The sequence below is a fragment of the Corallococcus sp. M7 genome, from assembly GCF_054512695.1.
In genome coordinates, this window is record NZ_CM137252.1 from 5,700,218 (window position 1) to 5,811,779 (window position 111,562).

The following is a 111,562-nucleotide window of genomic DNA, read 5'->3' on the forward strand; positions in this document are numbered from 1 at the left end:
GGACCCCGCGAGCGCTTCCGTCTCCAGCTTGCGCCCGTCCACCCGGCACAGCGTCTCCGGCGTCGCGCCCAGGAAGCCCGTGCCGTCCGGCGCGCGGAAGAGGAACGTCGCGCAGCGCGGGTTCTGCTCGCGCAGCCGCGCCAGCACGTCCACCACGTCGAAGGGCTCCGGCCCCTCCGCCTCCAGCGCCCGCGCCAGCACCACCTTGTTCAACTGGCCCGCGCCAATGGCCTCCACCGCGCGGTCCACCAGCGCCTCGAAGTCCGGCCGCGACGAAGCCGTGCGCAGCGCGACCGGCGCGCCCACCGGATGGCGGTAGGACGGAGGGAAGGCCGCTCGCACGCGCTCCAGCCGCGAGCGCACCACGTCCTCCGCGCCCGGCCCCTCCAGAGCGAAGACCGCGACCGCCAGCGCGCTGCCCTCGCGCCACACCAGCACCTCCGGCAGCGTCCAGCGCGCCAGCCCATGCGAACGCCACGCGCCATCCACCGGCTGCGTGGGGCTGAAGCGCATGCCGCCGAACCAGGGGCCCGGCATCTGGGGGGACACCGCGTCCAGCCACCGCACGCTGTCGTGACCGAGCGCGCCCAGCACCGCTGGCAGCTCACCGGGCGCGTGCGCCTCCAGCACGCCCGCCTCGCCCCACCCCGCCACCGCCTCGCGCGCCACCGGCCGCTCCCAGTACACGGAGGGAACGCCGAGGCTGCCCGCTCCGGCCAGCGGATCCACTCCGGGCAGGGGCATCATCCCGGCGACCCATCGCGGATCCTCAGCGGGACTGAGCGGCGTCATCAGCCATTCTCCTGCACCTCGGGGGAGGCGAGTGACATCACCTTCGATTGTCTTCTAAGCGATCTCGGCTATACATGCACCAAGGAGTTCAAAACCGCTTGAACTCCATGGAATCTGAATTCCAGTAACTCCAGCGAGGGAGCCGCCGTGGGAGGCCAGCAACCAGACGACCCAGCCGGGCGGCGTGACCCGGGTGCACACCGCGTCCTTCGCGCAGCGCGTCCAGCCGGCACGCGCGTCCAGGTGGGGGCCGTGGAGGTGGGCGGGCCCGGCTTCGTGGTGATGGCGGGGCCATGCGCGGTGGAGGGCGCGGAGCAGTTGGAACTGGCGGCCCGTGCGGTGGCACAGGCGGGCGCGCACCTCTTGCGTGGGGGCGTGTTCAAGCCGCGCACCAGTCCGTACGCGTTCCAGGGCATGGGGGAGCCGGGGCTGAAGCTGTTGGTGGACGCCGGACGGCGCCACGGGCTGCCCATCATCAGCGAGGTGATGGAGACCGAGCAACTGCCCCTGATGGCGCAGCACTCGGACATCCTCCAGGTGGGCGCGCGGAACATGCAGAACTTCGGGCTGCTGCGCGCGCTGGGAAAGCTGCGCAAGCCGGTGCTGCTCAAGCGCGGGCTGTCCGCCACGGTGCAGGAGTGGCTCAACGCCGCCGAGTACATCCTGGCGGGCGGCAACGAGCAGGTGATGCTCTGCGAGCGCGGCATCCGCACCTTCGAGACCGCGATGCGCAACACGCTGGACCTGGCCGCGGTGGCGTGGGCGAAGGAGCGCACGCACCTGCCGGTCATCGTGGATCCTTCGCACGCGACGGGCATTCCGTCGCTCATCGCACCCATGTCGCTGGCGGCGGCGGCCTGCGGTGCGGATGGATTGTTGATTGAAGTCCACCCCCGGCCGGAGCAGGCGCTGTGCGACGGTCAGCAGGCGATGTCGCCCGGGGATTTCGCTACGTTGATGCAACGGCTGCCGGGCGTCCTCGCCGCGGTGGACCGTCACCTTTGGACGCCGGCGGGGCCGGCACAGATCGCGGGGGCGCGATGAGCACCGAAGTCCGTCAGATGTTCTCCTCCATCGCCACGCGCTACGACGTGACGAACGAAGTCCTCTCGCTCGGCATCCACCGGCTGTGGCGGCGCTCGGCGGTGAAGCTCAGCGGCGCGAAGGAAGGCAGCCAGGTGCTGGACTGCGCGACCGGCACGGGCGACCTGGCGCTGGCGTTCAAGCGCAAGGTGGGCTCCACGGGCCGCGTGGTGGGCACGGACTTCTGCCCGGAGATGCTGGAGAGCGCGCCGGCCAAGGCGGCCAAGGCGGGCCTGGAGGTGGAGTTCCAGGTGCAGGACGCCATGGCGCTCACCCTGCCGGACAACACGTTCGACGTGGCCTCCATCTCCTTCGGCATCCGCAACGTGGATGATCCGGTGAAGTGCCTCCAGGAGATGGCGCGCGTGGTGCGCCCCGGAGGCCGCGTGGTGGTGCTGGAGTTCGGCCAGCCCACGGGCCCGTACGGTGCGCTGTTCCGCTTCTACAGCAAGACGGTGATGCCGGCGATTGGCGGCCTGCTCACGGGCAACCGCGCGGCGTACCAGTACCTGCCCCGCACCGCCGCGGCCTTCCCCGCCGGCGACCGCTTCCTCTCCCTGATGGACCAGGCCGGCGCCTACTCCGAGCGCGCCGCCCACCCCCTGCTGTTTGGAACCGCCTACGTCTATGTCGGCACCGTCCGTTGAGGCACGACGCCTCCTTGTCTCCCAAGTCGTCGCGTCGGTAGACCCCAGACTCCAGCAGGCGCTCCAGGGGGCCCTCTCGTCCCCGGGGCCCTGCCCCCGCCCCGTGGGCGCGCAGACCGTCGTCATCGCGGGCCACCGCGCGGCCGGCAAGACGCGCCTGTTGCCGCTCGTCTCGAAGCTGCTCGGACGCACCGGGCTGGACCTGGACGCGGAGCTGGAGCGCCGGCATGGGCGCCCGCTCCGCACCTGGGTGGCTGAGTCCCCCACCACCTTCCGCGCCGCCGAGCGCGAGACGCTGGGCCTCTTGCCCCAGGGCAGCGTGGTGGCGGTGGGCGGCGGCTTCCTGTCGCACCATCCGGACGCGCTCGCGGGGCACTTCACGCTCGTCGTCCCCGTCACGTTCGACACGTATCGCGAGCGGTTGATGGCGGACACCACGCGCCCGCGGCTGCGCACGGATGTGTCGTTGGAGGAGGAGCTCCACTCGCTGTTCCATGAACGCGAGGCGCTGCACGCCCGCGTCCCCACCATCTCCCTGGCGGACTTCCTCCGGGGCTGTCTTGCCCAGGAGCCCGAGTGATGGCCACCCGGCGCATCATCACCCTGCCCCCCACCCTCACCGGCGCGGACGCCGTCACCTTCGCGCGCGATGGCCTCCAGCGGGGCGCGGACGTCATCGAGGTGCGGACCGACCTGCATTCTCCCGGCGACATCGATCCGGACGCGCTCGCCCGCGTGATGCCGCTGCTCGTCTCCGAGCGGGGCAAGCCGCTGCCCGCGCCGTGGGTCCAGGCCGCGTGGCGCGTGGACCGCGACGTGGAGCGCGCGCAGGACATGGACGCGCCGCCGGGGAAGCTGCTCGCGTCGCACCACGCGGAAGGGCCGCTGACGACGGCGGAGGCGCTCAGGCGCTGGTCCCGCCCCATTCCGCCGGATGCGCTGGTGAAGCACGTGGAGCCCATGGATGGGCCCGCGCACCTGGAGGTCCTGCTGGAGACGCAGGCCGCGCTGTCCCAGCGCTTCGGCGCCGAGCGCGTCACCGTGCTGGGCATGGGCCCCGTCGCCATCCCGGCGCGCGCGGTGCTCTCGCGCAGGAACGGCCTGGAGTACGTGGCCATGGGCGGCCCGTGGACGGCGGCCCCGGGACAGCGCCTGCTGGACGACGTGGTGCGCGAGCACCGCAAGGCGAAGGACCCGCACGCCTTGCGCCTGGGCATCCTGGGCACGGCCATTCCGCACTCGCGCTCGCCGCGGATCCACCGTCAGCCGTTCGACCGCATCGACCTGGCCGAGGACGCGCCGGTGGAGGCGGTGGTGGACGCGATGCTGCCGCACTACGCGGGCTTCGCCGTGACGAGCCCGTTCAAGATGCGGCTCGCGAAGCACACGGGCTCATCGCTGGACGCCATCAACACGCTGGTGCGCCGGGGCTCGCGGTGGGAGTCCTTCAACACCGACACGGAAGGCGCGCGCGCGGTGCTGGAGCGCCTGGGCGCGAAGGAAGTCTCGGTGCTGGGCGACGGCGGTTCCACGCAGGCCCTGCGGCTGGTGGCCGCTGAACATGGATTCGCCCTGCGGGTCGTGAAGCGCGCGGAGATTCAAGCCCCGCTGTCCGGGGATTGGGTCTGGACGTGGCCGGACCGCGTGGCCACCCCCGAAAACCTGAGATTCCAGGGGGCACGCGTGGCGGTGATCGCATACGGTGCGCCCGGCCGGCGCGTCGCCGCGGAGATCGTTCGCCGCGGGGGCACCCCTCTCCTGCTAGGTGCGGCGTGGTTCGTCGCCCAGGCCCGGCGGCAGCGACAACTCTGGGAAACGGCGACATGAATACCTTTGGCACCCTCTTCCGGTTGACCACCTTCGGCGAAAGCCACGGCCCCGCGCTGGGCTCCGTCATCGACGGCTGCCCCGCGGGCGTTCCGCTCACGCGCGAGATGATCCAGGCAGCGCTGGATCGCCGGCGTCCCGGGCAGTCCGCCCTGGTGACCCCGCGCAACGAGCCCGACACCGTGGAGATCCTCTCCGGCGTCTTCCAGGACAAGACGCTGGGCACGCCCATCGCGGCCATCGTGCGCAACGCGAACCAGCGCTCGCAGGACTACAACCAACTGGCCAGCGTGGACCGGCCGGGCCACGCGGACGCCGTGTGGCGTGAGCGCTACAAGCACCGCGACCACCGGGGCGGCGGCCGTACCAGTGGACGTGAAACGCTCTGCCGCGTCATCGGCGGCGCCATCGCGGAGGCGTACCTCGCGCGCGACCTGCCTTCGATCAGCACCGTGGCCTACGTCTCCCAGGTGGGTGAGCTGGTCGCTCCCGTTCCGGCGCCGGGCCTCACCCGCGCCATGGTGGACGCGCACCCCACCCGCTGCCCGGATGAAGCCGTCCGTGAAGAGATGGCCCGTCAGATCCTGGCCGCGAAGGAGGCCGGCGACAGCCTGGGCGGCTCCATCGACGTGCGCGTGGAGGGCCTGCCCGTCGGCCTGGGCGAGCCCATCTTCGGAAAGCTCAAGGCGCTCATCGCGCAGGCGCTGGGCAGCATCGGCGCCGTCACCGGTGTCATGTGGGGCCCTCCGGATCTGCTCCAGCGCATCGGTCAGCCCGGCACGAAGTTCCACTCCGTGAAGGACGCGTACGGCGGCATCCAGGGTGGGCTCGCCAACGGTGAGCCCATGCAGGTGCGCGCCTTCTTCAAGCCGCCCGCGACGCTGGCGGATCACGCCAAGGGCGGCCGTCACGACCCGTGCATCATGCCCCGCGCCGTCCCGGTGCTGGAGGCCATGGTGTCGCTCGTCATCGCCGACCTCGTCCAGCAACTCAACGCCCGCCCCCACTCCGCATGAGCCCGCTTCCTCCCGGTTCCTACCGCCCCCCCAACGACCGCTGGGGTTCCTTCACGAAGCTCGTCGCCAAGCTGCCCGAGGGCAGCGTCGCCGTGGTGGACCGCACCGTCGCGCGCTTCCACTCCACGCTCATTCCCGCCATCGAGGCCCGCAAGCCCCGCGCCATCATCCAACTGGTCGGCGGTGAGCGCGCCAAGAGCCTCATCTCGCTGCAGAAGGTGCTCGCGGGAGGAATCAACCTGCCGCGCTCCGGCACGCTCGTCGCCGTGGGCGGTGGCACCGTGGGCGACGTGGCCACCGTGGCCGCGCACCTGCTCAAGCGCGGCGTGCGACTGTTGCAGGTGCCCACCACGCTGCTCGCGGCGGTGGACAGCAGCCTGGGCGGCAAGGGCGCGGTGGACCTCGTCGTGCGTGGCCGTGTGGTGAAGAACCCCGCGGGCGTCTTCCACTACGCGGATGAGACGTGGCTGTGCCCGGAGCTGTACGCCACGCTGTCCGACGCGCAGGTGCGCGAGGGCTCCATCGAGGCGTGGAAGATGGTCGCGTCGCTGGATGCGTCCCTCTTCAAGCGCTACGTGCGCACGCCGCCGAAGCTGGAGAAGCTGGTGAAGGACGCGCGCGGCCTGAAGGAGGACGTCTGCTCGAAGGACCCGTACGAGCACCAGGGCCTGCGCCGCGTGCTCAACTTCGGCCACACGTTCGGCCACGTGCTGGAGAGCCTGTCGCGCTTCAAGCTGTCGCACGGCGACGCGGTGGGCCTGGGCATCCTCTGGGCCCTGGACGTGGGCCGGCACCTGGGCATCACGCCGGAGTCCGTGGCGCATGACGTGGAGCGCGCGCTGGCCCGGGGCCCGGGTGTGCTCGGCCGCGACCGCGCCGCGGAGATCGCCCAGCGCGCGCCGCTGAAGGACGTGGTCGCGCTCTTGGACGCCGACAAGAAGGCCGGCGCCAACGGCGAGCTGCGCATGGTGCTGCTCACCGCCGTGGGCACCGCCGAAGTCGTGGATGTGATGCCGAAGACATGGCGGGCCCTGTGGCCCGCCTGGACCCGTGGAGCCCGCCCGTGAGCCACACCTCGCCGAGCCGTCTCACCGTCGACCCGAGCGCCTTGAGCGCCTCACCGCTCACCCCGCCCGTGTCGAAGTCGGACGCCCAGCGAGCCCTGGTGTTGGGACACCTCACGGGCGCCTGGCCGCTTCCGTCGGTGCAGGCGGAATCGGACGAGGACCTCCCCGCCGACGTGCGCGTGCTGCGCCGGGGCGTGGAGGCCCTGCGCCTTCCCGCGGGCCCCGTGCGCGACGTGGACTGCGCGGACGGTGGCGCCCCCTTTCGCATCCTCGTCACGCAGGCCGCGGTGACGCCCGGCGCGCGCGTGCGCTTCACCGGCACGCCCCGCCTGGGCGAGCGCCCGCACGGCCCGCTCTTCACATCGCTCAAGGAGGCCCTGGGCCCCGCGGGCCTCACGCTCACCGAAGGCACGCCGTGGCCGGTGGATCTGCACGCGCCCCAGGACACCACGAAGGTCGCGCCGGTGTTCCGCGTGCCGGGCGCGCAGAGCAGCCAGTACGCCTCCAGCCTGCTGCTGGGCTGCGCGGAGCGCTTCCTCCGGGAGAAGCGCGCGTGGAGCGTGGAGATTGAAGGCACGCTCACCAGCGCCGGCTACATGGACCTCACGGTGGCGTGGCTGCGCCGCTTCGGCTTCACCGTGGAACAGTCCGAAGGTCACTATTCCGTCACGGGTTATCAGGCGCCCGAATCCGTCCCATCACTGCCGGGCGACTGGTCTTCGCTGGGCTACCTGGTGCTCATCGCCTGGCGCACGGGCGGCACGGTGGAGCGCGCGGAGCCCCAGAGCGCCCACCCGGACCAGGCGATCCTCCGGCTGGCCGCTGAAGTGGGTCTGAAGATGCTCCCGTCGGGCGCGCCCAACACCTGGCGCTTCGAGGGTGAGGCCACGGGCGAACTGCGCGCGACGGGCAAGGAATGCCCGGACCTGCTGCCCACGCTGGCGGCGCTCGCGTGCGTGCTGCCCCGGCCCACCACGCTCAACGACGTGGGCATCCTGCGGGTCAAGGAGAGCGACCGGCTGGAGGGCATCCGCACGTTGGTGTCCGCCTACGGTGGCACCACGGAACTGTCGGCCGGAGCCGACAGTGAGACGCTCCGCATCGTCCCTCCGAAGGTAAAGCCCGCGAGATTCGCCATGGACAGCCGGGGTGACCACCGCCTGGCGATGTCAGCGGCCACCCTGTGTGTGCTGTCCGGGGTGCCTCTGGATCTGACGGGGCCGGAGTGCGTGGAGAAGAGCTTCCCGGGCTTCTGGCGGCAGCTCGCGCGGGCCGGCGTCCGCTATTCCTGAGCGGGCGCGCGGACCGGAAACTTCGCCTCTAAGACTTATCGTTCTTTTTTGTTGAAAGCGTCCGCCGCCCTGTGAAATCTCCGCCCATGCCCAAGGACACGCTGACCGTCACCGACAATCGGACCGGGAAGACGTACGAGATCCCGATCGAGAACGGCTGTATCCGCACCCCCGACCTGCGCCAGATCAAGACCGGCAGCGATGACTTCGGTCTGATGGGTTACGACCCCGCGTTCCTGAACACGGCGAACTGTAAGAGCGCCATCACGTTCATCGACGGCGACAAGGGCATCCTCGAGTACCGCGGCTACCCCATCGAGCAGCTCGCGGAGAAGTCCTCCTTCCTGGAGGTGGCCTACCTGCTGCTGAAGGGCGAGCTGCCCACGCAGAAGGAGCTGGAGAACTTCACGTTCAACGTGACCCACCACACGCTGGTGCACGAGAACATCAAGTCCTTCATCGACGGGTTCCGCTACGACGCGCACCCCATGGCGATGCTGGGCTCCACGGTGGCGGCGCTGTCCGCGTTCTACCCGGACGCGAAGAACATCAAGGACGCGCGCAGCCGTGAGATCCAGATCACGCGCCTCATCGCGAAGATGCCCACCCTGGCCGCGTTCTCGTACCGCCACGCCATGGGCCTGCCGTTCGTCTACCCGGACAACGACCTGTCCTACGTCGCCAACTTCCTGGCGATGATCAAGCGCATCGGCACGAGCGCCTTCAAGGTGCACCCCACGCTGGAGAAGGCGCTGGACGTGCTCTTCATCCTGCACGCGGACCACGAGCAGAACTGCTCCACCACGTCCGTGCGCACGGTGGGCTCGTCGCAGGTGGACCCCTACTCCGCGGTCGCCGCGGGCGTGGGCGCGCTCTACGGCCCGCTGCACGGCGGCGCCAACGAGGCGGTGCTCCGCATGCTCCGCGAGATTGGCAGCAAGGCCAACATCCCGGAGTTCATCAAGCAGGTGAAGGGCGGCGAGGGCGAGAAGAAGCTCATGGGCTTCGGCCACCGCGTCTACAAGTCCTACGACCCGCGCGCGAAGGTCATCAAGCGCGTGGCGGACGAGGTCTTCGACGTGACGGGCAAGAACCCGCTGCTGGAGATCGCGCTCGAACTGGAGCGCATCGCGCTCGAGGACGAGTACTTCGTGAAGCGCAAGCTGTACCCGAACGTCGACTTCTACTCGGGCCTCATCTACGAGGCGATGGGCTTCCAGGCGGAGATGTTCCCCGTCCTGTTCGCCATCCCCCGCACGGTGGGCTGGTGCGCGCAGTGGGAGGAGATGGTGACGGACAACGAGCAGAAGATCGCCCGTCCCCGCCAGGTCTTCACCGGCGCCGCGCGCCGCGACTACGTGGCGCAGGACAAGCGCAAGTAGTCACCGGCTGTCATGAGCCGCTGAAGCACGAAGGGGCGTAGGACTCGAAGCTCGGGTCCCTACGCCCCTTTCGCTTTGCCTAGCCGTGGGCGGCGACGGCCCCCGGCTCGCGGTAGAGCGCCTCGATGACGTCCGCGTACTTCTGCTCCACCACCTTGCGGCGCATCTTCATGCTGGGCGTGAGTTCCCCGCCGTCGATGGAGAACTCCCCCGGCAGCACGCGGAAGCGCTTGATGGTCTCGAAGCGCGACAGCTTCGGGTTCACGTCCCGCTCGAAGGCCTCCTGCAGGTGCTGCTGGAGCCGCGCGTCGCTCACCAGCGTGGCCACGTCCTCCGGCCAGCCCTTCTCCCGCGCCAGCTTCCGCACCCGGTCCGGCTCCAGCGTCACCAGCGCCACCAGGTAGTTGCGCCGGTCGCCCACCACCAGCGCGTGCCCCACCGGGGACACGGCCTTAAGAAGCTCTTCGATGTTGGCGGGAGACGTCTTCTTGCCGCCGGAGGTGACGATGATCTCCTTCTTGCGCCCGGTGATGCGCAGGAAGCCTTCGGAGTCCAGCTGCCCCACGTCACCCGAGTGCAGCCACCCGTCCGCCAGCAGCTCCTGCGTGGCCTCTGGGTTGCGGTGGTAGCCCAGGCACACGTTGCCGCCCTTTACGAGGATCTCCCCATCCTCCGCGATGCGCACCTCCACGCCCAGCATGGGGCGGCCCACCGTGCCCATCCGGGCGCACTCGGCGGTGCTCACCGTGGCGGGGCCGGACACCTCCGTCATGCCCCACACCTCCAGGAGGACGACGTCGATGGAGGCGAAGAAGTCCAGCACGTCCCGGCCAATGGGCGCCGCGGAGGTGGAGAACAGCTTCGCCTTCTCCAGGCCGATGCGCGTCTTCAACGGCTGGAACACCAGCCGCTGGGCCAGCGCGAACTTGGCCTCCATGAACGACGGGACGCGCTCCTGGCTGAGGACGCGCGTGTTGCGCTCCAGCGCCGTGGCGCGGGCCCACTCCACCAGCCGGCGCTTCAGGGGCGGCTGCGCGGCCAGCCCCTCCTCCGCCTTCGTCTTGAACTTCTCCCAGACGCGCGGCACCGCGAAGAAGATGGTGGGGCGCACCTCCGTGAGGTTCTTGCCCAGCGCGTCCAGCGAGTCCGCGAAGTACACCTGCGTGCCCAGGAGCAGCGGGCTGTGCAGGGAGACGATCTGCTCCGCGACGTGCGACAGCGGCAGGTACGACACCAGCCGCTCGTCCTCCATGTCCCGGAAGCCCATGGTGTCGCCCAGCTGCTTGGACGTCCAGGCGAGGTTGCGGTGGCTCAGGGCCACGCCCTTGGGCTGGCCGGTGGTCCCGGACGTGTAGATGAGCGTGGCCAGCGCGTCCGGGTGGAGCGCGTGGACGCCGTCCCAGTAGGGGGCTTCGTCCGCGTTCGCGCCGGAGTTCAGCACGTCCGCGTAGCGCAGGACGCCTTCGGGCAGCGGGGTGGGCGCGTCCACCACGATGAGGTGCTTGAGCGCGGGCAGCCGCTTCTGGACCTCCAGGCCGGTGGCCAGGTGCTTCGCGTTCTCCACCAGGAGGAAGCGCGCCTCACAGTGGCCCAGGATGTAGACGAGCTGATCCACGCTGCTGGTGGTGTAGAGCCCCACCGGCACGCCGCCCAGGGCCATGGCTCCCAGGTCCGCGACATGCCACGCCTCGCGGTTGAAGCTCAGGATGCCCAGCGGGTCGCCGTCCTGGAACCCCAGCGCGTGCAGCCCCAGGGCGAAGCGCTTGACGCGCTGGGCATAGTCGAACCACGAGGTGGGGACATAGGCGCCTCCATGGCGGGACCAGAGCGCCGGGCGGTGTTCCAGCCGCGCGGCCTGGTCATGGAGCGCATGCAGCATCGTCTTGGGCAGGTCCATCTGGCGAAACGTAGTGGAAGCTCCCCGGCCGTTCCACGTCCCCCTGTCTCAGGCGTTGACAGCATGTTCACCGGCTTTGTATGCCGCGCCCGACCATGAGCATCGACTTCACCTGCCAGAAGTGCGAGGCCAGCTTCGAGTTGGAAGCCCAGGACCTCATCGAGGGGACGGAGAAGATTGTCTGTCCCCACTGCGACGCGAAGGCGCCCGCGAACCTCACCGAGGACTTCGTCGCCGCGCTCACGGAGATGCGCGCGCAGATCGCCACCCTGAGCAAGAAGTTCGCGGTGACGATGACGCTCGAAGCCGAGGAGCTCGAGGACGAACTCGACGACGAGGACGAAGACGAGGAGGAGTCCGACGAGGACGAGGACCTCGACGAGGACGACGACGACGAGGAGTCCGAGGACGACGAGGACTACGACGACGAGGAGTCCGAGGACGACGACCGCTAGTCGCCTCGCGCCCCTTCTTCCCGGCTGCCCGCCTGCCCTCCTACCGGGTGGGCCAGGGCCCGGGGGCCGCTCGCGACGGCGCGGGGGCGGCGCCCTCCCGGTGAAGGGAGAGGTGCGTAGCTTAGGGATGTGAAAACGTCCAACCGCGCCAACTTCTTCGTCGCTCCGTTCACGGCCGTGGTGCTGGCGCTGGGGGGAGCGTTGTTCCTTCCCGCGTTCGGGATCCCCGGCGCCATCGCCGCATCCGACAAGGCGGAAGGGAAAAAAGAGAAGCCCTGCGTCACCGAGAAGGGCAGCGACCCCAAGGCCTGCTCGGAGCTGGTGGAGCTGGAGGTGAAGGACGTGGTGCCCTTGATGGAGGCGCAGACGCACGCCGTCGTGCTGACCACCAAGGACGGGGAGACGGTGCTGCCCCTCTTCGTGGACGAGGGCGCGGCGGTCTCCATCGCCTTCCGCCTCGCGGAGCGTCCGCCCCCGCAGCCCCTGTCGCAGGACCTGCTGGACGACGTGGTGTCCAAGCTGGGCGGCAAGGTGACCGAGGTCCGCATCGACGACCTGCGCGACAACGTCTACTCCGGCCGCGTCTTCCTCCAGCAGGGCAAGAAGGAGCTGGCGCTGGACGCGCGGCCTTCGGACTCCATCGCCATGGCCATGCACAGCCAGGCCCGCATCCGCGTGACGCGCAAGGTGCTGACCATGGCGGGCATCACCCGCGCGGAGATTGAGGCCCTCCAGAAGCAGCAGGACCTGGGCGTGGGCGGCAGCGGCGGTCTGGGTGAGGAGGACATGGGGCCCCTGCCCCCGCCGCCTCCCATGGGCCCCAGCGCCGGCCACCCGAAGCCTCCCTCGGAGGACATCGGCATGGACCACTCCATGCAGCCGCTGATGGAGCCCATGGGCAAGGGTCAGGAGATCGACCTCTAGCCGCTAGCGCGAACAGGCCCTGGAACGATGAAAGCCCGGCCCCCCCTCCCAGGGTAGCCGGGCTTTCTTCGTCTCAAGCGTCTGAGAGCCACGAATGGCGTGCGCCAGCTCGCGGTAACTTTCCGCCCAGCGCGTGAGGCGAAGAGTTAGTCCTTCGGGCGCAAGCCTGTCAAGACGCCCACCCCGAGGCGCTAGGATGGGCGGTTCTATGCGCAAGGCGAAGATCATCTGCACGCTGGGTCCGGCATCGGACTCCAAGGAAGTCATCGAGGGGCTGGTGAAGGCGGGCATGAACGTGGCCCGGCTCAACTTCTCCCACGGCACGCACGACGAGCACCGCCAGCGCGTCCAGCGCATCCGAGCGGTGTCGAAGAAGCTGGGCGTGCCGGTGGCCATCCTCCAGGACGTGCAGGGCCCCAAGGTGCGCCTGGGGCGCTTCGAGGGCGGCCAGTTGATGGTGACGGCCGGCGACACGGTGACGGTGACGACGCGCTCGGTGATGGGCCAGGGGAAGATCATCCCCACCCCGGTGCGCACGCTGCCCCGGGACGTGGAGAAGGGCCACGAGGTGCTCCTGGACGACGGCCGGGTGCGCCTGCGCGTGCTGAAGGTCAGTGGCCAGGACGTGTCCTGCCGCGTGGAGGTGGGCGGGCTGCTCAAGGACCACAAGGGGCTCAACCTGCCCGGCACGGCCATGTCGGTGCCCACCCTGACAGAGAAGGACAAGGTGGACCTGGCGTTCGGCCAGGAGGTGGGCGTGGACTACGTGGCGCTGTCCTTCGTGCGCTCCGCCCAGGACGTGCGCCAGGCGCGGGCGCTGGTGGCCAAGGGCAAGACGCCGATCATCTCCAAGATTGAAAAGCCCCAGGCGGTGGAGAACCTGGACGCCATCGCCAGGGAGTCGGACGGGGTGATGGTGGCCCGCGGCGACCTGGGCGTGGAGATGCCGCTGGAGCAGCTGCCGGCCATCCAGAAGCGCACCGTGCGGGAGGTCAACCGCATGGGCGGCATCGTCATCGTCGCCACGGAGATGCTGGAGAGCATGGTGCTCAACGCCCGGCCCACGCGCGCGGAGGTGTCGGACGTGGCCAACGCCATCCTCGACGGCGCGGACGCGGTGATGCTCTCCGGCGAGACGGCCGCGGGCCGCTACCCCGTGGACGCGGTGGCCACCATGGCGCGCATCGTGGAGGAGACGGAGCGCACCGGCCTCATCACCCTGCCCCACTCCCCCTTCGAGCGCTCCGAGGACCTGGGCACCGGCGTCGCCGCGGCGGCGGTGGCCGCGTCCCGGCAGCTCAACATCGGGACCATCATCGCGTACACGGAGAGCGGCCACTCCGCGCGGCTCATCTCCGAGTTCCGCCCCGGCGCGCGCATCCTCGCCCTGACGCCCAACACGGACACGGTGAACCGGATGGCGCTGTACTGGGGCGTGACGGGCCACCTGGTGAAGCGCGTCAGCAGCACGGAGGCCATGCTCAAGCAGGTGCGCCGGCTCTGTCAGGAGCTGCGCTTCTGCGAACCCGGCACGCCCTTCATCCTGGTGGCCGGCGTGCCGCTCAACGTGCCGGGCAACACCAACATGATGAGCATCCACCGCATCTGAGAAGCCGCATGCGGTGGAGGCTTCATGGGCAGAAGGTCCTCGCTACAGGACCTTCTGCTCGAAGTCGTAGAGCTTCTCCACGGAGAGCTGGCGGTAGCGCTCCACGTTGAGGGCCCGGCGGGCGCACTCCCACACCAGGTCCTTGGCGGGGCGCTCCGGCTCCTTCTTCTTGCGGCGCTTCACCTCGGCCTTGATGGCCTTGAGCGCCATGGCCGGGTGGTAGCAGAAGGCGGAGGAGAACAGCAGGTGGCCGCCGAAGGGCACCAGGCGCGCCTCCAGCACGTCCCCCGTCTCCAGGCCCGCGATGTGGCGGCGCTCCGTCACGTCGAAGTCCTTGCCGGAGAAGAGCTCGCGCAGGCGCACCATGCCCTTGCCCAGCTTGCGCACCTCGAAGAGGCCGTGGACCGTCTCCGTGAAGCTGCGGAAGGCGTTGGCCTCCTCGGGCGGTGCGGACTGCAGACGCTGCTCGTACAGCTCCGCGGCCGGCGTCTTGCCGGTGAGCGGCGAGACGCGGTCGTAGAGGTAGTAGTCCAGGAACGACGCCATCCGCAGCTCGAAGAACTTGTCGTCCTCGAAGACTTCACCGGTGAGGCGGAAGTACTCCGCCTTGGCCTCCAGGAGGTCCGGCTTGCGCGCCTCCGAGCTGCCGAAGGCGATGAGCTGGTCCAGGTACGGCTGGTACGACAACGGGGTCAGCGCGGTGTCCATGGCCGTTGCGAGCTTTCTTCCTACGAACCCGCCATCAGCGTCGCGAAGCGGCTGAACAGGTAGCGCGCGTCGTGAGGGCCGGGCGAAGCCTCGGGGTGGTACTGCACGCTGAAGGCCCGCGCGTCCGGAACGGCCAGGCCCTCCACCGTGCCGTCGTTCAGGTTGATGTGCGTGACGACGGCCTTGCCCTTGAGGCTGGCGTCGTCCACCGCGAAGCCGTGGTTCTGCGCGGTGATCTCCACCTTGCCCGTGGTGAGGTCCTTCACGGGCTGGTTGCCGCCGCGGTGGCCGAACTTCATCTTGTACGTCCGCCCGCCCAGCGCGAGCGCCATGATCTGGTGCCCCAGGCAGATGCCGAACACCGGCACCTTGCCCAAGAGCGCCGCCACCGTGCGGTCCGCGCCCTTCACCGCGGCCGGGTCGCCGGGGCCGTTGGCCAGGAAGACGCCGTGCGGCTTCTTCGCCAGCACCTGCTCCGCCGTGAAGTGCGAAGGCACCACCGTCACGCGGCAGCCCACGTCCACCAGGTACTGGAGCATGGAGCGCTTGAGGCCGTAGTCGTACGCGATGACGTCGTACTTCAGCTCCGGCTCCGGGCGCTTGTCACCGGGGGCCAGGAACACGTCCGGGGACGGCGTGGTGAAGACGTAGGGCTCCTTGCAGGACACGCCCGTGGCCAGGTCCAGGCCCTCCATGCCCACGCTGTCGCGCGCGCGCTCGGAGAGGGCGGCGGCGGACACGTTCTCCGTGGAGATGATGCCCGTCTGCGCGCCGTGCGTGCGCAGGTGGCGCACCAGCCGGCGGGTGTCCACGCCTTCGATGCCCACGCGGCCGTGGCGCGCCAGGTACGCGTCCAGCGTCTCCTGCGAGCGCCAGTTGGAGGGCGTCTTCGTCAGCGAGCGCACCACCATGCCCACCGCGTGCGGCAGGCCCGCCTCCTCGTCCGCCGCGTTCGCCCCGATGTTGCCCATCTCCGGGTACGCCATGGTGACGATCTGCCCCACGTACGAGGGATCCGTGAGGATCTCCTGGTAGCCGTACATGGACGTGTTGAAGACCACCTCACCCACCGTCTCGCCGGAAGCGCCGAACGCGCGCCCCTCGAAGGTGGTGCCATCCGCCAGTGCGAGCACTGCCCGCTTCGTCATCACCGCGACTCCTTGAGCTGACCGTCCTCGAACACACACCGGCCGCCCACCCACGTCTGCGTCACGCGGCCCTTCAGCGTGCGCCCGTGGAAGGGCGTGTTGCGACTGCGGGAATAGAACCGGTGGGCATCCACCGTCCACTCCTCCGAAGGGGACAAAAGCGTGATGTCCGCCGGGGCACCAGGCGCCAGGTGACCGCCCGGCAGGCCGAATACCCTCGCCGGCCCGTCCGACAAGAGCTCCACCGCCCGGCGCGGGGTGAGCACGCCCTCGTGCACCAGCGCCAGCGTGAGCCCCAGGGCCGTCTCCAGCCCGACGATGCCGTTGATGCCCTTCTCGAACTCCACCAGCTTGTCGGACACGCCGTGCGGCGCGTGGTCCGTGGCGATGGCGTCCACCGTGCCATCCACCAGCGCCTCGCGCAGCGCCTTCACGTCCACGTCGCTCCGGAGCGGCGGCGCCATCTTCGCGTGGGTGTCGTAGTCCCCCACCGCCCGGTCATCCAGGGTGAAGTGGTGCGGCGCCACCTCGCAGGTGACGCGCAGGCCGCGCTGCTTGGCCTCGCGGATGAGCCGCACGCTGCCCTCGCAGGACACGTGCGCCACGTGCAGGCGGCCCTTCGTCTCCTCCAGGAGCACCAGGTCGCGCGCCACCATGGCCACCTCCGCGGAGGACGGGATGCCGCGCAGGCCCAGCCGCGTGGACGTGGCGCCCTCGTGCATGGCGCCGCCGGCGGACAGGGTGAGGTCCTCCTCGTGCACCATCACCGGCACGTCGAACTGCGTGGCGTACTGGAGCACCCGGCGCATCAGGCCCGCGTTCATCACCGGGCGGCCGTCGTCGGTGAGGGCCACGCAGCCAGCGCCAATCAGCTCCCCTGCTTCGGACAGCTCCTCGCCCTTGAGCCCCTTGGTGATGGCGCCCGCCGGGTACACGTGGCACAGGGCCGCGTCCCGGGCGCGCGACAGCACCAGCTCCGTGACCATCGCGCTGTCGTTCACCACCTTGGTGTTGGGCATGGCGACGACGCCGGTGAAGCCGCCCGCCACCGCCGCGCGGCAGCCGGTGAGGACCGTCTCCTTGCCCTCTTCTCCCGGCTCGCGCAGGTGCACGTGCAGGTCGATGAAGCCCGGCACCAGCCACCTGCCCGTCGCGTCCACCACCCGCGCGTCCTTGGGCGCGGGCAGCGGGGCCTCCGACACCTGGGCCACCCGGCCGTCCGTCACGAGCACGTCACGAACGCCGTCCACGCCATTGCGCGGGTCGATGACGCGCGCCCGCTGGAAGAGCACTGGGGTCATGATGCGCACGCCTCCAGGATGGCCCGGCGCACCGCGACGCCGTTGGACACCTGTTCCAGGATGACGCTGCGAGGCCCGTCCGCCACCACCGGCGACAATTCCACGCCGCGGTTGATGGGGCCCGGGTGCAGCACGAGGGCGTCCGGCTTCATCCGCTCCGCGCGGGCGGGCGTGACACCGAACAGCCGCGAGTACTCCCGCTGGGACGGCAGGAAGGCTTCCGACATGCGCTCCGTCTGCAGCCTCAGGCACATCACCGCGTCCGCCTGGGGCAGCACGGCATCCAGCTGGTGCGTCACCTCTCCGCCCATCTCCTCCAGCCCTGGCGGCAGGAGGGTGGGCGGTCCGCAGAGCACGACCCGGGCCCCCAGCGCCTTCAGGCACAGGAGATTGGAGCGCGCCACGCGGCTGTGCAGCACGTCGCCCACAATCAGCACCGTGCGCCCGTCCAGCCGGCCCCAGCGCTGGCGCAGGGTGAAGGCGTCCAGCAGGGCCTGGGACGGGTGCTCATGCGCGCCGTCACCCGCGTTGACCACCGCGCACTTCACGTGGCGGGCCACGAGCCCCGGCGCGCCGGAGGAGCGGTGGCGGATGACGATGACCGCCGGCCCCATGGCTTCGATGTTGCGCGCGGTGTCCAGGAGCGTCTCGCCCTTGGACACGGAGGAGCCCGCGTAGCTCCAGTTGAGGACGTCCGCGCCCAGCTTCCGCGCGGCCACCTCGAAGGAGGAGCGCGTCCGGGTGGAGTCCTCGAAGAAGAGGTTCGCCACGACGCGGCCCCGCAGTACGTGCGAGGCATCCGGTCCGCCGGGCAGGTGTGCCTGGGCGCGGTCGAGCAGTGCTTCCAGCTCGTCCCGCCGCCAGCCTGCGATTCCGAGAAGATGTCTCATGGGCCGGGGCCGCCGCGTACCGCGCGCCGCACGTTGCGTCAAGCACGGCGCGTGGTGGCCGCCCGGCCAGCGTCCGTCAGCGCACCGGTTCGAAGAAGCGGTCGACCCGCAGGCCCGTGCCGCCAAACAGGTTGCCCAGCAGGCCGCCCCAACCGAGCGACAGCCAGACGACCATGGCCTTGCCCTTGATGTGGCCGTACGGCACGTAGGCGACCTCGGCGCCGCCCGGGCCGCCCAGGTTGTAGCGGCTGTCCGCGCTGTTGTCCCGGTTGTCGCCCATCACGAAGACGCTGTTCGCGGGCACCGTGTAGGGGCCCTCGTGCTCGCGGCCCGGCAGGCGCATGGGGTGCTGGAGCGACGAGTGCACCACGTCGCCCAGGGTCTCCCGGTAGAGCACCTCTTCCTGGTCGAACCAGCGGCCCGTCATGTCGTCCTGGTTGTGCACCACGAAGTCCGGCGTCACCAGCGTGCGCGGCTGCGGCTCGCCGTTGATCCGCACCACCCCGTCGACGATCTCCACCGTGTCGCCGGGGATGCCGATGACGCGCTTGATGAAGTCCTTGGACTCGTCCACGGGGTTGTTGAAGACGATGACGTCCCCGCGCTTCGGCTCCCGCACGATGCGGAACGGGACATAGTTCGTGTACGGGATGCGCACCCCGTAGATGAACTTGTTGACGAAGACCTGATCGCCAATCTGCAGCGTGGGCAGCATGGAGCCGGACGGGATGCGGTACGGCTCGATGAGCACCGTGCGGATGATCACCGCGATGAGCAGCGCCTTGCCGAAGCCGCCCAGGAAGTCCCACACGGACTGCTTGCGGTACGCGCCCAGGTGCTCCTGGGTGAGCTTCTCCAGCGCCTGCGTCTCCGTGCGCAGCAGCTCCGGGTTGCCCGCCACGGACGCGTTCTCCACGCGCAGGGCCTGCTCGGTGATGCGCTCCGCCGCGGCCGGGGGCACCTTCGTGCCCAGGCGCGCCAGGATGCGCTCGTCCTCGGAGATGAGCTCGTGCGCCTCGTGGCGCAGCGTGCGCAGCAGCGATTCCTTCTTGGAGGCGTTGCGCCACACCAGCAGCCCGAGGAAGGCCACGACCATCAGCAGGCCGAAGCCCTTCATCAGGGGCTGGGCCCAGGACGCGGTCCCGGGCGCCATCTCAATCAGCGTGACGTACGGGATGAACGCCAGGCCCACACCGCACAGCGGGGCCCAGAGGCTGGTGAGCAGCTCGCGCCACATCAGCTGACGGCGGGCCTTGAGCTGCTCCGGGGTGCGGCGCGCGGCCATGGCCGCTCCCAGCTTCATGGAAGGACTGGCCGTGCTCATGGGGCTACTGCTCCGTCTTGAGGACCGCGAGGAAGGCTTCCTGCGGAATCTCCACCGTGCCCACCTGCTTCATGCGCTTCTTGCCCTCCTTCTGCTTCTCCAGGAGCTTGCGCTTGCGGCTGATGTCGCCGCCGTAGCACTTGGCAAGGACGTTCTTGCGCATGGCGGAGATCGTCTCGCGGGAGATGATCTTCGCGCCGATGGCGGCCTGGATGGCCACCTCGTACATCTGCTTGGGAATCACTTCCTTGAGCTTCTCGCAGACCTCGCGGCCGCGCAGGTACGCGCGCTCGCGGTGCACGATGACGGACAGCGCGTCCACCGGCTCCCCGTTGATGAGGATGTCCAGCTTCGCCAGGTCCGACTCCTGGTAGGAGGACAGCTCGTAGTCCAGGCTCGCGTAGCCGCGCGACACGCTCTTCAGCCGGTCGAAGAAGTCGAAGACGACTTCCGCCATGGGCATCTCGTACGTCACCTGCACGCGGGTGCCGCTGGAGCCCAGGTACTTCATGTCCTTCTGCACGCCACGCCGGTCCTGGCACAGCTTCAGGATGGCGCCCAGGTGCTCGTTGGGCACGTGGATGTGACAGGTGAGGATGGGCTCCTCGAACTTCTCGATGTTCTGCGTGGGCGGCAGCTTCGCCGGGTTGTCCACCAGCATCGTCTCACCCTTGCTGGTGGTGATGCGGTAGACCACCGACGGCGCCGTGGTGATGAGATTGAGGTTGTACTCGCGCTCCAGGCGCTCCTGGACGATCTCCATGTGGAGCAGGCCCAGGTAGCCGCAGCGGAAGCCGAACCCGAGCGCCGTGGACGACTCCGGCTCGTAGGTGAAAGCGGAGTCGTTCAGCGTCAGCTTCGCCAGCGCGTCGCGCAGGTTCTCGTAGTCCGCGGAGTCCACCGGGAAGATGCCGGAGAACACCATCGGCTTCACTTCCTTGAAGCCGGGGAAGGCCGTCTCCGTGGGGCGCGCCTCCTCCGTCACGGTGTCGCCGACCTTCGCGTCCTGCAGCTCCTTCACGTTGGCGACGAGGACACCCACCTCGCCCGCCATGAGCTGCTGCACGGGGCGCGAGAACGGGCTGAACACGCCCAGCTCCTGCACCTCGAAGACCTTGTTGTTGCTGAACATCTTGATCTTCTGCTTCAGCTTCAGCGTGCCTTCCAGCACTCGCACCAGCGTCACCACGCCCCGGTAGTTGTCGTACCAGGAGTCGAAGATGAGCGCCTTGAGCGGCGCGGCCGGCGAACCCTGAGGCGGCGGCACGCGCTTCACCACCGACTCCAGGATGTCGTGGATGCCCAGGTCCTCCTTCGCGGAGGCCGGCACCGCCACGGACGCGTCGATGCCGATGACGTCTTCAATCTCCCCGCGCGTGCGGTCCACGTCCGCGGAGGGCAGGTCGATCTTGTTGATGACCGGGATGATCTCCAGGTTGTGGTCCAGCGCCATGTAGACGTTGGCGAGCGTCTGCGCCTCCACGCCCTGCGTCGCGTCCACGACGAGCAGCGCGCCCTCGCACGCGGCGAGGCTGCGGCTCACCTCGTAGGCGAAGTCCACGTGTCCCGGCGTGTCGATGAGGTTGAGGACGTAGTTCTGGCCGTCCTTCGCGGTGTACGTCATCCGCACGGACTGGGCCTTGATGGTGATGCCCCGCTCTCGCTCGATGTCCATGTTGTCGAGGAACTGGGCCTGCGCCTCACGCTTGGTCAGCGTGCCTGTCTTCTCCAGGAGGCGGTCGGCCAGCGTCGACTTCCCATGGTCGATGTGGGCGATGATGCAGAAGTTGCGGATGTGCGCGTTTTCAGCCGGCATGGTCAGGGCGCTCGTCGGTCGCGAAGCGGGCGTAGGTAACACCGAACCGCCTGAAAATCCACGACCGGCGCACACCTGCCCGCCGGGCACTCCACCCGCCTGACGCCCCGCATTCCCCCCGACTCCAGGCCGGGGGGACACGGCGATGCAACGGACGGGACTTCAACCCCGGGCGCGGACGGGCCCGGCGGCCTGGTCGCGGAAGAACTGGAGCGTGTGGCGCAGGCCCTCCGCCAGTTGCACGGACGGCTCCCAGCCCAGCACCTTCTTCGCGTGCGACGCGTCGATGCACGAGCGCAGCTGCTCGCCCGGCTTGCCCGGCGCGTGCGCGGCCTTCAGCGAGCTGCCGCCGGCCTGCGCGATGAGCTCATAGAGGCGGTTGATGTCCGTCTCCACGCCGGTGCCGATGTTCGCGGCGCCCACGTAGTCGCTCTGGAAGGCCAGGTAGTTGGCGCGGGCCACGTCCGGACCGAAGACGAAGTCACGCGTCTGCTTGCCCTCGCCGAAGATGGTGCAGCCCTGCCCCGCGATGACGCGCTGGCTGAAGATGGCCACCACGCCCGCCTCGCCGTGCGGGTTCTGACGCGGGCCGTACACGTTGGCGTACCGCAGGGCGACGTACGGCAGGCCGTACTGCGCGCGGTAGTAGCCCAGGTACAGCTCGCCCGCCGCCTTGGAGACGCCGTAGGGCGACACCGGCCGCTGGGGGTGGTCCTCCCGGGCCGGGAAGTAGTCCTGCTCGCCGTAGATGGCGCCGCCGGTGGAGCTGAAGATGACCTTCTTCACGCCGGACTGGCGCGCGGCCTCCAGCAGGTTCGTCATGCCGCGGATGTTCACGTCCGCGTCGAAGCCGGGGTCCTCCACGCTGCGGCGCACGTCCATCTGGGCGGCCAGGTGACAGAGCACCTGGGGCTTCTCCGTGCGGATGAGCTCCGCGGCTTCCGGGCTCCGGATGTCGTGCACCGCCAGCCGCACGCGCGGATCCAGGTTCTCCCTCTTGCCGCTCGACAGGTTGTCCAACGCGATGACCTCATGGCCATTGCGGAGGAACTCATCGCACACGTGCGAGCCGATGAAGCCCGCGCCGCCCGTTACCAGGACTTTCACGCCGTTCTCCCCAGGCCCGGCCGCCACGGGCCCGGGCCGTCTACCTCGCGTTCACTCGCGCGCGGCCAACCTAAGTCCCAGAGGGACGAGCGGCAACCTCACGGAAGTAGGCGATGGTGTCCCGCAAACCATCTTCCAGCTTCACCTTGGGCTCCCACCCCAAGAGCGTGCGCGCGCGGGTGATGTCCGGCTGACGCTGCTTCGGATCATCCTTGGGCAGCGGGTGGTAGACGATCTGCCTACCCCCACCGGCCGCCTCGCGCACGGCCTCGGCGAACTGCTTGATGGTCATCTCGCGCGGGTTGCCGATGTTGACCGGGTCCCGGACGTCCGACAGCACCAGCCGCACCAGGCCGTCCACCAGGTCCTTCACGTAGCAGAACGAGCGCGTCTGGCTGCCGTCACCGAAGACGCTGAAGTCCTCGCCCTTGAGCGCCTGGCCCACGAAGGCGGGCACCACGCGGCCGTCGTTGAGGCGCATGCGCGGGCCGTAGGTGTTGAAGATGCGCACGATGCGGACGTTCACGCCCCGGCTGCGCTCGTACGCGGCGCTGATGGCCTCCGAGTAGCGCTTGGCCTCGTCGTACACCGAGCGGGGCCCGATGGGATTCACGTTGCCCCAGTAATCCTCCTTCTGGGGATGCACCAGCGGGTCGCCGTACACTTCCGACGTGGAGGCCATGAGGAACACAGCCTTCTTCTTCTCCGCCAGCTTCAGCGCGTTCTCCGTGCCAATGGAGCCCACGCGCAGCGTCTCGATAGGGAGGTTCGCGTAGTCGATGGGCGACGCGGGCGAGGCCAGGTTGAGGACGAAGTCCACCGGCCCGTCCACCTCCAGCCCTTCCGTGATGTCCTGCTTCACGAACTGGAAGCCCGCGCGCGGCTTGAGCGTCCGGACGTTCGCTTCGTTCCCGGTGATGAGGTTGTCCACCGCGAGGACGGACTCCGCGCCGTCATCCAGCAGCCGCTCACACAGGTGCGAGCCCACGAATCCGGCCCCACCCAGCACCACCGCCCGCTTGCCACGCATGCTCGTCACGTCACGCCTCGTTCGTCAGGAGAGTTCGTCGAAGGTCAGGACAGTTCGTCGAAGGTCGCCTGGCCCGGCAGCTGCGCCTTGTACTTCTCCAGGACCAGGTCGATGCCCTGCCGGATGTATTCGGCCACGGGCACCTTGGTCTTCTGGTTCAGCGCCTTGAGCAGTTCGTTCTGCTCCGGAGTGATGTAGATGGTGGTGCTGACTTTCTTTCGGGCCATGGCGATACGTGAAAATATATGGAATGACGTGGCCTGCGAAAGCACGGAAGTGAAGCGGCGCGAACATGGCGCCCCACCTGCTCGGGAGGCACCTTGGCTTCTAGCAACCGTTTGATTTTCCTGGGCTTCCTGGCGGCGGGCGCGCTCGCGGGCTGCGCCTCCCAGAAGGCCGCGGAGACCCCTGACGCAGCGCGCAAGCGTCCCGAGGCGGAGGGCATCCGGGGGAAGCAGGACCCGGGGGAAACGGTCACGGAGCTGGACGCCAACGGCGACGGCCGCACGGACGTCTGGGAGTACCGGCTCAAGGACGTGCTGACGCGCAAGGAGCTGGACCTGAACTGGGACGGCCGCGTGGACGTCACCCAGTACCTGGATCCGCAGGGCGCGAAGGTCCGCGAGGTGATGGACCTGGACTACGACGGCAAGGTGGACGCCACGTACCACTACACCGAGGGCAAGCGCACCCAGGGCGAGCGGGACCTGAACGGCGATGGCCGCGCGGACTCGTGGCTGTACTACGAGAACGACACGCTCGTGCGGAAGGAGCGCGACGCGAACCACGACGGCCGGGTGGACTACTGGGAGTACTGGGAGAACGGCCAGGTGGATCGCATTGGCGAGGACCTGGACGGCGACGGCACCGTGGACCAGTGGACCCGCAATCCGAGCCCGGCGGCGAAGTCGAAGGAGTGAGGCCGGAGTGACGTCGAAGGCCCGGCCGGCGCACCTCGAGGGGGCGCGCCAGCGGGCCGTGCGGCGAAGGACTACGGAGCGCTGGTGCCCGTGCGCCCGTAGGAGTCCTCCAGGCGCACGACGTCGTTCAGCTCGGGGGTGCTGACCTCGAGGATGTCGCAGTCGGTGATGGCGACCATCCGGTGCTTCGTCAGCGGCTTGATGTGGTAGCTCTCACCGGGGTTCATCTCCTTCTCGATGAGGCCCTGGCCCTCGTCCACGACGAAGAGGAGCTTGCCGCTCTGGACGTGGATGGTCTCGTCCTTCACGTTGTGGAACTGGAGGCTCAGCTTGTGGCCGGCCTTCACGTGCAGGAGCTTGCCCACGTAGCGCTCCGTGTGGGCCCAGATGAGCTCGTGCCCCCAGGGCTTCTCCACCCGCTTCGTCGTCGTCATTTGCTTCGTCTCTTCCTTGCCCAGCAGCGCTAGTTCGTGCCGGCCACGTACGCGTCGAGCTGGGTCTCGCGCTTGAAGTCCGTCAGGTACCGACCCGCGGCTTCCTTGCTGGCGAAGCTGCCCATCCGGACGCGGTACCAGGTGCCCTTTCCAGGCACCTCCGCCGCCAGGATATAGGGGGCATAGCCCTTGTCGCGCAACCGCGCGGCGAAACGGTCGGCGTCCTGGCGGCTCTGGAAGGCGGAGAGCTGGAGCGTGAACGCCCCACCCTTCACGGCCTCCGACGGACGCGGCGGCTCCGCGGGCAGCGCCTGGGCCCGGGCGATGGCCTCCTTCATGCCCCCGTCACGCGCGGCGGTGCGGGTGGCGACCGGCGTCTCCTCTACCTTTCCCTTCACCGGCTCCACGACCTTGGGCTCGGGCTTCGGCTCCGGCCTGGCGGCGGCGACCTTGGCGGGCTCCTCGGGCTTCGGCTCGGGCTTGGACTCCGGCTTCGCGAACGGCTTGCCGTTGGCGATGGCGTCCTCCTCGGCGGCGTCCATCGCGGGCAGCTCGCCCGTGTCGGGGTCCGGCGTGGGGACCAGGGTGGGCTTCGCGGCGGCCTTGGGGGCCTCCGCGGGCTTGGGCTCCGGCTTCGACTCGGGCTTCGCGGCGACCTTGGGGGCCTCCGGCTTCGCGGCGGCCTTGGGCAGCGGCGGCAGGGGCTCCGAGCCCGTCTTGCGGGTGAGCTCATCCGGGAAGGTGAGCGGCGGATCCTGGCGCGCGTCGTTGAGGACCTGCGCGTTGGCGTCCAGCGCGGAGAGCAGGTCCGGGGCTTCGGCCGTCTGCGCGTCGCTCGCGAGCTTCTTGCCCACCACCACGCCCAGCACGAACACGGCGCCCATCACGACGATGCCGGCGATCAACAGGCTGACGATCTGCCGGTTGTCCAGCGAGACGTCGAACTTCTCCTTCATCCGGTGGGCGTCACGCATGGCGGGGCAGACCTCGATCGCGCGCTCACGGCCCGTGTAACGGCCTGTAGCGACAGCGTGCGCGCAAGCTACGCCCCACCCCCAGGCGGGTCAAATTCGCGGAGGCTGCGCAACACCGGCGCGGGACACGTCAGGTCGGATCAGACGATCCACCCGCCGCCGAGCACGCGATCCCTGTCGTAGACGACCGCGGCCTGGCCCGGCGTGACGGCGCGCGCGGGCTCGTCGAGCTTCACGGACACCAGCCCGTGCTGCGAGATGTGGATCCGCCCCGCCGCGCCCGCATGGCGGTGACGGATCCGGACCTCCACGGCCTGTTCCGGCGGCGGCGGCCCGTCCACCCAGTGCGGCTGGAGCAGGCCGAACTGCGCGCGGCCGGTACCCTCCGCGGGGCCCACGACGACGCGGTTCGTCTCCGGCTCCAGGCGCTGCACGTAGCGCACCTCACCACCGCCCAGGTTGAGCCCCTTGCGCTGCCCCACGGTGAAGCGGTGGATGCCGTTGTGCGTGCCCAGCACCTTGCCATCCGGATCCACGACCTCTCCGGAGGGCTGGGGGCCGGCGACCTTCTCCACGAACCCGGCGTAGTCGCCGTCGGGCACGAAGCAGATCTCCATGCTCTCCGGCTTGTGGGTGGTGGGCAGGTTGTGGCGCTCGGCGACGGCGCGCACCTCCGCCTTGGTGAGGTGGCCCACGGGGAAGAGCACGTCCTTCAGCTCCTCCTGGCCCAGGGTGAAGAGGAAGTAGCTCTGGTCCTTGGCGGCGTCCACGGCGCGGCGCAGGTGGAAGCGGCCGTCCACCTCCTCCACCTGGGCGTAGTGGCCCGTGGCGAGCCGGGCGCCCAGGGCACGCGCGCGCTTGAGGAGGAAGTTGAACTTCACGTCGCGGTTGCAGCTCACGCAAGGGATGGGCGTCTTGCCGCCCAGGTACGACTGGACGAACGGGTTGACGACCCGGTCCTGGAAGATCTCCTCGGCGTTGGCCACGTAGAACGGGATGCCCAGGGTCTGGGCCACCGCGCGGGCGTCGTCGATGTCGTCCGGACTGCAGCAGCTGCCGCACTTCGCGGCGCCCTCGTAGGACCAGACGCGCAGGGTGATGCCGATGACCTCGTGGCCCTGCTCCTTGAGCAGGGCGGCGGCGGCCGAGGAATCCACTCCGCCACTCATCGCAACGACGACTCGCATGGGGCTCCTTCCTACACGCCCCCAGGCCGCGACGCACGGCCGGAGGCGCTCCAGGCCCCCTCCCCTGCCCTCCGGCCGGGAGGAGGCCCCCGTGTCATGAACCGCGCGCCGCCCAGGCCGTGAGCAGGGCGCGGAGCGCGTCCGCGGTGTTCAGCGACGGGTCGTCGAGCACGGATTCGACAAGGTACCGGGTCGCCTCGCCCACCTTCGGCGAGGGGCCGATGCCCAGCGTCTTCATGATGTCGCCCCCGGTGAGCGCCAGCTCCTTCGCGGACAGCGGGGGCTTCGCGGCGGCCAGCGCCTCCAGCCTTCCGGCCAGCGCCTCCACCGCGGGCAGCCGCTCCGGGGCCCGGACCTGGACGCGGGCCTTCGCCACGGAGAGGAGCGCGGGCAGGTTCGCCAGGCCCACGCGGGCGAGCAGCCGGCGCAGCGCGGGGTCCGCGTCGTCCACGCGCGTCTCCAGCTTCGCGTGCTCCACGAGCAGGCCGATGAGGTCCGCGGACTTGTTGGGGAACTTCAAACGCAGACACAGCTCCCGGGCCTGCGTCGCGGTGTCGATGTCCGAAAGCAGCGTGGCCACGCGCAGGTCCGCGTCCAGCGGCGCGGCCTGCACGGCGGCGCGGGCCAGCCGCGCGGTCTCCGGGTCCGCCTGGGCCACCTCCGGCAGGAAGACGGCCATCAGCCCCGTGTCCGCCAACAGGTGCAGCCCCATCTCCGCGCGCGGGGACAGCAGCAGCTTGAGCAGCTCCTCGCGCACGCGCTCCAGCGCGACCTTGCGGAACACGGCCAGGGTCGCGGGGATGGCGTCGCGGGTGTCGGGGTCCAGCGTGAAGCCCAGCACGGCGGCGAAGCGCACGGCGCGCAGGGGGCGCAGGCCGTCCTCGGAGAAGCGCTCCAACGCGGAGCCCACGCAGCGGATCAGCCTCGCGGGCAGGTCCACCTGGCCCCCGAAGGGATCCACCAGCTCGCGGTCGAGCGGGTTGTACGCCATGGCGTTGATGGTGAAGTCGCGCCGCGACAGGTCCTTCACGATGTCCCGCTCGAAGGACACGGAGCTGGGGCGCCGGCCATCCAGATAGTCCCCTTCCGAACGGAACGTCGTCACCTCCACGTGGTTGCCGCCGGTGACGACGGTGACGGTGCCGTGCTGGATGCCGGTGGGGATGACCTTGCGGAAGGCGCGCTGGACCTCCTCCGGCAGCGCGCTGGTGGCGACGTCGAAGTCCTTCGGGTGGACCTTGCGCACCATGTCCCGCACGCAGCCGCCCACCAGGTAGGTGGGGTGGCCCAGCTCGCGCAGGCGGGTGATGACTTCGAGCACGGGCTTCGGAATGTCGGCGTCGTGGAGGTTGGCGATCATGTCCGCAGGGGTGGGAGGAGGCGGGCGCGTACGTTGCCGTCTTCCGGCGGGCCTCGCCACTGCGATGCCCGCATGAAGGCAGGCATACGACAGATGACGTATACGTGTGTTTTTGGGAAACCTCAGCCCACAGGGACCGACAATCATTTCAAACGCATCACCTACCGCGGGCGGGGCCAACGGGCCGCCGACCCGAGCGAGGCAAACCATGTTCAAGGTCCCCGGCAGCCACACGTTCCGCTTCCCCTCCCGTCAGCAGATCGACTCGGTGTCGGACGGCGCGAAGAGCGTCTACGGACAGCAGGTCAGCGGCATGAACCTGTTCCTGGACAAGAACAACTTCCGCATCTCCGACCGGTCCCGGGACAGCATCATCGACAACGTCAAGAAGGTGGAGAGCGGGGAGCGCAGTGAGATCAACGCGCATCAGCGCGAGGTCGTGGGCTTCGCCCGGGACGCCTTCGACAACTTCCAGAAGGGCGACTACAGGCAGGCGGGCGTGGAGGCCCTCGGCTCGGTGCTCAACGCGGCGGGCTCGGTGTTCAAGTCCACGTACACGCAGACGCCGCACGAGAAGCAGAGCATCGATCCCTGGTGACCCTCGCGGCACGCGGCGGGTGCATCTGTTAACGATGCACCCGCCATGTCCGAATCCCGAACCACCGCGGTGCACGTCCACGACGCCTGTGAGGTGTACGTGGGCCGTGCCTTCCGCGCCTGGGCGAAGCCCGGGCCGCTCAACCCCGTGCCCGGCCGCTTCGGCAACCCGTTCAAGCCCGGGGGCGTGAAGACCTGGAAGGCGATGATCCGCACATACTTCGAGCCGTGGCTGGCGAAGCTGCCCGCGGACGAAGCCCAGCGGATCCGCGACGAGGCCCAGCGGCGCATGGCGCCCGGCCCGGACGCGTTCGAATCCTTCCGCTGGTACCTGGAGCTGCGCACGAAGCACGACCCGGACTTCCTGCGGGATGTGAAGAGCTTGCGCGGCAAGCGATTGGGCTGCTGGTGCAAGCCGGGCCCGTGCCACGCGGACGTGCTGGCCGCGTGGCTGGACTCAGGGCCTGGTCAGTGACGCGCGCTCTCCCGCTCGCGGACCTGCGCGGGCTGGGACGTGAGCGCCGCTTCCCCCTGCTTCCGCGTGCCCAGGACCTCCGACAGCGTCAGGCAGGCCTGGGCGATGGCGTTGCGCGCGGCGAGTGAGTCCGCCAGCGGATCCAGCATCACGAAGTCGTGGATCATCCCCTCGTACTGGAGGGCCAGCGCGGGGACGCCCGCGTCCACCAACCTGCGCGCGTAGGCCTGGCCTTCGTCGCGAAGCACGTCGCATTCGCCGTTGAGGATCAGCGCGGGCGGCAGACCTCGCAGCTGCACGTCGGTCGCGCGCAGCGGGCTGACGGTGGGCTCCGTGCGGACGGAGGAGTCCGGGGCGTAGTTGTCCCAGAACCACTGCATGCCGCCGCGGGTGAGGAAGTAGCCGTCCGCGTAGCGCGCGTAGGAACCCGTATCGAAGCGGGCATCCATGACGGGATAGAACAGCACCTGCTGCAGGATGCGCGGACCGCCGCGCTCCTTCGCCACCAGCGTGAGCGCCGCCGCCAGGTTCCCGCCCGCGCTGTCCCCCACCACGGCGATCCGCTGTCCATCCAGGTCCGCCTCGCCGCCGTTCTTCGCGACCCACTGGAGCGCGGCGTAGGCCTGTTCGAGCTGCGCGGGGTACTGCCCTTCCGGAGCGGGCGTGTAGTTGACGAACACGACCGCGCACCGCGTGCCCACGGCCAGTTCGCGGATCAGCCGGTCATGCGTGTCCTTGTCGCCCAGCACCCAGCCGCCGCCGTGGAGATAGAGCACCACCGGGAGCTTCTCCGACACATCCGCGGGCCGGACGATGCGGACGGAGACCTGACCGTCAGGACCCACCGGCAGGGAGCGGTCCTCGATGCGAGCCGGCTTCTTCGCGGTCTTTCCCGCCTGCACGCTCCGGAGCACGCCGCGCGCCTCGGAGGGCGGCAGGGTTTCGAGCGCGGGCCCGCCCGCCTTCTTCAACTGCTCCAGGAAGGCACGGGCGTGGGGATCCAAGCCGGAGTCGGAAGGCTGCTTCGTGTCGGTGGGCATGGCGTCTCTCCTCCTGGGCCGAGGATGGCCACGCACGCCAGGAGTGGGAGACGCAGGCACACGGTGGGCTTGTTCGATGGGTCGCCGTCTGGGTATCGAAGTCGCACGGGCCCGCTGAAACGAAGGCGGCGCAGCTGCTAGGACGGGTCCATGGGACTTGATGCGACCTTCCAGGCCCTTCCCGGCGACTCCCCGCTGCTGGAACTGGCGAGGCGGAACATCGGCGTGGGCGGATGGCTGTCGTCCGTCCCCCGATTGTTCCAGGACCCGCGCGAGGAGACCCTTGCCCCGGGCGGTCCGGACTCCGACGAGCTCCTGCTCCTGGAGGCCGTGCGAGACATGCTGCGCACCCGCCCCGACCTGGCGACGCAGCAGGTGGACCTGGGCCGGAGGTGGGATCACCTGCACTTCGTCCTCTCCGACCTCCGCCGGAACGACCCGGGAGCCGAGGACGACTCGCTGGCCGGCATCGCGATCCGTGGCGAGGCGGAGATCGCCCCGCACGTGGTCGCGGGTCAGGGCGTGCCCCTGCGCTACACGCGGCCGGAGACGGTGGAGCGGATTGCCCGGTGGCTGGAGGCCGTCCGGTTCGACGGCCTTCGCGAACACTTCACCTTCGACAGCCTGAGCAGGGCAGCCGTCTACAAGTGCCCGCGAGAGGAGGGCATCGATGAAGCCTGGCAGTGGCTCATCGAACGTTTCGAGCGCTTCCGAGCCTTCTACGTCACGGCCGCGAAACATGGCGACGGCGTCCTCGTCCGCGTGGACTGATTCCAGCTCAGGACCGGCTTTTCCCGCCCCCTGAGACAAGTCCGGGTATCTTGAGACACCCGTTTTGTGTTCATGTTTCATGAAAGAAAACCAGACACCGCGTGACATGGTCGCGGCCCCATTTCCTGGGAGCCCACATGCGCACTTCTTCTTGGATGTCCCTGGCCGTCGTTCCCCTCTTGTTGTGTCTCGCGTGCAGTCCCGAGAGCGAGTTACCCGGGGAGGACGTCGTGTCCTCCCAGTCGTCCGCGATCGTCGTGTCCGGTGGTTCGATGTTGTCCGCGCGCTACCAGCACACCGCCACGCTCCTCGCCAACGGCAAGGTGCTGGTCGCGGGCGGTGGAACGCCGTCTGGCTCTTACACCTCGACGGAGCTGTATGACCCGGCGACGGCCACCTCCGTCAGCGGTCCGCCGATGCTCACCGCGCGCCGCTATCACACCGCCACGCGGTTGCAGGACGGCACCGTGCTGGTCGTGGGCGGCATCAACTCGAGCGTGCTCTCGTCCGTCGAGCGCTATGACCCCGTCACGAACACCTGGAGCGCCGCCGCTCCCCTGCCCCGCATCAGCTACGGCCACAGCGCCACGCTGCTGGCGGACGGGCGCGTGCTGGTGGCGGGCGGCGTGAGCATCGTCACCTCGTCCTATGTGTATACGCCGTCCACGAATACCTGGGCGGCCACGGGCTCGCTCAACTCCGGGATGATGAGTCATGCCGCGGTGCTGCTCGCGGACGGTCGCGTGCTCGTGGCGGGCGGCAGCAATGGCATGACGTCCTCCAGCAACCATGCGGAGCTCTGGACCCCCTCCACCGGGACGTGGGCCACCGTCGCGTCGATGAACACGGGCCGCAATGGCCACACCCTGCAGTTGCTCGCCAGCGGCAAGGTGCTGGTGACGGGCTACGTCACGGCGGCGGAGTTGTATGACCCGGCCACCAACACCTGGACGAACACCGGCGCCACGGCCGTCCAGCACTTCTCCGCGCCGTCGGTGACGCGGCCGGATGGCACCATCCTGATGGCCGGTGGCTCCTACAACACGATGCAGGTCGAGCTGTTCTCCCCCGCCACCAGCACCTGGAGCACGGTGGGAACACTGACGCAGTCCCGCGTGGACCACCCCACGGTCGCGCTGCCGAACGGCCGCGTCCTGTTCCTCGGAGGGACGACCTACAACGCCCAGGGCAACATGCAGGCGCTGGCGAGCATCGAGGTCTTCGACGCCTCCGCCACCTGCACCCCGACGACATGCGCGGCCCAGGGCAAGACCTGCGGGACCATTCCCGACGGCTGTGGTGGCACCCTCGCCTGCGGCACCTGCGGCGCCGGGCAGGTCTGCTCCACCAGCAACGTCTGCACCGCCGCCTGCACGCCGACGACGTGCGCGGCCCAGGGCAAGACCTGCGGGACCATCTCCGACGGCTGTGGTGGCACCCTCGCCTGCGGCACCTGTGGCGCCGGGCAGGTCTGCTCCAGCAGCAACGTCTGTACCGCCGCTGCCTGCACCCACAACGTCTGTACGACGGGCTCGTCGCTGAACAAGGACTGCAACTCCTGCACGTATTCGGTGTGCAACCGCGACCCGTACTGCTGCACCACGGCCTGGGACAGCATCTGCGTCAGCGAGGCCAATTCCTGGTGCGTCATCGCGCAGCCGGGCTGCGTCGTGAGCCAGTAGCCGTCGCTCCCGGGTCGGCCTCCGCCGTGTGGAGGCCACCCGGCCTTCCCCCAAGGGAAGCGGCTAGGCTGCGCCGTGCATGAAGTACACGTTCGTCTTCACCACCGCGGCGGCACTCCTCACCTTCCTGGCGCAGCGGCTCCAGGGCGTGGGCTGGCTGCTGCTGTGGCCCGCGTTGAGCTTCGCCATCGTGGCGCTCGCCTATGCCGGAGTGGGCGCGGGGGCCTTCGGGAAGCAACCCGACGGACGGATGCAGCCGTGGGCGTTGATCGCGCTCCTGCCCTACCTGCTGCTCACGTGGGGCACCTGGCATCTGGCGCGGCGGTCCTCGCGCGAGCGTGTCTTTGACGAAGTGGTGCCGGGGGTCCTGGTGGGGCGCAGGCTGCTCCCCGGTGAGCTGCCTCCGGGTGTCACCGCCGTGCTCGACCTGACCTCCGAGTTCATCGAACCGGAGGCCATCCGTGGCGCCTGCCGGTACGTGTCCCTGCCCATCCTGGACGCATCGACGTTGCCCGTGGAGCAGGTGGCTCCGGTCCTTCGCGAGCTGGCCGCCCTGCCCGGCTCCCTGTACGTCCACTGCGCGCAGGGACATGGGCGCACGGGGATGATCGCCGCCGCGCTCCTCGTGGCCCGGGGCGACGCGCCGGACGCGAAGACGGCACTCGCGCGGGTGCGCCAGGCGCGGCCCGCGGTGCGGCTCTCCGACTCGCAGGAGCGTGCGCTCGACGCGTTGTCGGCGGCACTCCGCTCCCCGCCCTGAACCGCGAGGCCCGGGCACGGCAGGCCCCGCGGGTGCTCAGGGCCGCTCAGCTCTCGACGGACTGGAGTTGCTCCGCGTCGCAGACCGGCGCGGTGTCCTCGGACTGCTGGGACTGCTCCGTGGAGACGGACGCGGTCTCCTCGGAATGCGTGAACGCGGAGCACCATCCCGCCGCCTCACAACTGGTGCGGTAGGTCCCCTCGTAACAAACGTCGAGGCAGTAATCGAAGCAGACCTCATCGCACTGCGGCGGATAGGCAAACGCGGCGGCGGGGGCCACGGCGAGGACGGCGGACACGGCCATCAGGGACTTCCTCAGCGCGTTCATCGACATTCCTGTTGTGAGGGAAATGTGCCCGCGCGAAAGGCAGGCACGCCCGTCAGCAGATGCCAGCCACGAAAGGCAATGACAGACTTGCACGCCAGGACTGTCTCCGGCTGAACATTCAGCCCATCCCCTGGGGCGCCTCCATTTTCAAGCTGCGTTTAACAGCCTGTTGGTCTCCCCCGGTCTAGTCCCCAGCGGCGCCGGGCCGTATCTCTCTTCGCAAGGCGAAAGCACACGGGAGAGAACACGATGCAGAAGCGCAAACTCGGAAACAGCAACCTGGAGGTCTCGGCCATCGGGCTTGGCTGCATGGGCATGAGCCATGGCTACGGCCCGCCCGCGGACAAGGCGGAGATGATCGCCCTCATCCGGTCGGCCGTGGACCAGGGCGTCACCTTCTTCGACACCGCCGAGGTCTACGGCCCCTGGACCAACGAAGCGCTCGTCGGTGAGGCGCTCGCCCCGGTTCGCGGGCAGGTGGTCATCGCCACGAAGTTCGGCTTCAAGCTGAGCGCCGACGGGAAGCAGGAGGGCCTGGACAGCCGGCCCGAGCACATCAAGCAGGTCGCCGAGGCCTCCCTCAAGCGGCTCAAGACCGACGTCATCGACCTGTTCTACCAGCACCGCGTGGACCCGGACGTGCCCATCGAGGACGTCGCGGGCGCGGTCAAGGAGCTCATCCAGGCAGGCAAGGTCCGGCACTTCGGCCTGTCTGAAGCGGGCGCGAAGACGATCCGCCGCGCGCACGCGGTCCAGCCGGTCACCGCCCTCCAGAGCGAGTACTCCCTGTGGTGGCGTGAGCCGGAGAAGGAGATCCTCCCGACCCTCGAGGAGCTGGGCATCGGGTTCGTGCCGTTCAGCCCCCTGGGCAAGGGCTTCCTGACGGGCAAGCTGCCTGACGCGTCCCAGCTCGACAAGAACGACTTCCGCAACATCCTTCCGCGCTTCACGCCCGAGGCGCGCACGGCGAACCAGGTCTTCGTCGATCTGCTGAACAGCGTCGCGGCCCGGAAGAAGGTGACGCCGGCGCAGCTCGCGCTCGCCTGGGTCCTGGCACAGAAGCCGTGGATGGTGCCCATCCCGGGAACCACGAAGCCGCACCGGCTGGCGGAGAACCTGGGCGCGGCCCGGGTGGAGCTGACCGCGGACGAGCTTCGCGAGCTCACGGAGGCCGCCGCGAAGCTCACGGCGCAGGGAGCCCGCTATCCCGAGGCCCTGGAGAAGCTGACCGGCCGCTGATCCGCTGTCACAGGGCCTTCCGCGCCAGCTCGCGCGCCGCTTCGACGAAGAGTCGCAGCGGCGCCGAGCGCTGTGCACGGCTGGGGTAGTAGAGGAAGAAGCCGGGCACGGTGGGTGCGTAGGCCTCCAACACCCGCACGAGCTTGCCGGTGCGCAGCCGCTCCGCCACCGCGGGCTCCATGGCGTACGCCAGCCCCAGGCCCTGCTCCGCCAGGTCCAGGGTCAGGTGATTGTCACTGCTGACCACGCCCCCGCGCACCGGCACGCGCCAGTTCCTGCGGCCCCGCTCCAGCTCCCAGGCGTAGAGCGCCCCGGTGGAGCGCATGCGGAATGTGATGCACTCATGCTTCAGCAGGTCCTCCGGGCGCTGGGGCGTCCCGTGGCGCTCCAGATAGCTGGGAGCGCCCACCACCACGAAGCGGAACTCCTCCGTCAGGCGCACCTGGACCATGTCGCGCTCGATGGCTTCGCTCAGCCGCACGCCCGCGTCGTAGCCCTCCGCCACGATATCCACGAAGCGCTCCTCGATGACGACCTCCACTTCGACGCGTGGATGACGCGCGCGGAAGGTGGGGACCACCGGGGTGATGATGTACGGCACCGCCGCCCGAGGCACGGACAGCCGGACCCGCCCCACCGTCTCGCCCGGCTGCGCGGCCACCTCCCCGAGCGCGGCGATCGCCTGTCCCATCGCGGGGCCCGCGGTCTCCACGAGCCGCCGGCCCGCGTCCGTCAGCGCCACACTGCGCGTGGTGCGCGTGAGCAGTACCACGCGCAGCTGCTCCTCCAGCTGCCGCACCGAATGGCTCACGGCCGCCGTGGAGACGCCCAGCTCGCGCGCGGCGCCGCTGAAGCTGCTCAGGCGCGCTACGACGAGGAACACCTGGAGCTGCGTGAAGGGTGCCGTGTTCATTCGCGAGGACCCTCTTGGGCTTCACTGTTCAGCACGCGCCGCGAGGCTAGGGCCTTCCCGATGAGGAGTCACCCTGCCCGCTCACACGGCCTTCGCCGCCAGCTCCCGGGCCGCCTCGGCGAAGAGGCGCAGCGGCACCGAGCGCTGCGCACGGCTGGGGTAGTACAGGAAGAAGCCGGGCACGGTGGGCGCGTAGGCCTCCAGCACCCGCACGAGCTTCCCGGTGCGCAGCCGTTCCTCCACGGCCGGCTCGAAGGCATATGCCAGCCCCACGCCCTGCTCCGCCAGGGTCGCGGGCAGATGGATGTCATTGGTGACGACCCCGCCGCGCACCGGCACGCGCCAGTTCTTGCGCCCGCGCTCCAGTTCCCACGGGTAGAGCGTTCCGGTCGTCTGTGAACGGAAGGTGATGCACTCGTGCTTCAGCAGGTCCTCGGGGCGCTGGGGCGTTCCGTGGCGCGCGAGGTAGCCGGGCGACCCCACCACCACGAAGCGGAAGGCCTCCGTGAGCCGCACCTGCACCATGTCGCGCTGGATGGCCTCGCTCAGGCGCACGCCCGCGTCGTAGCCCTCCTCGACGATGTCCACGAGGCGATCCTCGATGACGACCTCCACCTCCACCCGCGGGTGACGCGCACGGAAGATGGGGACCACCGGGGTGATGACGTAGGGCACCGCCGCCATCAGCACCGACAGCCGGACCCGGCCCACGGCCTCTCCGGGCTGCGCGGCCACCTCGCGGAGCGTGGCCAGCGTCTGCCCCACGGCCGGGCCTGCTCCCTCAACGAGCCGCCGGCCTACGTCCGTCAGCGCCACACTGCGCGTGGTGCGCGTGAGCAACACCACCCGAAGCTGTTCTTCCAGTTGCCGCACCGCCTGGCTCACCGCGGCCGTGGAGACGCCCAGCTCGCGCGCCGCGCCGCTGAAGCTGCGCAGCCGGGCCACGGCGAGGAACACCTGGAGCTGGGTGAAGGGCGCCGTATTCATTCGCGAGGACCGTATCCGAAGCCACTGTTAAGCACGCGTTAACACCCTATTGGCTCCTCCACGCGTAGTCATCCACGGGGCCGGCGCGTATCTCTCTTCCCACGTGAACGGGGCTCACCAGCCCCCATGATTCCTGGAGAGAGAAGACACATGCCTACCGCCAACGCCTACGCCGCCACGTCCGCGAAGTCGCCGCTCGGTCCCCTGGCCATCCAGCGCCGGGAGCTGGGCCCGCGCGACGTGCTCATCGAGATCAAGTACTGCGGCATCTGCCACTCCGACATCCACACCGTCCGCGGCGAGTGGGGCGAGACGACCTACCCCATCGTCCCCGGTCATGAGATCGCCGGCATCGTCACCCGCGTCGGCGCGGAGGTGAAGAAGCACGCCGTCGGCGACCGCGTCGGCGTGGGCTGCATGGTGGACTCCTGCGGCGACTGCGCGTCCTGCCGCAAGGGCGAGGAGCAGCACTGCCTCAGGGGGATGGTCGGGACGTACGGCGCCACCGGCCGCGACGGCCAGCTCACGCAGGGCGGCTACTCCACGCACATCGTCGTGACCGAGGACTTCGTCCTCAAGATTCCGGAAGGCATCTCGCTCGACGCCGCCGCGCCGCTCCTGTGCGCGGGCATCACGACGTACTCCCCGCTGCGCCGCTGGGGCGCGGTCCCCGGCAAGAAGGTGGCCATCGTGGGCCTGGGCGGCCTGGGGCACATGGGCGTGAAGTTCGCTCGCGCGATGGGCGCGGAGGTGACCGTCCTGTCGCAGTCGCTGAGCAAGAAGGAGGACGGCCTGCGCCTGGGCGCGCACCACTACTTCGCCACGAAGGACCCGGAGACGTTCAAGAAGCTCGCGGGCACCTTCGACCTCATCGTGAACACGGTGAGCGCGAAGATCGACGTGGACGCCTACCTGTCCCTGCTGGCCCTGGACGGCGCCCTGGTCAACGTGGGCGCCCCCGCGGAGCCGCTCTCGCTCAACGTGTTCTCGCTCATCATGCCCCGCCGCGTGTTCACCGGGTCGCTCATCGGTGGCATCCCGCAGACGCAGGAGATGTTGGACTTCTGCGCGAAGCACCACATCGGCGCGGACATCGATGTCATCCCCGCCAGCAAGATCAACGACGCCTACGAGCGCGTGCTCGCCTCGGACGTCCGGTACCGGTTCGTCATCGACACGTCGACGCTGAAGTAGCCCGGGACTTCACAACGCCGTAGCCGCCAGGGATGAAATCCGTTCCCGGCTCCAGGCCGGTGTCGCCCCGCCAGCGGAGTGTTGCCACCCCTGGGAGGGAAGACGCCGTGGGCGCCGTGTCTAGCCTCTCCGCCTGTGACCGGACGTCTCCGGTCCAGGGGGAGGCAGCATGAATCAGACTCGCGGATTCGCCATGGTCATGGCCATGACCACGTTGCTCACGGGAGCGTCCGACGTCCAGGCCCGTGACACGGTTCCTTCCGACGCGGAAGCGCCGGTCGTGTTCACCGGCGGCGCCACCGTCCGGTGCGGTGACACGCTCACGGAGAACACGCGGCTCACGCGCGACCTCAACTGCCCCAGCTCGGCGCCCTTCGCGCTCCAGGTTGACGGTCCGGGCATCGTCCTGGACCTGGGCGGCTACACCGTGCGCCGCACGGGTCCGGCGAACTTCACCTCACAAGGCATCGTGGTCGCCAATGGCAGGATGGTGCGCAATGGCACGGTCCAGGGATTCGCCAGCGGCATCACCACCACCTTTGACGCGACCATGCTGAACCTGCGGCTGCATGCGCTCGCGCTCGTCGACAACAACGTCGGCGTCTACAACCGGGCGACCGGGGCGAACTTCCTCATCACGGACTCGCGCCTGAGCGGGAGCGAAGTCGGATTGAGAGGCGAGTTCGATGCGGCCACGGGCAGCTTCGACGTGCGGTCCTCCATCTTCACCCACAATGAGCTCGCGATGATCGCGGACTTCCACGACATCGACGTGCTCGACTCCACGTTCACGGCCAACGGGCTTGCCTTCTATTGCTGGCAGGGCCTCATCCGCATCAGGTCCAGCACGCTCGCGTGGAACGACACCGTGGGCACCATCCCCAACGAGGTCGACGGCCCCCGCTTCTGCAGCGGAATGCGGTTGGAGAACACGCTCATCGCGAACAACGCCGCGCTCGCGCCGACCTCCAATCCGGCCTGGGAGCCACTCAACTTCTCGATGGTCGACTCGCTGGTCGTCCACAACGGCACGGGACTCCGGGCCACGGCCGAGACCGTCTACATCGACGGCAACACCTTCCATGACAACGCGAGCGGCCTGACGCTGTCCGACCGCATCGGTTTCTCCGTCACCCCGCTCACGGGAATCGTCCGCGGCAACCAGTTCCTGTCCAACGACGGGGACGGACTCCGGGTGCAGCCGACCAGCATGCCAACGGTCATCAACAACCTCGCCCTGAACAACACGGGCTTCGGCATCTACGCGCCCACCGCCTTCGACGGTGGCGGAAACGTCGCGCGAAACAACACCGCGGGCGACTGCGTGGGCATCGTCTGCTCGCCCTTCTGATCATCCCTGTGTCGCCGTCCGGGCGGAGTGCTGCCCCGCTGCCGGGGAAGCCATCTGGAGCATCGTGACTAGCCTGTCTGCCCAAGGCCGGACGTCGCCGGCCGGGGAGGCTGCATGAACCAGACACGCGGATTCGTCGTCGCCATGGCTGTGACCACCCTGCTCACGGGAGCCACTTCCGCACAGGCCCGGGACACGACCCCTTCCGACGCGGAAGTGCCGGTCGTGTTCACCGGCGGCGCCACCGTCCGGTGCGGTGACACGCTCACCGAGCACACGCGCCTGACGCGCGACCTCAACTGCCCCAGCTCGGCGCCCTTCGCGCTCCAGGTCGCGGGCGAGGGCGTCGTCCTGGACCTGGGCGGATACACCGTGCGCCGCACGGGTCCGGCGAATATCGACTCACAAGGCATCGTGGTGGCCAATGGCAGGATGGTGCGCAATGGCACGATCCAGGGCTTCGGCAGCGGCATCACCACCACCAGCGGCGCGCCCGTGCTGAACCTGCGGCTGCATGCGCTCGCGATCCTCGACAACGATATTGGCGTCTTCAACCGGTCGTCCGCCTCGAACTTCCTCATCACGGACTCGCGCGTGAGCGGGAGTTACAGAGGGCTGAGCGGCGAGTTCGATGCGTCCACGGGAAGCTTCGACGTGCGGTCATCCATCTTCACCCACAACGAGATCGCGATGTTCGCGGACTTCCATGGCATCGACGTGCTCGACTCCACGTTCACGTCCAATGGGGTCGCCGCCTACTGCTGGCACGGAGTGTTCCGCTTCAGGTCGAGCACGATCGCCTGGAATGACGCCGTGAGCACGATCCCCAACGACGGCGTCGACGCTCGCGTCTGCAGCGAGATGCGGTTCGAGAACACGCTCATCGCGAACAACGCCGCGCTCGCGCCTCCTGCCGACCCGGCCTGGGAGCCGATCCAGCTGTCGATGCTCGACACGCTGGTCGTCCACAACGGCACGGGACTCCAGGTCGGGGCCCGGACCGTCTACATCGACGGCAACACCTTCCATGACAACGCGAGCGGCCTGACCCTGTCGGACCGCACCGGTCTCGCCACCGTCCCGCTCACGGGCATCGTCCGCGGCAACCAGTTCCTGAGCAACGGCGGAGATGGACTTCGGGTGGAGCCGCCCAGCACGCCCACGGTGATCAACAACGTCGCCCTGGGCAACACGGGCTTCGGCATCTACGCGCCCACCGCCTTCGACGGTGGCGGAAACGTCGCGCGAAACAACACCGCGGGCGACTGCGTGGGCATCGTCTGCGCCATGTACTGACGTCCCAGCCGGCGCCAGCGCACTCCGGCTGCCCTGGCTGAAACAATTCACCTCCAGATACCTTCACGCACCCGGGTCGCCTTGAGGCGCACCCGGGCGCCTTCACTAGCGTGGCCTCCGTCCATTCCACCCTGGAGGTCGCGACATGGAAGAGGAACGCGGAAGGGCCTGGGTGCCCTGGCTGGTGACGGCGCTGGTGACGGTGCTCGCGGGGCTGGTGCTCTATCTGTCGCATCGCAGCACGACCCGCGCGGACGCGGAGGCGGCGGCCGCCGTTGCCCGGGCCAGTGAAGCGGAGACCGCGAAGCAGCAGCTGGAGGCGAAGCTGGCCGCGCTGGAGGCGGACCACGCGAAGCTGACCACGGAGAAGGATCAGCTCAACACGGAGAAGGAACAGCTCAGCCAGACGGTGCAGGAGCAGGAGGCGGAGCTCACCCGCCTCAAGGCCACCTACGAGGACCTCCAGGACAAGCTGAAGAAGGAGATCGCCGAGGGCGCCATCCGCCTGTCGCAGGACGGTGGCCGCCTCCAGGTGGACCTGGTCGACAAGGTCCTCTTCGATTCAGGCGACGCCAGCATCAGCACGCGCGGCCAGGAGGTCCTCACCCGGCTGGGCGGCGTGCTGTCCAAGGTGGATGACAAGCTCATCCAGGTGTCGGGCCACACCGACGACTCGCCGCCCACGCAGAAGCTCCAGGCCACCTTCCCCACCAACTGGGAGCTGTCCGTCGCGCGCGCTGTCAACGTGGTGCGCTTCCTCCAGGAGAAGGGCGGCGTGCCCGCGAAGCGCATGCTCGCGGCCGGCTACGGCGACACGCGGCCCCTGGCGGCCAATGCCTCGCCGCAGGGCCGTGCGCGCAACCGCCGCATCGAGCTGCTCTTGATTCCAGAGCTGGCCGCGAAGAGAAACCCCGCCATCGCGAAGGCGGCCCCCGCGAAGGTGACGCCCGTGAAGGGGGCTCCCGCGAAGGCCGCCGCCGTGAAGCCCGCCGTCGGGAAGAAGGCGGGCCGGTAGGTGTCAGTTCGATTCGGAGAGGTGGCGGGACGCCCGCCACTTCTTTCCGTTGAACAGGTAGACCCACGTAGCGTTGCCCTCGCCCCAGTCGACCAGCCCCTGGCGTGCCGTCTTGGGGACGCCATGGGGCCCCGGCTTGGATCGGATGTCGTAGAGCTGAAGGCAGCTCACCTCGCGCGGCAGGGCGACCACCTCCCGGACCTTCCCGTCCTTGGTGAAGACGACCCGCACCGGCACGGAGCCGTTGCACGAATAGCCCTTGCCCGGGAACGCGTAGTCCGGCTGGCCATCCTTGTCGAAGTCCCCCTGGACGCAGGGCACCCCGTCCGTCTTCAGGGCGTTCAGGTCCACGCCGATCTGCTCGAGCTCGGCGGTCGCCTTGCCGGGCGTCCCCACGCAGAGGCACTTCCAGCTCTCCACCGGCGAACACGCCGGATCCGCGGGTGAGACCGCCACACGCTCGCCGTCCGCCTTCGCGGGCGGCGAGGCCTGCGCATATCCAAACGCCGCCAGCGAAAGAGCCCACGGCCACATCCGACGCATCCGCATCATTCGTCGCTCCTGGTGTCCACCGTTCGCGGCGACATACCAGGAACAGGGCCGGGCGTTGATGGCTCAGTCCTGTTTCAGGGTGCGGAACACCGCGGGCAACTCCTGTTCACCCAGCCCCGCGCCGAGGGCCCGCCGGTAGTTCTCCAGCAGCTCCCTGGGGAAGCGCGCGCTGATGCGGGCGTCGGTGCTCAGCCGGACGATGTGCTCGATGGCCGCGACATGGGTGTTGAGGCTGCACTGCTGGCCGGTGAAGTCGTTGCGTTCGATCATGTCCTGCGCGGCGTCCGCGGTGACGGAGATCAACCCCAGGAAGGAGTTCTTCTGGGCGAAGAAGGCCTTCGGATCCAACCCCTCCGCCTGGCACATCGCCGCGGCGTGGAGGACCGCCAGCGAGCCTCCGTAGTAGGCCTCGAGGATCGCGCAGTCGAGCGTCGCGGCGGAGCCGATCTTCTCGTCGACGTAGACGGAGTTCCTGGCGATGGCCTGGAGGGTCTCCTGGTGCCGGTCGAACACCGCTCGCGACCCGGCGTAGTAGACCGTCGCGTAGTCGGTGGCCACGAACGCGGGATAGGCGAGGATCGCCGCGTCCAGGTAGTCCACGCCGTGGGCCCTCGCCCACTCCAGGCCTCCGCGCGCGTCCGCCGGTGAGCCGCTGGTGAGCTGGACCAGCGTCGTTCCCGCCAGCGCCGACGCGAGGGCCGGCGACGCCACCAGCTCCGTCCACGCCGCGTAGTTGGACAGCGAGACGACCACGAGCGCCCGCCCGGTGACGGCCTCCACCAGGTTCTCGAACGCGACGGTGCCACCGCCCACGGCCCGGGCCCTGGCCGGCGTCCGGTTCCACACCGCGACGTCATGCCCCGCCGCCGCGAAGGCTCGCGCCAGCGCGCTGCCCATGAGACCACTGCCAATCACCGCGATCTTCGTCGAACGGCTGGACGTCATCGTCACGCTCCTGGGGTGAGGCGCCCAGCCTCGAAGCACGCGCACCCGGCGTCAACCGGGGACGCGGCCGGATGCTATTCTTCGAGGTCTCCGAATCATGGCCGGGCGTCGTGCCCAGGAAGAATCGAGGCGCGTCTGCTCGTGCTATGCCTTCGCCAGACCCAAAGACAAACGAGCAAAAGGGATGACCCACGCGCTGCGCCCTATCCATCATCGGTTTGGAGGCATCGTCCATCCGATGCGCGACAACAAACAGGCGACGCATGTCTGGCAGCACCTCTACAACCCCGAGGAGCGCTGGGATGCACTCGTGGGGGTCGACATAAAGGCACTCCGGGCGACCGCCGAAGAACTGGGCTGCCCTCCCCAGCCGCCGCGACAACGCCAGAAGTCATCAAGGCTTCGTCTGCCCAAGATCCCAAAGTCCTGCTACGAGCTGTTGAAGAAACATCACGATGCCCACTATGGACCTGCCTACCTCCGCGAGTTGGACGACTCCAGGACGGAATGGGGCATCCAGCACCGAGAATCCAAGGAACTGCTGTGCTGTACCCCCCGGGGTGTCCTCGTCGCGATAGACCGGAAACATCCTCCGGCCGTGGTGACGGCCTTCCGTCCGGATCTCCCCTTCCACAGCGATGGCGACGCGGACGACGCTGCCTATCAGCAGACTGCCCACGAGCGCTGGGTTGGAGCCACGATGCGCGAGCGTTCCGCATGGACCCAGGGCCTCATCCGGGAGCTGGAGAGGGTGGGACAGCAGCCTCCCCAGCGTACGGCCGATGCATGGCGGCTGGTACGAACCTTGGGCCATGCCCGGGCGCTCAGGACGCATGAGCCGGAACTCGTACCGGGGCTGGACGCTGCGGAAGCCTTGTGGGAACGACACCGCCAGGACATCTCCAGTCTGCTGACGGGCAAGCTGCGGACCGAAGCCATTCAGGCAGGACTGGAGTTGGCGTTTGACGCCCTGGATCCCCACGACCTCCAGGATCGCCTCCTGGCCCTCGCGGACCTTGTGGTCGTCTTCGAAGTGCTCGGCCAGTCAGCCGAGGCCGAGAGGATTCTCGACGACACCCGAAGGCGCTTCGATTCCTGGCCTCCAGAGCTGACCGGCTTTGGCGAACTGGCCCAGGCCAGGCTCGAGACCTCGGGCTCCACCGTTCGGCGCTTCTGGACAGCCGTCCTCGATGCACAGACGGCTCCGGCATTGAAGGCGTCGTCCAAGGAGCCCCTGGGCGACCGGGTGATCCGCATCCTCGAGGCCATCTCGCTGACGCGAATCCACCCTCCAGGTGCCTACGCCAGCAGCGGCATCGAGCTGGGGCCGGAGCCCGTGGAGCTTCATCAGCGGGGAGAAGCCCTTCTCTCCTTGACCGTGGGGCCGGACCTGCGGACGCCGATGTTGCAGGTCTCCGGCCTCACCGGGAACGACGTGCCACTGGGAACCCGGAATGGTGTCACCCTTGAATTTACGCAGGATGAATTCGATGCGTGGCTGACGGATGCACTTCCCGGGGACTACCGGATCGCCCTCCAGGACGAATGGGTCGAGTTCACGGTCTCAAGCACATGACCCGCACCGAGGTCATCAAGCGGCTGGCTGGCTTCCTGGATCGTGGGCACCTGCACCGCGCCTGGGACTTCGCACGGGACTTGATTCAGAGCCCTGATGAGAACCCATCCCTGAGGCGGGCGCTGAAGCATGGCTTCCTGGCGGTCACCCTGCTGCATCGGCTTCCCGCCAGCTTCTGGGATGAGCGTCGCACCCGCGAAGCCCGACAGTTGGAACTTGCCCCCATCTTTCCGGCACCTCGCATTGGGGCAGTGGCTTTTCCCGTGGTGTATTCCTCTACCGACGAAGGCTGCTTCGTCGTCGCAACCGTCAGGTTCGTGGAGGGAGGCCAGGATGAGCTTCCTCGGCCCGGTATCGACGTTGACGAGGCCGCACATTCGGCGATAGCGGAAGCGTTGAAGGCCGCGCGCCGGCTCTCTGGAGATCCACGGCGTTTCCGTGTTGCACTGGACAAGCCCTTCCCGGAGCCGGTGAGGGGCGCGTCATGTGGCCTTGCCGTGGCGCTCGCGGCATTGTCACGCATTGACGAACTGGAGCTGGATGACTGCATTACCGCCACGGGCGAGGTCACAGCCGAGCTCGTGATCCGGCCCGTCAAGGACGTCGACAGGAAGTCAGCGCTCCTCCGGGAAGCCCGGCCTCAAGCACGACTTCTCTGCCCGGCCGTGCAGGTGGGAAGCAGCGAGCGGGTGCCTGTCGAAAGGCTGGATGACGCCAGGGCTGCCTCCAGGAAACCCAGTCCCCGTGCCCTCGATGAAGCATTGACGGAGTTCAAGAAGCAAAGCCTTGAGGATCCCTCCTTGCGGTTCCTCCAGTTCCGGGGCTTCGCGAAGATCGCCCGGAGGTCCGCCGGGACGCGACTCCAACTCCTGGAGTTCGCGGTCGCGCCTTCGCTACTGGACGAACGGACCTCCCTGGGAGAGTCAGAGCGGGACCTGCGGCAGCGGCTCCGAACCCCGCACCTGTCACGGGAAGTCCGCATGGAACTCGAGAGAAGTCTTGAGCGCTTGGAGCAGCTCCATTGGGAATCAGGCCAGACGTGGGAAGACCGGACACCGACCCTCTCACTCGCTGACGCCCTCCACGGCCATCAACGATTGACGGTCATTGGAGAGCCCGGCGCGGGAAAGAGCGTGCTCACCCGGCTGACCTTCCTGGCCTGCGCCGAGGATGAAACAGGAGCGCGGGCTCGCGCACTCCTCGGCGAGAACGAATGGTACAGACCCGACCAGGTCAGGGTCCTTCAATCCCTTCGGGCATTGCTGCCCGTACGCGTGGAGCTTGGCGGATTCGCACAGGCCTTGCTTGCCGACAGGGCACTGTCCCTTGAGGCGTTCATCCGCCGCCAACTTCGGGCGCAAGGAGCGCGCGGAGCGCTTCAGGAAGGCCTTGGCGCGCTGCTCGCCGAGGGGCGCCTGCTCCTGCTGTGTGACGGACTCGATGAAGCTCCGGAGGAAGTGCGGGAGTGCACCGTTGACAGGATTTCGGAGTTCGTCAGCGGATTCCCACGGGTCCGGATCCTGCTGACGTCACGCCCGCATGGCTATGCGCCACGGGTCGCTGATTTCCATCATGTCCGACTCGCCCCCCTGGAGCACTCACAGCGACGCGTCCTGATTGCTCGCATCCACCGCCTTGTGGAAGCGCACAGCCATCCGGGCCCCGAGGGCGTCAGGCGCGCGCGGCTCCGCACGAACGCGTTGCTCCTGGCCGTAACGAAGCGAAAGGAGTGGGAGCAGTTCATCAGCAATCCCCTCCTCCTCACCCTCTCCGCGCTCGCGGACACCAACGCGGAAGGGGTGCCGGAACATCAGGTCATCGTGTTCGAGGGGTTCATCCAGACGGTCCTCCAGGAGTGGCGAGCCGCGCTGAAGCGTCCCCCCAAGGAGGCGGGACGGCTCCTCGACACCTGGTGCGCTGTCGCCTTCGCGCTGGTCCGGAATGAACAGCGCCACGGGCTGGGGAAGCCAGCCTTCCTCCGCATGCTCTCCGCGGAGTTCGCCAAGCATGACGCCTTCGACGCGGATCATGCCTTGCAACTCGCGCTCGAGACAGGACTGCTTCGAGAGAGTGGATCCACCATCGCGTTCTGGCATTCGGCGTTCGCAGAGTTCCTTGCCGCGAAGCACCTCGTCCGGATGGAAGGTGGACTCGAGCGGTTCTGGAAGATTCCCCTGACGCCACTGACCCTGAAGTTCTCCGCCGCCCTCCTGGATCACGTGGAGGAGGATCCTGACACGTGTGATGCGCTCGCGCGGGAGTTGCTTGATCGCGACAGCGAAGGGGCTTTCCAACTCCTCCACCCCGGGCTGAGGACCGTATCGGACTGGCTTGCCGACGGTGTCCGTGTCGCGCCGGGAACACAGGAGCGCATCTGGGAAGACTGGCTCAAAATACTCGAACGCGGCCCGCCCTCCCCCTTGTGGGGGGACTTCGGCCGTTTCGCGGCCAGGGCCGCGCCGGAATCAGTTGCCCCACGGCTTGTGGCACGGATGGCGCAAGTGGATGACCAAGGCGTACGGGAGGTGCGGGAAGCACTTGCCCGGCTCGTCGCTCTCGCGGCCGAGTTGGATGCCGCAGCGAGGTCAGCCTGCGAGCGGTGGTTCCAGGTGCGCGACGACGTTTCGGTCAAACAGCTTGGCGCGTTCGGCTGCGCCTCTGCCGGAGATTGGACGGACGAGGTCATCCAGGTACTGGGAAAAATCGAGCGCCCGCCGAGGATTGGCCTGCATCAGGTCGGAGCCCTGGTGCAGCGCGGTGGGCCCACGGTCGTCGCCCGGTTGCGGCGCCTGGCACACGAGCGATTCCCATCCGAGGCGCAGCCGCCCCCTCCTACAAATCTCCAAGGAGAGGAAGAGCGCAGGGGGCTGCGTCACGCGGCTGCGTGCCTGCTTGCTGTCTCGGGGGGCTGGGATGGTGAAGTCGCCCGGGTCCTCCAGTCGGCATTCGTGTCGCCTCGACTCCACGCAGCGGCAGAGGCGTTCCGCAACCTGGTGCGGTTCTGTGCCCACGACAGCGTCGTGCGAGAAACCCTCTTGGACTGGATGGGCGATGACTCGGAGTTGGGCACGTATTCACGGGAGATCGTCCGGGACGTTGCGCCACTCCATGGGGACATGCCGGAACGGGTCCTGGAGCGCGCGGCCATGGCGGGCGGACGGACGCGAGACGCGCTGGAGGAGCTTCTCGTCTCCGTTGGCGAGGAATTGCAGGCCCTGCCTGAACTGCTTCGTCGCGCCCTTCTAAAGGAGCAGCCTGGCGGCTTCCGTCTCTGCGCGGCCCGGGTCCTCACCCGGCTCGCGAAACAGGACCCCAGCCTGCATGCGGCGCTGCGGCACGGCATGCAGTCCGGCCCCGACCTTGAACGCGCTCAATGGGCCTACCTGTCGCTAAAGCAGGAGGAAGGCCTGTCGCGATTGGCGCTGGAAACCCTTGCCGACTGCTCTCGGTCCGCGGATGAACAGGTCCGCACCGCGGTGTATGGAGACAGTCCCAGCACATTGATGTGGAAGCTGGGGACCGAGGACCTCGAAGCGTGGCTTCAGGTTGCCTCCGATCCGGAGGTGGCAGCGCGGGCCAGGCTCGACGCGCTCCTGGCAGCCGAACGCGTGGAGGCCTACTCCGACCAGGTGGGACCGCTCCTGCGAGAGTTCCTCCACGCCGATGATGAGCAGGTTCGCCTGTCCTCGGCCCAGCAACTCTTCTGGAGGGAGGAAGCCACCCCAGAGGCCGCCGTCATCGTGGCCAAGGGGGCTGTTCACGCCGACAGGGAGAGCCACGAACTTCTGCGGCTCGTTCGGAACGCGGCCCCGTTTGCGCAAGTCGTGATGCGGGCCCTCCTGGGAGAGTTCTCCGAGGTCACGCACAAGGACACTCCCCGCGCCCGGCGCCTCGAAGTGCTGAACTGGACTTCCGTGTTGAGTGGGTTGACGAGGTTGCAACCTGCCTGCACGGCGGACCTTCTTCAGTCGCTGGAGCACCCTGGCTTCGTTGGCAGGGTTTCGTTGATAGTCCTGATGGGAGGACTCATGGAGGAGCATGAGCCCGTGCGAGCAGCCCTGCACGCAGCCATCCAGCGGGCCTTGTCGGGAACAAACCCGCTCACGGGTTTCCACCTCGCATGGCTCGGGCTTCAGCACTCCCAGACAAGCCCCCAGGCCATTTTGTTGGCCCATGCGTTGCCCCCCCAGGCCCTGCCACAGGCCGACCTTGAAAGGCTGGCCCATCTCCTCCATCAAGCCGGCGACGACAGGAAGGCAGCCGAACTGTGGAGGCTCGTGCTTGAGGGATCCGATCTGCAACTGGTCCTGGAAGCAGCCGAAATGCTCGTCCAGCTCTTTCCAGAGGAAGCGCAGGAGTGGATCCAGCCCGCGCTCCCGCGGCTTCTGGACTCATCAGCGCCTGAGCACCGGATTGGCGCTGCCTGTATCGCATTCCACTTTGGCCTCTTCGAAGAGGAGGCACTCCGAGCGCTGACCCGGTGTCTCGAACAGCAGGAGCGAAGAGCCGCAGAGTCTCCGGGCAGGAACTGGCTCCGGCATTTCGCCAGCACCCACATGGCCGTGGCGAACTCGATTCGGGACGAACTCCTGAATGATGCACTCCACCACACACAGCGCGCCGATTTCGCGGCGATGTATGAGCTCTGTGTGCATCGGCCGGCGAAGGGGCTCGCGCTTCTCACGTCGTGGTTGAGGGATGAAGACGTCGGCCGGTTCTCCCGCGCCTTGAGGGTTCTCGCGGCGAAGGCTCCTTACCGGGACCCGATCTGCGCGGCGCTCGAACACCGGATGTCCTCGGCTCCCGTCAGGTCCCTCAGGGAGTTGATTCAACTCATTGACGACCATGGGTTCTACTCAGAGCAGCTGGTCGAAGTATTCCTCGCGCGAGTCGACAGCGAAGGGTCCGCTGGCACTGACTTCGACTCCCCCATGTACGACTGGGCCCAGCTCCGCCCGGAAATCTGGAAGGTCATCCGGCGCCAGCCCCAGTCCCTGCGTGACCGACTGGAGCCCTGGATTGATTACGTACAGCTCATCCAGGAAGACTTGGTGGGCTTCGCAGTCGAGCAGGTGCTTTTCCATGCGGCGGGTGGACTGAGCCGCAGTGCGGAGTACAAGCTTGAACTCTGGTCACGCCAAGAGCCACAGGCGAAGCAGCAATCACTCCCCAGGTGGAACGCCGGGCAGGTCCGGAAATGGATGGGCGCGCTCCTATTGGAGCAGGAGGTCTCCACCCACCTCGCCGTGATCGATGCTTTCGACAGGCTCGCGACCCTGGCGGAGCTGTCGCCCCATGAGCGGACGCGCCACCTGCTACCGGCACTGGACGTGGAGCCTGGCTCGGTCGAGGAAGAGGAAGACTCGCGGCGACATCTTCAGGGGTTGGCCGCGCTCCGGCTGCTGGAACTGGGAGCGCACGATGCTCGCATTCCATCCATACTCAGTGCGACCGTCCTCCTCCTGGCAAAGGATGCCGATATCGAAGCGCTGCGATTCATTCATGCGCTGAAGGCAGTGATGCCACCCAACGAGGTGCTGCGGAATTCGCTGCTTCATGTCGTGCGCCATGCCCCCAGGATTCTGTCCCTCGACCAGGTGCTCGAGCTCCTGGATTGGGTGGGGTTGTCCGTCCAAGAGCGGATCGACGTCCTGGCCTTCCGTCTGACCTACATCGAAGGATACGACGAACCGCTGGAGCTCCTTGATGTCCTCACGAAATGGGGCTGTCCACCGGCGCGTCGTGCCGCGTTGATCACCCAGCAGGCGCGCCTCCATCAGGAGCGGCATTCGCGACACGTGTTGCTGGAGTTGGCGGCGCGCCCGGAACTCAATCCCGCGGAGAGGGCTCGACTGGTGCTGAGCGCCCTCGCGCAGGCCTCCACCTGGGAAGCGAAGGAGGTGTTCGAACACTGGATCGCAGATTTCGCGTCCCAGTCCCGCCTCGATGCGGATGACCGATGGTCGGCCTTGGGAGAGCCAGGATACCTGTCGCTCCGCCAGCGCACCTTGGTGAAGCTGTCGAAGGTGGACGACCCGGCACTCCTGGAACAGGTCCTCGCAGGTTTCGTCGTGTCTCAGTCCCACGAGCTCATCACCCTCTACCGAGCCGCGTGCACTGCAGTACCCCTCTCCAACGAACAGTGGCGCCACTTGCTGGACCTGCTCTCCAGACGGCCTCATGACGCCAACACCACGCGCCTCGCCAAGGAGTGGCTGATGCTCGGACTCTGGCAGGCCCGGGAGCCCGAAACGCTCAACCCGTGGTTGGCCTCCTGACGCGGCGAGTTTGAAGAACCGAAGCAGCCAGGACCTGCCTTCCCTGCCCGCTCACCGGACAGGCGTTCACCCTCACTCCAGGTGCGCCCGCGCCGCGTCATCCCCATCCCTCCCCCCGAGGAGACGCCATGGCCAGGAAGATGAAGGCGGTGCAGGTGCAGAAGGGCGGCGGCGCGCTCGAGGTGGTCGAGCGTGAGGTGCCCGAGCCCGGTCCCGGGCAGGTCCGGATCGCGGTGGAGGCGTGTGGCGTCTGCCACAGCGATGCCATCACCAAGGAAGGCTGGATGCCCATCCAGTACCCCCGTGTGCCGGGCCACGAGGTCGTGGGCCGCATCGAACGGGTGGGCCCCGGCGTGACGGCCTGGAAGGAGGGACAGCACGTCGGCGTGGGCTGGCACGGGGGCCATTGCGGCCAGTGTGTCGCGTGCCGCAGCGGCGACTTCGTCACCTGTGAGAAGCAGCAGATCTGCGGCATCAGCTACGACGGTGGCTACGCGGAGTACCTGGTCGCGCCGCAGGAGGCGCTGGCCCGGGTCCCGGAGGGGATGAGCTCCGAGGATGCCGCGCCGCTGCTCTGCGCGGGCGTCACCACGTACAACTCCCTGCGCAACATGGGCGCGCGGCCGGGGGACCTGGTCGCGGTGCAAGGCATTGGCGGCCTGGGCCACCTGGCCATCCAGTACGCCAGCAAGTTCGGCTACCGCACCGTCGCCATCTCACGCGGCGCGGACAAGAAGGCCCTGGCGATGGAGCTGGGCGCGCACGAGTACATCGACACGGAGAAGGGCAAGCCCGCGGAGGCCCTCCAGAAGCTCGGGGGCGCGCGCGTCATCATGATGACCGCGTCGAGCAGCAGCCTCGCGGGCGAGCTGCTCGGAGGCCTGGGACGCAACGGCACCCTGCTGCTCCTGGGCGCGGGCTCGGAGCCCATCCCCGTGAGCAGCATGTCCATGATTGGAAAGCGCACGCGCATCCAAGGGTGGCCCAGCGGCGTGCCCCAGGACTCGCAGGAGACCATGGACTTCAGCGCGCTCGTGGGCGTGCGCTCGCGCAACGAGGTGTTCCCCCTGGACCGCGCCGCGGAGGCCTACGAGCGGATGATGAGCAACAAGGCCCGCTTCCGGGTGGTGCTCAAGATGCGCTGACTTGCCGGAGGACGGCCGGGGTGGGGATGCTTGCGCCATGTCCCCTCCCCGACCCCTGCTCCGCCTCGCGGCGCTGTCCCTCGCCCTGGCCCTCCCGGCTCAAGCCACGGCCGGGGAGACCCCTTCCTCCATCCGTGAGCGCGAAGCCGCGCTGCTCGTGGGGAGCGTGCTGGGCGCGACGCCCATGGTCGAGGACCTGCGCTCGCTGGTGGATGAGGTGGGCGGGAGGGCCACGGGCTCCGAAGCCAACCAGCGCTCCGTGTCCTGGGCGCTGGAGCGCTTCCGCGCCGCGGGCGTGACGGCGCGCACGGAAGCGTTCCCCATGCCCGCGCTGTGGCTGGAGCGCGCCGCCACCGCGTCCGTGCAGGGCCAGGACGTGCGCTTCGCCCCGCGCGTGGCCGCGATGCCCTTCTCCGCCGCCACGCCCAAGGGAGGCCTCACCGCGCCGCTGCTGGACGCGGGCCGGGGCACCGAGGCGGACTTCGCACGCGTGGGCACGAAGGCGCGCGGCGCGTACCTGCTGGTGGAGACGGACGAGCTCAAGGACGTCGACGGGCTCTTCCGCGAGTACGACGAGGCGGCGGTCATCGAGTCCCGGGCGTTCGCCGCGGGCGTGGCCGGCGTCGTCTACATGGGCAGCCGGCCCGGCAACCAGCTCTACCGGCACAGCGTCTCCGTGGGCCCCAGGAACACGCGCCCCATGCTGGTGATGGAGCGCGACGGCGCGAAGCGCGCGCTGCGGCTCCTGCGCGCGGGCAAGACGCTGAAGCTCACCTCGGTGCTGGACCTGCGGACGGGCGGCCCCTACGAGTCACGCAACGTCATTGGCGAGATTCGCGGCACCACGCATCCGGAAGAGGTCGTCGTGCTGGGGGCGCACCTGGACAGCTGGGACCTGGGCGGCGGCGCGCTGGACAACGGCGCCAACGTCGCGATGCTGCTCGACCTCGCGCGGCAGATGCAGCGCCTGGGCCTGAAGCCCGCGCGCACGCTGCGCTTCGCTTTGTGGAACGGCGAGGAGCAGGGCATGTACGGCTCGGCCGGATACGCGCGCACGCACGCGGCGGAGCTGGACCGGCACACCCTGGCGCTGTCGGTGGACATCGGCTGCGGGCGCATCACCGGCTTCTATACGAATGGCCGGCCCGCGCTGGTGCCGCTGGTGGACCAGGCCCTGAAGCCGGTGACGGGCCTGGGCCCCTTCACGCAGGTGGACGCGCCGGTGGTGGGCACCGACAACTTCGACTTCATGATGCACGGCGTGGCGAACCTCGTCGCCAACCAGGAGCCGGCCACGTACGGGCCCAACTACCACGCGCGCTCGGATGAGTTCGAACAGTGCGACGCGCGCACGCTGCGCGCCAACGCGGCCGTGGTGGGCGCGCTCGCCTGGGGCTTCGCGACGATGGAGGAGAAGCTGCCCCGGCAGAGCCGCGCGGAGGTGGAGGCGCTCGTGCGCGACACCGACCTGGGCCAGCAGATGAAGTCGTTCAACGTCTGGGAGGAATGGAGCGCCGGGACCCGGGGGCACCCCCTTGAAGGGAAGCCCGTCCAGGCACCGCGCTGAAGCAGGCAGCCCTCCAGGCCCCAGGCCTCTCGCCTGGAGCCCTCACCCGGCCCGACAGCCTTAGAGCGCCGCCGGCTGCTCCTGGTACGTCCGGGCTTCCACCTGGCGCAGGATGACCAGCAGCTGCTCGAGCTTGTCCTTCAGCTCTTCACGCAGCTCGAGCTTGTCGGTGCGGACGATCTCGTCCCGCAGCGCGTCTGCGCTTTCAGCCAGCACGGCGTGGAGCAGGTGGATCTGCTGCTGGGAGAACTCCAGGACCATGGGACACCTCATCGTCAGGAGAACGGCGAGCGGCTCACACCATGAAGTGTAAGCACGCGCTCGCCCACTGCCCCTGACGCGGCCGGCATTGCCTGGCCGGGTGTCTGGTCTCCTACACCCAGGGTGCGGCGCCCCGAAGCCGGGTGGCCGCACCCCAGGGACGACGGCTCAGCGCAGCGCGATGAGCGAGGCCACGAGCAGCGACACGACGCTCATGACCTTGATGAGGATGGCCACGCCCGGACCGGACGTGTCCTTGAAGGGGTCGCCCACCATGTCGCCCACGACGGCGGCCTTGTGGACGGCCGAGCCCTTGGCGTGACCCGGCAGCTTGCCCTTCTCAATGAACTTCTTGGCGTTGTCCCACGCGCCGCCCGCGTTGGCCATGTAGAGGGCCATGGTGGCGCCGACGACGAGCGAGCCGGCCAGGAGGCCCGCCAGGGCGAGGGGCCCCAGAACCCAGCCCACCAGCGGCGGGGCGACGATGGCGATGAGGCCCGGGAAGATCATCTCGCGCAGCGCGCTCTTGGTGGAGATGTCGACGATCTTCTTGGGGTCCGGCTCGGCCTTGAGCTCCATCAGGCCGGGGATCTCACGGAACTGACGGCCAATCTCCTCCACGATGGCGCCGGCGGCGCGGCCCACCGCGAGCATGGTGGAAGCGCCCACCAGGAACGGGAGGATGGAGCCCAGCAGCAGGCCCACGATGACGTTCGGGTTGGTCAGCTCCAGGCTCATCTCCGCCATGTTGTTGGCGACGCGCGTGTGGTTGACCTCCAGGTTGAACGCGGAGAACAGCGCGATGACCGTGAGGGTCGCGGAGCCGATGGCGAAGCCCTTGCCGATGGCGGCCGTGGTGTTGCCCACCGCGTCCAGCTCGTCGGTGATGGCGCGCACTTCAGGGCCCAGGCCGGACATCTCGGAGATGCCGCCCGCGTTGTCGGAGATGGGGCCGTACGCGTCCACCGTCATCACGACGGCCGTGCCGCCCAGCATGCCCACCGCCGACAGCGCGATGCCGTACAGGCCCAGCGCGCGGTCCGCGATGTACGCCACCAGGGCGATGGTGGCCATGGAGATGCCCACGCTCTCCATGCCGACCGCGAGGCCGCGGATGAGGTTGGTGCCCGCGCCCGTGATGGAGGCCTCCGCGATGCGCTGCACCGGCGTGGAGGACGTGTAGTAGTCCGTGACGAGGCCGATGATGGCGCCGCCGAAGGCACCGGCCGCCAGCGCCACCGTGATGGACTGGGACAGGCCGAACACGTTCATCAGCACGAACGACAGGCCCACCAGGATGACGGGGGGCATGATCAGCGCGCTGCGCAGCACCTGCGCGGGGTTCATGTGCTTGAGCGCGCGGGCGATGAAGATGCTCAGCAGGCTGACCACCAGACCGATGGCGGACAGCACCAGCGGCAGCACCACGCCGGCGATCTTCGCGTTGCCCGTGGCGTTCGTGTCCACCACCAGGCGGGAGAGCTCCGTGGAGTTGGCGGTCAGCGCGATGGCCATGGCGGCGACGATGGCGGCGACCATGGACTCGTAGATGTCCGCGCCCATGCCGGCCACGTCGCCCACGTTGTCACCCACGTTGTCGGCGATGACGCCGGGGTTGCGCGGGTCGTCCTCGGGGATGTTCTCGATGACCTTGCCGGCGATGTCGGAGCCCACGTCCGCGGCCTTGGTGTAGATGCCGCCGCCCACGCGCGCGAAGAGCGCGATGGAGCTGGCGCCCACGGCGAACGAGTGGAGGATGGGGGACAGCTCCGGGCTCGACTTGAACACGTAGTAGACGACGCCCATGCCGATGAGGCCCAGGCCGGCGACGGCGAGGCCCATCACGGCGCCGCCATCCAGCGCGACGAGCAGCGCGTTCGGCTTGGAGCCGGTGCGCGCGGCCTGCGCGGTGCGCACGTTCGCGAACGTCGCGGCCTTCATGCCGATGTAGCCCGCGAGCAGCGACAGGAACGCGCCCGCCACGAAGCTCGCGCTGGCGACCGGGCCCAGCGCCAGGCCGATGGCGATCGCCACGACCACGCAGTAGACCGCGAGCACCTTGTATTCGCGGACGAGGAACGCCATCGCGCCTTCGCGGATGTAGCCCGCGATGCGGTTCATCGTCGCGTCACCTTCGGGCAGCCCCTTGACGCGGAAGTAGAAGAACGCAGCGAAGAGCAGACCGACGGCGCCGATGACGCTCGGTGCGATTGCCCAGAAATCCGATTCGAGACTCGACAACTCCATCCGTTCCTCCAGAGCAGTCCCGGGGGCCCCTGACCGCTCACCCTGCGGATCGCTCGCGTGCCGCGCGAAATGTGCGGAGGGCCTATACGTGATTTCAGGGCAAGCGGGGAGCCTCCTCGGAGCGGTCGCCCCCACCGGGGTCCTTGACGCGGGAGGGCCCCCCGGCCGTCGGCGGGGACCGCCGGGGCCCGTCGAGTGAATCGAAGTGCCCGGATTCACTCACGATTCATCGCCTTCGGCGGCCTGTCGTGGGGGCCGGAGCCGCCCCTGCGTCATGCCGGGGGTGGCTGTCCTTTCACCCGGGGGGTGTGCCAGAAGGCGCGACCATGGGCATTCGCTTGGGGCTCCTGGGATTGGCGTTGGCGTTGTTTTCGGGCTGCACGGCGAGCCGGGCCCTGTGTCCGGCCGAGGGTGGACGCCCCTGGCGCGAGGTGAAGAGCACGCACTTCCGCGTGCGCACGAACCTGGAGGAAGAGGCGGCGGCGAAGAGCGCGGTGGAGCTGGAGGAGTTCCGCCGGGCGCTGCTGCTCGCCTGGGGCGCGGGCTTCGACCCGCCGGGCACGGTGGACGTCATCGTGCTCGGCAATCCCCGCGACCTGGAGGAGTTCACCGACGCGCGCTACGCGGGCTTCGCCGGCCAGACGCCCGACGGCCCCCGGATGGTGATGACGGGCGGCGGCGGCTACCTGCTGGCGGACACGACGGGTGACAAGGAGACCCAGGCCCATGAGCTGGCGCACTACCTGAGCGCCTTCGCCCTGCCCCGCCAGCCGCGCTGGATTTCGGAAGGCCTGGCGTCCTACCTGCAGACCGTCACCATCCGGCCCAGCGACCGAAACGTGGTGCTGGGCCGGGCCAGCCCGGCGCTGCTCCAGTACGTGCGCTCGCACGGATGGCTCACGCTGGCCGAGCTGTGGCAGTGGGACGGCAAGACGAACCAGGGCACCGCGGAGCTTCAGCGCCACTACGCCTCGGCGTGGCTGTGGGTGCACTACCTCATCAACGAGCACGGCGACCGCTTCGGCACCTTCCAGGACCAGCTGGCCCGGGGCGAGGATCCCCGGCGCGCCTTCACGGCCGCCTTCCAGGGGGACACCACGTACCAGGCCGCGCTCGCGAACTACGTGCAGCTCGGGCGCTACGCCATCTCCACCCAGCCGCTGCCGCCGGTGCCCACGCAAACCCAGACACGCGCCCTGGAGCCCGCGGACGTGCACGTCATCCGCTCCATCCTCTTCACCCAGGCGCCCGGGGACGTGCCGCGGGAGGAGCGTCAGCGCAAGGCGGACCTGGAGCTGGAGCAGGCGTTGAAGGAGGACCCGACCCACGTGGAGACCCACCGGCTGCGGGCCGAGAAGCTGGACAAGGCCGGGCGGCTGAAGCTCGCGCGGGAGCTGGTGGAGAAGCATCCGGAGGATGGGCGCGCGTGGGATCTGCTCGCCACGTCGCTGGAGGCCGAAGGCGACCTGTCCGCCACCCAGGAGCAGGCCCGCCGTCGCGCCGCGGAGCTGCTACCGGACAGCCCCTCCGCCCAGAACGGTCTGGCCTGGTACTACGTCATCACCGAGCAGCCCCAGAAGGGGCTCGCCCCGGCCCAGCGCGCCGTGCGGCTGATGCCGGGCAACTCGGCCATCCTCAACACCCAGGCGGCGCTGTTCTTCCAGACCGGGCGCTGCAACGAGGCCGTGTCCATGGGGCGGCGCGCGCTCGACATGCTCCACGAAGGGGTCCCGGATGTGACGCGCCAGGAGTTCAAGCGCATCGTCAGCGTGTACGAGACGAAGTGTGTCCCCGCGTCGGCCACGTCCTCGGGGATGCCCCAGTAGCCTTCCGCCTCAACGCGCCAGGAGGAGCTCCCTCAGCCGTGCCGTCTGGTCCGCGCTCCAGCCCTCGGGCCGCAGGAGCGCGGCCCAGCCGTCCACGTGCTCGGCCGTGTAGACGTGGCCGTGGCCCGCGGGCACCTCCATCCCCAGGGGAAGGTCCGCGGTCACCTGCCAGAACGTCACGAAGGGGATCCACACCATCTGGTCCAGGACGTCATCGCCTCGCGGCTCGCGCAGCCAGTCTGGCTTCTGCACCAGGAGGCGGGGGCTCCACCAGATGATGGGGTCGGAGGGATGCAGCAGGTACAGCACGCGCGAATCCCCCCACGGCGCGGACGCGGGCGGGATGTCCGTCCCCGGCCGGCGGCTGAAGCGGACGATGCGGCCCTGCCGGTAGATGGGCTCCACCTCGGGGCTGCCCGGGTCCCGGTGGTCGGTGAACGCGCGATACAGGGTGTTGAAGTTCGGCGGCCCCACGAAGAGCACGCCGTCGGTGCGCTGGGCCAGGTCCCGCTCGCCGCTGAACGCGGTCTCTCCGCCGTAGGAGCCCAGGCTCTCACCGAACACCAGCAGCTTCGGGCGCTGGCCGGGAGGAAGCCGCGACCAGCGCTCATACACTTCGTCGAAGAGCGCCCGGCCGGACTCCCGGGCCCGCTTCTGATCCACCAGGACGGAGAGCCACGACCACAGATGCGAGTACTGCATGGCGACGATCGCGGAGTCGCCGCCGGTCATGTACTCGAAGGCATCCACGGCCTCCGGCACCACCCAGCCACTGCCCGTGGTCGTCACCACCAGCAGGTACGCGCGGTCGAAGCCGCCGGCCCGCTCCAGGTCGTCGACCGCGAGCGCCGCGCGGGCCTCCGCATCCGGCGCGGAGGCATGGCCCGCGTACGCGCGAATGGGTTCCTTCACCGCCGAGCCATGGAAGCGCGAGAGCTCCTCGACCGAAGGCCCGCGCCCGATGAAGTTGCGCCCTTCCCTTCCCAGGGACTCCCACGGGATGCGTGAGCCCGCGCCTCCAGAGCGCAACGCCGTGCGCGGTGGCACCACGCCCTCGTCGGTCAGCGTGTCCTGGACCTCCAGGGTGCGGTCCGCCGCGGCGATGAGCCCGTCCCACAGCAGGCCGCTCGCCACCAGCGCGGTGAGCACCACCACGGCCAGCCCGCTCGTCGCCCGGGCCGCGCGAGGACCGATGTGTCTGGAGAGCAGCCTGGCCAATGCGCGGGACACGCCAAGCAGGCCACGCGCCACGGCGATGAGCACGAAGAAGACGACCGCCGCGACGAAGGGAGCGAGCAGATATCCCGCGCGGCCCGGTGAGGGCATGCCCATGAGCTCGCGCAGGCGCTGCTGCCAATGCCAGCCAAGCAGCAGCGCGCCTGTCAGCGCCACGGCGGCCACGATGAAGAAGCCCTGCCATGCGCGACGAGGAGGCGTCCTCGCGGGGCGGTCCGCGAACTCCCGCCAGAGCCAGGCGCCCAGGCACCCGAGCCCATAGCCGATGGCCGCGCTGAGGCCGCTGACGAATCCCTGGAACGGCCCGCTGCGAGGCAAGAGGGACGGAGTGAAAGCCAGACAGGCGAAGAGGAGCGCCACCCAGGCCCCCGGCAACGTGTAGCGGAGCCAGCGGGGCCAGGTCCGGCTGGCACGTCTGGCATGGCGCACCGCGACAGGTTGCTCGGCGTGGGTGAGGAAGTGCTCCATGCGAACTCCCCGCGAGTGCGCCGGCCCTCCTGAGCGCACTCCAGAGGGTAGGCCCCAAGCCCACTCCCCAGCAGCGTGCGCACGCCGTGCCCGGCTCCGTGACTGCCAATGGGCTCAGCCGCCAGGCAGGCCGACTCGCACTCCCGGCGAAGTGCCTGATAGCCTCACCGGATGCTTCCCCGCGCCCTCGCTCCCATCCTGTTCGGTGCCTCGGTCCTCTGGCCGCTGCATGCGCTCGCCTGCATCAACGCGATGGACTACACCCCCAGGGACTTCAGTCAGTCCTATTGGGCGGACCTGTTCTTCTGGTCCGTGGGCGCGGTGTTCATGAACCGCGTCGTCATTCGCAACGTCTGGGGCCCGGTCGTCAAGGGACGGCCGGTGACGCCGCAAGCGCGCAGGACCTTCTTCATGGTGGTCGGCGTCGCGCTCATCCTGCTGCTGGAGATGGTCTCGGTGGGAGGGCCGCTGCTCAACTTCACCGCGAGAGACTTCTCCGAGTGCCGGATGAGCATCCCCAACCTGGTGATGCTGGTGGTGAGCCCCATCGTGCTCTTCGTCCTGCAGGCCGCGTTCTTCCAGGGGCCCGGCAAGCGGAGGTTCGGCGACACGGGGAAACGGCCGATCGTGGCCCTGGTGGTCACGTCCGTGGTGCTGGTGCTGGGACTGGGAATGGTCCGGGAGTACATCATCCTCCCCTACCTCTGCGACAACACATCGCTCGGGTTCGCGGACACCCGCGGTTATTACTGAGCGTCCGTCGTGGCCTTGCGCTCGTCTCCGTTTGCCTCGCTCGCGGGCCTGGCCCTCGTGGTGGCCGCGGCCGGTGGTGGCTATGTGCTCGTCCGTGACGCGGACGTGCTGGCGCTGCGCCTGCGGACGCGGGTGCTCGCCCCCACGAAACACTCACCGGAGACCCCACGGGAGGCCGTGGAGCATTTCCAGTGCAATCGCTGTCATGTCGTCCCCGGGCTCGAACCGGTGTCCGCGCGCCTGAGCGAGAACTGTGTCACGTGCCATCAGGCCATCGCCTCGGGGAGGATGGACCTCTGGTACAAGGAGGCGGAGGTCGCGCGGTGGAAGGGACACATCACCCACCTGGTGAGGACCCCGGACCTCGGCTCGCTGAGCCAGCGGGTCAAGCGCGAGTGGCTCGTCTCCTGGCTCCAGGCGCCGCACGTGGTGAGGCCGCTCTACGGCGCCACCATGCCCCGGATGAAGGTGGGCCCGAAGGACGCGGAGCTCATCGCGGACTACTTCGCGGTGACCGAGCAGGAGTCGGCGGAGCCGGCGAAGGGGGATGTGGAGGCGGGCCGGGCGCTCTACGCGGAGCACGCATGCGCGAGCTGTCACTACCGGGGCGACTTCCCGCTTGAGTCCCTGCGCTACGGCGCGCCGGAGCTCCAGAGCCCCTCGGCCCGGAGGCGGGCCCCCGACTTGCGCCACGTGCGAGACCGCATGTCCCTGGCGCAGCTGCGCAACTGGCTGACGGATCCGCGCCGCATCCTCCCCGACACGGAGATGCCCACCTTCGCGTTCACCCCGAAGCAGGTCGAGGATCTGGCGGCGTTCCTGCGCGCGCCCCAGCCCCAGGTGGCGGCGGCGCCACGCCCCCGGTACCAACCCAAGAGGCTGGAGCGCGAGGTCCACTATCCGGAAGTGGCGAAGAAGCTCTCACGCCACCTCTGCTACCACTGTCACTCCGACATGCGGCGGCCTGGTGATCAGGGGCCGGGGAACTCGGGCGGGTTCGGCTACGACGGAGCCTCGCTCGACCTGGCCACGCGGGCCGGCTTCCTGCGAGGCGTCAAACGCGACGGCCAGTTCCGCGGGCTCCCGGACCGGCTGGAGGATGGGACGCCCCGGCTGGTGGCCGCGCTGCTCGCACGGCAGGGGGAGCTGGACGGGCACTTCCAGCCGGGAGTGCTGGGCATGCCCCTGGGCCTGCCGCCCATCCCCGAAGAGGAGATCGACCTCATCTTCACGTGGATCGAACAGGGCGCGCCCGAATAGCTCGAAAGCGGATTCGCACCCCACCCCTGAGGATTCCCCCTTGGCTCGCTTTGCATGGACTACCCTGTCCATGGGGATGAACCCGGGGGAGAGGTACGGCGCTTGAGCATTCGGAATGTCATCGTCATCGGAGGCACGGGCGACATCGGGCGCGCCGTCGTCCACAAGCTGCGCGCGGAGGGCCTGCGCGTGGTGTGCGCCGCGAGTGACGTGACGACGGAGACGGCGGACTGCCTGCACGTGGATGTCACGCGCGAGGACTCCGTGATGGCGCTGTTCAAGCGGGCGGAGGCGGAGACGGGCCCCGTCGAGGTCCTGGTCAACTGCGCGGGCGTCGGAGTCTTCACGCCGCTCCACGAGACGTCCCTCGAGGACTGGAAGCGGACCCTGGACGTGAACCTCACGGGCACGTTCCTGTGCGCGCGCGAGGCCTTCCGGCGGATGAAACCCCGGGGCGGCGGGCGGATCATCCACATCGGGTCCGTGAGCGACCACCTCACGCTGCCCATGAACGGGACCTACGCCGCGACGAAGCATGGCGTCCGGGGACTGACGGGCGTCCTGAACGAGGAGGGCAAGGCGTTCGGCATCCGCGCCACCCTGCTGTCGCTCGGTGCCGTCTACACCGCCTTCTGGAAGTCGCGGCCGGAGTTCAGCCCGTCCGACATGCTCGCCGTGGAGGACGTGGCCCAGTGCATCTGGGAGATCGCCATCAAGCCTCCGAACGTGCGGATCGACGAGATGCGCCTCGTCCCGCCGCAGGGAGTCCTCTGATGCGGACGCAGCCGAAGGCACCTGTCGCCGTCGTCACCGGGGCCAGCCGTGGCATTGGAGCGGCCATCGCCACCCTGCTGTCCCGGAACGGGTTCGAGGTGGTCCTGGTGTCCCGCGATGCCGCCGCGCTGGAGCAGCTCCAGAACCAGCTGAGCGCGGCCGGGGGCCGTGCGTGGCCGCTGGCCTGCGACGTCGCGAACCGGGACGAGGTGGAGTCAGCGCTCGGCCGGCTCGAAGCGAAGGTGGGCGTGCCCCAGGTGCTCGTGAACAACGCGGGCCTGGGGGGACCGTTTCATCGCGCGGACGAGGTCAGCGTCGCCGAGTGGGATCTGCTGTTCGGCGTGAACGTGGAGGGCGTGCGCAACCTGTGTCAGTGGGCGTTGCCGCGGATGAAGACGGAAGGCCATGGGCGCATCGTGAACGTCGCGTCCATCATGGGCCTCTTCGGCGGAGCGCAGTCGTCCACCTACGCGGCCACCAAGCACGCGCTCGTGGGCTATTCGAAGGCCATCGCCGCGGAGTGGGGAGCGTACGGCATCACCTGCAACGCGGTCTGTCCTGGCTACATCGAGACGGACATGCTGGCGAAGGCCCCCTCCTCCTCACGTCAGCGCTTGCAGGAGCGAATCCCCGCGAAGCGCTTCGGAACACCCGAGGAAGTCGCGGGCCTGGTGGCGTTCCTCGTGGGGCCCGCTGGCGGCTACGTCAACGGGAGCGCCCTGGTGATGGACGGTGGGCTGTCCTCACATCTGGCGTCAGACCTGCCCTCGTTCTGAGGCGGGAAGCAGCACCTGCTCCAGCAGCACGCGCAGCTCCTGCTCCAGCCCTGGCACCGAGGCGCCGCGAAGGTTCCCGCCGCCCCGGAAGAGGGACAGGCCTTCGAAGAGGGCGACCAGCAGCGCCGCCCTCCGCTCCCTGCGCGCCGGGGTGGATTCGGGGGACAGCTCCCGCAGCAGCTCCACGACGCCCGCGCGATAGCCCGCGTAGAAGACCGTGAGCGCGTCGGCCACCATCGCGTCCCTCGCGGCCATCGCCCACAGCTCCGCGAAGAACTGGCAGGCGTGCGGTGAGTCCTGGTCCTCCAGGATGGCGTCCACGGCGAGCCGCAGCCGCTGCGCTGGTTCACTTCCTCCGCCCGCCATCCGCTCACGGACGCGCTGGAGGGCCTGCTCCAGGTAGCGCGCCAGCAGCGCCCGCACCACGTCCTGCTTGGTGGGGAAGTAGTACTGGAGGTTCCCCAGGCTCAAGCCCGCGCGCTGGGCCACGACGCGCAGACTGAGCCCCGCGTAGCCGTCACCGGCCAGGACCTCCATGGTGGCATCGAGGATGCGCTCCACGCGCTCGGTGCCCTTGGCATGCACGGCGGTCCCCTTCCGGGGGCTCGCCGAGGGAAGTGTCCCGGGGGTCTTCTTGCTCGCGCGGCGGACCATCACGCCGCCTCGCGCGCCAGATGCTCGTCGATCCGGACCTCGACGCCGCAGGCGCGCAGGGTGGCCAGCATCTCCTCGGGTCGGGACTCATGCTCCGGGAACCACACGCCCGGAGGTGGCGGCGGCGCTCCATCCAGACCCAAGAGACGCTCCGCGCCCAGCAATGCACCGACGGCGGTGAGGTGGGCCTGGCCCAGGGGATCCACGACCTCGATGCGGACCTGTCCCCGCTCGCCCTCCACGTCCGCCACGAACGCGGCTTCGCCCCCCGTGTTGCTGCCGGTGAGCAGCGTCCGGCGCAGGGACGTCCAGCGGGGGTGCTGGAGCAGCCGAAGGATGCCCAGCCGCTGGAGCGCGACGAGCGTCCAGGTCGCGAAGCCCGAGTCGAAGCCCAGCCGCGTCGTCACCGTCCGCGCGCCCAGCACGCGGGGCAGCGTCGCCTGTTCGGGCGTGTCGAGCCGGAAGACCCGGGTGTGGCGTCCGTCGGAGAACCGCACCCGCCGGCCGTCCGTCAGCGGCAGCACCTGCCGCTCCTGACCGTCCTGCGTCACCTCGAAGGGCAAGCCCAGCCGGTCCATGTACTCCAACGAGTCCGGCCCGGCCTGATCCGCGAGCGCGAAGCGGATGGCCACCTCCACCCGCTCCAGGCGCCCCACCCTCCGAGCCGCCATCGCCACGAGGCGGGGAACCAGCCCCGCCATCCACGCGGAACCGAGCAACACCGGCGCGCCCGCCGTCGCACCGGAGAGCCGCAGCACCGTGGCCTGCAACCGGGACGTCCACCGGGTGATGTCCAGCACGGGCACCCCGGCGCGCGAAGCCGCCAGGAGCAGCGTGTCCTCCGGGTCATTGACCAGGGACAGCACGGCCCGGGGCGTCTCCCCCAGCGCCGCCAGCGCCTGGGGTGAGCGGACATCCAGCGCGACGCCCTCCGCCCGCCCCAGACGCGAGGCCAGCTCCCGGGCGGGCCCGTCCCGGCGCCCCGCGATGAGCAGCGGCAGGTCCGGGTGACGCTCCCGCAGCAAGGAGGCGAGCTGCGCCCCCACCACCCCATAGCCCCCCACCAGCACGACACGTCCCGCGGACTCCATGGCGACTCCCTTTCGTGATTGGCCACGGATATAGGTCATGTGACCTATTTTTTCACGACAATCGACTTCGTCCTCCTCTACTCCTCGCGAGGGATTGTTCTGGACGTTCAAACGTCCAATCCTGTTCGAGCGTCGGACCAGCACCCGACAAGCTTCTGGAGGCGAGACCTCGATGGCTTTGGTGAAGTGCAAGCAGTGCGGAAACGATGTCGCCAGCAACGCAGCGGCTTGTCCGAAGTGTGGCTCCCCAGTGCCCCGGGGCGCGTCTGTCCTCAAGGTGTCCCTCTTCGTCGTTGGAGGGCTCTTCTCCCTTTGCTTCCTTGGCACCTGCATGGGCGCCGTTGGCGCAGCGAAGAAAGGCGCCTCTCCGTCAGGAGCATCTGCTTCGAGTTCCGCGCGCGAGACGGCAGCGCCACCTGAACCGAAGGCGGTCGCGATTCGCACCCTTCTTGCGGAGTACGCCGACAACGAGGTTCGAGCGGACTCGAACTTCAAGGATCAAGTCATCCAGACCGCTGGCATCGTGGATGACGTGAAGAAGGACATCACCAATTCTGTCTACGTCACCCTCGGGACCGGGAAGCAGTTCGAGATTCCGCAGATCCAATGCTTCGTCACCGACGACCAGGTGAAGAAGGCGGCGAGCCTGTCCAAGGGGACGAAGATCGGTGTGCGTGGCCGGGTGCAGGGGCTGATGATGAATGTCCTCGTCCAGGACTGCGAGTTCATCGATATCTAGATGAGGGCCTACGGCGCCCAGTAGAACCCGGTCCCATCCTCGGTGGCGCTCCACAGCTCGTCTGACGACAGCCCTTCGAGCGCCGTGAAGCCCTGGGTTCCGAAGAGGAAGTCCTGCCACGCCACTCCGTCGAAGCGGACGAGGTCGTCCGTGTCCAGGCGCGCGAAGACAGCGCTCTGGCCGAAGGACACCACGTCCAGCAAGTCGGGCGCGACGCCGCCGTCCACATAGATGGGATACGCCGGCTTCGTGCGCCAGGTGCCCGCCGCGCGCTCCAGGAACAATCCCTGTGCTCCGCCCGCGTAGGCCAGTCCCGGCGCCACCACGTGCACGGCCTCCAGGGCGTCCTGCCCCGAGCTCGACTGAGGCAGCGGCTCCCTGAGCCACGGGCCGCCGTCCGCGTTGACGTGGTACGCGACGGGCCCCTTGCCGTTGGTGCCCACGGTGATGAGCGTTCGCGGGTCGAGGCCGTGGATGGAGCGCAGATCCGCATCCACGTGCTCCACCCGCTGGGGTTCCGCCGGAGGGTCCCAGCGGAGGATGTCCCCGGTCTCGCTCACCGCGTAGAGCGTCGTGCCTCCGTCCGTCTCGAAGCCCACGAGGTCCTGGATGGCCGCCCCGCCCCCGTCGAAGGACGTCACCGTGCAGGGCTCCGCGGCGGATAGCGACCGCGTGGCGAGCTGCCCCATCCAGGAGCCCATGAACACGCGCCCGTCGCTCGGCCGCGCCCACGCGGTGGACCAGGCCCCGTGGCAGTCGGTGAAGGGCTGTATGTCAAAGCCACCGTCGGCCTGCGGGCGAACGTGGGCGAGCACGTCATTGCTGTCGCTCACGAGCCAGGCCTGGCCGCGCGCATGGGGGGCCACGTCCCGGAAGGTCGCCAGCGGCTGGCGCTCGGTGGTCCTCCATTCGACGCCATCACAGACAGGCACCGGGTCCACCCGGCTGTCACAGTTGTTGTCCAGGAAGTCGCAGCGCTCCTCCACGCCCGGGGAGATGGAGACGGAGTGGTCGTCACAGTCCGTCCCCCGGGTAGTGGTGCTCACGTAACCATCCCCATCCTCGTCCAGCGCGCTCAAGGTCAGCGCGAAGCTGGCGGTGTCCTCCTCGGGAACCACCACCTGCCCGGACGCGGTGGCCACCTCCTGCCCCGCGCACGAGCGCTCACGGGCGGAGGCCGTCACCTTCACGGTGTCGCTCCAGCCGGTGCGGCGGATGAAGCCCACCTCCCCCGCTCCCTCGGGCACCGGCAGCTCGAAGGTCCTGGAGGCATCCTCCGCGTCCACCACTCGCAGCGTGACGCAGCCCGGACGGAAGCCGTCGTAGCTCAGCCGGACCTGGACATGGCAGGGATGGCTCGCATCGCATCCACTGGGACGCTCTGCTTCGAGCTCGTCGATGTCCGGCACCGTGCACGTGATGCAGAACAACCCGAGTCCCACGGCCACGGCGCGCTTCATGGCGAGACCTCCGTCCGCGTCGACGACGGAGCGTCCGAGAGAAGCCAGGTGACGGCGGCTCCGGCGGCGGCGGTGACGGCCGCGCCCAAGAGGATGTTGGCCGCGAGCGCCTGTCCCCGCGCGCTGTCCAGGTGCGCGGAGCGGTCGCTGTAGAAGGCATCATCACGCGCGGCGTTCACGTTGCTCCGCGACTGGAGCCCCACGTAGCTCCCAATGCCCCCAAGCACCACGCCTCCCCCCAGCAAGGCCAGCGGAAGCACGGGGGTGCGGCGCACCTCTTCCCGAGCCGGAGCAGGAACGAGACCGGGCGACGGCGCGGGCTCGGGCTGCGCATCCGCGATCGCGACCGGCACGTCCGGAGGCGGTCTGGGATTGCGCGCCAGCTCTCGCTGCACGTTCCGGCGCACCTCCTCGAAGTCACGTGACACCTTGGGGGACACCTTCACCGGAAGGCTCGCGTCGGGCAGCAGCGACAGCCCTTCCTTGAAGGAGGCCAGGGACTCCTGTCTGCGTCCCAGGTCCGCGAGCACGATGCCCCGGAGGATGGCCACCCTGCCCCGCTCTCCACTGACGCGCGCCACGCCCATCGCCGCGTCGAGCTGCTCGAGCGAAAGCTCGTAGTCGAGCTCCTCATAGGCCTGGGACGCCGCGGACATCCGGGCCTGGAAGTCAGGGGCCGGAGAGGCCGCCGGTTGACTCCATGCGGGCGACACCAGCATCAGCGAGACGCCGAGCACGATTCGCAGGTCCATGGGCACGCAAGTTACCACCCGGCGCCAGGCCCTGAGTGTCAGGCCATGCTGTTGTGTTTTTCACAACGCATTTGGCATTGGCACTGGAATCCCCACGGTCTGGCGTTGCGGCTGTTCAGCGTTTGCATGCTCACGGGCTCCGCCGCCAGGCCCGGGTCGGGCGGAAGGCCCAGTGGGGCTGCCTGCGCAGCGAGTTCGGGTAGGCTTGCTTTGGCGGAAGCGGGGTGGAGCAACGGAATGGACGCGAGCGCGCCCTCCGGGACTGGCCCTTCCCCCATCCCCGCCCGCGGGAGGCTCCGGCGGACGGAGGTAAGGGAATGCGCGCGCGGTGCGCGACAGGAAACCGTTGTCTCAGGGGCATGGACGCTCCGGGTGTAGGTGCGGAACGGAGTAGCCCGGGGGGCGTGACCGGAGCGTGATGGCTTCAACCTCGCTCGAGGCGCTCGAGGACCTGGGCAACCCGCGCGGTCGCGGAGCCTTGGACGGAGAGGACCTCCACTCCCAGCTCGAAAGGGTCGTCGAGCAATATCCAGGCGAGCTTCTCGTCCACCTCCCTGCGCAGCTGGGAATCCTCGTGCGCGGGGAGGCGGATGCGATCGCGCTCCTCGATGGGGACGAAGACGACGAAGTCCAGGGTCTGGAGGGTGGAGCGTATTCGGGGCAACCACTCCTCGACGTCGAACGCATCGGCGTCCTCGTGCGTCAGGAGGTACCCGAGAAAGTCGAGGGGGCAGCGATCGAACAGGATGTTTCGAGTGTCTTCTTCTTCGAGCAGATCCAGGGAGCGGCGGAGCTGTTCGACGAAGTCCTCCAGGACCGGTGGCGACGCGAACGCGTACCCCTCCTCTTCGAGCAGGTGGTACGGCTCGTCGATGGCTCGATACTCCGGAAGCTCTTCGCCCAGGTCCTCGATGAGCGTCGATTTTCCGGCGCGGTGCGTGCCACTCATTGCGATGCGCATGCGGACCGGTCTCCTTGCTCTCCGTTGAGGGAGAGGAGGCACTCGGCCCCCTCCCCATCATGGCCCGGGCTGGCGGCTGGCGGTTGAGGAAGGCGTCGCCACGGGCGGCAGGATGGGCGTCGTCATCGCGGCGCCCCCTGGGGGCTCGGGCCAGATACCTGTCCGCACGAGCCTACGGCTTTCGCGGTGGCTCACCCAGCCAGCGACGGACCTCGTCCAGGTACTCGCGAGGCAGTGCGTGCCCGCTGTCGAAGGCCTTGCGCGTCTTGCGCTTGGAGGGCGCGGCGGCGAACAGCTTCTGGGTGTCCTCCTCGGTGGAGAAGGGATCGCGGTTCGCGGTCAACAGCAGCCATGCCTGATGCACCTGGCCCATCCGGTTCACCGGCGCGGCGTCCCCCAGCACGGGGTCGACATGCGGCGGCACCATCGTCACCAGATGGGTGATTCGAGTCTCACGCGACGCCAGCAGGAGGCCCACCTGGGCGCCCATGCTGTAGCCGGCGACGAGGACCCTCGGCGGCTTCTTGCCGTTGGCGAGCACATGGGCGAGGAGCGCCTGCGCATCACGGACGGTGTCGACAATCATCGCTTGATACGGACCGGGCTCCCCCGCGTGTGCTCGCTTCGCGAGGGCTCCGGGGCGCGCGTCGGGAGTTGCCCGCGCGCCGTGCCGTCTCGCGTCCATGAGGTAGACCCGATAGCCGGCGCTCCGCAGATGCGCTGTCAGTGCGCCCCCGAAGGTCGGCTCCGCGTCCGACAGCCAGTCATCCTTGCTCCGGGTAAGGCCGTGCAGCAGGACGGCCACGGGCGGATTCGCCTGATCCCCTTCCGGCGACAGCACCCACGCGGGGATCCGCTCCCCATCCTCCGCGCGGACCTCCACGGGGACCGCGGGGCTCGTGGCGTGGGCCACGGAGGTGGCCAGGAGCATCAGACCCAGGAACAGCGAACGCATCATCACGGCACTCCTCGTTGGAGAGAGGCCGTGGAGCGTGCGGAAGCGGCGGTCAACCAGGCGTCACCCACGCGCTGACATTCATTTGACGTGGACGCGGGTAGCATCCCGGCCACTCCCATGCGCGTGCTCGTCATCGAGGACAACCGCGACCTCCAGGCCAACATCGCGCGGTTCCTGGAGCCGGACTTCCAGTTGGACTTCGCGAGCACCGGGCCCGAGGGGCTCGCGCTCGCACTGGGCCACCCGTACGACGTCATCGTGCTGGACGTGATGCTGCCCGGCATGAGCGGCCTCGACGTGTGCGATCGCTACCGGCAGGTCGCGCCCCGGCTCGTCCCCATCCTGATGCTGACGGCGAGGGACACGCTCGAGGACAAGGAAGCAGGCTTCCAGGCGGGCGCGGACGACTATCTCGTCAAACCGTTCTCGCTCCGGGAGCTGCGCTGGCGGCTGGAGGCGCTGGCGCGCCGGCCCGTGCCTCCGAGCGGACGGAAGCTGACGCGCGGAGGGCTCACGCTGGAGCCGGAGAGCGGGCACACCCAATGGGGAGGGCGCTCCGTCCGGCTCAACCGCACCGAGGCACTCCTCCTGCGGTGGCTGATGGAGGCCGCACCCGAAGCCGTCCCCGCGGCCACACTGGCGGAGCGGCTCTGGGGGGACGACGCGCCCGAGTCCAGCGCGCTGCGCACGCACGTCTATGCCCTACGCAAGGCGCTCGCCGGGCTGGGGCTCGATGATGCCATCACCACCCTGCGCAACGAGGGGTACCGCCTGGATGCGCGCTAGGAACAGCAGGTCGGTGCGCTCCGTGCTCCAGCGCGCCATGGCACTGTCCGCGGCGTTCGCGCTGGTGTTGATGGGTGGGTTCTTCACGCTCTTCAGCTACGACCTCGAGGACGTCATCTTCAGCCGCATCGTGGCCGAGGAGGCGGACCGGACCGAGCCAGGTCACGTCCCCGGAATCACGCGGTATGACGGCCGCTCCGAGCTGCCGTCCTGGCTCGCGGAGCGACTGCGTCCAGATGCGCCGCCGGGAGAGTACGAGGTGCCCGCCGGGAACCACGGACACTTCCACGTCGCGGTGCGCTCCGGGGCTGGTGGAGACCGCCAGTACTTCGCGTTCGACGTGACGCGCCTGACGAGCACGACGGACAACCTGAAGCGGACCGCGGGACTGCTCCTCACCAGTGCGCTGCTGGCGTTGCTGGCCGCAGCGACCCTCGCCCACCTCGTGGCCCGCAGACTCGGTCGGCCGTTGGAGCGGATGGTGGAGTGGATCGGGACCGAAGGAGCACCGCCGCCCGGGGATGACGGCGGAGTGTCCGAGGTCCAGGCGTTGAGGGACGCGCTGCTCGCACGCGACGCACGCATCCAGGAGCAGTTGGAGCGTGAGCGGCGGTTCAACCGCGATGCCAGTCACGAACTGCGCACCCCCTTGGCCGTGGCCCAGGGCGCGGTGGAGATACTCGAACTGGATCCGCCAGGAGACGCGGAGACGTTCGATCGACTGCGCCGAGCCGTGAGCCAGATGGGCCTGCTGACCGAGGGCATCCTCTGGCTGGCCCGCGAGCGTCGCTCCGAGGAGCGCTGCGACCTGCACCGGGTCTCACGAGAGCTGCTCGCGTTGTACGGGCACCTGCGGCGCGGTGAAGGCATCGAGCTGACGATTGAGTCCGCGGGCGAAGTCCACGCGCCCGTCCCTGCCTCCGTCGCAAGGGTGATGATGGGGAACCTCCTCAAGAACGCGCTCGCCTACACAGACGAAGGCCGCATCGTGATCACCATCGAGCCCTCGGCGTGGACCCTGACTGACACGGGTGCTGGCTTTGGCCGCGCAGAGCCCGGAAGCGAAAGCCACGGCATCGGCCTGTCCCTGGTGGAACGATTGGCCCAGCGCTTCGGGTGGACGCTGTCCATTGACGCACTGGAGCCGCGAGGCACGCGCGCGCGGTTGAGCTGGCGCGAAGAAGACGACTGAAGCGAGCGTTTGGCCTGGCAACCGTGGCTGTGCCGTCATGGATTGCCATGACAGCCGTTGTCTCCTTCCGCGGTGCCGTGAGCGCTGCCGTTCTTTTCGCACTCGTCGGCTGTGGCTCGGCCACCATCGGCGGCGGTGGAAGTCCTGCGCGCGCGAAATGGGTCGGTTCAGTCGTCCGGACTCCGGACAGCGGCCAACTCCGGACGACCATCTATTACGGCCCCTGGCAGTGCAGCACCGCGTTCCTGTCGCGCTGCGAGTCGAAGTGCGCGGCACAGGGCTACCCGCTCATGGGTTGCATGTGGCTGGCCGACATCAAGGCCGACTGGCAGGGACGCTACTTCTTCATGCCAGCGGAGGCAGGAGGCCGCATGGCCATCACCCACTGCTGTTGTGACTACCCGTCCGTATCCGACGGGGAGGCGCAACGGAGAATCTGGGAGCGCGGTCGCACCGCATTCCGGCGGGACTGGAGTGCGGAGTTCGGCGACTGGCCGAAGACGGGCAAGACGAGTTGGCCCGGCCACCACATCTATGACCTGCTGCATGGAGGTCCTCCGCTCGCTCCTGGCAACATTCTTCCTGTCCCGCCCGACGTACACCTCGAATTCAACAGCGCCTATCCCGCCTGCTATGCACCTGGGGGAAAGTGGCTGGCCCCCGGCCCCGAGCGGCCCTACGTAGACTGAGGCGCCACTATGTCCATCGACAGCCTGCTGAAGGAGTTCTCCCGCCTCCACTTCCCCCGTCCACCAGCGACTCCCGCGGAGGTCACAGCCTTCGAGGCTCGCATTGGATGGAGGCTGGATGCGGACCTGCGCGCCTTCTACCTGCACTCCGATGGCGGAACACTTTTCGAGGGAGAGCCCGACGCGAGCTACCGCATTCTCTCTCTCACGGAGATCCGCCGGGCCCGCGTTGCCATCATGGGGCGGGACACCGACGAGTACGGGTCGCCCTCGCAGTACACGTTGGTGGACATGCAGGACACCAACTACGTCATCCTGGACGCGGCCCAGCAGTCAGGTGGCGTGTATCCTCTCTTCGATGCGTGGCATGAGACGTATCCAGTAGCGAAGCGCATCGCATCCTCGTTCGCGGAGTTCCTGGAGCGTGCGATGCGCAGCGACGGCTTCTCCTACTGGCTCAACGGGTGAACGCCCCCAGCCTCCGTGGACACTCACACCTCTCCAGCCCCCTCCATCAGGAAGTCGATGACGGCGCGCACGGCGGGCAATTGGCCCCTGCGGTGTGGCGTGAGGATCGTCGTCGTCACCGTGCCCGCGGTCCAGGCGGGAAGTACACGCACCAACCGCCCGGCCTCCACGTCCACGTGGGTGAACGTCTCTGGTAGACAGACGACGCCCAGCCCTGCCGTGGCGGCCTTCAAGAGCACCAGCGACTCATCGGCGGTCATGCGTGCCCGCGGCATCACCGTGACCGTCTCTCCCGCCTTCCCGCGCAGCCGCCATTCCGTGGCCGTGGCGCTGGTCAGCAGGCCGTCGTGTTCGCTCAAGTCCTCGGGTCTGCGAATCCTGCCGCGACTGGACAGGTAGCCGGGCGACGCCACCAGGACGGTGGACTCCACCGCGAGCCGGCGCTGCACCAGGCCTGATGCGGGCAAAGGCGCGAAGTGACTGCGCACGGCGATGTCGAACCCCTCCTGCACCAGGTCCACGAAGCGGTCCGTCGCGTGCAACTCGACGCGCACCTTGGGATGCGCCAGCGCCAGCAGGGGCAGACGGTCCGCGAGCCGCAACTGCGCCGTGGGGACCGACGTGGTGATTCGCACCACGCCCCGAGGCTCCGCCTGCCGACGGCGCACCACGTTCTCCGCCGCCTCCGCCTCCATCACGGCCGCGCGGGCATGGCCGAGGAAGTCCCGCCCCACGTCCGTCAGCGTGAAGCTCCGCGACGTGCGCTGAATCAGCCGGGCGCCCAGCGCGTCCTCCAACTCGGCCACGCGTTTGCTCACCGTGGATTTGGGAATGCCCAATCGCCGAGCCGCCGCGGCGAAGCCACCGCTCTCCACGGCCTGGACGAAGAGATGGAGGTCATTGAGATTCAAGGGCCGCGCCTCATCGTCCACGGGTGTGGACCTTGCGTTCGCGTTCCGCTGTCTACACGGCGCGCGTCGCCACGGCCATCGTGTCTCCATCGAAGGCATCACGCCTTCGGACAGGAGAATCCCCATGGCACTGCCTACCCTCTTCTACGGTGTCCCCTCTGGCTGCTCGTTCGGCTCCATCGTCGCGCTGGAGTGGCTGGGCCGGCCCTACCAGCTGTGCCGCATCGCCATGCCGGAGGACGTCACCACCGCGGACTACCGCCGGATCAACCCCGTCGCGGAGACGCCCACCTTGATGACGGAGACGGGCACGCGCATCAGCGAGAGCATGGCCATCCTCAACCACCTGGGCGCGCGCGGCGTGGGCACAGGGCTGGCGTTCACCCAGGGCACCGAGGACTTCGACCGGTTGAACCAGATGCTCGCGTACCTGAACACCACGTTCTTCAGCGCCTTCTCGCCGCTCTGGTACGCGCTCGAGCACGCCGAGCTGCCGGAGTCCGAGAAGCAGGCGCTGCGCAAGCTGGGGGCCCGCAAGGTGGTCTCTGCGCACGCGAACCTGGAGGCACTGATGGGCGACACGCCGTGGCTCCTGGGTGACCACCGCACGCTGGCGGACGCGTACTTCATCGGCATCGCCCGGTGGACCCGGTACCACGAGGTGCTCGACCGCCGCGACTACCCGAAGCTCCAGGGCCTCTTCGACCGGCTGGAGGCGGACGCCGGCGTGCGCTTCGCCCATGCCATTGAGAAGGGCGAGACGCCTCAGGGCAGCGGCGCATTCCAGGGGCACATCCGCCTCGCGGAGGCCCTGCACCGGCTGCCCTGAGTGAGCAGGGAAGCCATCGACGTCAAGGCTTCAGGGCGCGGAACACCGCGTCCACCACCTCCTGCTCGGTGGGGAATGCCAGGCCGGTCTTCTTGATGACGACCTTTCCGTCCACCGCCACCTCAAAAACCCCCGACCCGCCCTTCTTCAGCTCCACATCCACTTCCAGTTCGTCCTTCAGTACGGCCGCCGCACGGGTGGCCCTGGGCAGGTAGCCTCAAGCGGTACAGTAGGTGATGGAAACCTTCGCGTCGGCCATGGTGGGCCTCCTGACGGGATGGGACACCGCGCGGGGATGCGCGGCGCCTGCACCATTGTGACGCTCCACCCCGCCCTGCGCCAGCGTCGCGCTCAGGGCGTTGGAGACCGTACAAGCTCCAGCCAGCGGGCCAGCGTCAGGTCGGTATAGGGGCCGGGTTCCAAGCCGTAGGCGCCCAGCGAAAAGCCATCGTTCCACTCGACGATGGCGGTCTCACCGGACTCGAGCACGCCGAAGTCGACCGCGTAGCCCGCGGTCCCCTCTCCTGCCTCCTCCAGGAGCTGGATGGCCCGCCGGACCTGACCTTCATCGACTCGAAGTAACGGGTCGCCTCCATAGTGGCGCGTCCCCACAACGGCGCCGTGCACAACGAAGACTCGGAACTCACTCCGCCATCGCACCACTTCCGAGCAGAGGAGTTCCGTGCTCGCCGATGCGCGCTCCAGATAGAGCAGATCTTCCACCGACGCGAAGACGTGTCCCGTGAACCGCTTACGGCGCCCATGGGGTTTGGCGAAAACCGGAGGGCCTGAGTCGTGAAGGACGGCCGCCTTCAGTTCCCGCACGGTGCTCCGCCAGACACGCCGGTGGAGAAAGGAGCTCAGGCTCGGCGGATAATCGTGGGTCTCGGGTGCGGGAATGCCGAGTTGTTTCAGCGCCCCCAGCACCGTCGGGACGTCGCCCGCCACCAGGGCGTCCCGGGCGACCGGAATCTGGCCCCTGGAGAGCTGCTTCGCGGTGAATGTCTCGACAGAAACGTGGCGCCCCCGGAGCTCTTCGAGAAGCGCTCGCATCTCTGGCTCCATGCGACCGGAGCCCAACTCCTGAATGAATGCGCAGCGAACCATCAGCGCGATTCTAGTGAACGTAGACGTCAGTCGCTATTCGCCCAGGTCAGGATGCCCTGCGAGGCGGGAATGCGCTCGAGGATGGCGAACCTGTTCTCAGGCTGCGCCGGAACCTCGACGTACACCCAGGCTTCATGGGATTCCGTCAGCCGTGCGCGATCGACTCGAAGCCCCAACTCCCGCGTGCTCCCTGAAAGGCCCAGGATCCGGTCAATCTCCTGGGCCGTTTCCTCGTCGATTCCATTGGCGCATGCGCCGCGCCACTTGGGTCCAGTGAAGTACTGGTTCAGCAGGTTCTCTTGCGCCACCAACTCGTCCACGAGCGGAAGGAATGCACCCTCAGCCTGGGGATGCAGACAGGTGGATCCTCCCGTCTGATTTGAATAGAGGACGCCGGTGGGCCACAGATCAGTAGCCGGCGCCGCCGCAGTGATTGTTCATGCCGTCCTCGGTGCCGTACGGGATGCCGTCCTCGCAGACCTGATGGCCAGGCGCGTAGATGTCCTGCCAGATCATGCCTCCGGGGGACGGGACCAGGGTGAAGGCGGAGCCGCCGAAGTTCGACGTCCAGAAGCCCAGGACATCGGGGCTGCCCTGCACGGTATCGAGCAACTCGGAGATGTTCTTGCGCGTGTAACGCATGGCCGGGTTCCCTTGGGACGCGGTGAAGGAAGGGAGCTTAGCTTCTCATGAATTCGCGGATTCGCCGCATCTATGCTCCAGTGATTCCCCTCCCCTACCGTCCATGACCACCGAATCCCATTCACCACCTCATGAGCTGGGCATGCGGCGCGCGGTATCGCGCTGGGAAATCGTCGGCTTCTCCATCAACGACGTCATTGGCAGCGGTGTGTACCTGCTGCCCGCGGCGGCCGCCGCGAACCTGGGCTCGGCCAGCACGGGTGCCGTCGTGCTCGCGGGGCTGGCGGTGCTGCTGCTCGTGCTCTGCTTCGCGGAGGCGGCCAGCTACTTCGACAAGCCCGGCAGCGCCTATCTCTACACGCGTGAAGCCTTTGGAGAACGGGTGGGATTCCAGGTCGGATGGATGACGTGGCTGGCGCGCGTCTCGTCCGTGGCCTCGCTGTCCGTGGGCTTCTCCCGCGCGCTGGGCTTCCTGTGGCCCGCGGCGAACTCGGGCGTGGGCCAGGGCCTAGCCATCGCCGTGCCCCTGCTCGCGCTCACCGCCATCAACGTCGTGGGCGTGAAGGGCGGCGCTCGCACCGCGGTGTTCCTCGCCGTCACCAAGACGGTGCCCCTGCTGGTGTTCATCGCCGTGGGCCTCTTCTCCGTGTCGGTGCCGCTGGCGACGTCGGTGGTTCCCAGGGATGGCGGCAACCTGGGGGCCGCGGTGCTGCTGCTGCTGTTCGCCTATGCCGGCTTCGAGAACACGGCGGCTCCGGCGGGTGAGTTCAAGAACCCTCGCCGCGACGTGCCCTTCGCGCTCGTCGTGCAGATTGGCGTGGTCACGCTCATCTACACGGCGGTGCAGTGGGTGGCGCTGGGCACGTTGCCCGGGGTCGCGGACGCGCAGACGCCGCTCGCCAACGCCGCCACGCGGTTCCTCGGGGGCTGGGGTGGGCTCCTCATGACGGTGGGCGGGGTGCTGTCCATCCTGGGGACCAACAGCAACACCGTGCTCGCCGGGCCGCGCTACCTGTACGCGCTGGCCCAGGATGGCTTTGGCCCCGCCGCGCTCGCCACGCTGCATCCGCGCTACCGCACGCCGACGGTCGCCATCCTCACGCAGACGGCCATCGCCCTGCCCCTGGCGTTCTCCGGCTCGTTCGAGGTGCTCGCCACGCTCTCCGTGGTGGCCCGGCTCGCCACGTACTTCGGCACGGCCCTGGCGGTGCCCGTGCTGCGCCGCAAGCTCCAGGCCCCCCCGAACGCGTTCCGCATTCCAGGCGGGCCCGTGATTCCCCTCGCCGCCGCCGCGCTGTGCGTGGTCTTCGCGCTGAGCGCGGAGCGACAGAACCTCATCGCCGGGGCCGTCGCGCTCGCGGTGGGCTTCGTGATCCACAGGTTCCAGCGCAAGCCAGATGGGAAGGCCGCGCTCGGATAGCGCGGCAAGAAGCCCGGTCCGTCATGACGTCACGACACCGGAATGGGCTTGGGACTCACCTCCACCATGCCGCAGGAGTCGCTGACGTACTGTGCCATCTGCTCCGGCGTCACTTCGATGGGGCCCTTGGGGCAGAGCGGGTCATTGACGATATAGTTGCCCTCCTCGGTCATGCCCGTGACGGCGACCCAGTGGTAGCCGAAGTCCTCGCTCGAGAAATAATTGCCGGCATCATTCGCCGTCTTGCCCCAGGACGGGTGCTCGGCATCCCCGATGAAGGGATTGCCTCCGAGGATGACGGGGTGCCCGCGAGAGAGGGCGGCGTCCACGTCCTCCACGTCGACCGCGCCTGGGAGAAGCGTCGTGGCCACCGCGCCCGCCTCCGTCACACCCTCGGCCACCTGGGTCACGATCATCGTGTCGGACCAGGTGGAGTTCACGTCGAGGATGTTGTCCCGCACGGCGTCGATGGCCTCGCCCGCCCCGGCCGCGTCCGGGTGCTCCATCGCCCCCACCGCCGTCGCCGTGATGACCACCGACGTAGGACCGCAGTCATTGCCGCCGTAATACTCACTGCCGTCGTTGTAGTCCCGGAGGCCGGGCTTCGAGTTCTGGGCGACGTGGAGGGCCTTCGCCTCCTCCAGCGTCTTGACGGTGCTCGGAGGCGTCGGCGGCACGATGTCCTTGCCGGACAGGTCCTGCACCCGCACCTCGCCCCCCGGCATGCGGGTGATCGAGCCGCGCTCGAACTGCTGCACCATCGCGCCATCCCGTCCCGGCTCCAGCGGGCTCATGGGTCGCCCGAGCTGCGGCGCGTAGGTCTCCGCGAGCAGGCCCAGCGTGGGCTCAATCGCCGGGTGCTGCGGGCGCTGCATCGCGGCGAGCGTGGCCGGGCTCATCTTGCCGTCCGCGGGGCTGATGCCTTCAGCCGTCTGGAAGTCCTTGAGGGCCTCCCGCGACACGGGGCCGAAATAGCCATAGTCCGCGCCGCCCATGTCCAGATGGCCCGTCCTCTCCAGGAACTTCTGGAGGCGCGTGACGGGGCCATCCCCGGGCTCACGGGCATTGTCTTGCTGCTTGAAGGCGAGCTCGCCAACGCCCGTGGCATCGGTCAGCGGGGCCGGCCCGCCCCGGGACTGACGCTGCGGGAAGGGGCCCTGCTGGGCCAGGGTCACCAGCTTCCCGAGTCCCTGCAACCGCCGCATCGCCTCCCCGCTCACCACGCTCTCGAACACGTCGCGCACGACGCTGCGTGGGGGCTCGGGCTGCGGCCCGATCCGCGTCCCCGGTGGATATCTCAGCTGTCATCGCGCCACAGATTGGGCCGGCTCGCGAACAGCTCCGTCAGCCAATCGATGAAGACTCGCGCCCCGGCGCCCAGCTGGCGCGTGGGTGGGTAGACGAGGAACAGAGGCCGGGGTTCGGGCCTCCAGCCGTCCAACACCCTCACCAGTTCTCCGGATGCGAGGTAGGGCTCCAATACGAAACGCGGTGCGAACATGACGCCCAGGCCGGCGAGCCCCGCGGCCAGGTATGCATTGGTTTCATTGAGCGTGAGCAGGCTTCGACCCTGGACCTCCAGCCGCTCGCCCTCGCGAACGAAGACGAAGGGGTGCTCCTTGCCGCTCAGCGACGAGAAGTAGCTGACCACCGCGTGCGCCGGACCCGCCAGCTCCAGCGGGTGGAGGGGCGCGCCGTGGCGCTCCAGGTAGCGGGGGGATGCGCACAGCCAATAGCAGAGGTCGCCCAGGTGTCGTGCCACCAGGGACTCATCCTTCACCGGTCCTCCCCGGATGGCGCAGTCGACGTTGTCCGCGATGAGGTCCACGATGCAATCGCTCACGCCCAGCTCGATGTGCATCTGGGGATAGCGCGCGTAGAACGACGGCAGCGCGGGGATGAGCAGCAGCCGGGAGATCGTCCCGCTCGACTCCACCCGCAGGCGTCCCCGGGGACCGCGCCGTGACTGGGACAACGTGGCTTCGAGCTCCCGCACCTCGCCCAACAGCCGCAAGGCCTGCTGGTAGTAGGTCATGCCTTCCGGGGTGACCGTCACCCGGCGCGTGGTGCGGTGCAGCAGCTTCACGCGCAGATGCGCCTCCAGCTGTTGGATCAGCCGGGTCACCGCCGCCTTCGGGCGGCCCAGCGCGTCGGCGGCCTTGGTGAAGGTGCCGGTCTCCACCACACGGACGAAGGCTTCCATCGCCGTGAACGTGTCCATCTTCCACCTTCCGATTGTTTCAGCGGTGAAACGCAGTGTGCGAAGTGCTCCCGTTTATCCCAGCGGAGTCGGGGCGTATCTCCTCTCGCATGAAAACGCCCCTGGCTCGCACTGCCCTCGTCTCTGTCTCTCGCGTCCTCTCTCTGTTGATGCTGAGTGGGACGCCCCTGCTCCCGTCCGCCGTCCACGCCGCCGCGCCCCAGGTCCGGACCCAGGCCCCCGGGTTCCATCGGATGATGCTCGGCGACTTCGAGGTCACCGCGCTGTCCGACGGCACCGTGCCCCAAACCGTGAGCGCGGTGGCGAAGGGCACGACACCCGGGCGGGTGAAGGAGCTGCTCTCGCGAGACCACCTGGAGGATCCGATCGAGGCGTCCATCAACGCCTTCCTCATCAACACCGGCACCGCGTTGGTGCTCGTGGAGACGGGCTCGGGGAGCTTCTTCGGCCCTGGCGTGGGAGGCCAGCTCCAGCAAAGCCTCCAGGCGGCGGGCTATCGCCCTGAGCAGATCGACATGGTGTTGCTGACGCACATCCATTCCGACCATTCGGGTGGGCTCATGTCCAAGACGAGCCGGGCGTTCCCCAACGCCATCCTCCGGGTGCACGCACGAGAAGTGGGCTTCTGGCTGGAGCGCGATGACCCGACGAAGGGAGCGGTGGACCCGAAGTTCTTCGAGGAGGCGCGCGCGATGGTGGGCCCGTACCGGGACGCGGGGAAACTGAAGACGTTCGTGGATGGGGACGCCATCATTCCAGGCATCCGGGCCATGCCGACCCCGGGACATACGCCGGGGCACAGCGCCTACGTCGTGGAGAGCCGTGGAGCGCGGCTGGTCCTGTGGGGCGACCTGATGCACTTCGGCTCGGTGCAGTTGCGCGAGCCTTCCGTGACGGTTGCCTACGACGTCGATGAGCGCGCGGCTTCGGCACAGCGGGCGCGTGCGTTCACGGAAGCGGCGAAGCGCGGCGATCTGATTGGCCTCGCGCACATGCCCTTCCCCGGTCTGGGCCGGCTGAGCGCGGAGGGCAAGGGCTACCGGTGGATCCCGCTCAACTACAGCTCCGGCCAGCGTTGGGAGGCCGCGAAGGCCAGGGCGGAGTGAGCGGGGGCCGTGTCAGGGGTTCGCGCTGCGGCGACCCCTGACGGAGGTTTCGTGCGAGCGGGCGCTCAGTAGCAGTAGCCGCCGTAGAGCGGGTTCGGACAGGCCATGCCCGTCGCGGCGTTGATGCTCGTGTTGTAGCAGTTGGTCGTCACGGTGGAGGACTTGAGGCGCCGGTATCCGTAGAGGACGTCGCCCACGCAGAGGCCGTAGTTCATGTACACGTCCTCCACCTGGCAGACCTTGTACGTGTTGCAGCGGACGAACGGCCCTCCAGGGTAGGCGTAGCCCTGGCACTGCCACAGGTAGCTCTGCTGCGACGAGTAGCTGGTGGTCTCGTAGTAGTACTCATCCTCGGGACCGCAGAGCGGGTCGTCCTCGTCGGGAGGAATCTTCATCATCTCGACCTGGCCGGGCTCCAGGGCCTCAGCGCTGGAGGAATCCTGGGGCGGCGCATCCTCGAGCGCGCCCTCCACTCCGGCTCCACAGCCGACCACCATGAACGTGCACAGCGCGACCCATGCCTTCATCCGCATGTCTTGCTCCTTGTTTCATCCGGGGGGAAGGCGGCTTTTACACGGAGTGATATCCGCTCACGAGAACCTGCGAAGGCACGGCGTGTCACCCAACCATGCGGCGGGAGGTCAACACGTGTCGAAGTGCCGCAGGAGTGCTGCCGCGAGCGGTGGCACGGCCGCGCGAGGCAGCGCGTGCCCCATTCCATCAAGGGTCACCAGGGTGGCGCGTGGCAGGGTCTCCGCGAGGAACCGGGCATTGGACGCGGGATGGGTGGGGTCCTCCGGGGCGGCGATGACGAGCGTGGGCACGGTGACCTGCGTCAGCTCCGCGCCTCGAGCCAATCCGGCAGGGTCGACTCGGGCATGGGCCGTCGAAGTATCGTGACGGCCCGCGTGCGCGATGACACGCCGCTCGAGCGCCCGGAACTCGTCGGCATCGAAGGGAATCACGCGGCCGTTGAGCCTGCGCCAGTTCTCGACCCGCCATTCCACCTGCGCATCCAGGTCGCGCGGGTCGAACATGTGGCTCCAGAACTCGAACAGCCCCGGGTCGATGGGCGCGCGGGATGGGAGGTCGGCGCGCGCGGGGGCACCGTCGAGCGCGGGAGCCCCCATGACCGTCGCGCTGAGGAGCCGCGCGGGATGCGTGACCATGAGCCACTGCGCCAGCATGCCCCCCAGCGACAGGCCCACGACGTGCGCGCGGGCAATGCCAAGCGCATCGAGGATGGCCAGGGCATCCTCGGCCATCCGGGTCGCTGAATAGGGAACCCGGTCGAAGGCCCAGGTCGACGCCCCGGTGTCCCGATGGTCATAGCGGATGACCCGGTAACGCCGGGCAAGCAGGTCCACGAGCTCATCCGGCCAGAACAGCCCGGATGCCGTGGACCCCATGATGAGCAATACAGCGGGAGCCGACTCCGGGCCTCGTGACTCGACCCAAAGCGAGACGCCCTCAGCGACCTGGACGAAGTGTTCCATGCGCCCAGTCTCGCCGATCCTCGCCGGTCACGACGTGGAAGAAAGACAGGCGTGCCACGCCCGGACCATACGACTACTGGGTCGCCACCTTGCGGGTGAGCACGCGGTCCCCGACCTTCAGCTGGACCGAGTAGACGCCGGGGGTCGAGGGTGTACTGCGGCAATGCCAGCTCATGGCGTCCGGCGGCTTGGAGACTGGGGGCGGCCAACTCGCGGACGGGCTGGCCCCGGGCATCGAGGAGCGTCGCGGACACGGTCGCGGGAGCCTCCAGCTCGAACTGGAGCCGGGAGGCCTCCACCATCGGATTGGGCGACACGTGGAAGCGCTCGTGGCTGTCGTCACCGCGCAGAGCCAGGGCGTTGCGCTCGAGGACGAGCACCCGCTCCACCTGCACCTCTTCGAAGCCGTCCCGGCGCGTCTCGCTCTCGCGGATGCGCACGTGGGTGAGCACCTCCACCCCGTCCACTGTCTCCGCGTACGCGGCGATGAGCGACTCGGCCGCGACGTGGACGAAGTACGGGCGGAGTCCGGCGCGCTGCTCATCCTCCAGCGTCCGCACCGTCGCCGGGTCGACCACCGGAAAGTCCACGAGGATATGGGCGAGGCCCTTGGCCAGGCCGTCCCGGAAGACGCCACGGGCCAGGCGGTGATGTCGCTCCCCTGCCTGTCCACGTCGTCCACCAGGACGCGCAGCGGCTCCGGCGCAGACTCGCCCAGGCGCACGGGCTTGGCGAAGGGCTTCGCGGCGAGGTTGCGCGCCGTCTTGCCGAAGACGTTTAGGAGGACGGCGCGCTGGAGGCGCTCTCTGTACGCCACGTCCTCCTCAGCGTGGTACTGCGGCAGGTAGGTGCGCCCGGCGGCGCGCATAGTGCTGGTGCCGCCCAGGAGGGCTAGCACAAGGGCCCACGTGGGCTGCATGGCCCGGTAGGCGCTGCTTGGGGTGCTGACGTCGGCGGCGCTCATTCCGCAGGCTCCATGCGGCGGATCGCCGCCTCGCCGCGCACCGCGGTGAAGACGCTCGCCACCACCTGGTTCTGCATGGCGGATGGACCGGACAGCAGCAGGTGCAACACCTCCGGTCGCTCGGCGCTGAGCACCCCTCGGACGGATGTCTCGTCGGTGCGCGACAGCCTGGCGGGCCCGCCCGGGTGGGTGTGCCAGTCGCCCAGGTAGCGCAGGCGCGGGTACACCCGGCCCAGAAGGCGGTTGTCGTGGGGGCGGTCCGCGTCGTAGCCCACACGTCCGCGCACAGCCTTCCTCCCGGGGCCGAAGATGGCGAGCACGTGCGCCTCACCATCCACCACGGCGCCCAGCAGCAGCCCGCCCGTCTCTAGCGGAGCGCGCACCCGCGCCAGACGCAGGGCCTTGGCTAGGACTCTGAGCTTGCCCGGGTTTGGTGGACAGGTGGGTCAAGCAGCCAGCGGCACCTGGGAGGCAGCCCTCTCGAACTCGGCGGGGCTGACGTAACCGAGCGAGGAGTGCCGCCGTTTGCGGTTGTAGAACACCTCGATGAACTCGAACAAGGCGGCCTGGGCCGCCTCGCGCGTCGGGAAGTCGCGAGGGTGCACCAACTCCGTTTTCAGCGTGGAGAAGAAGCTCTCCACCACGGCGTTGTCCCAGCAGTTGCCCTTGCGGCTCATGCTGCAGCAGAGGCCGTGGGCGGCCAGCGCTCGCTGGTAGTCCTCACTGGCGTACTGGCTGCCCCGGTCCGAGTGGTGCAGCAGTCCCTCGGGCGGGCGGCGGCTCTCAAGCGCCATGTCGAGGGCGGAGAGCACCAGGTGGCGCTCAAGGCTGCTACCCATCGCCCAGCCAATGACGCGCCGGCTGAAGAGGTCGAGCACGACGGCCAGGTACAGCCAGCCTTCGCGCGTGGGGACGTAGGTGATGTCCGCCGCCCAAACCCGGTTTGCCTTGGGCGGGTGGAAGGCTCGGGCCAGCGCATTGGGTGCCACGGGCAAGCCATGCCTGGAGTCCGTGGTGCGTACGAATCGCCGGCGCCCGCGGGCCCGCAGCCCTGCTTCGCGCATCAGCCAGGCCACCCGGTGTCCGCCCACCTCCTTGCCTTGCGCCTGGAGCTCCGCCCGCACGCGGGGGCTGCCGTAGGTGCGGCGGCTGTCCTGGTGCACCTGCCGGATTCGTTCTGTCAGCGCCGCGTTGGCCTTCTGACGGGCGGAGGCTTCCCGTCCCTCCCAGGCGTAGTAGCCCGCCCGGGACACCTGAAGCACACGGCACAAGAGCGCCACCGGGTAGCAGGCCCTCTTCGCCTGGATGAACGCGAACTTCACGTGCTCTCCTTGGCGAAGAAGGCCGCCGCATTTTTTAGGATTTCACGCTCCACCCGCAGCTGGCGCACTTCATGGCGCAACTGGGCGAGCTCTTCCTTCTCACTCGTCGTCAGCGCCCCGCCAGGCCAATAGCCCGCGTCCACCTGCGCCTGCTTCACCCAACCCTCCAGCGCGCTGCGCGTCAGGTCCAGGTCCTTGGCCACTTGCGCCCGGGACTTGCCCTCCTCCAGCGCCAGCTTCACCGCCCGGGCTTTGAACTCCGGCGTGAACTTCCTGCGTGCTCGTCTCGGCATCGTCGTGGACATCCTTCGGTCTCCTCTTCTCGGGTGTTCACAAAACCCGGGGAAGCTCACTCCGGGCGCAAGGCGTACGCGGTAGTCGTCGGAGACGTAGTGGGCTGACGCGGACGCCGTCGGCAGCGGGCAGGCCATCACCGGTAGCTCCTCACCTGGAAGGTGGCCGTCCCCTCGCCGAGCATCAGCTCCGTGAGGGCCCACACCTCCGCGTCCATGCGGTTGAGGCTCCAGGTGGACTCCCCGGACACCCACGTTGTCTGCTCGTCCTCCAGCGCGGGCAGGCGCCCCACGTGGTGGGCCATGCCGCGCTCGAAGAGGGCTGCCACCGGCTCCGTGCGCTTCGCCTTGCCGCGCGAGGCCGTCACCACCTTCACGGTAACGTGCTTCTTCATCTCGCGGGCCTTGGCACGGAGGTTTGTCTCCACCATGTCGCCGCCGAAGTTCTTCTCCCTCACGAACGCGTCCGCGCTCTCCTTCTCGTAGACGGCCAGGGACTTCGCTGCCCACGCCTCTGCGGAGTACTTCCCGGAGTCGTCGCGCCAGACGTAGGCGTGGCCGTTGCTGGCCTTGCCCGCGCAGACGATGCCCACCTCGTCGTTGGCGGGCCCGTCGCCGCCGTCAGGGTCCACCGTCACCACCACGCGCACCATGGGCAGCGGGTTGCCCTCGGCGTCCTTCGGCAGCGCGGAGACGCGGGTGTTGTCCAGCACCTCCTGCGTCCACAGCGCGCCCACCGCTGCGGCCTTGAAGGCCTCCTCCACCGTCGCCGGGTACTCGCGACGGAAGTCGTGGATGCCCTTCTCGTAGACGGAAATCTTCGCCCGGCGCCAGGCGAGCTGCGCGTCGTCCAGTTCGTAGCCGTGTGCCTCGCGGCAGAGTGCCGCGTACCGCGCCTCCTCGCTGGTGCGCTCGAAGCCCGGCGGCACCTCGCGCCGGTACTCTTCCTGCCAGAACCACGGCACGAAGATGAGCTCGAAGTCGTTCTCCCCCTTCTGCGCCGCCATGCACAGGTGGTGGAAGAGGCCCTGGGGCCCGTCGCTAGTGCTCTCCAGGATGACTTCGGTGCCGGGCGCCGTTGGCACGCCCTCAATGACGCCGCACATGTGCGTTGCGGCGTTGGGCCAGAAGGCCACCTCGCTGCCGTGGAAGTACTGGATGGTAGAGGAGCGCACCGTCCCCTTCGCGCCCGCGGTGCGCACCTTGTAGCCGGAGGACAACCTGTCGAAGAGGAGCTCCTTCGCGTTGGAGGCACTCGTCGACGGCTTCACCAGGGTCGGGACACAATCGTGGTACCGCTTCGCCATGTCGAAGAGGTTCACCGTCGCCGCGTCCTCGTGCGTGAGGATGTAGGCGCGCACGCCCTTCAGGTGGCTCACCTTCCAGTAGAAGCGCGCCTCGACGTACGTGCTGCAGCCCTGCTGGCGCCCCTTCAGGACGATGGCGCGCACGAAGCCCCGGCGCTTCAGCTGCGCCTCCAGCCGCTCGTGGATGTACAGCTGCGCCCGGTTGAGATTCAGCGCCGGCAACTCCCCGCCCGTCACCTCTTTCGGACGGATGCGCAGGCACCGCGAGGCGTAGTGCGGGAAGTCGTCCTTCAGCCGCTGGCGGATGGCCTTCTCCCGCGGGGAGAGGGGCGCCGGGGCCGAGCCCTGGTGGAACGACTCGGCCGCGCGGCGGCGAGCGGGGGCTCTCATTCCAGCGATCCCAGCGCGTCCTCGTGACTGTGCTGGACGACGGCATCCACCTTGTCGACGAAGAGGCGCAGGTGCTTGCCCAGCAGCTCCAGGGACTTCGGCTTGTCCCAGAGCTTCACCTTCGCCACGGTGCCGATGGCCTCGCCGTCCACAGTGAGCTGATCCACCTCGATGGAGGAGATGGCCCGGCGCAGGTGGGCCGGCAGCTCCTTCAGCGGCAGCAGCGCCCCGGTGGGGCTGAAGGCGTCGCCGATGTCCGTCCGGGAGATGAGGAGCAGCTCGCGCAGGACATCGTCCGCCTTCACCTCGACGCGCTCGGCACGGGCCTTCTGGGCCGCCGCGACGGCCTCCAACACCTTGACATTCCTCAACATGCGACTGCTCTGCGACTCGGCGGTGCGCTCCGAGTAGCCGGCGGCCCGGGTGGAATTGAGGTCGAGGAGGTACTCCTGGACGAAGCGCTCCTGCTTCGCCGTCAGGACCTGGGCGCGCGACTCATCCGCCGGCGTCTTCCGGCTGCGGCGCGTGCTGGGCTTGCGAGGAGGCGTGCTTCCCACGCCACCGAGTCTCCGGCGTCGCGTGGACAACGTCCGGCGCGGGAAAGGGAGGCCGGCCCTTCTTCATGGACACCGGGGACTCTTCCCCGGCCACACCACGGAGACGTCATGACGCCGCGCTACTGCCCCGCCTGCCAAACCCATCCCCACTCACCACACTGGTGCGCAGGCCAGGAGGATCTGTACCAGCGCTGCCCGGGGCTCGCGGAGTGCGAGCACCCGAACGCAACGCCGATCCCGGGACGCGAGGACTGGTACTGCCCCACCTGCGACTTCGTCGGCCCGCGGGCCAAGGGGGCTGACGCGCTCAGGCCTGGCGCTCGGGCGCTTCGTCCCACAGCGCGAGCTGTCCCTCCGGCTCCGGCCGCTTCCGCAGGGCGCGAGGGGACGTCCCTACCTGAGCTGCCGGGGGCGGCTCCTTCTGCGCGTAGGCCTGGGCCGCTTTCCGGAGCCGGTCCTGGGCGCGGGAGAAGTCCTCCTCGTCTCCATCGCCCGCCTCGGCGTAGGCCAGGGCTGCGGCCGTCAGCCTGTCCCAGGGCGACGCGTAGGGCTTGCGCAGCGGCTCCGGCATCGGCTGCCTGCGCCGCTGCCGCATGAGGAGCCCGTGGCAGCGTCGGTGCCGGGGCGCCCGCGGCCGGGGGCAGTTGTCTTCGAAGCACTGGTCTGGAGTGCGGCAGGAGGCCATGGACGCACCTACTGTGCCGCACCGACCGGCGTCATGCACGGGATGAGCGCGAACCTGCCGAATACAACAGGAGTCCTCACCGAATGCCCATTGGCTTTCACCCCTAACCCCACGACTAAGTTCCACATGGAGTCAGCCCGGATAACTGCAGCACAGCGTCTCCACCTGGGCCATCAACGCCGGGGCGCCGCCGGCGCAGGTCGCGGCGTTCCTGAACTACAAGAGCTCGCGTACGACGTCGCGCGTCTGCGCCATCCACGCGGTCCCGGCCAAGGTTCCGACGCTTGCGTAGCGACGGGGCAGGCGACGGCGGCTTGTAATTCGGCGTGGGTCTGCTAAGTTCCCTGTGAGTCCGATAGGTCTCGACATCACCCGCAAGGGGCGTCGGGATTAGAACGGGTGAACGAGTCGCGGTTGTTGATGTCGCAAGCTGGGCGCGGGGTCTCCACGCTCGACGAGCACGTGATTCCGGAAAACCGTTTGGCTTAGAGGACCTGCCAGTTGGCGGGTTTTTTTATGCCTCCGTTCCGGACTCGCAGTGAACTCGTCGTTGCCAGGAGTCCTATAATGGAGAAGAAGTCCTCGCGTTCGAAGTCGACCCCCATCATCCCCAGCAAGCCGGGTGACGGCGCCCCCAACAACACCCTCCCGCCCGAGCTGCAGATGCAGAATGCCAACGGTGTGTCCCCCGTTCGCCTCGACCGGATGATGGAGTCGCTCCGCTACGCGGAGTACAACATCGAGAGCGGTGTCGGCGAGCTGCTCGATAACTCGGTTGAGAGCGGCGCCCAGAGCATCTGGGTCTTCGTCGAGCAGGAGCCCAAGCAGTTCACGACCAAGACCGTCAACGTCGTCGGCTCGGTCGCAACTGTGGACAACGGCGTCGGGATGTCCCCCGACGTCCTCGCGCGCTGCCTCGTGCTGGGCGAGTCGCTGCGGCCGATGAAGTCGAACGGGCGGCGTGGCATCGGCCGGTTTGGGGTCGGCATGACGCTGGGCGGCATTTCGCTCGGCCGCCGCCTCGAGGTGTACTCGCGCGAGACGAAGGAGGGGCCCTTCTTCCACACGTACATCGACCTCGACGAGATCGGGCATGGTGAGCAAAAGGTCATCCCGACACCCACCCCGAAGAGGCCTCCGGCCAAGTACGCCGAGCTGATCAAGGGATCGAGTGGGACGGTGGTGTTCATCACTAACTGCGACCGACTGCAGAAGGACCAGACGGAGCAGGAAAAGGGGATCGCCGCGTCCGAGCAGATCAAGGGACTGGCGACCTTCATTGGGCGCACCTACCGGAAGTTCATTGGGCCCCGGCGCTTCTTCCTCGACGGCAAGGAGGTCTACCTCCACGACCCGCTTTACGTCGCGAGCCCCACACGGTTCGAGGTGGGCGGGAAGCAGGAGCTGAAGGCGAAGGTCGTCGGGTCGGACATCATCGAGCTCGAGGTGCCGGGACAGCCGGGCAAGATGGCGCAGGTCACCATCACGATGTCCATGCTCCCGAAGGAGTGGCGCGTTGCGCGCGGGGCCGGTGGCAGCACCTTCGCGAAGGAGCACAAGATCGACGAGAACGAGGGCATCAGCATCCTGCGCGCCGACCGGGAGGTGCTCTACGGCGCGGTGCCCTACATCCTCGGCTCCAAGGGCCAGGCCGCTACCCTCGATATCGACCGCTGGTGGGGCTGCGAAATCGGCTTCCCTCCCGAGCTCGATGACTACTTCCACGTGCGCTACATCAAGCGCGGGGCTGAGCCGGTGAAGTCGTTGAAGGACCAGATCCGCGCGAAGATCTTCCCTGTGGTCACCACGCTGCGCCAGCAGATCAAACGCGACTTCGACGACGCCGAGGCCGCGAAGCTCCAGAACAACGGGGTCTTCTCCGCGGCAGAGGACGACATGTCGGCCGCCAGCGCGAAGCTGCCGCGCAGCGTCCGCGGCAGCGACACGCCCCCGGACGTCCAGGAGGCCGCTCTCGACCGCCTTATTGACGAGGACGTGCGCTCCCAGGCGAGCTCGCCCGCTGACAAGGAGAAGAAGAAGGAGGATCTCAAGAAGAAGGAGTTCGCGCTCCTCCCGGTTCGCTTCCCCAAGCAGGTGCTCTTCGAGACTGAGCACCTGCTGGGGCTCACGGTGGTCAAGCTCAACATCGCGCATCCCTTCTACAAGCAGGTGTTCGAGCCGCTTTGCGGCAGCGTAGAGACGCTGACCGAAGACTCCGACCCGAACGAGGGGGCGAAGACGGACGCCGAGAAGGCGGCCCGCCACGGCTTCCAGCTCCTGCTGATGAGCTACGCGAAGGCTGAGGGCATGATGCTAGGCAAGGCCACCGACGACGACCTGGAGACCATCCGGTCTCAGTGGGGCATCGTGCTGGCCACGGCCGTGTCGAACATGGAAGCCAAGAAGGCGTAGGTGAGTGCGATGAGCAAGCTCTACGTCCCGCGCCTGTTCCTGCCGAAGGAGGTTCGCAAGCAGATTGAGCCCTGCCGGCCCGGGGTCTACCTCCTTGGAATGGGGCCCGACTTCACCCCCGGGTACGTCGGCCGTTCTGACACGTGCCTGCGCACGCGACTGTCCGGACACAACCACCTCTACGAGTTCGAGTACTTCATCTTCAAGTACGCGGACAACCCCGGTGACGCCTTCATGCTCGAGTGCGAGTACTGGCACGTGCTTCAGCAGACAGGCGTGAAGGTCGCGAACAAGTACCACCCGGCACCACCGTCCTCGAACGGGACCAGGTGTCCGTACTGCGAGTTCGCAGGCCAGATGCAGGAGTACATCGCCGCCTGACCGAGCCGTGACCGCGCGGGCCTTCGGGAAGGCCCGCGCGGTCATAGCGCACCGGACTTTGAGAAGTACAACTTGCGAGGGCCCAGCATCCCACTTCGGCACGTCCTGCGTGCCTTTTGGCCGGCCCTGCCGGAGTGGCCAGGGCCGCGAGCCCGCGCAGCGCCGACTTCCGGGACGCCGTACCTTTCTTTGTCTGCGTTTTTCTGGATGAGCGGGGAGCAACGGGCGCTGGAGACACCTGGGCTGAGGGGGCGCGAGCGAGTCCTGGGCGCGGACGGCGGCGGCCAGCGGATCATCCCCCAGTAGAGCACCACGAGGACGGACGGCGCCCCTTGGGCTTGGGCGTAAACCCAGCGAACCAAGGGCGAGGCGTCGTCCAGGCGGAGCTGCCGTGCGACCTCGTCGCGGATGCTCTTCATGGCGATGGGGAGGTTGTCCCCATTGTCGAGCGTCCTCGGGGACACGCGGGTGAGGCGCACCACCAGGAGGGCGGGGCCGCTCTAGCCCGGCCACAAGAGGTGGGTGGCGTCGCGCTGCCCCTTGGCGCGGCGGTGGCGCTGCATGTGGTGCTCACGACGGTTGGAGGTGTTGACGGTCTCCACCGGCACTCCGAAGCGGATGCAGCTCATGGACTTGCCTCCAGCGCGGCAGCGAGTGCTCCACGTGCCCGGGATGCCACCCAGCCGGAGACGCTGTCCGCCGTGAGCCGCGGCACGTCCGCCTCCAGCCGCGCAGCCCCGGCACAACGGGTGCCCCCCACACGACCAGGGCGGACGCCGTCCCGCACCCGGTGGCGCAGGGAGCGCTCGGCTCCTCACCGCGGCCCACGCCCAGCTGCGCACAGCGGCGGACCTCGGCGGGGGACATCTGCGCCACGCCCGCGCTGCCCAACTCGGCCCCGCCCTGCCGCGGGACGTGCCGGCGCCACACCTCCGCGCCGATGAAGACCCGGGCGGCGCACACCGGCTGGCGAGACTGCCCCCAGGTGTCCTCCAACCACGCGAGCAAAGCTACGCGCAGGCGCCCCTCGTCGCCTCCGACGGCGGCCAGCGCGTCCGCATACCAAGTGGCCCAGCCCGGCGGGGGCGCTTCGGGGATGGCGCGGCCGAAGTGTCGGCAGCGCTCCTCCTGAGTCCACGCGAAGAACACCTTGTCCGGGCTCGGCGCGTCGTCCTCCATCCACTTCGGCCGGGCCTTGCGGACGACGGGGGCCCCGGGACAGGGGCTGCCGGGGACGTGTCCCCGACGGCGCGGGATAGAGGGACAGGGGACATGTCCCCGGGGACAATGCGACAGGGGACACGTCACGCGCGCTTTCAGCAGCACGCATCTTCTGTCGCTGCTTCTGCTTCTTCAACTCCTCGTATTCCCTACGCTCTTCGTCTTTCGTCGATGTTGCTGCTGCTTCCCTCCTCCCCCCCTTCATGTCCCCGTCTGTCCCCGGGGACAAAGGGGACATGTCCCCGGGGACATGGGGACAGCCATGGGGACAAAGGGAGGGACACGCTGGGGACGGCAAGGGACGGGGCCAGCAGTGAGATGGCGCGCGCGAACCCCTCCGCGCGGCCCTCGCTGCGCGCCAGGTCCTCGCGCAGCTGGGCCACCTGGGCGCGCAGCGCGTCCAGCTCATCGTGCAGGGCGCCCACGTCGAACGTGTGCGCGCAGCATGCCCCCGCGGGCTCGCGGCGGTAGCTGGGCGCGTCAGACTCCGGCGCGGGTGAGGCCTCGCTGGGCCAGCGCGCCTGGGGCGGGAGCTCGCCGGGAATCACCTGGGCCGCCTCCTCCTCGCTGACCAGCTGCCCGGACAGCAGGCGCACCATGCCCGGAGGCACCGGCTCGCCCTCCGCGATCTCCAGAGGTGGAGGCGGGACGGGCCGATCCACGCAGTCGGCCAGCGCGGCGACACCGTGGCGGCAGGTTGGCCAGGGGCCCGGGGGCTTTGCGCGCACGACCGCCGATGCCACGCGCGGTGCGTGGGGCGACGGCCTGCCGTCGTCGGTGATGGCGTCGCCCAGGCGAGTGGCCCCGCAAGTCCTCGCAGCGCACGGCGGGCAGGCGGCAGCGGCTCAAGGAGACACCCCGGCGGCGCAGGTGTGCGGCGGACACCCTGGCGCGGTGCAGCGCCAGGTCCGGCATGTGGAGCACTTCGTCAGCGGGCGCCGGCAACCGCACATGCGGAGGACGCGCTCGCGGAGGGAGGCAGGCTCGCGACCACCGCTGCGCGCGGCAAGGGCCTCGTAGGCGGCCCATCGTGCCTTGCCCTCCCCGACGACGGCACCGAAAGCGAGGCGCACGCGAGCCAGCAACGGCGCGGGCACCTCCCACTACACATCCGCGGGGCGAGGCTCGCACGCGACGGGCTCCGGCAGTGCCACCACGTCCTCAAGCCACAGGCCCGCCGGGCCCACGTACCAGCGTGACTGTCGCTCACCGTCCGGCCACAGCGACACCGCGGAGACGCGCGCCACTGCCACTACTGCGCTGGAGGGCGCCTCGCCCGCGCGCGGGGCCGCGACGCCCGGCCCGTGCCAGGAGGCCATCCACTCGGCCAGCTCGGGCACGTACTCTGCTGCCGCGCACACCGCGACATAGGCGCCCAGCACGTCATCCTCCGGGGCCTAGTACGTCGGCACAGAGGATTTGACCGGTTGGTATAGGCCCCGCCTATCGCAGGATGGGTAGGGCCTCCGGCCGCACAAGCAGTTCAATGCTCCGAGCCTGGCCAGCGCTGCGCCGGATGAGGCCCAGGCGTTCAAGCTCCAGCACCATGCGATGCACCGTGGGCGGGCTGGTACCGAAAAAGCGCTGCATGTCGGCTTCGGCCGGCGCACGCCGGTGGATACGCGAGTAGGCGTAGATGAAGGCCAGGTATTGGCCCTGCAGTTCGGTGAAGCGTGGTGGTTCGGAGGGAATCGACACGCGGTGCCCGTGGGTAGTCCGTCTCCATTCTTTGCTGGAGCGCAAGATTCCCATGACTGTACGCCACCGGGTGACACTCACCCCCGAGGAGAAGCAGGAGCTGAAGGCATTGGTGTCTGGTGGCACCGGGCGCGTGCGCCACCTCAAGCGTGCCCAGGTGCTGCTGGCCGCACATGCCCAACGCACCGACGAGGACATCGCGAGAAGCGTCCAGGTGGGCCTCTCCACCGTCTTCCGGGTGAAGCGCCGTTTCGTGGAAGGAGGCGTCACGCACGCGCTCCACGAGAAACAGCGCGCGGGGGCGGAGCGCAAGCTGAGTGGCAAGGAGGAAGCCTTGCTGGTGGCCACCGCGTGCTCGGGGCCGCCAGCAGGACGGGCACGCTGGACGCTTCAGTTGCTCGCCGACGAGATGGTGCGGCTGACCGAGCACGAGGGCCTCTCGCGCGAGACGGTGCGCCGACGCCTGGAGGAGAATGAGCTGAAGCCCTGGCAGAAGCGCATGTGGTGCATCCCCAAGGTGGATGCTGAGTACGTGGCGCGCATGGAGGACGTGCTGGAGTTGTATGCGGCACCCGCCGACAAGGCGCACCCGGTGGTGTGCTTCGACGAGACGCCGGTCCAACTCATCGGCGAGGTGCGCACGCCGGTGCCCGCGGCCCCGGGACGGCCCCGCCGCTACGACTACGAATACCAGCGCAACGGCACGGCCAACCTCTTCGTGCACCTGGACGTGCACGCTGGCCGACGCCACGTGGACGTCACGCCCAGCCGCACCTCGAGGGATTTTGCCCGCCAGATGCGGGACCTCGTCGACGAGCACTACCCGGACGCGGAGCGGGTGCGGGTGGTGCTCGACAACCTCTCCACCCACAGCGCCGCCGCCCTCTATGAGACGTTTCCGCCCCAGGAGGCGCGCCGACTCCTGCGCAAACTGGAATTTCACTATGTGCCCAAACACGCCAGCTGGCTGAACATGGTGGAGATTGAAATCAGCATCCTCACGCGCCAGTGCTTGGGTCGGCGACTGGGCGATGTGAAGACACTCAAGCAAGAGGTGGCGCGATGGCAGCGCCAGCGCAATCTCGCGCGCGCCCGCATCCGCTGGCGCTTCAGCGTCGACTCCGCCCGACAGAAGCTGGGTAAGTCCTACCCGCTGACGGCGCAGGCGGCGGCATCCAAGGCCGCCGCCTGAACCATTCAAAACCTCTGTGCCGACGTACTAGTGGAGGTTGAGCACCGGCGCGTTGCGGACTTCGACGGACCAAGCCCACGGCTGGGGCGCAGTGACTCCGAAGATAGGGACGCGCATGGGCGCCGCGCAGGGGCTCACTGGGCACCTCCCGCGAAGCTGGCAAGCAGCCATTGTGGGTAGGGTTGGAGTACGGTTACCGCGTGGCCCTTCAAGAACTCACATCGCGAGAGGCGGTCCTGGCAGCCCTCGCTGAGTGCCGAGCACTCGGTCGCGACGCATTCCTTCGCAAGTACAACTTGAATCGAGCCCGTCGATACCTCGTTCGACACAACAATGAGTTCTTCGACGCAAAAGCCCTCATCTGCGTAGCCTTTGGGGTGCAATATCCCGAGCAAGGCCCACTTCCACACACGGCATTTATCGGGCGCGAGGCCACCGTAAAGATCAAACTTGAAGCGCTTGGATTTGAGGTGGTAACCGCGAAGAGTGGTGTCGCCACGGAGGAATCACCGCACCTGAGTGCCCGGCGCAACTTCACGCCTCGCCCATTCGACGAGACCCGCGAACCCTCTCCATTCGTTCCGGGCGACACGCAAGAATCCCTGGAGGAGACTCTTGCCAGGAAGGAGAAAGCTGTGGTGGATCATCACCGCCTTCTCGCCGCGCTCAACCGGGCACTCTGGGTGGCCGATTGGAGCCTTATCGAGGAGATGCCTGGGGCCGTGGACCTGTGGGCGCGTCGACCAGGCGATACTAGGCGCGTCATCTTTGAAGCGAAGACGCTGATGGGTGCGAACGAAGTGCACCAGACGCGCTCTGGCCTCTCGCAGCTGCTGGAGTACCGACACTTCTACGGCGAGCCAGACGACCTCCTCTGCCTCGTGACGAACGCACCGGTGTCCGATGCGCGAGAGCGCTTCCTTCGCGCACAAGGCGTCGCCGTCCTCACGTACGATGGCACCACCTTCAAGGCTGCGGGATCGCTCACGCTGGAAATGGTCGGCGCTCTTGGCCAGCGGAAGGAAAGCTGAAACAAGGGACGCGTCCACAGGTCGCTCTGCGAAGACGAGGACGCAGCCGGGGAGGATGTGCGTGGAACTCACCACCGGCCCTCCGCGAGGCGCGCCACCTTCGCGCGCTCGTCCGCGAGCTTCCTATCCCCAGAGCGCCTTGAACGCCGAGGCACCGCCACCGATGGTGGTAAGCGCTTCCCGCGCCTGCGCCCGCACCTCGCGACGAACGTGCGGCTCATCACCGCATGCGGCACAGCTGAACGACTCGTCGCCCTCGTTATCCAGGCTCGGATATATGGCGCGCTGCTCGCACTTCGGGCAGGACGGGAAGTCAGGCTTGGCTTCCCTCCGCCGCGACGGAGGGTCCACGCAGGCCGTCGAACACCGTGGTGGCACTCACCCGACTTGCGCCAGGAAGATCGCGCTCGCGCATGACCGACGCCAGGCGCTGCGCAATCCACTCCCGGTCCGTCTGTCTCGCGTGAATCTCGTCCGGCGTCTTCACGTAGGGACACGGCCCCAACGCACTGCCGCCGTCACACTGCTTCTTGTCCTTGTTGCGCTTGCCCTTTTATTCCTCCTCGCTGAGTTCGCGCTGTGAGTGCTCCTCCAAGCCGTGACCGCACGTGAAGCACTTCAACGCGGCGACCGAGAGCACGAGCTCCACGGGCGGTGGCCTGACGACCTGCCCGCCGCTGTACGCGAATCAGTCGCCATTCGGCTTGCGCCCCTTGAAGCGTCCGCCACGTACCGCGCGCACCAGCAGCTTCGTTTTTTCGTGCTCCGCCTTCATCCGATCCAACTGCTGCCAAACGGAATCGCTCACAGAATGCCTCTGGCGCGGTGTGTCGAGAAACGGCAGGTGTTGTCGACGGCGAGCCGCAGGCGCGGCACGGCAGGGGTGGACTCGAGACGGGGACGGCGGAGCCAGATGCGCAGCCAGAAGGCAGAAACGCACGCCACGTAGGCGGCAGCAGCAAGCCACCACCACGCGGATCCGCGCAGCAGGTAGGCAACGCCAAGAGCAGCACCGCGGCGATGACGAACGCGGCGTCACGCATCGTCGGGCTCCTCAAGCAATGGCGGATAGCCCTCCGTTCCGAACTCAAGCTGAGCTGGTGCTGGAGACTTCCCGTAGCGCATGACGGACAGTGCCTCGAGCACGAGGTCACGCAGATGTGGCGCGACGAAGGACAATGCAGCGTCTGCGCTATCGTGCTCCTGAACAGCCGTATTCCATGTTGCACGGTCAGCGAAGTCTGCGTCCCGGTAAGCAAGCCGGGCCGCGTGGAAGCGAACCAAACGTTCCACCAAGTCATCCTGCGTTCGATGTGCGTCCAGCGAACGCCCAGCCTCGGTTCGCTGACGAAGCGCGCGCCACGACCTCTCGGAGGGAGGAAGATTGGCGCTCACGACACCGCCCTCCTCCCCCATTCTGGGAGGACCTCGTTCGCCCAACGTTCTACGGCCTGCGCGGCCATTCCCAGCAACTGACGAGCAGCTTCCCGGTTGCAGCCCAGGCGCCTTCCAATCTCCACCCCAGACTCTCCTTCCAATGAAAGACGGTAGGCCTCGGCAGCCTTGCCGCGAGTCACCTGACGCGTGCCGGTGCGCATGTGAGCGACGAGCCGTTCGCCGATGCAGGCGTAGAGACCTTGCGCGTCTCCGCGCACAACCAGGTCTTCCTGCAGGGGAGGAACGGCCACCCGCTCCGCCTCATCGAGCGGCACGGTGGCGAGCACTGCGAAGGAGCCGTCCTTCCGAGCCCAGACGTCCGTCAACTCCTGCCAGCCGCGCTGAATGGCACGACGGATGGCGACGGAGGCGTAGTTTTCGAAGGTGCCCGCTCCCTCTGCATATCCAACGGCGGCTTTCGCAGCCCCAAGCAAGCCATACTGGACAAGGTCATCCAGGTACGCATGCGCAGATGGGACGAGCCGGACGAAACGATGGGCCGAGCGGCGCGCAAGGCCGGAAACCGAGAGCACCATGTGCTGCTCAGCTGACGTTAGGGGACGAGTGCGGGCGGTTACGCCAGCGCTCGCAGTCGGAATAGGACTCATCGAACCTCCGCCTGCCGGCGCGCGACGACGTCCTGGCCCGCCGCGAAGGAGGCCAGCAGCGTGGCCTTCGTGCGTTCGCGGAAAGGCTGCTCTCGCTTCTTCGCCGTTCGCCACAGCCGCTCGCAGGCGGGATGCCGACAGGTGGCCACTGGGCGCTCCTTCACCTCGCCGAGCTGCAGGTAACGCGGGCGCAGCGTCCAGCACACCTCGCACGGGGCCTTGAGCCCGGCGTAGCCGGCGTCCTCCGGCGACGTGGGCGTCTCGCGGTACAGCCGCAGGCGCAGCAGGACGAACTCGCGCTTCGGGCACGTGCGCACCAGCACGTGCACCTGCTCGCGGCGCTCCTCGGGCGTGGGCAGCGGGCTACCCATTGAGCACCTCGGGGTGCTCGCGCAGGTAGGCATTGGCCAAGACCTCGCCGGACTCGGTGATGACGAGCCCGCGGTGGACGTTCGGCAGGCGCCGCAGCAGTCGGTGCTGCTCCAGCCGCTCGAAGTAGTCCGTCGCGGCGCGCTTGGACGCCCAGCCGAAGCGCTCGCACACCTCGCTCGCCGAGGGCGCCACGCCCCTGTCCTGCTTGTAAGCGTGGACGAAGGCCAGCACCTCCTGCTGGCGCTGCGTGGGGGCGCCCCCGGAGGGGCCATTCTCAGGAGGGGGACGGCAGCTCATCGCGCGGCCCTCCGGCTGACGGCGGGAGCGCAGGAGCCGGAGGCCAGGGCGGCGGCCTCGCGCTCGCGGCGCACGCGCGCCAGTTCGTCGGCCCGCGCCCAGGCCTTCCGCGCGTCCGCGTCCCAGACGCTGACGACGATGCAAGTGCAGTCACTGATGGAGACGCGGTGCCCGTGCCGCTGCGCAGTGCCACCTTGAGGACGGCGGCGGAGTGAGTGCTGGGCGCGCTCACGCGGCACCTCGCACCGTCTCCGGGGCGTCCCCGGGCACGCGCACCACCAGGGCGGTGCAGTTGTCACGGCTGCCGGCGGCGAGCGCGGACTCCACCAGAGCCTGGGCGGCCACCTGAGCGTCGGCGCCGTCCGCCAGCACCGAGGCGAGCTGCTCCGGCGTCAGCGACTCGTGCACGCCGTCCGTGGACAGCCGCCACACGTCCCCTAGCTGGACGTCCGTCTCCAGCATGTCCAGCGTGTAGTCGGTGCGGTAGCTGCCGAGGCACCGCGTCAGGACGTGGCGGCTGTCGCGATGGTCCTCGGTGAGCTGCTCCAGGTGGCCCGCGCGGAGCCGGTAGACGCTGCTGTCGCCCACGTGCGCCACAGCAGCGCGCTCACCCGCAATCACCAGCAGGGCCAGCCAGCGTGGTCAGCCCCGCGTGCTGGCCGACACGCTGCTTGTGGTGGACGTCGCGGTGGGCGTACGCGACGGCGGACTCCAGGCCACGCTTGAGCGAGCCATCACCGGCAGCCGCCTGCTCCAGGTACGGGTACCCCAGCACCGTCCGCACCGCAGCCTGGGCCTCCTTGTCGCTGCCCTCGTAGCTGCCCAGGCCGTCCGCCACGGCGGCGACGAGCCCGGCCGGGCCCTGGTGTGGCCTGCGGCGTCCTGCTGGTAGTCCCGGCGCGCCTGCTCGGAGCACGCGCCTACGTCGAAGGAGCGGCTCATTGGACACCGCCCTTCTCGCCATCAATGATAGACGTGGCCTCCGGAACGAAGCCGGCGGAAGATCGGAAGCGCTGCAACTCCGCGACAGCTGCGTCCAAGGCGTGGTGTGTACAGGCCTGGGCAGGAGATCTAGGCCAGCACGCCAAGCCGCAGGCAACGCACCCGGGAACTGGCGGCACCGACCTCACGAAGGCGAGGACCGCCCCCGCCCCGGCGTCAGAGATGGTGCCGCAACGCCACGACAGCGCCACGGACCGGCTGGACCCTGGAGCCCGCGTCCCCGTCCCGACGAAATCCTCAGTCGGAACGGGGGGGCGGAGTGACCCCGACAGGAATCGAACCTGTGGCCTGCGGTTTAGGAAACCGCCGCTCTATCCAACTGAGCTACGGGGTCATGAGGTGGCGGGCGTTATAGCAGGGGACGGGGGTCGCGCAATGGGTCTGACGCCTGGCCGGGCGGCCTGTGTCCACCCCGCAACTGCCGCTTCCCCGGGCGCGCACGGGGCAAGCAGGCGGATGTTTGTCTTGAATTGACGCACCGTCAGGACCCGCCGCGTCTGTCTTCCAGAGGGGAAGGCCCGCTCTCCGCCAGTCGGTGAGTCCCGTGCGCCGAGGCGCCCGCTCAGGGCCGCGCCTCGCCGGCCAGCGCCGCGCGGTGGATGGCCACCCAGAAGTCGGCGGCCCGCCGGACCCCTTCGAGCAGCGGCTCCGGGTGCCCGGCCCCCAGCGCCGCGCAGAGCGCCTGGGCCCGCGCGCCGTGCTCCAGGTCCACGTCGAGGTGGACGAGGAGGAAGCGCGCCTTCGTCCGCTCCAGCCCGAGCCGCCCCAGCCCCTGGCGGGCCTCGCCTCCCAGGTGCCGCGCCACGCCCTCCAGCACGCGCAGCGCGCCCAGGAAGGCGAGCTGCCGCTCCGGCCCGATTCCCTCCCAGAAGGCGTGGAAGTCGGCCACCTCGCGAGGCGTGTCGGACGAGGGCTCTCGCCCGAAGGCCTCGAGGTCCGCCCTGGCCAGCAGGTAGTGCGACTGCTCGTCCCCCGCCAGCTCCGCGAAGAAGGCCTTCAGCTCGGGGAGCGTGGCGCGCTCGGCCGCGAGCCGCAGCCGGTCTCCGCTGCGCCGCGTGTAGTGGAACATCATGTCGAGAAACGCCACGTAGCGCGCTGGCGTCACCGCCGGCAGCCAGCTCGCGACCTGCCGCGCCATCCCGACGGTGAGCGCCTCCAACTGCTCCTCCAGCGACTTCATCCTCAGTCCCTCCGGTCCGAAAGCAGCGCGCCCAACGTCCGCCGGGCATGCGCCAGGTGCGGCGCCGCCCGCTTTGGGGGCAGCTCGTCCAGGCGCACCACGCCCGCGTCGAGGAACCCCTCCCCACCGAGTCCCCGTCCACAGGCGGTGGGCACCGCGCGCAAGTCCACCGGCTGGAGCACGCCCCGCGCGTCCCGGGCGAGCGCGAGCTTCAGCACGGCCCCCGTCTGGCACGCCAGCGTGGGCATGATGCTCAGGAAGTTGCCCAGCGAGTACGCGATGAGCCCCATCCGCGCGGGTCCGCCCCGGCGCACCTGCGCGGGGCAGGTGGCGTCCGCGCCGTCGATGGACACCCACTCCACCGGCTGGAGGACATGCGGCGAGGAGCCCAGGAGGACGTCCGCCCCGCGCTCGATGAGCCTGTAGGCGTGCTCGCGCTGGAGGGCCTCGGGCCAGTACTCGTACTCGAAGCCCCAGTGCGGCATCAGCACCACCAGGTCCGGCCCCACCGCGCGAGCGGCGTCGATGAGCGCGCCCAGCCGCTCCCAGTCCGGCGCGTGGAGGGGGCTGCCCAGCCGCGTCACGGGCACTCCGGCGGGCGGCGCTCCCACGAGGTGGTTGATGTCATACGTCACGGCGGCGATGCCCATCCGCACCCCGTCCACCTCCAGGGCCGCCACCGCGTCCTCCGGCCGGGGGCCTCCCACGCAGCGGTGCTGGGAGGCGGCCAGCACCGTCCCCCGGGTCCGCTCCAGCCCTTCGGCGCCCTGGTCGAGCGCGTGGTTGTTGCAGAGGGAGAAGACGCGGTGGCGCGCAGTGCCCTCCCAGGCCGCGAGGTAGTCCGGCGGGGCGTTGTAGTGGAGCGTCTCGTAGACGAGCCGGGGCACGGGCCGCGCCGGGTCCACCGGCGTCTCCAGGTTGGCGAAGGCCACCGCGTCCCCCGCCATCACCTCCCGGACTCCGGGAGAGAGGGCGCGGTGGAAGCCGCTGCGGATCCACATCATGTCGCCCACGGCGCTCAGCCGGAGCTCCGGCGCGCCCGCGTGCCTCCAGCTCCCCGAGGCGAGGTGCCGGGCGACTCGCGAGAAGTGCTCCCCGGTCTCGGCCGAGCGCGGCTGTGGCAGGTGCAGGAGGCTCTTGGTGATGTAGCGCAGGTTGAGGTCCCACCGGGACAGCGGCCAGCGGCCGTCCTCGTAGCGGATGTCCGCGTACAGCCGGCGCAGGGCGTTCATGGGCGCTTTCGCTCCAGGGTGACGAGCCGCACGTCCTCCTCCACCACCATGGGGCCGGCCAGGAGGGCCCGCCACATGACGTGGAGGTAGCTGTCGAAGACGGGGGCTCCGCGCGCGAGCAGCTCGGGGCGCAGGCGCGCGTGCAGCCGCGCGAGGTTGTAGCCGGGCACCCGCGGGTAGAGGTGGTGGTCCAGGTGGTGGTTGAGGCCGTTCCACAGGAAGGTGACGAGCCGGGTGCTGCGCACCGTCGTCGCGGTGTGGAAGCGGTCGCCGCGCCAGACGTTGGCGTGGTGGTCGGAGATGGACTTGAGCCCGTTGAGGGGGCTGGCGAAGAGCACCGGCACAAGCCAGCACTCCACCGCGCCCCCGAGGAGCCCGTGGCCCGCCAGGAGCCAGAAGAGCAGCGTGTAGAAGGCCCCGTAGCCGAGCAGCACCCACGCATGGCGGCGCAGGCGGGCGGCGTCGAAGTGCTGCACCGGGTAGAGGACGTTGAAGTAGACGAGGCTGAGCGGCAGGCCCAGCAGCACGGTGGCGTAGAAGAGTGCCCACAACCCGGGCGAGCGGCGGCCCGCGTTGTAGGCGTCAGGGTCCTTCTCGGTGCGGTTCCAGCGGTGGTGCGCGAGGTGGTCGTGCCGCATCGGCTCGTAGGCGATGCCCACGAGCAGGCTGAGCGCGTTGCCGAAGAGGCGGTTCTGCCAGGGCCTCGGGAAGAGGGTGTCGTGCCACGCGTCGTGGTCGAGCTGGATGAGCCCCATGACGCCCTGGGCCGCCAGCAGCCACAGGGGCAGCTTCAGCCAGAAGCCGCTGACGTGCGCGAGCCCCACGCCGGCCAGCCCCCACACGCCCAGGTGGAGGGCCGCCATGCCCAGGGCCCGCGCGGGGCGGATGCGCAGCAGCTCCACCAACTCGTCGCGGGAGGGGCCCTGCCCGGCGGGGGCAGCGGGTGAAGCCAGGACGGGGGCGAGGGCGGGCTGCATGGGGCCTTTAGAGGTAGCGGGGGACGCGCTGGCGGTAGCGCGCGTAGGCCTCGCCGAGGCGGGCGGAGAGGTAGCGCTCCTCCTGGAGCACCAGCCCATGGAACAGCCCCCCCAGCACCGCGCACGCCCCGAGCGTCACCCACGACGGAGCCCAGAGCGAGGCGCCCACGAGGTACAGGTAGGAGAAGACGTAGATGGGGTTGCGCGAATAGAGGTGGAGCCCTCTCTCGTGCAGCGCGGGCGGGGCCTCCCCCGCGTCCACGCCGATGCGGAACGTCGCGCCCATGCCGTACTGCGCCGCCAGCATGCCCACCAGCCCGAGCACGCCGAGCGCCCAGCCCACCTCCGGCGGAAGGGCCAGCAGGGGCCGGCCCCAGGGCAGCTCGGACCAGCGCGGCCAGAGCGCCGCCGCCACCACCGAGCCCGCCCACACCAGCGAGACTCCGCTGATGCGCCGCGTGAGGCGCGTGTGGGCGGAGTCGGCCCCGGTGCTCCGGTAGGCCAGCGGGCTGCGGCCGAAGCGCAGGCGGTAGACGAGGCTTGCGCCCAGGTGCCCCAGCAGCAGGTGCAGCGAGATGAAGCCCAGGTAGAGCGCCGGCGCGTCGCGAAGCCCCTTCATGGTCCCACCACCTCCGCCGGAAGCCCGAAGCCCGAGGACGCCCAGCCCGCGAGCTGCTCGGTGAAGTCGCGCAGCTCGCCCCGGGTCCACAGTCCCTCGAACGTCGCCGTGTTGATGTTGAGCGTGTCGCCAAGACCCAGGCCCGTCGCGCCCCAGGTGGCCGTGTGGCTGCGCATGGAGTGGATGCGGAAGGGCGCGTCCACGAAGTGCTTGTCGAGCCGCCCCAGGTAGGTCGCCACCAGCGTGTTGGTGCGGGGCTCGGCCACCAGCCCGGGGCGCGCGTTGCGCCGCAGCACGGGCCCCGGGGCGAGCCGCGCCACCGCCATGCACTCCAGCGCCGTCGTCCAGTGCACGCCCTCGTCGAGCACGCGCCGCAGCGCCTCGCGCACCAGCGCCGCCAGGGCGGGCGCGTCCTCCAGCCGGGCGCGGACCTCCCGCAGGGGAAACTCCAGCGGCACCGTCGAGCAGCCATTGCCCAGCATCCGCCCCAGCCCCAGCATGCGCCGCAGGTCCACCGGCACCCGCAGGCGGATGAGCCCGTCCTTCGTGGGCTCGCGCAGCGCGACGCCCGCCAGCAGCGCGGCGAAGAAGACCTCCGAGGCCTGGACGTCCGTGCGGCCCGCCGGGAGTGTCAGGCGCGCCGTCGCCATCAACGAGCGGCCCGCGGTGTCTCCACTGCGGCGCAGGCCCAGGCCCCGCTGCGCGAGGAGCCGGCGGCGGGGGCTGACGAGGCCCAGCACCCGGCCCGGCCCGCGCAGCGCCGCGAGCAGCACCTTGCCATCCGTCAGCGACGAGGGGCCCAGCGGGGGCGACTGTGACGCGCGCCCCGCGCAGTGCAGCCAGAGCCGCTCCAGCAGGTGGGCGAGCGCCTTGGCGTCCCCAATCGCGTGGTGGAGCTGGATGGCGAAGAGCCACGGGCCCGGCGCGCCATCGGCCAGGGGATGGAGGTGCAGCCGCAGCGGCACGTCCCTCGCGAGGTCCACCCGGGTGTTGATGACCCGCGTCACCGCCTCGGGCTCGTCCAGCGGCTCGGCGCCTTCCAGCAGGGCGGCGTCCACCGCCTCGTCCGTGCGCGGCGCGGGCACCCACGCACCGCGCGCGTCGTCCCAGGCCACGTTGAGGCGCTCGCTCTCGCGCACCAGGGCGCGCAAGGCTCCGCGCAGCCGCGCCACGTCGGGCCGCGCGTCGATGCGCAGCAGCACCGTGGCCCAGATGGTGGCCACCTCGCCGTCCAGCCGCGCGAGGAGCGTGTCTACGAAGTTCGCGCGCATCGCTCCACCCATCCGCTCCACAGGGCCCGGGCCGCCTCGCCGTCCAGCCGCGCCCGCCCCACCGCCTCGCGCGCCCGCTCCGGCGCCGGCAGGTGCTGGAAGACGATGTCGTCGGGCGCGTCCAGGCGCGGGCGGAGGCCCGTCGGCAGGTAGCCCGCCGCGAGCAGCATGGGCGTGGCCTCGGCCACCCGCTGGGGCTCGCCCATGGACAGGTGGATCAGGTCCACGCGCGCCCGCGAGGACGGGAGCGCCGTGGCCCCCTGCCCTTCCCCGGCGGGCTCCACCAGCTCCCGCCGTTCGATCCGCAGGGACTCGTTCCAGTCGAGCAGGCGCGGCACGAGGCCCCCGGCGCGAGGGCGGCGCTCCAGCGGCGTCAGCTCCACCGTCCCCGGCAGGCCCGAGGCGGCGAGGATGGACGCGAGCCACTCCCCCCACGGCCCCGCGGGCAGGAAGCGCCGGCGCGGAGACAGCGGCGCGAGCACCGTCGTCATCGCCAGCGCCTGCATCGGCAGGCCCGAGCCCTCCACCCCCACCAGCGTCTCCCCCTCGGTGTAGTCGACGATGAGGCCCACCGGCACGGCCCGCATGAAGCGCGACGCGTAGCGCTGCGCCATGAGGTGCAGCGTGGACGTCTGCTGGTGCAGGAAGCCCACGCGCGCGTTGAGCAGCTCTCGCCCGAGCAGCTCCAGGAGGTGGCTCCAGAGCCGCTCGTGCTCGGAGCGGTCCATGGCGGTGCGCCGGACAGGCAGGGCCAGGGAGAGCCCCGAGTCCAGGGAGTCCCGCCCCGGCTTGCACCACAGCCCCGTGTGCCAGAGGAGCGTGCCCCGGGCGTCGAACTCCCCCAGGCTGAGCAGCGCGCCGGCCCTCCAGAGCCGCGAGGCCCCTCCAGGCTCATGGAGGAAGCGGTAGGAGTAGCTCCCGGCGTAGCGCGCGTGGAGCAGCTCGCGCAGCGCGGGCTCATCGGGCTCCGCCAGCCAGCGGGTGTGCTCGCTGGGTTGGGCGGCGCGAAGGCCGTCAAAAGGGGTGGCGGCGCGTTCCCGGCACATGGAGTTTCAGCAATGCACCAACAGGGCCAGCCGGGAAGCCCCCCTCCTTCCGAGGGGATGGGCCCGGCCGCCGCCCCGCGCCCCACCGGGTGTGCAGCCCGCTTCACAGAATGGAGTGCTCGGCTGCACAGGCGGCAAGCGCCGGCCCGGCCGTGATTCCCGGCGCCGTCTTCCGGGGCAAGCCCGGAAGTCCGCACCTTGAAGTCAGGCTGGGAATCGTCAACATTGGCGGCCCATCCGCGTGCGTCCGGGCCCCCCGGTTCCGGCGGACGCCCTCGCGAGACCTCCATGCTCGACCGCCCGATGTACCTGAAGCCCGATGTCGCCATCGAGCCGCTGTTCAACCAGTGGTACGTCTGGTGGTACCTCATCTCCCCCGCCACCGCGCCGCTGTTCGTCTCCCGCCTGCACCTGAAGCTGATGCAGTCGTTCGTCGCGAACCCGGACGTGCACGTCGCCGCGCTGCAGAACCCGGCGCTGATGGGCGGCCCCTTCATCAACCACCCCGTGTCGCGCGTGAACGAGGTGAAGGCGCTGCTCGACCGCACCACCCGCGAGCAGGCGGACATGCTGGCCTACACCAAGGCCGTGTCGGACCTGGAGCAGTTGCTGGCCAGCTCCAAGGGCGAGTCCCTGGAGCCGCTCTACGCCAAGGTGCCGGACATGCTCCGCGGCTTCGTGGAGCTGCACTACGACCTGGCCCACCGCGCGAACGCCCGCATCATGGAGCCGCTGCTCTACCGCAGCAGCCTTTACAAGGAATCGGCGCAGAGCATCTCGCTGATGCGCGTGGCCGGTGACGCGCGCAAGTACGTCTTCAGCACCCCGCGCCTGGAGGGCGACTCGCCCCTGTGGCTCCAGGTGCCCTACCGGCACGAGGGCATCGACGCCCTCTTCCGCATGCGCCACACGCCGGGCAGCCCCGGCCAGGTGGCGGAGATGCTGGGCGTGCCGTCCTCCGCCGCGGAGGCCTTCGCGGACCTCTTCACGGAGACCGCCCCGCGCAAGCCCGAGCCGTACACGGGCTCCGGCGTGCGCGTGCGCTACTTCGGCCACGCGTGCGTGCTGATGGAGACCCGTGAGGTGTCCGTCCTCACCGACCCCGTCATCAGCTACGAGTTCCCCACGGACCAGAAGCGCTTCACCCACGCGGACCTGCCGGAGAAGATCGACTACGTCCTGATCACCCACGGCCACGCGGACCACCTGATGATGGAGACGCTGCTCCAGCTGCGTCACCGCATCGGGACCATCGTCGTGCCGCGCTCGAACGCGTACTCGCTGGCGGACCCCTCGCTGCGCCTGGTGCTGGAGAAGACGGGCTTCAAGAACGTCATCGAGATCGACGACCTGCAGGAGATCAAGATCCCCGGCGGGTCGCTGATGGGCATCCCCTTCATCGGCGAGCACAGCGACCTGGCGGTGCAGGCGAAGACAGCGCACCTGGTGCGGCTGGCCGGCCGCTCGCTGCTGATGGCCGCGGACTCCAACGCGCTGGAGCCGCGCATGTACCAGCACCTGTCGGAGCTGGTGGGCCCTCTGGACGCGCTCTACCTGGGCATGGAGTGCGAGGGCGGCCCGATGAGCTGGATGTACGGCCCGCTGCTCAGCCAGCCCCTGCCGCGCAAGATGGACCAGTCGCGGCGGCTCAACGGCTCCGACAGCGCCCGCGCCACGGAGATCCTCAATCACCTGAACCCGAAAGAGGTCTTCATCTACGCCATGGGCCAGGAGCCCTGGCTGCGCCACGTGATGGTGCTCCAGTACGACGAGACCGCGCCCCAGATGATCGAATCCAACAAGTTCATCGAGGTCTGCAAGGGCCGCAGCATCCCCGCCGCCCGGCCCTTCCTGAGCATGGAGCGCATCCTGGAGTAGCAGTGCCCCGCTCCCGGTGGCGCCCCCGCCTCGCGAGGAGGCAGGGCGCCCCGGGACAGCGCATCACGCCTTGGGCCAGGTGAAGCGGAACGCCGCGCCCTCGCCCGGCGCGGAGTCCACCCAGGCCCGGCCGCCACGGGTCTCGATGATCTTCCGCACCACGGACAGCCCGATTCCAGTGCCCTCGACCTTGTCGCGGCTCTCCAGCGTCTGGAAGATGCCCCAGATGCGCTCGTGGAACTCCGGTGCGATGCCCGGGCCGTTGTCCGCCACGGTGAACTCGTACTGCTCCCCCGCGTCCCGCCACGTCACCTGGATGCGCGGATCCGGCCGGTGCAGGCGCGTGAACTTGAGCGCGTTCCCGATGAGGTTCAGGAACACCTGCTGAAGCTTCACGCGCTCGGCGCTCACCGTGGGCGCGCCCGGCTGCACCGCCACCTGCACCTCGGGCGGCGGGGCCAGCAACTCCACCACCTCCTTGAGCAGGACGCCCGTGTCCACGGCGACAGGGTCGCTCAGCTTGCCCGCGCGGGCATAGGTGAGGATGCCGTCGATGAGCGCCTCCATGCGGTGCACGCGTCCGTGCAGGAGCGTGATGAACTCGCGCGCCTCGGCGGTGAGGTTGGAGCCCAGCTCCTCCTTGAGCCACTCCGCCAGGTTGGCGATGCCGCGCAGTGGCGCCTTGAGGTCGTGGGAGGCCACGTAGGCGAACTGATCCAGCTCGCGGTTGGATTGCTCCAGCGCCTGGGTGAGCCGCACCAGCTCCCGCGCCCGCTCCTCCGCCTGCTGGCGGGCGCGCACCATGTCGGTGACCTCCACCGCGTGGGTCATCACGCCGAAGGTCTCCCCGTCCTCGTCGGTGAGCGGCTGGTAGACGAAGTTGAAGTACGCGTCGTCCACCCGGCCGAAGCGCGCGACCCGCACGGGCACCTCGTTCCCGACGAAGGGCTGCTTCGTGGCGTACACCTGGTCGTAGAGTTCGAAGAGGCCCTGGCCCGCCAGGTCCGGGAACGCGTCCGGGATGGTCTTCCCCACGAGGGGACGGTTGCCCGTCATCTGAGCGTAGCCCGGGTTGACCACCTGGATGACGTGCTGGGGCCCGCGGGCCACCATGATGGAGGCGGGCGCCTGCATGAAGACCTGGGTCAGCCGGTTGCGCTCCAACTCCAGCTGCTGCTCCAGGCGGTGCTGCTGGGTGATGTCACGCACGGTGAGCACCACGCCCAGATGGACGCGGGTGTCGGTGTACACCGGGACGGCGCTGCCCTGGACACGCAGCTTGTGGCCATCCGGCGTGTAGATGTTCCACACCTCGTTGAGGACGCGCTCCCCCCGCCCCGCCCGTACCGCGGGCAGCTCGTCGGCGGAGAGCGGCGTGCCGTCCACCCGCTCCTGCCGGAAGCCCTGGGTGGCGAGGGGCTCGCCCAGGCGCACGCCCGGGTAGAGGGTCCGGGCCATCTCGTTGATGAAGCTGACGCGGCCTCCGGTGTCGAACGTGAGCACCGCGTCCGCGATGTGGCCCAGCATGGCGGCGCGCTCGGCGGCGAGCGCCTCGATGCTCCTGCGGGCCAGCACCTGCTCCGTGGTCTCCACTGCGTGCGCCATGATGCCGAACACGCTTCCGCTCACGTCCTTGAGCGGCTGGTAGACGAAGTCCACGTAGACGTCATCCACGACGCCATTGCCGTTGCGGTCCAGCCGGACCAGCGCGTCGTGCGCGATGTACGGCTTGCCGGTGGCCCTCACGTTGTCGAGCAGCTCCCGGAAGCCCTGGTCCGCGATCTCGGGCAGGGCCTCGGTCACGGCCTTGCCCAGCAGGGGCCGGTTGCCCGTCAGCTGCTGGTACAGCGGGTTGGACACGGTGAAGCGGTGCTCGGGCCCCTCCAGCACGGCGATGATGGCCGGGGCCTGCATGAAGACCTCGTACAGCCGCTCACGCTCCGCCCGCGCCTCCGCCAGGGCGCGGTCGCGCTCCTTGCGCGCCTGGACCTCCCGGGTCACGTCGAAGATGGAGACGAGGACGCCGCCCACGGCGCCCGTCTCGTCGCGGACCGGGCTGTAGCAGAGCGTGAGGTAGTACTCCTCCGGGTGGCCGTGCGGCGCGAGCGGGTACATCCGCTCCTCGTACGTGACCGTCTCCCCGTTGAAGATGCGCGGGTAGATGGTCTCGTTGATGTGCCACACCTCCGGCCAGCACTCCTTGTTGCCCTGCCCCAGGCCGCCGGGGTGCTTGGAGCCCATGAGCAGGCGGTAGCCGTCGTTGTAGAGCTGGTAGAGCTGGGGCCCCCACAGGACGATGAGCGGGAACTGCGAGCCCAGCACCATGCTCACCGCGGTCTTGAGGCTCTGGGGCCAGGTGTCCACCGGGCCCAGCGGATGCGCGCTCCAGTCCTTCGCCCGGCACAGCGCGCCCAGCTCCCCACCGTCGGGAAAGACACGGGCCGCCGCGTCGGTTGCTGGCTTCCACTGCACGGTCATGTCAGGGCATCTCCACGAGGGTCCAGTACTTGTTGAGCGTGGCCATGACCTCCACGAAGTTGATGAAGGTGACGGGCTTGAGCAGGTAGCCGGCGACGTTCAGGTTGTACGCGTCGATCTTGTCCCGCTCGTCCGCGGACGTGGTGAGCACCACCACGGAGATGGTCCGCAGCTCCGGATCCGCGCGCAGCACGCGCAGGAACTCGATGCCGTTCATCTTCGGGAGGTTCAAGTCCAGCAGCACCAGCCGGCGCCCCTCGGGCACCGCGCCGTTGCGCAGCATCTCCAGCCCCTCCAGCCCGTTGGTGGCCACGTAGAGCGGGTTGGCGATGTGGTTCTTCTGGAACGCGCGGCGGACGTTCATCACGTCCACTTCGTCGTCTTCAATCAGCAGGATGTGCAGCGTCCTGTCACCGGCGGTGGCGGTGGTCATCCCCGAGCCTTTCGAGCCTGCGCGGCGTCCAGACCCAAGAGGAGCCCGAGCACGCTGGCATCTAGCGTTCGCTTCCGTGCGGATATCAGGCACCTTCGGGCCACTGTCTGCTTCCTGACGCGACCCCGCGCACGCCTGCTCGGGAAGGCGCCTGGAGAGTGTCATCCAGCCTGCACTTCGCGCCCATGGGTTGAGGGGCCTCGCGCGGGGACGGTATGGCGAAAGGCCCCGTGCGCCGTCCCCCTCCCATGGATGACTCCCAGAAGACGAAGGAAGAGCTCCTCGAGGAGCTCCA

At 69.1% G+C, this 111,562-nt stretch carries 107 protein-coding genes, 1 tRNA gene and 1 pseudogene (2 of these 109 cut by a window edge); 46 read left to right on the top strand and 63 right to left on the bottom strand.

Translation table 11 applies throughout. The features are described 5' to 3' along the window. A protein-coding gene (locus tag ACX114_RS22645) for an isochorismate synthase (protein WP_459287695.1) crosses the window boundary here: on the bottom strand, positions 1-792 show its 5' portion. Its footprint begins 504 nt before the window's first position; 792 of the gene's 1,296 nt are visible here — the first part of the coding sequence; it begins with the start codon at positions 790-792; its stop codon lies off the left edge, out of view. A 147-nt stretch (positions 793-939) separates the two neighbouring features. Here ACX114_RS22645 and aroF point away from each other — a divergent pair, with 147 nt between their 5' ends. The 8 genes from aroF (at position 940) to ACX114_RS22685 (ending at position 9,106) form a co-directional block, all read left to right on the top strand. After that, positions 940-1,836 (top strand): 3-deoxy-7-phosphoheptulonate synthase, encoded by an 897-nt coding sequence (gene aroF / locus ACX114_RS22650; protein ID WP_083892159.1) that lies wholly within the window; start codon positions 940-942, stop codon positions 1,834-1,836. Continuing rightward, a complete protein-coding gene (ubiE, locus tag ACX114_RS22655; RefSeq protein WP_459287697.1) occupies positions 1,833-2,522 on the top strand; it encodes a bifunctional demethylmenaquinone methyltransferase/2-methoxy-6-polyprenyl-1,4-benzoquinol methylase UbiE in 690 nt (229 codons plus the stop codon). Before aroF ends, ubiE begins: the two co-directional genes overlap by 4 nt. 103 nt (positions 2,523-2,625) lie before the next feature. Further along, positions 2,626-3,102: a shikimate kinase gene (locus tag ACX114_RS22660; protein ID WP_459287699.1), complete on the top strand. Its 477-nt coding sequence runs from the start codon at positions 2,626-2,628 to the stop codon at positions 3,100-3,102. Beyond that, positions 3,102-4,349, top strand: a complete 1,248-nt coding sequence (locus tag ACX114_RS22665) for a shikimate dehydrogenase (RefSeq protein WP_459287701.1) — start codon at positions 3,102-3,104, stop codon at positions 4,347-4,349. Before ACX114_RS22660 ends, ACX114_RS22665 begins: the two co-directional genes overlap by 1 nt. Then, positions 4,346-5,365, top strand: a complete 1,020-nt coding sequence (aroC, locus tag ACX114_RS22670) for a chorismate synthase (RefSeq protein WP_459287703.1) — start codon at positions 4,346-4,348, stop codon at positions 5,363-5,365. The genes ACX114_RS22665 and aroC overlap by 4 nt, the downstream gene beginning before the upstream one ends. Further along, positions 5,362-6,432 carry a 3-dehydroquinate synthase gene (locus tag ACX114_RS22675; RefSeq protein ID WP_459287704.1) on the top strand — a complete coding sequence of 357 codons (1,071 nt, stop codon included), beginning with the start codon at positions 5,362-5,364 and terminating at the stop codon, positions 6,430-6,432. The genes aroC and ACX114_RS22675 overlap by 4 nt, the downstream gene beginning before the upstream one ends. After that, positions 6,387-7,724: a 3-phosphoshikimate 1-carboxyvinyltransferase gene (locus ACX114_RS22680; protein ID WP_459287706.1), complete on the top strand. Its 1,338-nt coding sequence runs from the start codon at positions 6,387-6,389 to the stop codon at positions 7,722-7,724. The genes ACX114_RS22675 and ACX114_RS22680 overlap by 46 nt, the downstream gene beginning before the upstream one ends. 86 nt (positions 7,725-7,810) lie before the next feature. Then, positions 7,811-9,106 carry a citrate synthase gene (locus ACX114_RS22685; protein WP_014397329.1) on the top strand — a complete coding sequence of 432 codons (1,296 nt, stop codon included), beginning with the start codon at positions 7,811-7,813 and terminating at the stop codon, positions 9,104-9,106. A gap of 79 nt (positions 9,107-9,185) precedes the next feature. On the opposite strand, the gene ACX114_RS22690 is transcribed toward ACX114_RS22685, so the two are convergent. Further along, the gene (locus tag ACX114_RS22690; RefSeq protein WP_459287708.1) at positions 9,186-11,003 is read right to left on the bottom strand and encodes an AMP-dependent synthetase/ligase; all 1,818 of its coding nucleotides are present in this window, start codon (positions 11,001-11,003) and stop codon (positions 9,186-9,188) included. Between the two features lie 95 nt (positions 11,004-11,098). Here ACX114_RS22690 and ACX114_RS22695 point away from each other — a divergent pair, with 95 nt between their 5' ends. From ACX114_RS22695 to pyk, 3 genes are all read left to right on the top strand, one after another. After that, a complete protein-coding gene (locus ACX114_RS22695; protein WP_459287710.1) occupies positions 11,099-11,458 on the top strand; it encodes a hypothetical protein in 360 nt (119 codons plus the stop codon). 129 nt (positions 11,459-11,587) lie between these two features. Further along, positions 11,588-12,382, top strand: a complete 795-nt coding sequence (locus tag ACX114_RS22700; RefSeq protein ID WP_459287712.1) for a bifunctional nuclease family protein — start codon at positions 11,588-11,590, stop codon at positions 12,380-12,382. Positions 12,383-12,590: 208 nt separating this feature from the next. Beyond that, positions 12,591-13,991, top strand: a complete 1,401-nt coding sequence (gene pyk, locus ACX114_RS22705) for a pyruvate kinase (RefSeq protein ID WP_459287713.1) — start codon at positions 12,591-12,593, stop codon at positions 13,989-13,991. A gap of 42 nt (positions 13,992-14,033) precedes the next feature. On the opposite strand, the gene ACX114_RS22710 is transcribed toward pyk, so the two are convergent. The 9 genes from ACX114_RS22710 to ACX114_RS22750 all read right to left on the bottom strand — a co-directional run bounded on the left by ACX114_RS22710 (position 14,034) and on the right by ACX114_RS22750 (position 23,542). Beyond that, positions 14,034-14,699, bottom strand: a complete 666-nt coding sequence (locus tag ACX114_RS22710) for a hypothetical protein (protein WP_459287715.1) — start codon at positions 14,697-14,699, stop codon at positions 14,034-14,036. Positions 14,700-14,719: 20 nt separating this feature from the next. Further along, entirely contained in the window at positions 14,720-15,847 is a 1,128-nt protein-coding gene (carA, locus tag ACX114_RS22715; protein WP_459287717.1) for a glutamine-hydrolyzing carbamoyl-phosphate synthase small subunit, read from the bottom strand. After that, positions 15,847-17,148 (bottom strand): dihydroorotase, encoded by a 1,302-nt coding sequence (locus tag ACX114_RS22720; RefSeq protein ID WP_459287719.1) that lies wholly within the window; start codon positions 17,146-17,148, stop codon positions 15,847-15,849. The genes carA and ACX114_RS22720 overlap by 1 nt, the downstream gene beginning before the upstream one ends. After that, the gene (locus ACX114_RS22725; RefSeq protein ID WP_459287721.1) at positions 17,145-18,038 is read right to left on the bottom strand and encodes an aspartate carbamoyltransferase catalytic subunit; all 894 of its coding nucleotides are present in this window, start codon (positions 18,036-18,038) and stop codon (positions 17,145-17,147) included. The genes ACX114_RS22720 and ACX114_RS22725 overlap by 4 nt, the downstream gene beginning before the upstream one ends. A 76-nt stretch (positions 18,039-18,114) precedes the next feature. Further along, positions 18,115-19,362: a signal peptidase I gene (lepB, locus tag ACX114_RS22730; RefSeq protein ID WP_459287723.1), complete on the bottom strand. Its 1,248-nt coding sequence runs from the start codon at positions 19,360-19,362 to the stop codon at positions 18,115-18,117. Between the two features lie 4 nt (positions 19,363-19,366). Then, the gene (lepA, locus tag ACX114_RS22735) at positions 19,367-21,178 is read right to left on the bottom strand and encodes a translation elongation factor 4 (RefSeq protein ID WP_459287725.1); all 1,812 of its coding nucleotides are present in this window, start codon (positions 21,176-21,178) and stop codon (positions 19,367-19,369) included. A gap of 162 nt (positions 21,179-21,340) precedes the next feature. Continuing rightward, a complete protein-coding gene (locus tag ACX114_RS22740; RefSeq protein WP_206793700.1) occupies positions 21,341-22,285 on the bottom strand; it encodes an NAD-dependent epimerase/dehydratase family protein in 945 nt (314 codons plus the stop codon). Between the two features lie 70 nt (positions 22,286-22,355). Further along, positions 22,356-23,315 carry a UDP-glucuronic acid decarboxylase family protein gene (locus ACX114_RS22745; protein ID WP_459300248.1) on the bottom strand — a complete coding sequence of 320 codons (960 nt, stop codon included), beginning with the start codon at positions 23,313-23,315 and terminating at the stop codon, positions 22,356-22,358. Between the two features lie 44 nt (positions 23,316-23,359). Then, positions 23,360-23,542: a ribbon-helix-helix domain-containing protein gene (locus ACX114_RS22750; protein WP_014397342.1), complete on the bottom strand. Its 183-nt coding sequence runs from the start codon at positions 23,540-23,542 to the stop codon at positions 23,360-23,362. Positions 23,543-23,635: 93 nt separating this feature from the next. Between ACX114_RS22750 and ACX114_RS22755 the strand changes: the two genes are divergently transcribed. Then, positions 23,636-24,235 (top strand): hypothetical protein, encoded by a 600-nt coding sequence (locus tag ACX114_RS22755; RefSeq protein WP_459287727.1) that lies wholly within the window; start codon positions 23,636-23,638, stop codon positions 24,233-24,235. A gap of 71 nt (positions 24,236-24,306) precedes the next feature. On the opposite strand, the gene ACX114_RS22760 is transcribed toward ACX114_RS22755, so the two are convergent. The 4 genes from ACX114_RS22760 to ACX114_RS22775 all read right to left on the bottom strand — a co-directional run bounded on the left by ACX114_RS22760 (position 24,307) and on the right by ACX114_RS22775 (position 28,190). Next, positions 24,307-24,669, bottom strand: a complete 363-nt coding sequence (locus ACX114_RS22760) for a cupin domain-containing protein (protein ID WP_014397344.1) — start codon at positions 24,667-24,669, stop codon at positions 24,307-24,309. 29 nt (positions 24,670-24,698) lie between these two features. Continuing rightward, the gene (locus ACX114_RS22765; RefSeq protein WP_459287730.1) at positions 24,699-25,643 is read right to left on the bottom strand and encodes an SPOR domain-containing protein; all 945 of its coding nucleotides are present in this window, start codon (positions 25,641-25,643) and stop codon (positions 24,699-24,701) included. Between the two features lie 140 nt (positions 25,644-25,783). Next, positions 25,784-26,830, bottom strand: coding sequence for a tRNA 2-thiouridine(34) synthase MnmA (gene mnmA / locus ACX114_RS22770; RefSeq protein ID WP_459287732.1), 1,047 nt, complete (start codon positions 26,828-26,830; stop codon positions 25,784-25,786). A 94-nt stretch (positions 26,831-26,924) separates the two neighbouring features. After that, positions 26,925-28,190 (bottom strand): CCA tRNA nucleotidyltransferase, encoded by a 1,266-nt coding sequence (locus tag ACX114_RS22775; protein ID WP_459287734.1) that lies wholly within the window; start codon positions 28,188-28,190, stop codon positions 26,925-26,927. A gap of 208 nt (positions 28,191-28,398) precedes the next feature. Here ACX114_RS22775 and ACX114_RS22780 point away from each other — a divergent pair, with 208 nt between their 5' ends. Continuing rightward, complete coding sequence (locus ACX114_RS22780) at positions 28,399-28,788, top strand: hypothetical protein (RefSeq protein ID WP_459287736.1); 390 nt, start codon at positions 28,399-28,401, stop codon at positions 28,786-28,788. A gap of 45 nt (positions 28,789-28,833) precedes the next feature. Further along, positions 28,834-29,262, top strand: coding sequence for a DUF4326 domain-containing protein (locus ACX114_RS22785; RefSeq protein WP_459287738.1), 429 nt, complete (start codon positions 28,834-28,836; stop codon positions 29,260-29,262). Here the strand turns inward: ACX114_RS22785 and ACX114_RS22790 are convergent. Further along, on the bottom strand, positions 29,256-30,302 hold the full coding sequence (locus tag ACX114_RS22790; protein WP_459287740.1) for an alpha/beta hydrolase: 1,047 nt from the start codon (positions 30,300-30,302) through the stop codon (positions 29,256-29,258). The two genes, ACX114_RS22785 and ACX114_RS22790, sit on opposite strands and share 7 nt — an antisense overlap. Before the next feature lie 150 nt (positions 30,303-30,452). On the opposite strand from ACX114_RS22790, the gene ACX114_RS22795 reads away from it, so the two are divergent. The 3 genes from ACX114_RS22795 to ACX114_RS22805 all read left to right on the top strand — a co-directional run bounded on the left by ACX114_RS22795 (position 30,453) and on the right by ACX114_RS22805 (position 33,515). Then, positions 30,453-31,073 (top strand): DUF1877 family protein, encoded by a 621-nt coding sequence (locus tag ACX114_RS22795; protein WP_459287742.1) that lies wholly within the window; start codon positions 30,453-30,455, stop codon positions 31,071-31,073. A gap of 230 nt (positions 31,074-31,303) precedes the next feature. Continuing rightward, positions 31,304-32,755, top strand: coding sequence for a Kelch repeat-containing protein (locus ACX114_RS22800; protein ID WP_459287743.1), 1,452 nt, complete (start codon positions 31,304-31,306; stop codon positions 32,753-32,755). Between the two features lie 79 nt (positions 32,756-32,834). After that, positions 32,835-33,515: a phosphatase domain-containing protein gene (locus tag ACX114_RS22805; protein ID WP_459287745.1), complete on the top strand. Its 681-nt coding sequence runs from the start codon at positions 32,835-32,837 to the stop codon at positions 33,513-33,515. Positions 33,516-33,561: 46 nt separating this feature from the next. Here the strand turns inward: ACX114_RS22805 and ACX114_RS22810 are convergent, their stop codons facing one another. Next, entirely contained in the window at positions 33,562-33,843 is a 282-nt protein-coding gene (locus ACX114_RS22810) for a hypothetical protein (RefSeq protein WP_459287747.1), read from the bottom strand. A gap of 249 nt (positions 33,844-34,092) precedes the next feature. Here ACX114_RS22810 and ACX114_RS22815 point away from each other — a divergent pair, with 249 nt between their 5' ends. Beyond that, positions 34,093-35,082 carry an aldo/keto reductase gene (locus tag ACX114_RS22815; protein ID WP_459287749.1) on the top strand — a complete coding sequence of 330 codons (990 nt, stop codon included), beginning with the start codon at positions 34,093-34,095 and terminating at the stop codon, positions 35,080-35,082. A 7-nt stretch (positions 35,083-35,089) separates the two neighbouring features. Here ACX114_RS22815 and ACX114_RS22820 read toward each other — a convergent pair whose 3' ends face one another. Both ACX114_RS22820 and ACX114_RS22825 read right to left on the bottom strand, forming a co-directional pair. Then, complete coding sequence (locus tag ACX114_RS22820; protein ID WP_459287751.1) at positions 35,090-35,995, bottom strand: LysR family transcriptional regulator; 906 nt, start codon at positions 35,993-35,995, stop codon at positions 35,090-35,092. 81 nt (positions 35,996-36,076) lie between these two features. Next, on the bottom strand, positions 36,077-36,982 hold the full coding sequence (locus ACX114_RS22825) for a LysR family transcriptional regulator (RefSeq protein WP_459287753.1): 906 nt from the start codon (positions 36,980-36,982) through the stop codon (positions 36,077-36,079). A 150-nt stretch (positions 36,983-37,132) separates the two neighbouring features. Here ACX114_RS22825 and ACX114_RS22830 point away from each other — a divergent pair, with 150 nt between their 5' ends. The 4 genes from ACX114_RS22830 to ACX114_RS22845 all read left to right on the top strand — a co-directional run bounded on the left by ACX114_RS22830 (position 37,133) and on the right by ACX114_RS22845 (position 41,838). Continuing rightward, the gene (locus tag ACX114_RS22830) at positions 37,133-38,176 is read left to right on the top strand and encodes an NAD(P)-dependent alcohol dehydrogenase (protein WP_459287755.1); all 1,044 of its coding nucleotides are present in this window, start codon (positions 37,133-37,135) and stop codon (positions 38,174-38,176) included. A 169-nt stretch (positions 38,177-38,345) separates the two neighbouring features. After that, positions 38,346-39,527: a right-handed parallel beta-helix repeat-containing protein gene (locus tag ACX114_RS22835; protein WP_459287757.1), complete on the top strand. Its 1,182-nt coding sequence runs from the start codon at positions 38,346-38,348 to the stop codon at positions 39,525-39,527. A gap of 144 nt (positions 39,528-39,671) precedes the next feature. Continuing rightward, complete coding sequence (locus ACX114_RS22840) at positions 39,672-40,823, top strand: right-handed parallel beta-helix repeat-containing protein (RefSeq protein WP_459287759.1); 1,152 nt, start codon at positions 39,672-39,674, stop codon at positions 40,821-40,823. A gap of 145 nt (positions 40,824-40,968) precedes the next feature. Next, positions 40,969-41,838 (top strand): OmpA/MotB family protein, encoded by an 870-nt coding sequence (locus ACX114_RS22845; protein WP_459287761.1) that lies wholly within the window; start codon positions 40,969-40,971, stop codon positions 41,836-41,838. Between the two features lie 3 nt (positions 41,839-41,841). Here the strand turns inward: ACX114_RS22845 and ACX114_RS22850 are convergent, their stop codons facing one another. After that, positions 41,842-42,390 (bottom strand): hypothetical protein, encoded by a 549-nt coding sequence (locus tag ACX114_RS22850; RefSeq protein ID WP_459287763.1) that lies wholly within the window; start codon positions 42,388-42,390, stop codon positions 41,842-41,844. Between the two features lie 63 nt (positions 42,391-42,453). Next, the gene (locus ACX114_RS22855; RefSeq protein WP_459287765.1) at positions 42,454-43,335 is read right to left on the bottom strand and encodes an NAD(P)-dependent oxidoreductase; all 882 of its coding nucleotides are present in this window, start codon (positions 43,333-43,335) and stop codon (positions 42,454-42,456) included. Between the two features lie 184 nt (positions 43,336-43,519). Between ACX114_RS22855 and ACX114_RS22860 the strand changes: the two genes are divergently transcribed. The 4 genes from ACX114_RS22860 (at position 43,520) to ACX114_RS22875 (ending at position 53,901) form a co-directional block, all read left to right on the top strand. After that, a complete protein-coding gene (locus ACX114_RS22860) occupies positions 43,520-44,911 on the top strand; it encodes a hypothetical protein (RefSeq protein WP_459287767.1) in 1,392 nt (463 codons plus the stop codon). Further along, a complete protein-coding gene (locus ACX114_RS22865; protein ID WP_459287769.1) occupies positions 44,908-51,189 on the top strand; it encodes a hypothetical protein in 6,282 nt (2,093 codons plus the stop codon). Before ACX114_RS22860 ends, ACX114_RS22865 begins: the two co-directional genes overlap by 4 nt. Positions 51,190-51,317: 128 nt before the next feature. After that, positions 51,318-52,334 (top strand): alcohol dehydrogenase, encoded by a 1,017-nt coding sequence (locus ACX114_RS22870; protein WP_459287771.1) that lies wholly within the window; start codon positions 51,318-51,320, stop codon positions 52,332-52,334. Between the two features lie 37 nt (positions 52,335-52,371). Continuing rightward, positions 52,372-53,901 carry a M20/M25/M40 family metallo-hydrolase gene (locus ACX114_RS22875; protein WP_459287773.1) on the top strand — a complete coding sequence of 510 codons (1,530 nt, stop codon included), beginning with the start codon at positions 52,372-52,374 and terminating at the stop codon, positions 53,899-53,901. A 60-nt stretch (positions 53,902-53,961) separates the two neighbouring features. On the opposite strand, the gene ACX114_RS22880 is transcribed toward ACX114_RS22875, so the two are convergent. Both ACX114_RS22880 and ACX114_RS22885 read right to left on the bottom strand, forming a co-directional pair. Beyond that, positions 53,962-54,162 carry a hypothetical protein gene (locus ACX114_RS22880; RefSeq protein WP_459287775.1) on the bottom strand — a complete coding sequence of 67 codons (201 nt, stop codon included), beginning with the start codon at positions 54,160-54,162 and terminating at the stop codon, positions 53,962-53,964. 168 nt (positions 54,163-54,330) lie between these two features. Continuing rightward, a complete protein-coding gene (locus tag ACX114_RS22885) occupies positions 54,331-56,409 on the bottom strand; it encodes a sodium-translocating pyrophosphatase (protein WP_459287776.1) in 2,079 nt (692 codons plus the stop codon). A gap of 326 nt (positions 56,410-56,735) precedes the next feature. Between ACX114_RS22885 and ACX114_RS22890 the strand changes: the two genes are divergently transcribed. Then, on the top strand, positions 56,736-58,235 hold the full coding sequence (locus ACX114_RS22890) for a tetratricopeptide repeat protein (protein ID WP_459287778.1): 1,500 nt from the start codon (positions 56,736-56,738) through the stop codon (positions 58,233-58,235). Positions 58,236-58,244: 9 nt separating this feature from the next. Here the strand turns inward: ACX114_RS22890 and ACX114_RS22895 are convergent, their stop codons facing one another. Next, a complete protein-coding gene (locus ACX114_RS22895; RefSeq protein ID WP_459287780.1) occupies positions 58,245-59,939 on the bottom strand; it encodes an alpha/beta hydrolase in 1,695 nt (564 codons plus the stop codon). A gap of 171 nt (positions 59,940-60,110) precedes the next feature. Between ACX114_RS22895 and ACX114_RS22900 the strand changes: the two genes are divergently transcribed. From ACX114_RS22900 to ACX114_RS22915, 4 genes are all read left to right on the top strand, one after another. Further along, positions 60,111-60,692 (top strand): hypothetical protein, encoded by a 582-nt coding sequence (locus tag ACX114_RS22900; protein WP_459287782.1) that lies wholly within the window; start codon positions 60,111-60,113, stop codon positions 60,690-60,692. A 9-nt stretch (positions 60,693-60,701) separates the two neighbouring features. Then, a complete protein-coding gene (locus ACX114_RS22905; protein ID WP_459287784.1) occupies positions 60,702-61,952 on the top strand; it encodes a c-type cytochrome in 1,251 nt (416 codons plus the stop codon). Between the two features lie 102 nt (positions 61,953-62,054). Continuing rightward, positions 62,055-62,726: an SDR family oxidoreductase gene (locus ACX114_RS22910; RefSeq protein ID WP_459287786.1), complete on the top strand. Its 672-nt coding sequence runs from the start codon at positions 62,055-62,057 to the stop codon at positions 62,724-62,726. Continuing rightward, on the top strand, positions 62,726-63,502 hold the full coding sequence (locus tag ACX114_RS22915; RefSeq protein ID WP_459287788.1) for an SDR family NAD(P)-dependent oxidoreductase: 777 nt from the start codon (positions 62,726-62,728) through the stop codon (positions 63,500-63,502). Before ACX114_RS22910 ends, ACX114_RS22915 begins: the two co-directional genes overlap by 1 nt. On the opposite strand, the gene ACX114_RS22920 is transcribed toward ACX114_RS22915, so the two are convergent. Further along, positions 63,482-64,087 carry a TetR/AcrR family transcriptional regulator gene (locus ACX114_RS22920; protein WP_459287790.1) on the bottom strand — a complete coding sequence of 202 codons (606 nt, stop codon included), beginning with the start codon at positions 64,085-64,087 and terminating at the stop codon, positions 63,482-63,484. The two genes, ACX114_RS22915 and ACX114_RS22920, sit on opposite strands and share 21 nt — an antisense overlap. 68 nt (positions 64,088-64,155) lie before the next feature. Then, a complete protein-coding gene (locus tag ACX114_RS22925) occupies positions 64,156-65,247 on the bottom strand; it encodes a saccharopine dehydrogenase family protein (RefSeq protein ID WP_459287792.1) in 1,092 nt (363 codons plus the stop codon). A 172-nt stretch (positions 65,248-65,419) separates the two neighbouring features. Here ACX114_RS22925 and ACX114_RS22930 point away from each other — a divergent pair, with 172 nt between their 5' ends. After that, positions 65,420-65,986, top strand: coding sequence for an OB-fold protein (locus tag ACX114_RS22930; protein ID WP_459287794.1), 567 nt, complete (start codon positions 65,420-65,422; stop codon positions 65,984-65,986). Positions 65,987-65,994: 8 nt separating this feature from the next. On the opposite strand, the gene ACX114_RS22935 is transcribed toward ACX114_RS22930, so the two are convergent. The 4 genes from ACX114_RS22935 to ACX114_RS22950 form a co-directional block, all read right to left on the bottom strand. Further along, on the bottom strand, positions 65,995-67,446 hold the full coding sequence (locus tag ACX114_RS22935) for a putative metal-binding motif-containing protein (RefSeq protein WP_459287796.1): 1,452 nt from the start codon (positions 67,444-67,446) through the stop codon (positions 65,995-65,997). After that, on the bottom strand, positions 67,443-68,198 hold the full coding sequence (locus ACX114_RS22940; protein ID WP_459287798.1) for a hypothetical protein: 756 nt from the start codon (positions 68,196-68,198) through the stop codon (positions 67,443-67,445). Before ACX114_RS22940 ends, ACX114_RS22935 begins: the two co-directional genes overlap by 4 nt. A 424-nt stretch (positions 68,199-68,622) precedes the next feature. Continuing rightward, positions 68,623-69,159, bottom strand: coding sequence for an AAA family ATPase (locus ACX114_RS22945; protein WP_459287800.1), 537 nt, complete (start codon positions 69,157-69,159; stop codon positions 68,623-68,625). Between the two features lie 172 nt (positions 69,160-69,331). Next, the gene (locus ACX114_RS22950; protein ID WP_459287801.1) at positions 69,332-70,117 is read right to left on the bottom strand and encodes an alpha/beta hydrolase; all 786 of its coding nucleotides are present in this window, start codon (positions 70,115-70,117) and stop codon (positions 69,332-69,334) included. A gap of 87 nt (positions 70,118-70,204) precedes the next feature. Between ACX114_RS22950 and ACX114_RS22955 the strand changes: the two genes are divergently transcribed. From ACX114_RS22955 to ACX114_RS22970, 4 genes are read left to right on the top strand one after another with little or no spacing between them, the layout of a single operon-like run. Continuing rightward, the gene (locus tag ACX114_RS22955) at positions 70,205-70,903 is read left to right on the top strand and encodes a response regulator transcription factor (protein WP_459287802.1); all 699 of its coding nucleotides are present in this window, start codon (positions 70,205-70,207) and stop codon (positions 70,901-70,903) included. Next, positions 70,893-72,095 carry a sensor histidine kinase gene (locus tag ACX114_RS22960; protein WP_459287804.1) on the top strand — a complete coding sequence of 401 codons (1,203 nt, stop codon included), beginning with the start codon at positions 70,893-70,895 and terminating at the stop codon, positions 72,093-72,095. Before ACX114_RS22955 ends, ACX114_RS22960 begins: the two co-directional genes overlap by 11 nt. Before the next feature lie 47 nt (positions 72,096-72,142). Beyond that, a complete protein-coding gene (locus tag ACX114_RS22965; RefSeq protein WP_459287806.1) occupies positions 72,143-72,784 on the top strand; it encodes a hypothetical protein in 642 nt (213 codons plus the stop codon). 9 nt (positions 72,785-72,793) lie between these two features. Further along, on the top strand, positions 72,794-73,252 hold the full coding sequence (locus tag ACX114_RS22970) for an SMI1/KNR4 family protein (protein WP_459287808.1): 459 nt from the start codon (positions 72,794-72,796) through the stop codon (positions 73,250-73,252). 23 nt (positions 73,253-73,275) lie between these two features. Here ACX114_RS22970 and ACX114_RS22975 read toward each other — a convergent pair whose 3' ends face one another. Further along, positions 73,276-74,163 (bottom strand): LysR family transcriptional regulator, encoded by an 888-nt coding sequence (locus tag ACX114_RS22975; protein WP_459287809.1) that lies wholly within the window; start codon positions 74,161-74,163, stop codon positions 73,276-73,278. 124 nt (positions 74,164-74,287) lie between these two features. On the opposite strand from ACX114_RS22975, the gene ACX114_RS22980 reads away from it, so the two are divergent. After that, positions 74,288-74,992 carry a glutathione S-transferase family protein gene (locus tag ACX114_RS22980; protein ID WP_459287811.1) on the top strand — a complete coding sequence of 235 codons (705 nt, stop codon included), beginning with the start codon at positions 74,288-74,290 and terminating at the stop codon, positions 74,990-74,992. A gap of 22 nt (positions 74,993-75,014) precedes the next feature. Here the strand turns inward: ACX114_RS22980 and ACX114_RS22985 are convergent, their stop codons facing one another. From ACX114_RS22985 to ACX114_RS23000, 4 genes are all read right to left on the bottom strand, one after another. After that, positions 75,015-75,251, bottom strand: coding sequence for an Rdx family protein (locus ACX114_RS22985; protein WP_459287813.1), 237 nt, complete (start codon positions 75,249-75,251; stop codon positions 75,015-75,017). 92 nt (positions 75,252-75,343) lie between these two features. Further along, a complete protein-coding gene (locus ACX114_RS22990) occupies positions 75,344-76,057 on the bottom strand; it encodes an ATP-grasp domain-containing protein (protein WP_459287816.1) in 714 nt (237 codons plus the stop codon). 68 nt (positions 76,058-76,125) lie between these two features. Continuing rightward, positions 76,126-76,533: a DUF6210 family protein gene (locus ACX114_RS22995; protein WP_459300250.1), complete on the bottom strand. Its 408-nt coding sequence runs from the start codon at positions 76,531-76,533 to the stop codon at positions 76,126-76,128. Beyond that, on the bottom strand, positions 76,508-76,741 hold the full coding sequence (locus tag ACX114_RS23000; RefSeq protein ID WP_459287817.1) for a hypothetical protein: 234 nt from the start codon (positions 76,739-76,741) through the stop codon (positions 76,508-76,510). The genes ACX114_RS22995 and ACX114_RS23000 overlap by 26 nt, the downstream gene beginning before the upstream one ends. Positions 76,742-76,883: 142 nt before the next feature. Here ACX114_RS23000 and ACX114_RS23005 point away from each other — a divergent pair, with 142 nt between their 5' ends. Next, positions 76,884-78,161: an APC family permease gene (locus ACX114_RS23005; RefSeq protein WP_459287818.1), complete on the top strand. Its 1,278-nt coding sequence runs from the start codon at positions 76,884-76,886 to the stop codon at positions 78,159-78,161. A gap of 29 nt (positions 78,162-78,190) precedes the next feature. Here the strand turns inward: ACX114_RS23005 and ACX114_RS23010 are convergent, their stop codons facing one another. Together ACX114_RS23010 and ACX114_RS23015 are read right to left on the bottom strand one after the other, a co-directional pair. Continuing rightward, positions 78,191-79,405 (bottom strand): peptidoglycan-binding protein, encoded by a 1,215-nt coding sequence (locus ACX114_RS23010; RefSeq protein ID WP_459287819.1) that lies wholly within the window; start codon positions 79,403-79,405, stop codon positions 78,191-78,193. Positions 79,406-79,458: 53 nt separating this feature from the next. Continuing rightward, a complete protein-coding gene (locus ACX114_RS23015; protein WP_459287820.1) occupies positions 79,459-80,382 on the bottom strand; it encodes a LysR family transcriptional regulator in 924 nt (307 codons plus the stop codon). A gap of 89 nt (positions 80,383-80,471) precedes the next feature. On the opposite strand from ACX114_RS23015, the gene ACX114_RS23020 reads away from it, so the two are divergent. Continuing rightward, positions 80,472-81,488, top strand: coding sequence for an MBL fold metallo-hydrolase (locus tag ACX114_RS23020; RefSeq protein ID WP_459287821.1), 1,017 nt, complete (start codon positions 80,472-80,474; stop codon positions 81,486-81,488). Between the two features lie 65 nt (positions 81,489-81,553). On the opposite strand, the gene ACX114_RS23025 is transcribed toward ACX114_RS23020, so the two are convergent. Further along, positions 81,554-82,021, bottom strand: coding sequence for a hypothetical protein (locus tag ACX114_RS23025; protein ID WP_459287823.1), 468 nt, complete (start codon positions 82,019-82,021; stop codon positions 81,554-81,556). Between the two features lie 108 nt (positions 82,022-82,129). Next, a complete protein-coding gene (locus ACX114_RS23030; RefSeq protein WP_459287825.1) occupies positions 82,130-82,984 on the bottom strand; it encodes an alpha/beta fold hydrolase in 855 nt (284 codons plus the stop codon). A 317-nt stretch (positions 82,985-83,301) separates the two neighbouring features. Here ACX114_RS23030 and ACX114_RS23035 point away from each other — a divergent pair, with 317 nt between their 5' ends. Next, positions 83,302-83,832, top strand: coding sequence for a hypothetical protein (locus ACX114_RS23035; protein ID WP_459287827.1), 531 nt, complete (start codon positions 83,302-83,304; stop codon positions 83,830-83,832). 112 nt (positions 83,833-83,944) lie between these two features. Here ACX114_RS23035 and ACX114_RS23040 read toward each other — a convergent pair. The 5 genes and pseudogenes from ACX114_RS23040 to ACX114_RS23060 form a co-directional block, all read right to left on the bottom strand. Then, a pseudogene (locus ACX114_RS23040) lies at positions 83,945-84,352 on the bottom strand (Mov34/MPN/PAD-1 family protein); the annotation flags it as partial. 42 nt (positions 84,353-84,394) lie between these two features. Further along, a protein-coding gene (locus tag ACX114_RS23045; RefSeq protein ID WP_459287829.1) for an IS3 family transposase occupies positions 84,395-85,563 on the bottom strand; the annotation gives its coding sequence in 2 pieces (ribosomal slippage) (positions 84,395-85,308 and positions 85,308-85,563; 1,170 coding nt in all). 137 nt (positions 85,564-85,700) lie between these two features. After that, the gene (locus ACX114_RS23050; protein ID WP_459287831.1) at positions 85,701-87,260 is read right to left on the bottom strand and encodes a phage terminase large subunit family protein; all 1,560 of its coding nucleotides are present in this window, start codon (positions 87,258-87,260) and stop codon (positions 85,701-85,703) included. Beyond that, the gene (locus tag ACX114_RS23055) at positions 87,257-87,817 is read right to left on the bottom strand and encodes a terminase small subunit (RefSeq protein WP_459287833.1); all 561 of its coding nucleotides are present in this window, start codon (positions 87,815-87,817) and stop codon (positions 87,257-87,259) included. Before ACX114_RS23055 ends, ACX114_RS23050 begins: the two co-directional genes overlap by 4 nt. A gap of 307 nt (positions 87,818-88,124) precedes the next feature. Beyond that, positions 88,125-88,412, bottom strand: coding sequence for a hypothetical protein (locus ACX114_RS23060; RefSeq protein ID WP_459287835.1), 288 nt, complete (start codon positions 88,410-88,412; stop codon positions 88,125-88,127). A 657-nt stretch (positions 88,413-89,069) separates the two neighbouring features. Here ACX114_RS23060 and ACX114_RS23065 point away from each other — a divergent pair. Both ACX114_RS23065 and ACX114_RS23070 read left to right on the top strand, forming a co-directional pair. Further along, positions 89,070-90,914 (top strand): ATP-binding protein, encoded by a 1,845-nt coding sequence (locus tag ACX114_RS23065; RefSeq protein WP_459287837.1) that lies wholly within the window; start codon positions 89,070-89,072, stop codon positions 90,912-90,914. A 9-nt stretch (positions 90,915-90,923) separates the two neighbouring features. Continuing rightward, complete coding sequence (locus ACX114_RS23070) at positions 90,924-91,295, top strand: GIY-YIG nuclease family protein (protein ID WP_459287839.1); 372 nt, start codon at positions 90,924-90,926, stop codon at positions 91,293-91,295. A 500-nt stretch (positions 91,296-91,795) separates the two neighbouring features. On the opposite strand, the gene ACX114_RS23075 is transcribed toward ACX114_RS23070, so the two are convergent. The 4 genes from ACX114_RS23075 to ACX114_RS23090 form a co-directional block, all read right to left on the bottom strand. Then, entirely contained in the window at positions 91,796-91,924 is a 129-nt protein-coding gene (locus ACX114_RS23075) for a hypothetical protein (protein ID WP_459287841.1), read from the bottom strand. A gap of 741 nt (positions 91,925-92,665) precedes the next feature. Next, a complete protein-coding gene (locus ACX114_RS23080) occupies positions 92,666-93,178 on the bottom strand; it encodes a hypothetical protein (RefSeq protein WP_459287843.1) in 513 nt (170 codons plus the stop codon). A gap of 441 nt (positions 93,179-93,619) precedes the next feature. Further along, positions 93,620-93,898: a hypothetical protein gene (locus ACX114_RS23085; protein ID WP_459287845.1), complete on the bottom strand. Its 279-nt coding sequence runs from the start codon at positions 93,896-93,898 to the stop codon at positions 93,620-93,622. 61 nt (positions 93,899-93,959) lie between these two features. Beyond that, a complete protein-coding gene (locus tag ACX114_RS23090; RefSeq protein ID WP_459287847.1) occupies positions 93,960-94,214 on the bottom strand; it encodes a LexA family protein in 255 nt (84 codons plus the stop codon). A gap of 52 nt (positions 94,215-94,266) precedes the next feature. Here ACX114_RS23090 and ACX114_RS23095 point away from each other — a divergent pair, with 52 nt between their 5' ends. Then, a complete protein-coding gene (locus ACX114_RS23095) occupies positions 94,267-95,406 on the top strand; it encodes an IS630 family transposase (protein WP_459287849.1) in 1,140 nt (379 codons plus the stop codon). A gap of 200 nt (positions 95,407-95,606) precedes the next feature. Then, on the top strand, positions 95,607-96,437 hold the full coding sequence (locus tag ACX114_RS23100; RefSeq protein WP_459287851.1) for a hypothetical protein: 831 nt from the start codon (positions 95,607-95,609) through the stop codon (positions 96,435-96,437). Positions 96,438-97,472: 1,035 nt separating this feature from the next. Here the strand turns inward: ACX114_RS23100 and ACX114_RS23105 are convergent. The 13 genes from ACX114_RS23105 to ACX114_RS23165 all read right to left on the bottom strand — a co-directional run bounded on the left by ACX114_RS23105 (position 97,473) and on the right by ACX114_RS23165 (position 106,478). Continuing rightward, the gene (locus ACX114_RS23105) at positions 97,473-97,832 is read right to left on the bottom strand and encodes a hypothetical protein (RefSeq protein ID WP_459287853.1); all 360 of its coding nucleotides are present in this window, start codon (positions 97,830-97,832) and stop codon (positions 97,473-97,475) included. Continuing rightward, a complete protein-coding gene (locus ACX114_RS23110) occupies positions 97,829-98,410 on the bottom strand; it encodes a sigma factor (protein ID WP_459287855.1) in 582 nt (193 codons plus the stop codon). Before ACX114_RS23110 ends, ACX114_RS23105 begins: the two co-directional genes overlap by 4 nt. A gap of 68 nt (positions 98,411-98,478) precedes the next feature. Beyond that, positions 98,479-98,853, bottom strand: a complete 375-nt coding sequence (locus tag ACX114_RS23115) for a hypothetical protein (RefSeq protein ID WP_459287857.1) — start codon at positions 98,851-98,853, stop codon at positions 98,479-98,481. After that, complete coding sequence (locus ACX114_RS23120) at positions 98,846-99,151, bottom strand: LexA family protein (RefSeq protein WP_459287859.1); 306 nt, start codon at positions 99,149-99,151, stop codon at positions 98,846-98,848. The genes ACX114_RS23115 and ACX114_RS23120 overlap by 8 nt, the downstream gene beginning before the upstream one ends. Before the next feature lie 228 nt (positions 99,152-99,379). Next, complete coding sequence (locus tag ACX114_RS23125) at positions 99,380-99,772, bottom strand: PP2C family protein-serine/threonine phosphatase (RefSeq protein ID WP_459287861.1); 393 nt, start codon at positions 99,770-99,772, stop codon at positions 99,380-99,382. Beyond that, positions 99,759-99,989, bottom strand: a complete 231-nt coding sequence (locus ACX114_RS23130; RefSeq protein WP_459287863.1) for a hypothetical protein — start codon at positions 99,987-99,989, stop codon at positions 99,759-99,761. Before ACX114_RS23130 ends, ACX114_RS23125 begins: the two co-directional genes overlap by 14 nt. 424 nt (positions 99,990-100,413) lie before the next feature. Then, a tRNA-Arg gene (locus ACX114_RS23135) sits at positions 100,414-100,487 on the bottom strand. A gap of 228 nt (positions 100,488-100,715) precedes the next feature. Further along, on the bottom strand, positions 100,716-101,333 hold the full coding sequence (locus ACX114_RS23140) for an iron-containing redox enzyme family protein (protein ID WP_459287864.1): 618 nt from the start codon (positions 101,331-101,333) through the stop codon (positions 100,716-100,718). A 2-nt stretch (positions 101,334-101,335) separates the two neighbouring features. Beyond that, a complete protein-coding gene (locus ACX114_RS23145; RefSeq protein ID WP_459287866.1) occupies positions 101,336-102,565 on the bottom strand; it encodes a CapA family protein in 1,230 nt (409 codons plus the stop codon). Continuing rightward, a complete protein-coding gene (locus ACX114_RS23150; protein WP_459287868.1) occupies positions 102,562-103,542 on the bottom strand; it encodes a fatty acid desaturase family protein in 981 nt (326 codons plus the stop codon). Before ACX114_RS23150 ends, ACX114_RS23145 begins: the two co-directional genes overlap by 4 nt. Before the next feature lie 7 nt (positions 103,543-103,549). Beyond that, positions 103,550-104,161: a methyltransferase family protein gene (locus ACX114_RS23155; protein WP_459287870.1), complete on the bottom strand. Its 612-nt coding sequence runs from the start codon at positions 104,159-104,161 to the stop codon at positions 103,550-103,552. Continuing rightward, positions 104,158-105,432 (bottom strand): hypothetical protein, encoded by a 1,275-nt coding sequence (locus ACX114_RS23160; RefSeq protein ID WP_459287872.1) that lies wholly within the window; start codon positions 105,430-105,432, stop codon positions 104,158-104,160. The genes ACX114_RS23155 and ACX114_RS23160 overlap by 4 nt, the downstream gene beginning before the upstream one ends. Further along, the gene (locus ACX114_RS23165; RefSeq protein WP_459287874.1) at positions 105,414-106,478 is read right to left on the bottom strand and encodes a hypothetical protein; all 1,065 of its coding nucleotides are present in this window, start codon (positions 106,476-106,478) and stop codon (positions 105,414-105,416) included. The genes ACX114_RS23160 and ACX114_RS23165 overlap by 19 nt, the downstream gene beginning before the upstream one ends. Positions 106,479-106,766: 288 nt before the next feature. On the opposite strand from ACX114_RS23165, the gene ACX114_RS23170 reads away from it, so the two are divergent. Beyond that, on the top strand, positions 106,767-108,356 hold the full coding sequence (locus tag ACX114_RS23170; RefSeq protein ID WP_459287876.1) for an MBL fold metallo-hydrolase: 1,590 nt from the start codon (positions 106,767-106,769) through the stop codon (positions 108,354-108,356). A gap of 63 nt (positions 108,357-108,419) precedes the next feature. On the opposite strand, the gene ACX114_RS23175 is transcribed toward ACX114_RS23170, so the two are convergent. Beyond that, on the bottom strand, positions 108,420-110,834 hold the full coding sequence (locus tag ACX114_RS23175) for a PAS domain-containing sensor histidine kinase (protein ID WP_459287878.1): 2,415 nt from the start codon (positions 110,832-110,834) through the stop codon (positions 108,420-108,422). Between the two features lies 1 nt (position 110,835). After that, the gene (locus ACX114_RS23180) at positions 110,836-111,267 is read right to left on the bottom strand and encodes a response regulator (protein ID WP_459287880.1); all 432 of its coding nucleotides are present in this window, start codon (positions 111,265-111,267) and stop codon (positions 110,836-110,838) included. A 230-nt stretch (positions 111,268-111,497) separates the two neighbouring features. On the opposite strand from ACX114_RS23180, the gene ACX114_RS23185 reads away from it, so the two are divergent. Next, a protein-coding gene (locus ACX114_RS23185) for a sensor histidine kinase (RefSeq protein WP_459287882.1) crosses the window boundary here: on the top strand, positions 111,498-111,562 show its start. Its footprint extends 706 nt past the window's final position; the window shows 65 of its 771 coding nt (coding positions 1-65); it begins with the start codon at positions 111,498-111,500; the stop codon falls past the right edge of the window.

Excerpts from the sequence above, each read along its gene's own strand:
- ACX114_RS22765 (WP_459287730.1), bottom strand. The coding sequence starts at position 25,643 with ATGCGTGACGCCCACCGGATGAAGGAGAAGTTCGACGTCTCGCTGGAC.
- ACX114_RS23110 (WP_459287855.1), bottom strand. The coding sequence starts at position 98,410 with ATGGTGCTCTCGGTTTCCGGCCTTGCGCGCCGCTCGGCCCATCGTTTC.
- ACX114_RS22925 (WP_459287792.1), bottom strand. The coding sequence starts at position 65,247 with ATGGAGTCCGCGGGACGTGTCGTGCTGGTGGGGGGCTATGGGGTGGTG.
- ACX114_RS22875 (WP_459287773.1), top strand. The coding sequence starts at position 52,372 with ATGTCCCCTCCCCGACCCCTGCTCCGCCTCGCGGCGCTGTCCCTCGCC.
- ACX114_RS22725 (WP_459287721.1), bottom strand. The coding sequence starts at position 18,038 with ATGAGACATCTTCTCGGAATCGCAGGCTGGCGGCGGGACGAGCTGGAA.
- ACX114_RS23015 (WP_459287820.1), bottom strand. The coding sequence starts at position 80,382 with ATGGACACGTTCACGGCGATGGAAGCCTTCGTCCGTGTGGTGGAGACC.
- ubiE (WP_459287697.1), top strand. The coding sequence starts at position 1,833 with ATGAGCACCGAAGTCCGTCAGATGTTCTCCTCCATCGCCACGCGCTAC.
- ACX114_RS22835 (WP_459287757.1), top strand. The coding sequence starts at position 38,346 with ATGAATCAGACTCGCGGATTCGCCATGGTCATGGCCATGACCACGTTG.
- ACX114_RS22900 (WP_459287782.1), top strand. The coding sequence starts at position 60,111 with ATGCTTCCCCGCGCCCTCGCTCCCATCCTGTTCGGTGCCTCGGTCCTC.
- ACX114_RS22850 (WP_459287763.1), bottom strand. The coding sequence starts at position 42,390 with ATGATGCGGATGCGTCGGATGTGGCCGTGGGCTCTTTCGCTGGCGGCG.
- ACX114_RS22965 (WP_459287806.1), top strand. The coding sequence starts at position 72,143 with ATGACAGCCGTTGTCTCCTTCCGCGGTGCCGTGAGCGCTGCCGTTCTT.
- ACX114_RS23120 (WP_459287859.1), bottom strand. The coding sequence starts at position 99,151 with ATGAGCTGCCGTCCCCCTCCTGAGAATGGCCCCTCCGGGGGCGCCCCC.
- ACX114_RS22825 (WP_459287753.1), bottom strand. The coding sequence starts at position 36,982 with ATGAATACGGCGCCCTTCACCCAGCTCCAGGTGTTCCTCGCCGTGGCC.
- ACX114_RS22890 (WP_459287778.1), top strand. The coding sequence starts at position 56,736 with ATGGGCATTCGCTTGGGGCTCCTGGGATTGGCGTTGGCGTTGTTTTCG.
- ACX114_RS22860 (WP_459287767.1), top strand. The coding sequence starts at position 43,520 with ATGACCCACGCGCTGCGCCCTATCCATCATCGGTTTGGAGGCATCGTC.
- ACX114_RS22870 (WP_459287771.1), top strand. The coding sequence starts at position 51,318 with ATGGCCAGGAAGATGAAGGCGGTGCAGGTGCAGAAGGGCGGCGGCGCG.
- ACX114_RS22745 (WP_459300248.1), bottom strand. The coding sequence starts at position 23,315 with ATGCGTGGCAAGCGGGCGGTGGTGCTGGGTGGGGCCGGATTCGTGGGC.
- ACX114_RS22960 (WP_459287804.1), top strand. The coding sequence starts at position 70,893 with ATGCGCGCTAGGAACAGCAGGTCGGTGCGCTCCGTGCTCCAGCGCGCC.
- pyk (WP_459287713.1), top strand. The coding sequence starts at position 12,591 with ATGCGCAAGGCGAAGATCATCTGCACGCTGGGTCCGGCATCGGACTCC.
- ACX114_RS22720 (WP_459287719.1), bottom strand. The coding sequence starts at position 17,148 with ATGACCCCAGTGCTCTTCCAGCGGGCGCGCGTCATCGACCCGCGCAAT.
- lepB (WP_459287723.1), bottom strand. The coding sequence starts at position 19,362 with ATGAGCACGGCCAGTCCTTCCATGAAGCTGGGAGCGGCCATGGCCGCG.
- ACX114_RS22775 (WP_459287734.1), bottom strand. The coding sequence starts at position 28,190 with ATGATCGCCAACCTCCACGACGCCGACATTCCGAAGCCCGTGCTCGAA.
- ACX114_RS22990 (WP_459287816.1), bottom strand. The coding sequence starts at position 76,057 with ATGGAGCCAGAGATGCGAGCGCTTCTCGAAGAGCTCCGGGGGCGCCAC.
- ACX114_RS22780 (WP_459287736.1), top strand. The coding sequence starts at position 28,399 with ATGTTCAAGGTCCCCGGCAGCCACACGTTCCGCTTCCCCTCCCGTCAG.
- ACX114_RS22820 (WP_459287751.1), bottom strand. The coding sequence starts at position 35,995 with ATGAACACGGCACCCTTCACGCAGCTCCAGGTGTTCCTCGTCGTAGCG.
- ACX114_RS23065 (WP_459287837.1), top strand. The coding sequence starts at position 89,070 with ATGGAGAAGAAGTCCTCGCGTTCGAAGTCGACCCCCATCATCCCCAGC.
- ACX114_RS22785 (WP_459287738.1), top strand. The coding sequence starts at position 28,834 with ATGTCCGAATCCCGAACCACCGCGGTGCACGTCCACGACGCCTGTGAG.
- ACX114_RS22940 (WP_459287798.1), bottom strand. The coding sequence starts at position 68,198 with ATGGACCTGCGAATCGTGCTCGGCGTCTCGCTGATGCTGGTGTCGCCC.
- ACX114_RS22945 (WP_459287800.1), bottom strand. The coding sequence starts at position 69,159 with ATGCGCATCGCAATGAGTGGCACGCACCGCGCCGGAAAATCGACGCTC.
- ACX114_RS22950 (WP_459287801.1), bottom strand. The coding sequence starts at position 70,117 with ATGATGCGTTCGCTGTTCCTGGGTCTGATGCTCCTGGCCACCTCCGTG.
- ACX114_RS22710 (WP_459287715.1), bottom strand. The coding sequence starts at position 14,699 with ATGGACACCGCGCTGACCCCGTTGTCGTACCAGCCGTACCTGGACCAG.
- ACX114_RS23160 (WP_459287872.1), bottom strand. The coding sequence starts at position 105,432 with ATGCGCGCGAACTTCGTAGACACGCTCCTCGCGCGGCTGGACGGCGAG.
- ACX114_RS22915 (WP_459287788.1), top strand. The coding sequence starts at position 62,726 with ATGCGGACGCAGCCGAAGGCACCTGTCGCCGTCGTCACCGGGGCCAGC.
- ACX114_RS22970 (WP_459287808.1), top strand. The coding sequence starts at position 72,794 with ATGTCCATCGACAGCCTGCTGAAGGAGTTCTCCCGCCTCCACTTCCCC.
- ACX114_RS23180 (WP_459287880.1), bottom strand. The coding sequence starts at position 111,267 with ATGACCACCGCCACCGCCGGTGACAGGACGCTGCACATCCTGCTGATT.
- ACX114_RS22935 (WP_459287796.1), bottom strand. The coding sequence starts at position 67,446 with ATGAAGCGCGCCGTGGCCGTGGGACTCGGGTTGTTCTGCATCACGTGC.
- ACX114_RS23150 (WP_459287868.1), bottom strand. The coding sequence starts at position 103,542 with ATGCAGCCCGCCCTCGCCCCCGTCCTGGCTTCACCCGCTGCCCCCGCC.
- ACX114_RS22760 (WP_014397344.1), bottom strand. The coding sequence starts at position 24,669 with ATGACGACGACGAAGCGGGTGGAGAAGCCCTGGGGGCACGAGCTCATC.
- ACX114_RS23030 (WP_459287825.1), bottom strand. The coding sequence starts at position 82,984 with ATGGAACACTTCGTCCAGGTCGCTGAGGGCGTCTCGCTTTGGGTCGAG.
- ACX114_RS22810 (WP_459287747.1), bottom strand. The coding sequence starts at position 33,843 with ATGAACGCGCTGAGGAAGTCCCTGATGGCCGTGTCCGCCGTCCTCGCC.
- ACX114_RS22815 (WP_459287749.1), top strand. The coding sequence starts at position 34,093 with ATGCAGAAGCGCAAACTCGGAAACAGCAACCTGGAGGTCTCGGCCATC.
- aroC (WP_459287703.1), top strand. The coding sequence starts at position 4,346 with ATGAATACCTTTGGCACCCTCTTCCGGTTGACCACCTTCGGCGAAAGC.
- ACX114_RS22880 (WP_459287775.1), bottom strand. The coding sequence starts at position 54,162 with ATGGTCCTGGAGTTCTCCCAGCAGCAGATCCACCTGCTCCACGCCGTG.
- ACX114_RS23155 (WP_459287870.1), bottom strand. The coding sequence starts at position 104,161 with ATGAAGGGGCTTCGCGACGCGCCGGCGCTCTACCTGGGCTTCATCTCG.
- ACX114_RS23050 (WP_459287831.1), bottom strand. The coding sequence starts at position 87,260 with ATGAGAGCCCCCGCTCGCCGCCGCGCGGCCGAGTCGTTCCACCAGGGC.
- ACX114_RS22855 (WP_459287765.1), bottom strand. The coding sequence starts at position 43,335 with ATGACGTCCAGCCGTTCGACGAAGATCGCGGTGATTGGCAGTGGTCTC.
- ACX114_RS23115 (WP_459287857.1), bottom strand. The coding sequence starts at position 98,853 with ATGGGTAGCCCGCTGCCCACGCCCGAGGAGCGCCGCGAGCAGGTGCAC.
- ACX114_RS22790 (WP_459287740.1), bottom strand. The coding sequence starts at position 30,302 with ATGCCCACCGACACGAAGCAGCCTTCCGACTCCGGCTTGGATCCCCAC.
- ACX114_RS23140 (WP_459287864.1), bottom strand. The coding sequence starts at position 101,333 with ATGAAGTCGCTGGAGGAGCAGTTGGAGGCGCTCACCGTCGGGATGGCG.
- ACX114_RS22690 (WP_459287708.1), bottom strand. The coding sequence starts at position 11,003 with ATGGACCTGCCCAAGACGATGCTGCATGCGCTCCATGACCAGGCCGCG.
- ACX114_RS22830 (WP_459287755.1), top strand. The coding sequence starts at position 37,133 with ATGCCTACCGCCAACGCCTACGCCGCCACGTCCGCGAAGTCGCCGCTC.
- lepA (WP_459287725.1), bottom strand. The coding sequence starts at position 21,178 with ATGCCGGCTGAAAACGCGCACATCCGCAACTTCTGCATCATCGCCCAC.
- ACX114_RS23095 (WP_459287849.1), top strand. The coding sequence starts at position 94,267 with ATGACTGTACGCCACCGGGTGACACTCACCCCCGAGGAGAAGCAGGAG.
- ACX114_RS22750 (WP_014397342.1), bottom strand. The coding sequence starts at position 23,542 with ATGGCCCGAAAGAAAGTCAGCACCACCATCTACATCACTCCGGAGCAG.
- ACX114_RS22930 (WP_459287794.1), top strand. The coding sequence starts at position 65,420 with ATGGCTTTGGTGAAGTGCAAGCAGTGCGGAAACGATGTCGCCAGCAAC.
- ACX114_RS23070 (WP_459287839.1), top strand. The coding sequence starts at position 90,924 with ATGAGCAAGCTCTACGTCCCGCGCCTGTTCCTGCCGAAGGAGGTTCGC.
- ACX114_RS22685 (WP_014397329.1), top strand. The coding sequence starts at position 7,811 with ATGCCCAAGGACACGCTGACCGTCACCGACAATCGGACCGGGAAGACG.
- ACX114_RS23005 (WP_459287818.1), top strand. The coding sequence starts at position 76,884 with ATGCGGCGCGCGGTATCGCGCTGGGAAATCGTCGGCTTCTCCATCAAC.
- ACX114_RS22805 (WP_459287745.1), top strand. The coding sequence starts at position 32,835 with ATGAAGTACACGTTCGTCTTCACCACCGCGGCGGCACTCCTCACCTTC.
- ACX114_RS23060 (WP_459287835.1), bottom strand. The coding sequence starts at position 88,412 with ATGCGGCAGCGGCGCAGGCAGCCGATGCCGGAGCCGCTGCGCAAGCCC.
- ACX114_RS22795 (WP_459287742.1), top strand. The coding sequence starts at position 30,453 with ATGGGACTTGATGCGACCTTCCAGGCCCTTCCCGGCGACTCCCCGCTG.
- ACX114_RS22695 (WP_459287710.1), top strand. The coding sequence starts at position 11,099 with ATGAGCATCGACTTCACCTGCCAGAAGTGCGAGGCCAGCTTCGAGTTG.
- ACX114_RS22840 (WP_459287759.1), top strand. The coding sequence starts at position 39,672 with ATGGCTGTGACCACCCTGCTCACGGGAGCCACTTCCGCACAGGCCCGG.
- ACX114_RS23075 (WP_459287841.1), bottom strand. The coding sequence starts at position 91,924 with ATGAGCTGCATCCGCTTCGGAGTGCCGGTGGAGACCGTCAACACCTCC.
- ACX114_RS23175 (WP_459287878.1), bottom strand. The coding sequence starts at position 110,834 with ATGACCGTGCAGTGGAAGCCAGCAACCGACGCGGCGGCCCGTGTCTTT.
- ACX114_RS22845 (WP_459287761.1), top strand. The coding sequence starts at position 40,969 with ATGGAAGAGGAACGCGGAAGGGCCTGGGTGCCCTGGCTGGTGACGGCG.
- carA (WP_459287717.1), bottom strand. The coding sequence starts at position 15,847 with ATGACGAAGCGGGCAGTGCTCGCACTGGCGGATGGCACCACCTTCGAG.
- ACX114_RS22675 (WP_459287704.1), top strand. The coding sequence starts at position 5,362 with ATGAGCCCGCTTCCTCCCGGTTCCTACCGCCCCCCCAACGACCGCTGG.
- mnmA (WP_459287732.1), bottom strand. The coding sequence starts at position 26,830 with ATGCGAGTCGTCGTTGCGATGAGTGGCGGAGTGGATTCCTCGGCCGCC.
- ACX114_RS23000 (WP_459287817.1), bottom strand. The coding sequence starts at position 76,741 with ATGCGTTACACGCGCAAGAACATCTCCGAGTTGCTCGATACCGTGCAG.
- ACX114_RS23025 (WP_459287823.1), bottom strand. The coding sequence starts at position 82,021 with ATGCGGATGAAGGCATGGGTCGCGCTGTGCACGTTCATGGTGGTCGGC.
- ACX114_RS23020 (WP_459287821.1), top strand. The coding sequence starts at position 80,472 with ATGAAAACGCCCCTGGCTCGCACTGCCCTCGTCTCTGTCTCTCGCGTC.
- ACX114_RS23165 (WP_459287874.1), bottom strand. The coding sequence starts at position 106,478 with ATGTGCCGGGAACGCGCCGCCACCCCTTTTGACGGCCTTCGCGCCGCC.
- ACX114_RS22980 (WP_459287811.1), top strand. The coding sequence starts at position 74,288 with ATGGCACTGCCTACCCTCTTCTACGGTGTCCCCTCTGGCTGCTCGTTC.
- ACX114_RS22680 (WP_459287706.1), top strand. The coding sequence starts at position 6,387 with ATGGCGGGCCCTGTGGCCCGCCTGGACCCGTGGAGCCCGCCCGTGAGC.
- ACX114_RS23170 (WP_459287876.1), top strand. The coding sequence starts at position 106,767 with ATGCTCGACCGCCCGATGTACCTGAAGCCCGATGTCGCCATCGAGCCG.
- ACX114_RS22665 (WP_459287701.1), top strand. The coding sequence starts at position 3,102 with ATGGCCACCCGGCGCATCATCACCCTGCCCCCCACCCTCACCGGCGCG.
- ACX114_RS22865 (WP_459287769.1), top strand. The coding sequence starts at position 44,908 with ATGACCCGCACCGAGGTCATCAAGCGGCTGGCTGGCTTCCTGGATCGT.
- ACX114_RS22885 (WP_459287776.1), bottom strand. The coding sequence starts at position 56,409 with ATGGAGTTGTCGAGTCTCGAATCGGATTTCTGGGCAATCGCACCGAGC.
- ACX114_RS22895 (WP_459287780.1), bottom strand. The coding sequence starts at position 59,939 with ATGGAGCACTTCCTCACCCACGCCGAGCAACCTGTCGCGGTGCGCCAT.
- ACX114_RS23145 (WP_459287866.1), bottom strand. The coding sequence starts at position 102,565 with ATGAACGCCCTGCGCCGGCTGTACGCGGACATCCGCTACGAGGACGGC.